The sequence below is a fragment of the Streptomyces sp. NPDC033845 genome (genome assembly GCF_055576225.1).
Map to the genome: position 1 here is coordinate 111,017 of NZ_JBVIRI010000010.1, position 113,065 is coordinate 224,081.

The window sequence follows — 113,065 nt, forward strand, 5'->3', positions numbered from 1 at the left end:
GTTGCCCACCGACTCGCCGCGGCACACGTAGCACTGCATGTCCATCTCGGCGGACGGCTCGGTGAACGGGAAGAAGTGGGGGCGCAGCCGGGTGGTGGTGCCCTCGCCGAACAGCTCGGCGACCATGTGGTCCATGGTCCCCTTGAGGTCGGCCATGGTGAGGCCCTTGTCCACGGCGAGCAGCTCGACCTGGTGGAAGACCGGGGTGTGCGTGGCGTCGAGCTCGTCGGTCCGGTACACGCGGCCGGGGCACACGATGTACACCGGCGGGGTGCGCTCCAGCAGGGAGCGGGCCTGGACCGGGGAGGTGTGGGTGCGCAGCACGACTCCGGACTCGTCGCCCTGGGTGCCCTCGGGGCCGCGGACGAAGAAGGTGTCCTGCATCTGCCGGGCCGGGTGGTCCGGGGTGAAGTTGAGGGCGTCGAAGTTGAACCACTCCGCCTCGACCTCGGGGCCCTCGGCCACCTCGTAGCCCATGGCCGTGAAGATGTCCGCGATGCGGTCCATCAGCGTGGTCAGGGGGTGGCGGGCGCCGGCCGGCACGCGGTCGTAGGGCAGGGTGACGTCCACCGCCTCCTCGACCAGCACGCGCTCGTCGCGCTCGGCCTCCAGGGCGGCGAGGCGGTCCGCGTACGCCTTGTTCACGGCCCCGCGGGCCTGGCCGACGCGCTTGCCGGCCTCGGCCTTGGCCTGCGGCGGCAGGGCGCCGATCTCGCGGTTGGCGAGCGCCAGCGGCGCGGTGGCGCCGGTGTGGGCGATCTTCGCCTGGGCGAGTTCCTCGAGGTCGCCGGCGGCGGCGAAGGCGGCGAGCGCCTCGTCCCGCATGCGCTCGATCTCTTCCGGTTTCAGTGCCTCGACCTCGACAGGGTCGTACGACTTGTTCGGTGCCGACATCTCTTCCCGTACTTCCGATGGCTGGCTGGTGGTCCGTGCGCGGCCCAGGTGCTCGGCCCAGGTGCTCGACACAAGGACACAAAGGTGCCAAGGGTCGATTCTAAGGGCCGCTGGGGGTGGAGGGGCCCGTCGGGCCGCCCGGCGGGACGCTCCGCGGTGCTACTGCGTGAGGTAGGCCGGGGCTCCGACGGGCAGGATGAACCGGAACTCGGCGCCGCCGCCGGGACCCCGGCCGACGGTGATGGTGCCGCCGTGGGCCTCGACGATGCCCTTGACGATGTAGAGGCCCAGTCCGGTGCCGCCGCGTTTGCTGCCCCGCCAGAAGCGGGTGAAGACGCGGGCCATGGACTCCTCGGGGATGCCGGGGCCTTCGTCGGTCACGGTCACGGCGGTTCCCTTCTCGTCCGGGCTCACGTCGATGGTGACGGTTCCCTCGCCGTGCCGCACCGCATTTTCCAGCAGGTTGCCGAGGACCTGGTCGACCTTGTCGGGGTCGGCCCACAGGTCGGGCAGCGGGTGGCCGACCCGGACGAGGAACCGTTCGGGGGCCTGGCCGTTCGCGGTGAGGGCCTGGACGTGCCGGCCGACGGCGGTGGCGATGTCCACCGGCTGGCGGCGGACCTCCAGCCGGCCGGAGTCGATCCGGGAGATGTCGAGGAGTTCGGCGATCAGCCGGGTGACCCGGTTGGCGTCGGCGTCCACGGTCTCCAGCATCAGCCGCTTCTGGTCGTCGGTGAACCGCTCCCATTTGGCGAGCAGGGTGGCGGTGAACCCCTTGACGGAGGTGAGCGGGGAGCGGAGTTCGTGGGCGACGGTGGCGATGAGTTCGGCGTGGCTGCGTTCGGTGCGGCGGCGGGCCTCGGTGCCGCGCAGGGTGACCACCAGCCGGCGGACGGGTCCGGTGGGGTGGCTGCGGACGTACTCGGCGGAGACCAGGACCTCCCGGCCGCCGGGCAGCAGCAGGTTCCGCTCGGGCTGGCGGCGGCGGGTGGCGAGGCCGCCGTAGGGGTCGGTCAGGGCCCACCAGCGGCGGCCGTCGAGGTCCTCCAGCGGCAGCGCCAGGTCGATCCGGGCGCCGAGGGCCTGGGCCTGCGGGGTGGCGGTGATCCGGGCGGCGGCCCGGTTGAAGCAGACGACCCGCCCGGTGTGGTCGGCGACCACCAGTCCGTCCGGCAGGTCGTCGGGGTCGATCCCGAGGCCGGCGTCCTGCCCGGCGGGGCCGTACGGCCCGTACGGCGCGGGCTGGGCGGGGACGGCCGCCAGGGCCGCCTCGGCGGCTGTCTCCGCGGTCTGCCGCGGAGAGCTGTTCGTACCGACGGTCATGTCCCCGTACCCCACATCTCGGAGGAGCGCAGTGGGCTCCCGGGGCGCCACCCTACTAGCTGGGGGTCACGGAGCGGCACCCTCCGGGCGCCCGCTGTGCCCGAGCGGAGGCGTAGAGGCAGACCGCGGCGGCGGTGGCCAGGTTGAGGCTCTCGGCCCTGCCGTGGATCGGGACCCGCACGACGGCGTCGGCGAGGGCGCGGGTCTCCTCGGGCAGGCCCCAGGCCTCGTTGCCGAAGACCCAGGCGGAGGGGCCGCCCATGGTGCCGGCGTCGAGTTCGGCGTCCAGGTCCTCGGTGCCGGCCCCGTCGGCGGCGAGGATCCGCACACCGGCGGCCCGGAGCCCCTGCACGGCCTGTTCCACGGGGACGCCGACGGCGACCGGGAGGTGGAAGAGGGAGCCCACGGAGGCGCGGACCGACTTGGGGTTGTAGAGGTCCACGGAGGCGTCGGTGAGGATCACGGCGTCGGCGCCGGCCGCGTCGGCGCAGCGCAGTACGGTGCCGGCGTTGCCGGGGTCGCGGACGTGCGCGAGCACGGCGACCAGCCGGGGGCGGGCGGCGAGGATCTCCTCGAAGGGGGAGTCCAGGAAGTGGCAGACCCCGACCAGGCCCTGCGGGGTCACGGTCTGGGAGACCTCGGCGAGCACCTCGTCGGAGGCCAGGTGGACCCGGGCCCCGGCGGAGCGGGCCGCCCCGACGATGTCGGCGTACCGTTCGGCGGCCTCGGCGGTGGCGAACAGCTCGATCAGGGTCGGGCCCTGCTCGCCGCGGTGCTCCACGGCCTCGCGGACGGCCTGCGGCCCCTCGGCGATGAACCGGCGCTCCTTGGTGCGGAAGTTGCGCCGGGCCAGGCGGCGGGCGGCTGCCACCCGCGGGGATCGGGGGGAGATCGGCTCGACGTCGGGGGTACCCATGGGTGCGCGGTTCTCTCTTCGGGCTGTCGGGGCTTCGGCTGTCGTGGCTTCGGAGTGCGTACGGAAGCACGCGGACCCGCAGGCGAGTCGCCTGCGGGTCCGGGTTCGGTCCGTGCGGACCGGAGGGGCTCTACAGCCTTACGCGGCGGCCTTGGGGGCGTTCACGTCGGCCGGCAGCGCCTTCTGGGCGACCTCGACCAGCGCGGCGAACGCGTTGGCGTCGTTGACGGCCAGCTCGGCGAGGATCTTGCGGTCCACCTCGATGTTGGCGGCCTTCAGACCCTGGATGAGGCGGTTGTAGGTCATGCCGTTCTGGCGGGCAGCGGCGTTGATGCGCTGGATCCACAGCTGACGGAAGTCGCCCTTGCGCTTCTTGCGGTCGTTGAAGTTGTAGACCAGCGAGTGGGTGACCTGCTCCTTGGCCTTGCGGTACAGGCGCGAACGCTGACCGCGGTAGCCGGAGGCGGCTTCGAGGATCGCCCGGCGCTTCTTGTGGGCGTTTACTGCCCGCTTGACGCGTGCCACTTTTAACTCCTTGTAGCGGGGCCGTGGTTGTCTTCACACGACCCGAATTCGATGGGGTCCCGGTCTTGACGTCCGCTCCCCTGGCGGGGAGCGGTGGACGTCACTTGCCGAGAAGCTTCTTGATCTTCGCGGCGTCGCCGGGGGCCATCTCCGCGGTGCCGGTGAGGCGGCGGGTCAGCTTGGACGACTTGTGCTCGAGCAGGTGGCGCTTGCCGGCGCGCTCACGGAGCACCTTGCCGGAGCCGGTGATCTTGAAGCGCTTCTTGGAACCGCTGTGGGTCTTGTTCTTCGGCATAGCGCCGTTATCTCCTCGTCGGTGCCGCTCCCCCGCCGGCCCGGTTCGGGGACCGGCGCTAGGGAGCGTCAGTTGTGTCGGTTGATCCGGGACGGGCTGTCCCGGAATCAGGCCTGGGCGTTGTCCTCGGCGGGGGCTTCCTCGGCGAGAGGAGCCGCCTCCGCGACCTCGTCCGTGGCGACCTCGGCCTCGTCGACGACCTCGTCCGTGCCGGACAGGCCCTGGCGCTCGGCCTTGCGGGCGGCCTGCGCCTCGCGGGCTTCGGCCATCGCCTCGGTCTTCTTCTTGTGCGGCCCGAGAACCATGATCATGTTGCGGCCGTCCTGCTTCGGGTTCGACTCGATGAACCCGAGCTCCTGGACGTCCTCCGCCAGGCGCTGCAGCAGTCGGTAGCCGAGCTCCGGCCGGGACTGCTCGCGACCACGGAACATGATCGTGATCTTGACCTTGTCGCCCTGCTTGAGGAACCGGACGACATGACCCTTCTTGGTGTCATAGTCGTGCGGGTCGATCTTCGGCCGGAGCTTCATTTCCTTGATGACCGTGTGCGCCTGGTTCTTGCGCGCCTCACGGGCCTTCATGGCCGACTCGTACTTGAACTTGCCGTAGTCCATGAGCTTGCAGACCGGCGGCCTCGCGGACGCCGCAACCTCGACCAGGTCGAGGTCGTACTCCTGGGCAAGCTCCAGTGCCTTGGCAAGCGGAACAATCCCGACCTGCTCGCCGCTGGGACCGACAAGTCGCACCTCGGGAACGCGAATCCGGTCGTTGATGCGGGGCTCGGTGCTGATGGATCCTCCTCGGTTGCACCTCACGGCTGTCCGGAGGACGGCCGCTTGACGTCTGTGTCGTCCGACCTGCCGCGCCGGAGACGCAAAAAAGCGCCCCTGACGGGACACAGGCAGGAGCTCCAGAACACAACCGGAGCACCGCCGCGTCGAACGCGGGGCGCAGCTCGGGCGGCTTTCCATCGTCCGTACGGAACGATGGATGCCGCCTGACCGGATGACCTGCCACCCCGGAGGGCGGTGCAGGTGGGAGTTCGGAGCCTCCACTTGTGGGCCGGGGACATGCGTCTCCGGCCGGTCGTCACACAAGGTTAGCACCAGGGCCGGGGAGAGACCAATCCCGGTGCCGTCCCGGCCACCGCTTAAGGTGAAGGACATGACTGACGCGACGCCCCCCACCCCCACCGAGGCCGGTCCGGCCCCCGACTACGACACCCTGACCCGGGACATCGCGGAGGTGCCCGCGGTCGAGGTGATCACCACGGTGGCGGTGCACCTGCTGAGCGCCGCCGCGGTCAACCTGGGCCTGGACAAGCCGGATTCCGAGCACAAGGACCTGGACGAGGCCCGCAAGCTGATCACCGCGCTGGCCGGTCTGGTGACCGCGAGCGCGACCGAGATCAGCTCCTTCCACGCCGCTCCGCTGCGTGACGGCCTGAAGTCCCTGCAGCTGGCCTTCCGCGAGGCCTCGCTGGTCCCGGACGAGCCGGGCCAGGGGCCGGGCGAGAAGTTCACCGGTCCGGTCTTCGGCTGATCCCGGCCCCTCCGGCCGAACCACGGAAGCGGGCGTCCCCCCGGGGCGCCCGCTTCGCGTTTCCCGCGGCCGTGCCGCGCGTCCCCGGGCTCAGCGGGTGAGCAGCGGTTCGCCGGGCGGGAGCGGGGCCCCGGCCGGCAGCAGGGCCAGCTCCAGCCCGCGCACCAGCCGGGCCCGCAGGGTCTCGTCGGCGGCCAGGGCCCGGGCCACCCGGCCCGCGCCGGCGGCCGGGTCGGTGCCCTCGGCGAGGACCACGGCCAGCACCCCGTCGGCGGCCGGGCCGCCGGGCAGCAGATGGGCGCGGAGCACCGCGGGCTCGGCCGCCACCGCCTCCCGTACGGCCTCCCGGACCGCCGGGTCGGCGAGCGGGTCGGCGTCGGTGCGGCCCTCGGCGAGGGCCAGCAGGGCCGGGCCGGTCAGCTGGTAGGCCACCGGGCCGGCCAGGTCCAGCACCACCGTGTCGGCCTTCTCGTGGGCGGCGGCGCGGAGCGCCTGGTGCAGCGGTACGGCCACCGGGCGGGCCGAGGGGTCCCAGCGGGCCAGGGTCTCCAGCGAGGTGAACGCGGGCAGCGCCCTGCGGTTCCCGGCCGTGAGGGTGGGCACGGCCATGTCGCTGGTCTTCTCGCGCTTGAGGCCGGTCTCCGGATCGGTCTCCACCTCGCCGAGCACGGCGACCACCGGGACCAGCAGACGGGCCTCGCGGAGGGCGGCCAGCACCTCCGGCTCCCGGGTCCGGTCGGCCTCCCAGGCGGTCAGGGCCGCGCTGAGCCGGGGGTCGGCGGAGCCGTCGTCGTCACGGAATCCGGGGTCTGGAATGTTCTTCTGGTCCACAATGACCCGACCCTATCCGGTGGCCGGGGTGCGGCGACGGCCCGCCAGGAACACGGACAGCCCGAGCAGGGCGGCCCCGGCGGCCGCGAGGGCCGGGAGGAACAGCCGGTCGCGGGGGGCGGCGGGGCGGGCCGGGGCCGGGCCGGGGCCGAAGTAGCGGTTGGCGTAGGCGACCGGGGCGGGCAGGACCGCCTCCGGGTCCATCCCGGCGGCCCGCTGGAGGGCGGCGACGGGGTCCACCAGGCCGTGGCCGAGGGAGTCGTCCCGGCCGTTGCGGGGGCCGCCGGTGGCGGTCTCCTCCAGCAGCCGTTTGATCTGGGCCGGGGAGAGTCCGGGGTGGGCGGAGCGGATCAGGGCCACCGACCCGGACACGAAGGCGCAGGCCGCGCTGGTGCCCCAGCCCTCGTAGTACTTGCGGTCGGGGTCGGGGATGACCACGTCGACGCCGGGGGCGCTGACGGTGGAGTACCAGTTGCGGGTGGAGAAGGAGGCCTTGGCTCCCTTGCGGTCCACGGCGGCGACGGCGATCACCCCGGGGTAGGCGGCCGGGTAGGAGACCGGGTTGCCCTTCTTGCCGCTGTTGCCGGCCGAGGCGATCACCACCACGCCCTTGGCCAGGGCGTACTGGACGGCCTCGTCCTCGGCGGCCTCGTGGTGGGCGGAGGAACTGTCGTCGCCCAGCGAGAGGTTGATCACATCGGCGCCGTGGTCGGCGGCCCAGCGGATGCCCTCGGCGAGGGCCCCGCCCTTGGTGTCGCGGGCCTTGGAGCGGCCCGGGTCGCCCTCTTCGAGGATCACCCGGACCGGCAGGATCTTGGCGGCGGGGGCCATGCCGAGGACGCCCTGGCGGCGGTCCGCGCCGTGGCCGCGGCCGGCGATGATCCCGGCCATGGCGGTGCCGTGCCGGGCCCAGGTGCGGTCCCCCGGTCCGGCGCCCATGCCGACCAGGTCGATGCCTTCGAGGACCTGGCCGGAGAGGTCGGGGTGGCGGGGGTCCACGCCGGTGTCCAGGACGGCGACGGTGATGCCCTCGCCCCGGGTGGTGCCCCAGGCCTCCTCGGCGCGCAGGGCGGTGAGCCCCCACTGGCGGTCCCGGATGCCGTCGGCGACGGCCGGCGGGGCCCCGGCGGACAGCAGCAGCGCGGCCCCGGCGAGGGCGGCCAGGGCCGCCCGGCGGACGGCCGTGCGCCGGCCCGCGGCCGGGGCGGTCCGGTCCCGGCGGGGGTCCGGGCCCGGGTCGGCGGGGTGCGGGGTGCGGGTGGTGCGCAGGGTGCGCGGGGTGCTCATCGGGGCGGCTCCGCGGCGGGGCGGGGGGAGGCGAGGGCGGTGAGGTTGCTCTCCACCCGGTTGGCGACGGCGTCGGCCGCGTGCCCGAACCCGGCCTGGGCCACCGCCCCCTTGGTGCCGGGGGTCATGGCCTGGGCGGCGGGCAGCGGCTTCTTGACGATCCGTCCGTCGGTGAACGCGGAGACGGTGTAGAGGACCACGGGGGCGGTCGGGACCACGGCCGCCGTCCAGGAGGCCCGCTGGTCGGGGCCGAAGCCGAAGCCGGGCGGGATCGGGAGCGAGGGTCCCAGGCCCTGGAGTCCGGCGGCGTCGGCGGGGGTGAACACCATGCCGACGGTGACCAGGGTGGTGCGGGTGTCATCGGTGTAGGTGGCCCGCAGCACCCGGGTGCAGCCGGGGGCGGTCAGGGCCTGCTGCCACTCCAGCGGGAGGGCGGTGCAGTCGGCGTCGGGGGCGACGGCCACCCGGGTCCAGGCCCGGTCGGCGCCGCCGGGGCCGCCGTCGGCGGTGTCCAGCCGGGGCGGCAGCAGGGCGTCCACCGGGGCCTCGTGCCAGAGCGAGCCCGCCTCGCGGTGGAGTTCCTCGGCGGAGGGCGCCCGGCCGGCCTCCAGGTGGTCGCGCCAGCCGGCCCAGCCGGCTCCGCCGAGCAGGGCCAGCCCGAGCAGCCCGCACAGCAGGGCGGCGGAGCCGTTGCGGCGGGGCGGGCGGGGCACGGCCGGTTCGGCCGGGTGGAGCTCGGTGAACACCGGCGGGCCGAAGTCGGCGGGCGCCCGGTCGGCGGGTGCCGTCCCGGCGGGCCCGAGCGGCCCTGGTCCCGGCGTGTGCGGGTCGGTGGTCGTCATACGGCGGCTCCGCCCCCCGTTCCGTACCGCGGCTGCCTGTCCGCAACTGTACGGCGCACGGCGGCCGGGGTCTGCGGCGGGCGCGACCCGGGGCGGCACGTTTCGGCAACCCCTACCCACCGGTATGCCGTTCTGGCAAGCTGCGGCCATGACTTCCCCCGCCGCCGACCGGGCCCGTTACGACCGGGCCACCGCCCATCTCGACGCCCCGCTGGCCATCGTGGACCTCGCGGCGTTCGACGCCAACGCGGACGACCTGGTCCGGCGGGCCGGCGGGAAACCGGTCCGGGTGGCGAGCAAGTCGGTGCGCTGCCGGGCCCTGCTGGAGCGGGTGCTGGCCCGGCCCGGGTTCGCCGGGATCATGTCGTACACGCTCGCCGAGTCGCTGTGGCTGGCCCGGTCCGGGTTCGAGGACGTGCTGCTGGCCTATCCGTCGGCCGACCGGGGCGGGTTCGCGGAGCTGGCCGCCGATCCCAAACTGGCCGCCGCGGTCACCGTGATGGTGGACGATCCGGCGCAGCTGGAGCTGATCGACCGGGCCCGGGACGGCGGCACCGAGGAGATCCGGGTCTGTCTGGAGCTGGACACGGCACTGCGGCTGCTCGGCGGCCGGGTACGGGTCGGGGCGCGCCGCTCCCCGCTGCGGGAGCCGGCCGCGCTGGCTGCGCTGGCCGACCGGGTGCAGCGCCGGGACGGGTTCCGGGTGGTCGGGCTGATGGCGTACGAGGGCCATGTGGCCGGGGTCGGGGACGATCTGGCCGGGCGGCCGGTGCGGTCGCGGGCGATCCGGCTGATGCAGCGGGCGGCCCGGCGGGAGCTGGCGGCGCGGCGGGCCGAGGTGGTCCGGGCGGTGCGGGCGGTGGTCCCGGACCTGGAGTTCGTCAACGGCGGCGGGACCGGGAGCGTCGCCGAGACGGCGGCGGAGGCGGCGGTGACGGAGATCGCCGCCGGGTCGGGGCTCTACGTGCCGCGGCTGTTCGACAACTACACCACCTTCCGGGGCCGGCCGGCGGCGCTGTTCGCGCAGCCGGTGGTGCGGCGGCCGGGGGTCGGGGTGGTGACCGTGCTGGGCGGCGGCTATCCGGCCTCGGGGGCCGCGGGGCGGGACCGGCTGCCGGTGCCGTACCTGCCGCAGGGGCTGGCGTACGACCCGCAGGAGGGTGCCGGGGAGGTGCAGACCCCGCTGCTGGGGGCGCCGGCCGACGATCTGCTGATCGGGGACCGGGTGTGGTTCCGGCACGCGAAGGCGGGTGAGCTGTGCGAGCGGTTCGCCGAGCTGCACCTGGTGGAGGGTGACCGGGTGACGGCCGTCGTCCCGACCTACCGGGGCGAGGGCCGCACCTTCCTCTAGGCGGACTAGCCGTGCACGGTGTCCGTCTGGTCGGGGATCACGCTGTGGTCGGCCCGGCGGACGGGTGCCGCGGTGCCGTCGCGTTCGGTGTATCCGGTGGTGGCGCAGGGGTAGGGGCCGTTCCTGGGCCCCTTGGGCGCGATGAACATGGGGTTCACGATCCACTTGCCGTCGGCGTCGTCGTAGGCCCGGCACATGAGCTCGTTCTTGTTGCGGTTGACGACCAGCCGGAGGGCGGTGGCGTCGCGCAGGAAGGAGATGTCGGTGTCGGAGTCCCCGGCGGCGAACACCTGGCGGCGGTCGGCGGGCCGGACCCGTTCGGCGGCCGGGCCGCGGACCCCGTAGACCTCCTGGTTGATCCAGCAGCGCTTGCCGTCGATGTAGGTGATCATCGTGTCGGCGCCGTCCGGGACGGATCCGCAGCCCTGGAGGCGGCTGGTGTAGGCGCCGTCGCGGGTGGTGGTGTTGCGGATGCCGATGACGCGGTCGGCGCCGATGCCGACGCCGCGGGCCCAGACCTCCACCACGGGCTGCGGGGAGGCGGAGCTGATCCAGACGTCGAACCCGGCCTTGCGGAGGGTGGCGATCAGGTCGCGCTGCTGGTCGTAGTAGCGGACCCAGCCGGTGGCGGTGCCGGTGCCGACCTGCTGCACGGCACCGACCGGGGCGGCCAGGTTCTCGGTGCGGGCGGCGGCGGCGAAGCCGCGGATCTCGCGGGCGGTCCAGCCCCGCATCAGCTGCGGCAGCCAGGCGTACGCCGGTTCCATGGTGCGGCGGTCCCAGCCGGCGAAGGCGGCGGCACCGGTGCGGGTGGCGCCGGTGCCGTAGACGGCGTGGATCTCGTCGGCGCAGCCGGCGCCCTCGGGGGTGCCGGTGGGCAGCGGGGTGCCGGGGCGGGCCAGCGGGCCGCAGACGGTGCCGAGGGCCCGGGCGGCGGCGGGGGTGAGGTGGCGGCTGGTGGTGGTCCAGTCGCGGGCGGCGGGCTGGCGGATCCGGCCGTTGCGCAGCAGCCAGAACATGGTGGCGTCGCCGACGTCGTTCTTGACGACGGTGTTGTCCCAGTCGAAGACGGCCACGGGCTTGGCGCGGGCGGGGCGGTGCGGGTCGCAGTGGCCGTAGCGGTCGATGAGCTGCTGGAGGCGGGCCTGGTTGTCCCCGTACCAGCCGGGGCCGACGGTGGCGGGGGCGCAGGGCCGGTGGGCGGCTCCGGCCGGCGGGGCGGTGGCGAGGCCGGATCCGGTGACGGCCAGGAGGGCGAGGGAGACCGCCCACGTTCCGTGCATCGTGCTCCTTCGGAGTGCGCGAGGGGGGATCGGGGATCGGACGGCCGGACCGTGCCGGGCCCGTCGCTGGGCCCGGCACGGTCCGGGGGGCGGCCTACAGCGGGGTGACGTAGGCGCCGGAGATGCCGCCGTCGACGAGGAAGTCGGTGGCGTTGACGAAGGAGGAGTCGTCGCTGGCGAGGAAGGCCACGGCGGCGGCGATCTCGGTGGGTTCGGCGAACCGGCCGAGCGGGATGTGCACCAGTCGGCGGGCGGCCCGCTCCGGGTCCTTGGCGAACAGCTCCTGGAGCAGGGGGGTGTTGACCGGGCCGGGGCAGAGGGCGTTGACCCGGATGCCCTCGCGGGCGAACTGGACGCCGAGTTCGCGGGTCATGGCGAGGACCCCGCCCTTGGAGGCGGTGTAGGAGATCTGGGAGGTGGCGGCGCCCATGATGGCGACGAAGGAGGCGGTGTTGATGATGGAGCCGCGGCCCTGGCGCTGCATGTAGGGGATGGCGGCCTTGCAGCAGAGGTAGACGGAGGTGAGGTTGACATCCTGGACCCGCCGCCAGGCGTCGAGTCCGGTGGTGAGGATGGAGTCGTCGTCGGGGGGCGAGATCCCGGCGTTGTTGAAGGCGATGTCGACGGATCCATAGGTGTCGAAGGCCGTCTTGAAGAGGGCGTCGACCTGTTCCTTGTCGGTGACGTCCACCTTGACGAAGGTGCCGCCGACCTCCTCCGCGGCGGCCTTCCCGGCCGTCTCGTCGATGTCGGCGCACACCACGTTGGCGCCTTCGGAGGCGAGCCGGCGGGCGGTGGCCAGGCCGATGCCGCTGCCGGCTCCGGTGATGACGGCGGTGCGGCCGACCAGTCGGCGGCAGACGGCTTCTTCGGTCACTGCGGTCACGTTGTCGGTCATGCGGTTCAGGCCTCCGTGCTGATGAAGACGTTCTTGGTCTCGGTGAACGCGGTGAGGGCGTCGGGGCCGAGCTCGCGGCCGAGCCCCGACTGCTTGTAGCCCCCGAAGGGGGTCCAGTAGCGGACGCTGCTGTGGGAGTTGACGGAGAGGTTGCCGGCGGCGACGGCCCGCGAGACCCGCAGGGCGCGGCCGAGGTCGCGGGTCCAGAGCGAGCCGGAGAGGCCGTACTCGGTGGCGTTGGCCAGCCGGACGGCGTCCTCCTCGTCCTCGAAGGGGAGGAGGACGGCGACCGGTCCGAAGACCTCCTCGGTGGCCACGGGTGCGGTGGGGTCCGCTCCGGTGACCAGGGTCGGCGGGAACCAGAAGCCGGGTCCCCCGGGGGCGGTGCCGGTGACGGTGCCGGGTGCGCCCGGGTCGGGGACGTAGGACCGGACCCGGTCGAGCTGGGCGCGGGAGATCAGCGGGCCCATCTGGGTCTTCTCGTCGGCGGGGTCGCCGACCACCACCGACTCGATGCCGGGGGCGAGGAGTTCGAGGAAGCGGTCGTAGGCGGACCGCTGGACGAGGATCCGGGTGCGGGCGCAGCAGTCCTGGCCGGAGTTGTCGAGGAAGGCCATGGGGGCGGTGGCGGCGGCCGCTTCGAGGTCGGCGTCGGCGAAGACGATGTTGGGGCTCTTGCCGCCGAGTTCGAGGGTGAGGCGCTTCACCCGGGCGGAGCACTTGGCCATGATCTGCTTGCCGACCCGGGTGGAGCCGGTGAAGACGATCTTGGCGACCCCGGGGTGTTCCACCAGGGCGTCCCCGGCGGTGTCGCCGTGGCCGGGGAGCACCTGGAAGAGGTGTTCGGGGATCCCGGCCTCGCGGGCGAGTTCGGCGAGGCGGAGGGCGGTGAGGGGGGTGGTCTCGGCGGGTTTGAGGATGACGGCGTTGCCGGCGGCCAGTGCCGGGGCCAGGCCCCAGGCGGCGATCGGCAGGGGGAAGTTCCAGGGGGCGATGACCCCGATGACGCCGAGGGGTTCGAGGAAGGTGAGGTCGATGCCGCCGGGGACGGGGATCTGCCGGCCGGAGAGCCGTTCGACTCCGCCGGCGGCGAATTCCAGGAGGTCGCGGACGTTGCCGGCCTCCCAGCGGGCGTTGCCGATGGTGTGGCCGGCTTCCCGGACCTCCAGCTGGGCGAGTTCCTCGACGTGGCCGTCGACCAGGTCGGCGAAGCGGCGCAGCAGTCGGGCCCGGTCCGCGGGGGCGGCGGCTGCCCACCCGCGCTGGGCCGCCGCCGCCCGGGTGACGGCCTCGTCGACATCCTCCCGTGTGGCGGCCGGGACGAGGGCGACGAGTTCCCCGGTGGCCGGGTTGAGGACCTCCAGGGACAGGGGGGCCGGTGCGTCGGACACTTCAGTGCCTCACAGTCGTTCGAAGGAGCGGCGCAGTTCCCAGTCGGTCACCGCGGAGTCGTAGGCGTCGAGTTCGACGCGGGCCATGTTGCGGTAGTGGGCGACCACCTCGGGGCCGAAGGCGGCCTTGGCGATCTCGCTGTTCTCCCACAGTTCGGCCGCCTCGCGGAGGGTGGTGGGGACGTGCGCGTAGTCGGCCGCGTAGGCGTTGCCGGTGCAGGCTTCGGGGAGTTCCAGGCGGTTCTCCACCCCGTACAGGCCGGCCGCGACCAGTCCGGCGACGGCGAGGTAGGGGTTGACGTCGCCGCCGGGGAGGCGGTTCTCGAAGCGGAGGGAGCGGCCGTGGCCGACCACCCGGAGGGCGCAGGTGCGGTTGTCCACGCCCCAGGCGACGGCGGTGGGTGCGAAGGATCCCGGGCGGAAACGCTTGTACGAGTTGATGTTCGGGGCGTAGAGAAGGGAGAAGTCGCGCAGGGCGGCGAGCTGTCCGGCCAGGAAGTGGCGCATCAGGTCGGACATTCCGCCCGGGCCGTCACCGGCCATGGCGTTGTGGCCGTCGGCGTCGGTGAGGGAGAGGTGGATGTGGCAGGAGTTGCCCTCGCGCTCGTCGTACTTGGCCATGAAGGTGAGCGAGACGCCCTCCTGGGAGGCGATCTCCTTGGCCCCCGTCTTGTAGACGGCGTGCTGGTCGCAGGTGGTCAGGGCCTCGTCGTAGCGGAAGACGATCTCGTGCTGGCCGAGGTTGCACTCCCCCTTGGCGGACTCGACGGTGAGTCCGGCGGCCTGCATCTCGTTGCGGATGCGGCGCAGCAGCGGTTCGATCCGGCCGGTGCCCAGCACCGAGTAGTCGATGTTGTACTGGTTGGCCGGGGTGAGTCCGCGGTAGCCGGAGTCCCAGGCCTGTTCGTAGGTGTCCTTGAAGACCATGAACTCCAGCTCGGTGCCGACCTGGGCGGTGAGGCCGAGGCCGGCCAGCCGGTCCAGCTGGCGGCGCAGGATCTGCCGGGGGGCGGCGAGGACCGGGCCGCCGTCGTTCCAGCCGAGGTCGGCCAGGACCAGGGCGGTGCCCGCGTTCCAGGGCACCCGGCGCAGGGTGGCCGGGTCGGGGTGCATGGCGAAGTCCCCGTAGCCGCGGTCCCAGGAGGACATCTCGTAGCCGTCGACGGTGTTCATGTCGGTGTCGACGGCCAGGAGGTAGTTGCAGCCCTCGGTGCCGTGGTCCATGACCTCGTCCAGGAAGAACTGGGCGGCGAACCGCTTGCCCTGGAGCCGTCCCTGCATGTCCGGGAAGGCCAGGACGACGGTGTCGATCTCGCCGTTCGCGACGAGGGCGCGGAGCTCCTCGGGCGCGAGCGGCGGCTTGCGGTCTACCACGGGATTCTCTCCTTCGGTGAGCCGAGGAGGCCTAAGGTATTGAACAGAACCATTGCTTGGGAAGAGTTTCCGTAAGCTTCTACCGAAGGGGAGGTGGCGGCATGGCCGGGAGTACGGCGGGCAGCGCGCCGGGCGGCACCACCGGGTGGCTCGCCCCGGTGCTGCGCCAGGTGCGGGCGGGCAACGGTTTCGAGGAGGCGCTGGAGCAGATCCTCCAGGTGGTGCGGCTGGGCCTGGTGCCTGCCGGGGAGCGGCTGCCGGCCGAACGGGAGCTCGCCGAGCGGCTGGGGATCAGCCGGGTGACCCTGCGCGAGGTGCTGAAGGTGCTCCAGGACCAGGGGCTGGTGGAGGCCCGGCGCGGCCGGTACGGCGGCACCTTCGTGCTGGCCCGCCCGGACACCCCGGCCGAGGGGGCCGAGGCCGAACTGCGCCGCCGGGTCGCCGGGGTGGACATCGAGGACGCGCTGCGCTTCCGCGAGGTGCTGGAGGTCGGCGCGGCCGGGCTGTGCGCCTCCCAGGGGCTGACCGGGCCCGCGGCCGGCCGGCTGCGGGCCGCGCTGGCGGCCACCCATGACGCCCCGCTCGGCGAGTACCGCCGCCAGGACACCCTGTTCCACCTCACCCTGTGCGAACTCGCCGGCTCCGCCAGCCTCACCGCCCAGTACGCGGCGGTCCGGGCCACCGTCAACGACCTGCTGGACTGCATACCGCTGCTGGTGCGCAACCTCGAACACTCCCAGCAGCAGCACACCGCCCTGGTGGCCGCGGTGCTGGACCGGGACGCCCCGGGCGCCCGCGAGGCGATGCGGGAGCACTGCTGCGGCACGGCGGCCCTGCTGCGCGGGTTCCTGGCCTGAGGCCCGCCGGAAGGAGACCGCGGGGGACCGCGGGGAGGAGTTCGTTACCGCCGTTTAACGCACGGGTCTTGCGCGGTCCACCCGACTGGCGCAAAGGTACGCCCCAAAACCTTTGCCCTGAGGCATCCGAGGCAGGAGCGCCCGCACATGGCCGACGACACCGTATCCCCGCCACCCGCATCCCCGGCACCCTCTCCCGAATCCACCTATCTGGAACGCCGCACCCTGCGGCGCGGCAGCGCCGGCTGGCTGCTGCTGACCGGCCTCGGCGTGGCGTACGTCGTCTCCGGCGACTTCTCCGGCTGGAACATCGGCCTGTCCGAGGCCGGCTTCGGCGGACTGGCGATCGCCACCCTGCTGATGGGCACCATGTACGCCTGCCTGGTGTTCTCGCTGGCCGAACTCTCCGCGATCCTGCCCACCGCGGGCGGCGGCTACGGCTTCGCCCGCCGGGCGCTGGGCCCCTGGGGCGGCTTCCTCACCGGGACCGCCATCCTGATCGAGTACATCCTGGCCCCGGCCGCCATCGTCATCTTCATCGGCGACTACGTGGAGTCCCTCGGCCTGTTCGGCCTCACCTCCGGCTGGCCGGTCTACCTCGGCTGCTTCGTCGTCTTCATCGGTGTGCACCTGTGGGGGGTCGGCGAGGCGCTGCGCTTCTCCCTGGTGGTCACCGCCATCGCGGTGGCCGCCCTGCTGATCTTCGCGGTGGGCGCCCTCACCGACTTCAGCGTGGCCCGGCTGGACGACATCCCGGCGGACCCCGCCGCCTTCGGCTCCTCCTCCTGGCTGCCCTTCGGACTGCTGGGCATCTGGGCGGCGTTCCCGTTCGCCATGTGGTTCTTCCTCGGGGTCGAGGGGGTGCCGCTGGCCGCCGAGGAGGCCAAGGACCCGGTCCGGTCGATGCCCAGGGCCCTGGCCATCTCCATGGGGGTGCTGGCCCTGCTCGCCCTGGTCACCTTCTTCGCGGCCACCGGGGCGCGCGGCGCCGACGCCATCAAGGAGGCCGGCAACCCGCTGATCGTCGCCCTGGAGGGGGACGGCGACCCGACCGCGCTGTCCCGGTTCGTCAACTACGCGGGCCTGGCCGGCCTGGTCGCCTCCTTCTTCTCGCTGATCTACGCGGGGTCCCGGCAGCTGTTCGCCCTCTCCCGGGCCGGCTACCTGCCCCGGTTCCTGTCCCTGACCTCCCGCCGCAAGGCCCCCTACCTGGGCCTGCTGATCCCCGGGGCGCTCGGTTTCGCGCTCGCCGCGGCCACCGGCGACGGCGCCCGGATGCTCAACATCGCGGTCTTCGGCGCCACCATCTCGTACGCCCTGATGGCGCTGTCCCACCTGGTGCTGCGGCGCCGGGAGCCCGGCCTGCACCGGCCGTACCGCACCCCGGGCGGCGCGGTCACCTCCGGGGTGGCCTTCGTCCTGGCCCTGTCCGCGCTGGTCGCCACCTTCCTGGTCGACAAGGACGCCGCCTTCATCGCGCTGGCCGTGTACGCGGCCGCCCTCGCCTACTTCGCGTTCTACAGTCGGCACCACCTGGTGGCCTCGGCCCCCGAGGAGGAGTTCGCGGCCCTCGCCGCCGCCGAAGCCGAACTGACCCGCGACTGACCCGTCCCGCCCCCGGAGGTAACCACCGTGCCCAGGCCGCTCATCGGCATCACCACCTACGTCGAACCCTCCACCCGCTACGGGGTGTGGGACCTGCCCGCGGTCCTCACCCCGTCCGGCTACCACCGCCTCGTCCAGGCGGCCGGCGGCGCGGCCGTGCTGCTGCCGCCGGACGACCCGGAGGCGGCGGCCGAGGTGCTGGCCCGGGTGGACGGCCTGGTGGTGGCGGGCGGCCCGGACCTGGACCCGGCCCGCTACGGCGCCGAGCCCGACCCGCGCACCCGCCCCGGCGAACCCGAGCGGGACGCCTGGGAACTCGCCCTGATCGGGGCCGCGCTGCGCTCCGGCACCCCGCTGCTCGGGGTCTGCCGGGGCATGCAGGCCCTCAACGTGGCCCTGGGCGGCACCCTGGTCCAGCACCTGGACGGGCATTCGGCGGGCGGCGGCGAGATGACCCGCCACCCGGTCCGCCCGGTGCCGGGCAGCCGGTACGCGGAGCTGGTGCCGGAGGAGGCCCAGGTGCCGACCTACCACCACCAGGCGGTGGACCGGCTCGGCGACGGCCTGGTGGTCTGCGCCCGCGCGCTGGACGGGACCGTGGAAGCGGTGGAGACACCGGACGGCGCCTGGGTGCTGGGCGTCCAGTGGCACCCGGAACGCGACACGGACACCCGGGTGATGGCCGGCCTGGTCCGGGCCGCCGCGGGAGCCCTGGTCCCGGTCGGCTGACCCGGGCCCCCGGGGGATGCCCGGTTCAGCCCCGGGCCGGGGAGAGCAGATCGCGGGCCGGGCCGGCCGCGGTCGGCTGTCCCGGCCCCCCCGGGGGCTGCCCGGGTCAGCCCCGGGTCAGGGAGAGCAGGTCGCGGGCCGGGCCGGCCGGGCGGGTGCCGGCCGGCCACACGGCCCGCAGGGCCCGGGTGAGGTCGGTGTCGGCCACCGGCACCTCCACCAGCCGGCGCGAGGCCAGCTCGTCCACCAGCGACAGCTCCGACAGCACACAGGGGCCCGCCCCGCTCAGCGCCGCCGCCTTCACCGCGGTGGTGGAGGCCAGCTCCAGCAGCGGCGCGGCCAGGCCGCCGGCCGGCGCCAGGGCCGCGTCCAGCACCTGGCGGGTGCCCGAGCCGTACTCCCGGAGGATCAGCGGGGCCGCGGCCAGCTCGGCCGCCGGCACCGGCGCGGACCGGCGGGCCCAGGGATGGGTCGGGGCCACCGCCACCACCAGCCGGTCCCGGGCGATGACGGCGGCCGTCAGCCCGTCCGGTACCGCCAGGCCCTCCACGAAGCCCAGGTCCGCCTCGTGCGCCAGCACCCGCTCGGCCACCGTCGCCGAGTTCCCCGCCTGGAGCGACACCGCCGTGTCCGGGCGCTCCGCGCGCAGCGCGATCAGCCAGCCCGGCAGCAGGTACTCGGCGATGGTCATGCTCGCGGCCACCCGCAGGAGTCGCGCCGGCCGCGCAGCGCCTGCGCGCCCGCGTCGAAGGCCTCCGCGGCGTCCACGATCCGCCGGGCCCAGTCGGTGACCAGCGCGCCCTCCGCGGTGAGGGTGGAACCGCGCGGGGACCGGTCCACCAGGGCCACGCCCAGCCGGGCCTCCATGGCCCGGATCCGGCTGCTCGCGGCGGGCTGGGTGATGCCCAGGTGGCGGGCGGCACCGCCCAGGCTGCCGACCCGGGCCACCGCCAGCAGCAGCTCCAGCGCCCCCAGATCGGGCACCCGGTGCGACAGCGGCCCCGGGGCGGCGTCCGGATTCGTATGCTCCACCCGTTCAGACATAAATCCAGCTTATGGCCTCATAGGAAGATGACCTCTGCCGCCCGGACCGGCCCGGGCGGAGGCTGGGGTCATGGCCACCCTCGCGCAACCGCAGCAGCTCCGCCCCCGGTACCTCGCCCTGCCCGCCCTGCGGCACCTGGGCCCGAACTGGTACGCCTCGGTGATGGGCACGGCGATCATCGCCAACGCGGGCGCCACCCTGCCGTACCAGCTGCCCGGCCAGCGGGTGGCCTGCCGGCTGGTGTGGGGGCTGTCCTTCCTGGTGCTGCTCCTGGTGCTGACCGCCCGCTCCGGGCACTGGCTGCGCCACCGCGACCAGGCCCGCGCCCATCTGCTGGACCCGGCCGTGGCCCCCTTCTACGGCTGTCTGTCGATGGCCCTGCTGGCCGTCGGCGCGGGCACCCTGATCGTCGGCAAGGACGTGATCGGGGAGCCCGCCGCGGTGGCCGTGGACGCGGTGCTGTTCACCGCGGGCACCGCCGTCGGCCTGCTGATGGCCGTCGTGGTGCCCTATCTGATGGTGGTCCGGCACAAGGTCGAACCCTCCCAGGCCACCCCGGTCTGGCTGCTGCCGCTGGTCGCCCCGATGGTGTCCGCCGCCGTGGGCCCGCTGCTCATACCCCACCTGCCCGCCGGGCAGGCCCGGGAGGCCCTGCTGCTCGCCTGCTACGCCATGTTCGGGCTGAGCCTGCTGGCCACCCTGCTGATGCTGCCCCTGGTGTTCGGCCGGCTGGTCGTCGGCGGCCCGCTGCCGCTGGCCCTGACCCCCACCCTGTTCCTGGTGCTCGGGCCGCTCGGCCAGTCCACCACCGCCGTGAACCAGCTGGCCGACGTGGCCCCGCAGGCCATCGGCGCCCCCTACGCGGGCGCGCTGGGCGCCTTCGCCGTGGTCTACGGGGTGCCGGTGATGGGGTTCGCGCTGCTGTGGCTGGCGCTGGCCGGGGCGATGCTGGTGCGGGCCGCCCGGAACGGCATGGGGTTCGCCATGACCTGGTGGGCGCTGACCTTCCCGGTGGGCACCTGTGTCACCGGGGCGGCCGGGCTGGCCCGGCACACCGGTCTCCAGGCCTTCGCCTGGCTGGCCGCGCTGCTGTTCGCCGCGCTGCTGGTGGCCTGGCTGGCCGCCGCCGCGCACACCCTGCGCGGACTGGCCGCCGGCCGGCTGCTGCCCCGTACCCCCTGAGCCCCCCGCACACGCACCCGCTGGACCGTAGGTACGCGCCGCCCGTACCGGCCGACCGGACACGGCGGGGGTCAGCCGGCCGCCCGCAGGGCCGCCGACAGGACGGCCGGGGCGTCGGCGAGGGAGGGGCCGTACCAGGTCAGACTGCGGCCGTCGACCAGGGCCGCGGGCAGTCCGGGAAAGGCCTCGGGGCCGTCCTCGGCGGTGAACCGGTAGGGCTCGTCGGGGAACACCACCAGATCGCACCCGGATCCGGCGAGTTCGGCCGCCGGCACCCTCGGGTAGCGCTCCGGGTGTCCGGCGTAGGCGTTCCGCACCCCCAGCCGGGCGAGCAGGTCCCCGGCGAAGGTGTCCCGGCCCAGGACCATCCAGGGCCGCCGCCAGACCGGTACGAAGGCGGTCCGCTCGGCGGCCGGCAGCACCCGGGCCCAGGCCTCCTCGGCGGCGTCCAGCCAGGCCGGGGCGGGCCAGTCCCAGGGCTCCGGTCAGCAGCCGGTCCAGTTCGACGAAGGCCTGCGGCAGGCTCCGGACCTCGGTCACCAGCACCTCCGCCCCGGCCGCCCGCAGCGCCGCGAGGTCGGGGGCCCGGTTCTCCTCCTCGTTGGCGACCACCAGATCGGGGCGCAGTGCGGTGACCGCCGCCAGGTCGGGGTTCTTGGTGCCGCCGACCCGGACCACGCCGGCCTCCGTGAGGCCCGGCGGGTGCGTGCACCAGTCGGTGGCCCCGACCAGCAGTCCGGGGGCGGACTCCGCCACCGCCTCGGTCAGCGAGGGCACCAGCGAGACCACCCGCACCGCGGTCAGTGCCCCGGGGAGGGCGGCTCGGCGGTGGCCAGGATGTGCTCGCCGACGGCCACCACCAGGATCCGGGTGTCCTCGCCGGCGGCCCGCCAGCGGTGCCGGACCCCGCCGGACAGGAACAGCGCGTCCCCGCTCTCCAGCCGGTAGGCGCGTCCTTCGGCCTCCACCTGGCAGGCGCCGGCCACCACGTACATGAGCTCGTCGTTGCGGTGCTGGTACTCGCGGCCCGCGTCCTGGTCCCCGGTGAACTCCAGCGCGTGCAGCTGGTGGTGCCCGCGGACCAGCGGGCGCACCCCGGCCACCGGTTCCAGCCCGCCGGCCTCGGCCGCCCGGACCAGGTCCACCGTGCGGGCGGTGTCGGAGGCGGCGAGGAGCTCCACGGCCGTGGTCTCCAGCGCGTCCGCGACCCGCTCCAGCGAGCGCATGCTGGGGCGCGCCCGCTCGTTCTCTATCTGACTGAGGAAGGGCACCGAGAGTCCGCTGCGACCCGCGACCGCGGCCAGCGTCAGCCCGAGCGCGCGTCGCCGCTTGCGCACGGCCACGCCCACCCGGAGCGTTTCCTTGGCGTCCTTTTCTTTTTCCCTGTCGTCCATCGCGGGGCTGCCCTCCCCTTGTCCGTCGCACATCGGTGTGCTGTAAGCACCTTACGCAGCATCCGCCCGCGGTTTCTCGCGCACCAGCGGACCTGCGGGCTCCGCGCAGCGGATCCGGCGTCTCCCGGGCGTTCCCGAGCATTCCCCGAGCGGATCCCGACCATTCCCGGACGTCGGCGCGCACAAGTGGGCCCGCGGGCGCACGGAGGGACCGGCGGGCGCACCCGGCGCACCGGGCGGGGTACGGCATCATCGGCCCCATGAACCCAGTGACCCCGCGCCGGCTGATGCTCCTCGACACCGCCTCCCTCTACTACCGCGCCTACTTCGGCGTCCCGGACTCCGTGAAGGCCCCGGACGGCACTCCGGTGAACGCCGTCCGCGGGCTGCTGGACATGATCGCCCGGCTGGTGCAGGACCACCGTCCGGACGATCTGGTGGCCTGTATGGACGCGGACTGGCGGCCGCACTGGCGGGTGGAGCTGATCCCCTCCTACAAAGCACACCGGGTGGCCGTGGAGACCGAGTCGGGTCCGGACGAGGAGGAGACCCCGGACACCCTGGCCCCGCAGGTGCCGATCATCGAGGCGGCGCTGGACGCCTTCGGGATCGCCCGGGTCGGGGTGGCCGGCTACGAGGCGGACGATGTGATCGGCACCCTGACCGCGCGGGCCACCGGGCCGGTGGACATCGTCACCGGCGACCGGGACCTCTACCAGCTGGTGGACGACGCCCGGGGGCGGCGGGTGCTTTACCCGGTCAAGGGAGTGGGCACACTCCAGGTGACGGACGAAGCCCTGCTCCGCGAGAAGTACGGGGTCGACGGCCCCGGATACGCGGACCTGGCGCTGCTGCGCGGGGACCCGAGCGACGGACTGCCCGGGGTCCCGGGGATCGGCGAGAAGACCGCGGCGAAGCTCCTGGCCGCCTATGGCGACCTGGCCGGGATCATGGCAGCGGTGGACGACCCCGCGTCCAGGCTGACCCCTTCCCAGCGCAAGCGGCTGGACGAGGCCCGGCCCTATGTCGCGGTCGCGCCCACGGTGGTCAAGGTGGCCACCGACGTCCCGCTGCCGGAGTTCGATCCGGCGCTGCCGGCCGCCCCGGCTCACCCGGAAGTGGTCGACGCGTTGGTCCACCAGTGGGGTCTTGGTGGATCAGTTTCCCGTCTGAGCACCACCTTGCGCTCATGAGGTGCTAACTTAACTTAGGCAATCCTAAGTTTTCATTGGGGAGTCAGGGGAGTCAGCCGTGGCATCAGGACCCGGCCGCACAGTCGGCACCGCAGTCGTCGTACGCACCGAGCGGCTCACCCCGCACATGGTGCGCATCGTCCTGGGCGGAGACGGACTGGCCGGGTTCGGCGCGGGCGAGTTCACCGACCACTACGTGAAGCTGCTGTTCGCCCCCGAGGGCGTCCGCTACGCGGAGCCCTGGGACCTGGAGCAGATCCGCGGCAGCCACCCGAGGACCGAGTGGCCCCGGCAGCGCGCCTACACGGTCCGCGCCTGGGACTCCACCCGCCGGGAGCTGACCATCGACTTCGTGGTCCACGGGGACGAGGGCCTGGCCGGTCCCTGGGCGGCCCGCGCGGTCCCCGGCGAGAGCGTGCACTTCCTCGGACCGGGCGGGGCCTACGCCCCGGCCCCGGCCGTCGGCTGGCACCTGCTCGCCGGTGACGAGAGCGCCCTGCCCGCCATCGCCGCCGCCCTGGAGCGGCTGCCGCGCGGCGCCCGGGTGCACGCCTTCGTCGAGGTCGACGGGCCCGCCGACGAGCAGCGGATCGCCACCCCGGACGGGGTGTCCCCGGTCTGGCTGCACCGCCGCGGCCGTCCGGTCGGCGAGGCCCTGCTGGAGGCCATCACCTCCCTGGACTTCCCCTCCACCGACGTCCAGGCCTTCGTGCACGGCGAGGCCGGAGTGGTGAAGGAGCTCCGCCGGCACCTGCGCGCCGACCGCGGCATCGCCCGCGAGCGTATGTCGATCTCCGGCTACTGGCGGCTCGGCGAGACCGACGAGAGCTGGCGCGCGATCAAGCGCGACTGGAACGCCCAGGTCGAGGCCGAGCAGGAGTCCCTCACCCACGCCTGACCTGCCGAACCGGCGGTACGGCGCGACAATGGCCAGATGAACCGGCTGCGTGCGATCGGAGCCGCCGGGGCCGTGCTGCTGGTGGCCGCGGCCACCCTCGCTGCCGCGCCGAGCCCGCCCCCGCTCCCCCAGCCCCAGCTGACCCGGGAGCAGGTGGACTCCGCCCTCGCCGGGCTCGACCCGTACGTCACCGAGGGCATGGCCGAGACCGGAGTGCCGGGCGCGGCCGTGGCCGTGGTGTACCGGGGCGAGGTCGTCTACGCCAAGGGGTTCGGGGTGCGTGCGGCGGGCCGGGAGGCCCGCGTCGACCCCGGCACGGTCTTCCAGATCGCCTCGCTGTCGAAGCCGCTCTCCTCCACCGTGGTCGCCGGGACCATCCCGGACGGCGCGGCCCCCGGCCAGGGCTGGGACCGGCCGGTCCGGCTGCCCGGATTCGCCCTCAAGGACCCCTGGGTGACCGGCCATGTCACCCTCGCCGACCTGTTCTCCCACCGCAGCGGACTCCCCGACCACGCCGGGGACCTCCTGGAGGACCTCGGCTACGACCAGAAGTACGTCCTGGACCACCTGCGGCTGGAACCCCTCGGCGGATTCCGCGACAGCTACGCCTACACCAACTTCGGGCTGACCGCCGCGGCCGAGGCCGTCGCCCGCGCCAAAGGGGTCGGCTGGCAGCAGCTCAGCGCCGACACCCTCTTCAAGCCCGCCGGCATGAAGAACACCTCCACCACCCACGCGGACTACCTGAAGGCCGCCAACCGGGCCGTCACCCATGTCCGCGGCCCGGACGGCACCTGGCGCCCCGGACCGCCCCGCGACGCCGACGCCCAGGCACCGGCCGGCGGGGCCAGTTCCAACCTCACCGACCTCACCCGCTGGATGCGCCTCCAGCTCGGCAACGGCACCCTCGACGGGCACCGGATCATCCCCGCGGAGTCCCTGGACGCCACCCGGGTCCCGGCGGTCGTCTCCCGGCAGCCCCGGCCCCCCGACGGGGACCCCGGCTTCTACGGGCTGGGCTGGAACGTCTCCTACGACCAGGCCGGCCGGCTCCGACTCTCCCACTCCGGGGCCTTCGCCCTGGGCTCCAACACCAACGTCACCCTGCTCCCGCTGGAGCAGCTCGGCATCGTGGTGCTCACCAACGGCTCCCCCGTCGGCCTCGCGGACGCGGTGGCCCTGAACTTCTTCGACACCGCCGAGCACGGCCGGGCCACCACCGACTGGCTGCCCCTGATCGCCTCCCTGTACGCCGGGGAGGAACAGGCCGCACGCTCCGCCACCGACTACGCGAAGCCCCCGGCCGAGCCCGCCCCGGCCCGCGAGGACGCCGCGTACACCGGCACGTACGACAGCCCGTACTACGGGAAGGCCACCGTCCGCGCCGCCGACGGCCGGACCGGCGGACTGGTCCTGGAACTCGGACCGGGCCCGATGCGGTTCCCGCTCGCCCACTACTCCGGGGACACCTTCAGCTTCGAGACCCGCGGGGAGAACGCGGTGGGCCCCACCGGGGCCGTCTTCGGCCGGGACGGCACCCTGCGGATCGAATACCTCGACACCACCGGCCTCGGCACCTTCCGGCGCGCCCACTGACCTCCTGCACGCACCGCCTGGGCCGGAGGAGACGGCCTAGGCTGGGGCCCGAGATGAGACGCCGCACCCCGCCCCCGCCCTCCCCGCTGCCCCAGCGCTCCGGGATCGACCCGGTCCGGCTGCGGATGCCCGCCGAGGCCGGGCATCCCACCGTCGGGGCCTTCCTGACCGCGCACTACGCGGGCGGCCCCGGGGCGGCGGCCGTGGCCGGACTGCTGGCCCGCGGCGGGGTGCTCGGGGCGGACGGCCGCAGCCTGTCGGCCGGGGACCCCTACCGGCCCGGCGGATACCTGTGGTTCCACCGGGAGCTGCCGCCGGAGGCCCCGGTACCGTTCCCGCTGCGGGTGGTCCACCGGGACCCGCACCTGCTGGTGGTCGACAAACCGCACTTCCTGGCGACCACCCCGCGCGGCAGCCACATCACCCAGACCGCGCTGGCCCGCCTCCGGGACGAGCTCGGCCTGCCCGGCCTCTCCCCCGCCCACCGGCTGGACCGGCTCACCGCCGGACTGGTCATGTTCAGCGTCCGTCCCGAGGACCGGGGCGCCTACCAGCTGCTGTTCCAGCGGCGGGCGGTGCTCAAGGAGTACGAGGCGCTGGCCGCGCACGATCCGGCCCTGGCCCTGCCCCGCACCCTGCGCAGCCGGATCGAGAAGACCCGCGGGATCATCGCGGCCGTGGAGGTCCCGGGCGAGCCGAACGCCGAGACCACGGTGGAGCTCCTGGAGCACCGGGCGGGTCTGGGCCGCTACCGGCTGACCCCGCACACCGGCCGCACCCACCAGCTGCGGGTGCACATGAACTCCCTGGGGCTGCCGATCCTGGGGGACCCGGTCTATCCGGAGGTCACCGATCCGGCACCGGAGGACTACCGGCGGCCGCTCCAGCTGCTGGCCCGCCGACTGGAGTTCACCGACCCCGTCACCGGGACCGCGCACCGCTTCCGGAGCGGGCGGTCCCTGCGGGCCTGGACCGACTACGAGGGCTGGGCGGACGGCCCCTCGGAAGGACCGGCGGCGGGGGCGGCGGACGGTCCGGCACCGGACGGCGGCTGAGGGACCCTCACCCCGGCCACCCGCAGGGCCGCGTCGGCCGTGGCCCCGGCGAACTCGGCCACCGGCCGGTCCGGGTCCGACCGGTGCACCAGGACGACCCCCTCGATCAGGCCGAACACCAGGTCGTTGCGGAGGTCCAGCCCGGCCCGGTCCCACCGGAGCCCTTCGGCGGCGGCCGCCTCGGCGAGCAACAGCCGGTACACCGACTTCAGTTCGCCCCGCATCCGGCGGAAGGGGGCGCAGCGGTCACCGCTGACCTCGGGCAGCAGGTAGAGCGCGCCCGGATTGCGGCTCCCGCCGCACAGCACCAGCACATCGGCCCGGCACAGTTCCCAGAGGCGCAGCGCGGCCGGCCGTCCGGTGTCCCCGGCCAGCCGGCCCGCCAGCCGGAGCGAGGGGGCGACCGTGGACTCCAGCAGTTCGGCGAGGAGGTCCTCCTTGCCGCCGAAGTAGTGGTACATCGTGGCCTGCCGCATCCCGGCCTGCCGGGCAACCTCACGGGTGGTGGTGGCCCCGTACCCGGCGCGGGTGAACAGCTCGGCCGCCGCGTCGAGGAGTTCCTCGCGCGGCGGCCGGCCGGTCACCCGTCTTCGCCCGTCGGCGCGCGGCCGCCCCACCCGTCGTTCCACGTCCGTCATGGCCAGATCGTCCCACAGCACACAGGAAAACGATCATGGCAAGAGATCAGACCGCACCAACCTGGACTTCGGAGGAAGATCCGAAGAGGGTCAGCCGACGGAGCTGTAGGCCACCACACCCCTCAACAGGGAGTCCACGGCCTTGCGGGCGTTCCGCGCCACCGTGCTGCCGCCGTCCGCCGACCCGGGAGCGGCCGCGGCCACCTGTCCCAGCACGTCGATGACCTGCTTGCACCAGCGGACGAAGTCCCCGGCGGGCATCTCCGCCTCGCGCAGCACCTCGTCCAGGCTCTTGTCCGAGGCCCACTGGTAGGCCGCCCACGCGAAACCGAGGTCCGGCTCCCGCTGGCCCACCCCCTCGGCCGCCTTGATCCCGTGCTCCTCCTCCAGGGCGTCCAGCCGGCCCCAGATCCGCACCATCTCGCCGAGCGCCTCCTTGGCCGCGCCGGCCGGCACCTTCGGCGCCACCGCGTCGTCGGACTGCCGCGCCTCGAACACCAACGCGGAGACACAGGCGGCCAGTTCGGCCGGGCTCAGGCCCTCCCACACCCCGGCCCGCAGGCACTCCGAGGCCAGCAGGTCCAGCTCGCCGTAGAGCCGGGCCAGCCGGCGGCCGTGCTCGGTGACCTCGTTCTCCCGGAGGTAGTCCAGCTCCGTCAGCAGGGCGTGGATCCGGTCGAAGGTCCGGGCGATGGTGTTGGTCCGCCCCTCGATCCGGCTCTCCAGCTGCCGGGTGTCCCGCTTCAGCCGGTGGTACCGCTCCGCCCAGCGGGCGTGGTCCTCCCGCTCGTCGCAGCCGTGGCAGGGGTGCGCCCGCAGCGCGGCCCGCAGCCGGGCGATCTCCCGGTCGTCCGCCGCCTCGGCCCGGCCCCGCCGGTTCCGGGCCGGCACCAGGTGCCCCGCCTTGGTCCGCAGCGCCGAGGCCAGGTCCCGACGGGACTGCGGGGAGCGGGGATTGAAGGACTTGGGGATCCGCAGCCGCTCGATCGGCTCCACCGGCACCGGGAAGTCGATCCCGGCCAGCCGCTTGACCTGCCGCTCGGCGGTCAGCACCAGCGGGCGCGGGCCCTCCTGGTACTCGTACCCCCGGTGCCCGTTGGACCGGCCGGCCGGCACTCCCGGGTCCAGCACCAGCGCCAGCCCGGCGAACTTGCCGGTGGGCACGTGGATGACGTCGCCCGGCTTGAGCCGCTCCAGCGCGGCCGCCGCCTGCACCCGGCGCTGGGAGGCGCCGTGCTTGGCCAGCTCGGTCTCGCGGTCCTTGAGGTCGCGGCGCAGCTGCGCGTACTCGGCGAAGTCCCCGAGATGGCAGGTCATGCCCTCCCGGTAGCCCTCCAGGCCCTCCTCGTTGCGCTGCACCTGCCGGGAGATCCCGACCACCGAGCGGTCCGCCTGGAACTGCGCGAACGAGGTCTCCAGCAGCTCCCGCGACCGGTGCCGCCCGAACTGCTGCACCAGGTTGACGGCCATGTTGTACGAGGGGCGGAAGCTGGACCGCAGCGGATAGGTGCGGGTGCCGGCCAGTCCGGCCAGCCCCACCGGGTCCATTCCGCGCTGCCACAGCACCACCGCGTGGCCTTCGACGTCGATGCCCCGGCGGCCGGCCCGGCCGGTCAGCTGCGTGTACTCGCCGGGGGTGATGTCGGCGTGCTGCTCGCCGTTCCACTTGACCAGCTTCTCCAGGATCACCGTCCGCGCGGGCATGTTGATGCCCAGCGCCAGGGTCTCCGTGGCGAACACGGCCTTGACCAGCCCGCGGACGAACAGCTCCTCGACGACCTCCTTGAAGGTCGGCAGCATGCCCGCGTGGTGCGCGGCGATGCCCCGCTCCAGGCCCTCCAGCCATTCGTAGTAGCCCAGGACGTGCAGGTCCTCGGCGGGGATGGAGGCGGTCCGCTGCTCCACCAGTTCACGGACCCGCAGCCGCGCCGACTCGTCGTTCAGCCGCAGCCCGGCGAACAGGCACTGCTGCACGGCCGCCTCGCAGCCGGCCCGGCTGAAGATGAAGTTGATGGCGGGCAGCAGCCCGTCGCTGTCCAGGCGGGCGATGACCTCGGGGCGGCCCGGGGTCCAGATCCGGTTGCGGGAACGGCGCTCCCGCTCGCGGTCGGCCTCCCGGACCATCTTCCCCCGGCGCCGCTCGCGCGGGTTGTACGTACGGGTGTTCTCCTCCCGCGCCATGCGCAGCAGGTCGGGGTTGACCTCGCGGCGGGCGGAGCCGCGGCCGCCGTGGTCGGACTCCTCCTCGAAGAGGTCGTAGACCCGCCGGCCGGCCATCACGTGCTGCCAGAGCGGGACGGGCCGCTCCTCGGAGACGATCACCTCGGTGTCCCCGCGGACGGTGTCCAGCCAGTCGCCGAACTCCTCGGCGTTGGAGACCGTCGCGGAGAGGGACACCAGGGTCACCGACTCGGGCAGGTGGATGATCACCTCTTCCCAGACGGCCCCGCGGAACCGGTCGGAGAGGTAGTGCACCTCGTCCATCACCACGTATCCGAGGCCGATGAGCGCCCGGGAGCCCGCGTACAGCATGTTGCGGAGCACCTCGGTGGTCATCACCACCACGGGGGCGTCGGAGTTGACGCTGTTGTCACCCGTCAGCAATCCGACCTTGTCGGCGCCGTAACGCTTGACCAGGTCGGCGTACTTCTGGTTCGACAGGGCCTTGATGGGCGTGGTGTAGAAGCACTTGCGGCCCTGGGTCAGGGCGAGGTGGACGGCGAACTCGCCGACGATGGTCTTGCCCGAACCGGTGGGGGCCGCGACGAGCACGCCCTTCCCGGACTCCAGGGCCTTGCAGGCGTCGATCTGGAAGGGGTCCAGGCCGAACTCGTACATCTCGCGGAAGGGGGCCAGCGCGGTGGCCTCCTCTGCGGCGCGGATCCGGGCAGCGGCGTACCGCTCGGCGGGAGAGAGGTCCTCGGTCATCTTGCTTCGAGCCTACCCGCCCCCTCCGACAACAGTCGCGATCATTTAGCTGATCAGCTACCCGATCAGCTGGACCGCCCCCGGGACGCATTCCGCGGTCACCGGCAGCGGGCCCATCGGCTCCCCGTCGGCGTAGGCGGTGAACCCGGCCGACTCCAGCCGGATCCTGGCCGCCCGGTGCACGGTGACCTTGGGATGGTCCAGATGCGTCCCCTTGTAGACCTGCGGGAACACCTTGAGCAGGGTGGCCCGGGAACAGTCCCCGACGACCGTGACGTCGAAGAGCCCGTCGTCGGGGACGGCGTCCGCGCAGATCCGCATGCCGCCGCCGTAGGAGGATCCGTTGCCGACCGCGACCAGGGTGGCCTCGGTCTCGACGGCGGGTCCGTCGTCCAGGGTGATCCGGTAGCGGAAGGGCCGGAAGGCGGCCAGCTCGGCGAGCATCGCCAGGTCGTACTTGAAGCGGCCCGAGGGCCAGCGCATCCGGTTGCCCCGGTCGTTGACCCGGGAGTCGAATCCGGAGCACAGGACGGTGCCGAACCAGCGTCCGCCGTCCACCCGGCCCAGGTCCACGGGCCGGATCCGGCCCTCCTTGAGGGCTTCCGCGGCCAGCCGCCCGGCCCCCGCCGGATCCCGTACGGGCAGGCCCAGCGAGCGGGCGAAGTCGTTGCCGGTGCCCACCGCGACCACCCCGAGCGGGGTCCGGGTCCCGGCCAGGGCCTGGAGCGCGAGGTGCACCATGCCGTCCCCGCCGACGGCGAGCACCGCCCCGGTGCCCTCCCGGGCGGCGGCCCGCAGCCGGGCCAGCGCGTCCTCGGCGTCGGTGCCGACCACCGTGCGGACGGAGAACCCGGCGGCCCGGAGCGCGGAAGCGGCCGGCTGCGCGGCCCGCGCGCCCCGGCCGCGTCCGGCGGTGGGATTGACGAAGAGGGTGATCTCGGCGCTCACCAGCGCAATGTACCTGTCAGGTGGCGTCGTCGAAACCGTTGATCCGGTGGCGTGCGCCGTCGGCCTGCTCGGGCAGCGCGGCCGGTGCCGCGACCGGCTCGATCCCGCCCACCGGGGCGGGGGTCAGGTCCAGCTCGGAGGCCTCGTCGTCGTCCAGCCCGGCATCGGGGTCGTTGCGGGCGCGCCGCTTGTCGTTGAGCAGGCAGACGCCCAGGGCGAGGAAGTAGAGGGCCACGATCGGGCCGGCCAGCGACAGCATGGTGAGCGGGTCGCCGGTGGGCGTCGCGAAGGCGGCGAAGACCGTGATGCCGAGGATGAAGGCGCGCCACCAGCTGCCCAGCCGCTTGCCGGACAGTACCCCGGTGAAGTTCAGCAGCACCAGCAGCAGCGGCAGCTCGAAGGCCAGACCGAAGACGATCACCATTCTGGTGACCAGGTCGAGGTAGTCGTCGACCGGCAGCAGGTTCCGCGCGTGCTCGGGGGTGAAGTCGAGCAGGATGGTGGCGGTCTGCGGCAGGATCACGTACGCCAGCACCGCACCGGCCGCGAACAGCGGGGCACCGATCGCGACGAAGCTCATCGCGTACTTCTTCTCGTGGCTGTGCAGTCCGGGGGCGGCGAAGGCCCACAGCTGGTAGAGCCACACCGGCGCGGACAGCACCACACCGGCCATCAAGGAGACCTTGAGGGCGATCGAGAACGGCGCGATCAGACCGTTCACGGTCATGTCGGCACAGGGCCGTCCGTTGCGCTGCGACACGACGCCGTCGGTGCAGCCCACGGAGTCCAGCATCGGCTTCAGCAGGAAGTCGATGAGGTCCTTGTAGAAGAACGCCGCCACAATGGTGATCACGAGGATCGCCAGGACCGACTTCAGCAGCCGGTTTCGCAGCTCACGCAGGTGCTCGACAAGCGGCATGCGCCCTTCGGCGTCCTTGTCCTGCTTGCCTGGTTTCCCCTGCTTGCGGGCAGACTTGAGCAACCCACGTCCCTTGTCTCGTTACAGCTGGCTGACGGTACGACCGGTGGATCCGGAGGTGCCCGGTGGATCCGGAAGTGCCCGGATCAGCCCTGCGTGGTGCGGTTGGTCTCGTTGACCGGACGGGAGCTGGTGACGTCCCCGGGAGCGGCCTGGATGGTGCGCGGAGCGGCCTGCGGGGCGTCGGCCGGCGCGGTGGCCTGCGGGGCGGCGTCGGCCTGCGGGTCCTCGCCGTCCTTCTTCATCGCCTTCGCCTCGCTCTTGAGGATGCGGGCGGACTTGCCGAGGGAGCGGGCCATCTCGGGGAGCTTCTTGGCACCGAACAGCAGCAGGATGACAGCGATGATCAGAATGATCTCGAGAGGCTTCAGATTGCCGATCATGTTGACTTCCTTCTCACCGGGAGCGGCTGGAGGTGGTGACTGCGACAGGTCCGAACGGAAGTCCGTTGACCTGCTGCCAAGGATCGTAACCCCCAGGGGTAAACGCCCGGCAATCCCCCGGGGTACCCCGGCTTGCGCCGGACGTGCGGTGTGAACGGGCCGCGACGGGTGTGTGAACCCGCGGCCGACCGGCCGGACTCGCGCTAGCGGCGTACCGCGTGCCCGGTGCGGGCCAGGTCCTCGGCGGCGCGTTCGAGGTCGGCGGAGACCTCGGTCAGCCGCCGGCTGGACTCGGCGACCTGCCGGGCCAGCCGTCTGGCCTCGGCCCCGACCCTCAGGGCCGGTACGGCGAGGACGGCGAGCCCGAGGAATCCCAGGGCGACGGCGAGCATGGGCCACAGCATGCACCGAGCATAGTCCGTGCCCGCCGCGGGCCGGGCGGGCCCTCAGACGCTGCGCAGGGTGCTGACACCGCCGCCGGTGAGGAGTTCCACGATCCGCTCCCCGGCGGGTTTGCGGACGGCGGCCCCGCACTCGGGGCAGGTGAAGGAGTAGAAGGTGGTCCGGCGGCTGCCGCCGACCACCAGCCGGAGCGCGCCCGCGGCGAGCTCGAACCGGGCCCGGCAGTCCGGGCAGCCGGCCTTGAAGCTGACGCCGCCGGCCGTGCCGCCCGCCGTACCGCCCGAAGCGGCACCGTGCGCGCCACCGGTCCGACCCTTTCCGGAGCCGTCCCCCGGACCGTCCGGCCCGCCGGAGTTCCCTGCCCTCACCGTCGCCCCCTCGCCCCGTACGATCCCTGTCCTCCGCAGCCGCCCGCCCGGCGGAATCCGGCCCGGCCCCGGCGGTGCCGGGCTACTCGCCGTAGTGGGCGAGGGCCTCGGCGGCCGCCCGGCGGGCGCTGTCGGCCAGACCGGCCGGCTCGGCGATCCGGCCGTCCCGGCCCAGCCGCAGCGCCAGCCGGCGCAGGCTGGCCGGGTCCGGGGTCCGCAGGGTGATCCGCAGGCCCCCGTCCGGCAGCTCGGCCGCGCTGTCGTGCGGGTAGTACTCGGCGACCCAGCGTCCGCCCGGGCCGACCTCGACCACCACTTCGGGGTCCTCGGCGGCCGGCTGGACCAGCCCCTCGGACAGGTCCCGGGGCTCGATCGCCGGGGGCTCGGCCCGCTCGTCCAGCAGCCGGATCTCCGCGACCCGGTCCAGCCGGAAGGTGCGCCGGGCCTCCGACAGGTGGCACCAGCCCTCCAGATAGGTGTGGCCCACCGCGAACAGCCGGATCGGGTCCACGGTCCGCTCGGTGAGCTCGTCGCGGGCCGGCGAGTAGTAGCGCAGCCACAGCCGCCGCCCCTCGGTGATCGCCCGGTCCACGTCCGCGAAGACCCCGCCCTCGGACTCGAAGGTCACCGACAGCCGGGCGCTGGCCCCGGCCGCCTCCCCGGCGGCCGCCTCCAGCTTGGCGGTGGCGCGCAGCAGCGCGTCCCGGTCGCTCTCCCGCAGCCCGGGCAGGGTGGCCACCGCGCGGGCGGCCACCAGCAGGGCGGTCGCCTCGTCGGCGGCCAGCCGCAGCGGCTCGGCGGTGGACTCCCCGGAGGCGTCCGGGTTCCGCCACCAGATCCGCTCGCCGTCGGTGTCGATGTCGAGGAGGTCCCCGCCCCGGAAACTGGTGCCGCACATGGGCAGCACGTCCAGGTCGGAGATCAGCTCGTCCTCGCTGATCCCGAAGGCCCTCGCCACGTCGGCGACGTGCGCCCCCGGGCGTTCCCGCAGGTACGTCACCAGGGACAGCATCCGCCGGGTCTGGTCAATCGCGTTCGCAGCCATCGCTGGTACGAGTCCCCTCAGCCCTGGGCCACGGCGCGCAGCCGGTCCACCACATCGGCCCGCAGGTCCGCGGGCTCCATCACCACCACGTCCGGCCCGAACTCCACGAGCCAGGCGTCCAGCCCGTGCCCGTAGGGGATCTCCAGCTCGTCCCAGCCCTCCGCGACGCCCTCGCGCAGCACGGCCGCCTTGGCGCGCAGCGGGTATCCCGCGCCGGCCCGCAGCCGGATCAGTGCCGTCCGGTCGGTGATGTCACCGGCCCATTCGGCCACGGTCTCCCGGACGGTGACCACGTCGGGCACCTCGGCCGTGTACTTCCCGGCCCGCGAGCGCACCTTGCCGGTGATCCGGGACAGCCGGAACACCCGCTCCGCGCCGCGGTCCCGGTCGAAGCCGGCCAGGTACCAGTGGCCCCGCCAGCACTCCAGGGCCCAGGGCTCCACCTGCCGGGGCTCCGGCCGGGCCGCGTTGGACTTCCGGTAGTCGAAGACCACCGGGCGGCGGTCCCGGCAGGCCAGCATCAGCGGTTCGAAGGCCGCCTCGTGGACCGGGATCCGCGGCTCGATGGCGCTGTGCCGGCCCTCGTACGGGTCCTCGGCCTCCGGCATCCCGCCGGCCCGCAGCTTCTGGAGGGCCCCGCTGGCCGCGCCGGCCAGCCGTGCCTGCTGCCACACCTTGGCGGCGAGCCCGAGCGCGGCGGCCTCCTCGGCGTCCAGCGAGACCGGCGGCAGCGTGTTGCTGTCCCGCCGGGCCAGATAGCCGATGTCCCCGTCCAGGTTCTCCACGGTCTCGATCACCAGACCGAGCTCCCGCAGATCGTCCTTGTCCCGCTCGAACATGCGGTTGAAGGATTCGTCGTTGCCGGCTTCCATGTACGCCTCGATGGAACCCCGCAGCTCGCGCTTGCTGAGCGGCCGGCGGGTCCCCAGCAGACACAGCGCCAGGTTCATCAACCGCTCGGCCTTGGCAATCGCCATCGACGCCCGCCCCCACCTTCTCCACACCCGACCGGACCTACCAGCCGTGACCGTACCGCCCCGGCGCGCCCCGGCAAAAGCGAGGGCCCCCGCCGTCCGGCGGGGGCCCTGCCCAGATCAGCCTGTGCCGATCAGCCTGCGCCGATCAGACGGCCATCAGGTCGCACACGAAGATCAGCGTCTCGCCCGGGGCGATCGCGCCGCCGGCGCCGCGGTCCCCGTACGCCAGGTGCGCCGGGATGACCAGCTTGCGGCGGCCGCCGACCTTCATGCCCTGGACGCCCTGGTCCCAGCCCGCGATGACCTGGCCGACACCGAGCTGGAACTGCAGCGGGGCGCCGCGGTTCCAGGAGGCGTCGAACTCCTCGCCGGTGGAGAAGGCCACGCCCACGTAGTGGACGGAGACCCGGGAACCGGCCTTGGCCTCGGCGCCGTCGCCCTCCCAGATGTCCTCGATGACGAGGTCCTTCGGGGCCTCGCCGCCGGGGAAGTCGATCTCGGGCTTCTCGAGCTGCTTGCTCACTGCACTGCTCCTCAGTTCAAACCGGTCAATCGGGAACAGTCTTACATTGCTCCGACGATGTCGACGACGAACACCAGAGTCGAGTTGGCCGGGAGGTCCGCGCCCTTGTCCTGGTCCTTGTAGGCCTGCTCCGGCGGGATCACCAGCAGCACCCGGTCACCGACCTTCTTGCCGACCAGGCCCTTGTCCCAGCCCTCGATGACCTGGCCCGTGCCGATCGCGGTGACGAACGGCGAACCGGTCTTCCAGGAGGTGTCGAACAGGGTGGCCTTGTCCTTGCCGGCGTTCGGCTTCCAGGCGGCACCGCTGTACTGCATGTAGACCATCTGCCCGTTCTTGACGACCGGGCCCTTGCCCTCGATCAGGACCTTGCTGACCAGGCCCTTGGGCGGGTCGTTCTTGGGAATCTTGATCTCCGCGGCGGCTTCCTTGTCCGCCGAGACCTGCGGCAGGTCCGCGGCGATCGGCGCCTGGGTGCCCTCCGCCTTCTTCGGCAGCGGCTGCACCAGGTCCACCACGAACACCAGGTTGTCGGTCGGGCCGACCCCCACCTGCTCGTTGCCCTGCGCGCCGAAGGCGGCGGCCGGCGGGGCCACCACCAGCACCCGGCTGCCGACCTTCTTGCCGGTGACGGCCTCCGAGAACATCGGCAGCATCGTCGGCGAACCCGCCGTGATCACCAGCGGGGAGCCGCCCTCGTCATAGGAACCGGGCGCCAGCTCCTTGCCGCTCTTCCAGACCTTGCCGGTGTACTTGACGACCACCGAGTCGTTCTTGTTCACCACCGGGCCGGTGCCCTCGGTGACGGTCTTCACCACGAACTTCCCGCTGGGCTCGCCCTTGGGCACGGTGATCGCCGGCTTCTTGCCGGTGTCCCCCGCCACGGTGGGCATCGGGTCCGCGGCGTCCACCGGCTTGGGCGCACCCGACGCGGGCGACTGCGAGGACTCGGCCTCCGCCTTCCCGGAATCGTCGCTGTCGCCGCAGGCCGCGGTGAGCATCAGGGCCGGCACGATGAGGGCGGCTGCAAGTCGGCGTCGCACAGAGGTCCTCTGGTAACTGGTAGGGGCCACGGGTCCCCGCCACTCTACGCACAAGTAGCCGCCCACCGGGCCCCACCCGGCACACGCGCGCGCGAAGGCCCCGTACGCCGTCCTTCGGCGTACGGGGCCCCGGCCCGCCGGCACCGGCTACATGCCGGCGATCAGCTTCTCCACCCGGTCGTCCACCGACCGGAACGGGTCCTTGCACAGCACCGTGCGCTGCGCCTGGTCGTTCAGCTTCAGGTGCACCCAGTCCACCGTGAAGTCCCGGCGCTGCTCCTGCGCCCGCCGGATGAAGTCCCCGCGCAGCCTCGCCCTGGTGGTCTGCGGGGGCACCGACTTGCCCTCGAAGATCTTCAGGTCGTTGCAGATCCGCGCCGTCTGACCCTTCCGTTCCAGCAGGTAGTACAGCCCCCGCCGGCGGTGGATGTCGTGGTAGGCGAGGTCTATCTGGGCCACTCGCGGGTTCGACATGGTCATGCTGTGCTTTTCCCGGTACCGCTCGATCAGCTTGTACTTGATGACCCAGTCGATCTCGGTGCCGATCCGGTCCAGGTCCTCCGCGTCGATCGCGTCCAGGGTCCGGCCCCACAGCTCCAGCACCTGCTCCACCGTGCCGGTGCGGATGCCCCGGCGCTCGGCGAAGTCCACGGCCTTCTCGTAGTACTCCCGCTGGATCTCCAGCGCGGAGGCCTCCCGGCCGCTGGCCAGGCGCACCTTGCGCTGACCGGTCAGGTCGTGGCTGACCTCGCGGATCGCCCGGATCGGGTTCTCCAGGGTCAGGTCCCGCATCACCGTGCCCGCCTCGATCATGCGCAGCACCAGGTCGGTCGCCCCGACCTTGAGCAGCATGGTCGTCTCGGACATGTTCGAGTCCCCGACGATCACGTGGAGGCGCCGGTAGCGCTCCGCGTCCGCGTGCGGCTCGTCCCGGGTGTTGATGATCGGCCGGGACCGGGTGGTCGCCGAGCTGACGCCCTCCCAGATGTGCTCGGCGCGCTGGCTCACGCAGTACACCGCGCCCCGGGGGGTCTGGAGCACCTTGCCGGCCCCGCAGATCAGCTGCCTTGTCACCAGGAACGGAATCAGGATGTCCGCGAGGCGGGAGAATTCCCCGTGCCGGGCCACCAGATAGTTCTCGTGGCATCCGTAGGAGTTGCCCGCCGAGTCGGTGTTGTTCTTGAAGAGATAGACGTCGCCCGCGATTCCCTCCTCGTGCAGGCGGCGTTCGGCGTCGACCAGCAGACCTTCGAGAATGCGCTCGCCGGCCTTGTCGTGGGTGACCAGTTCGGTCACGTTGTCGCATTCGGGAGTTGCATATTCCGGATGCGACCCCACGTCGAGGTACAGGCGGGCGCCGTTCCGCAGGAAGACATTGCTGCTGCGGCCCCATGACACAACACGGCGGAAGAGGTAGCGCGCCACTTCGTCAGGAGACAGTCGGCGCTGTCCCCTGAACGTGCACGTGACGCCGTACTCGTTCTCCAGCCCGAAAATGCGGCGGTCCATGACTGAACATTACGCCGTCAGCTGTGTTCTGAAACCGAGTTCGAGACCGGGGTTCCGATCAGTTTTCGACGAGCACCCCGGAGGACCCCGCCGCAACCCGGTCCCGCGGCCGCGAGGCGAGCACCCGCTGAGTGCTCATCAGCACCAGCAGGGCCAGCGCCCCGCCCACCGTGGCGACCCCGAATCCGGCCGCCGTACCGGCCTGTTCCAGCGCCGGACCGGCCACCGCCGTGCCGATCGCCGCACCCACCCCGAAGAAGGTCACCAGCCAGGAGAAGGCCTCCGTCACCGTGCCCACCGGGGCGTGCCGGTCCACCACGAGGAAGGCGCAGGCGATCGCCGGGGCCAGGAACACCCCGGCCAGCGCCGCCAGCAGGCACATCGCCACCGGGCCCGGCACCAGCATCAGCGGGACGTAGCAGACAGCCAGCAGCGCCACCAGCACCCGCAGCCGCCGCTCGGGGGCCCCGGCCCACTCGCGGGCGCCGTAGGTGACCCCGCCGAACAGCGCGCCCAGTCCGAGCGCCGCCATCAGCCAGCCGTAGACCGCGTCGCCGCCGTGGTCGTCGGCGTACGCCAGCCCGGCCACCGTGATCGAACCGAGGGCGGTGCCCACGAAGAAGAACGCCCCGAGCAGGGCCAGCAGCCCGCCCGAGCGCAGCGCCCCCAGCCAGTGCGCCTCCCGCGGCTCCGACTTCCAGGCCCGCGAGGGCTCCGAGAGCACCACCGACAGGGCCCCGAGCACGCCCACCGCGTTGAGCACCAGCAGGGCCACGCCCGGGTCCCAGACCGCCACGCACAGGGTCACCAGCAGCGGCCCCACCGTGAACATGACCTCCTGGGCCACCGCGTCCATCGCGTACGCCTTGTGCACCTGCTCCTCGCGGCCGCCCAGCACGCTCGGCCACAGGGCCCGCAGACCCCCCTCCAGCGGCGGTGTGGCGAGTCCGGCGAGCACCACGGCCGCGTAGGCCCAGAGCGGCTCCCCGATGCCCGTCAGGACCAGCCAGACCATGCCCAGGGCCGACACCACGGCGGCCGGGAGCTGGATCCGGGGCTGGCCGAAGAGGTCCACGGCCCGGCCGAGCAGCGGCTGGCCCACCGCGTTGGCGACCCCGTACGCGGCGGCCAGGGCGCCCGCCAGGCTGTAGCTGCCGCCCTCCGCACGGGTGAACAGCACGATGGCGATGGCGGCCGTGCCGTTGGGCAGCCGGCCCACCAGCGTGCCTACGAGCAGCCTCGCGGCATGCCTCGTTCGCAGCAGCTCCGCATATCCGGCGGCCATGGACGCCCCTTTCCGCCCCGGAGCCCACGACCGAGGTAATACGTATAACGTGACGGGTAATACGTACCATGGCCACAATCCCGCGGTCCACCCCGCCCACCCGACCTGTCGGCCGAGCACCCCGCCGACCTCGCGCTCCAGGAGCCACCTGTGACGAGACCCACCAGCCGGGACGTCGCCCGGGCCGCCGGCGTCTCCCAGGCCACCGTCTCCCTGGTGCTCGGCGGCAAATGGGCCGGCCGCGTCTCCGAACGCACCGCCGCACAGGTCCGCAGCACCGCCGCCGGCCTCGGCTACCGTCCCAACCTGGCCGCCCGCAGCCTCCGCCTCGGCACCACCCGCACCGCCCTGCTGGTGGTCCCCGCCCTCACCAACGAGTTCTTCGCCCGCGTCTACACCGGCGCCGCCCAGGTCGCCGCCGAACACGGCTTCGCCGTGGTCCTCTACCTCTCCCCCGACGGCACCGGCCCGGCCCGGGACCCCTTCGCCTCCGCCAGCGCCGCCCTGGACGGGGTCATCGCCTCCTCCATGTCCGCCGGCGCCCTCGAAGCCATCGGCGGGGCCGAGCTCCCCCTGGTCATGCTCGACAGCGACCCGCAGGCCGGCGGGGCCGCCGCCGTCGTCAACCTCGCCCTGGCCGACGGCATGCGCCAGGCCGCCGAACACCTCCTCGGCCTCGGCCACCGCCGCTTCCTCCACCTGGCCTCCGCCGTGGACTCCTGGACCTTCCACGTCCGGGCGAAGGCCGTCGCCGAAGCCCTCGCCGGCGAGGGCACCACCCTGCGGACCGTCCGCTCGGCCCTCGACGTGCCCGCCGCCACCGCCGCCATGGAGGCCGCGCTGACCGGCCCCGGACCCCACCCGACCGCCGTCCTCTGCGACGACGACATCCTCGCCGTGGGCGCCTGCAAGGCCGCCCGGCGGCTCGGCCTCCGGGTCCCCGAGGACCTCTCCGTCACCGGGTTCGACGATCTGGCGCTGGCCACCGCCGTGGAACCCGAGCTCACCACCATCGCGCTGCCCGCCGAGCAGGTCGGCGAGCACGGCATGAACGCCCTCCTCGCCGTCCTCGACGGCCGCACCTGGACCGCCCCCGACCTCCCGGTCCACCTCGTCGCCCGGGGCACCACCGCCCCGCCCCGCTGACCCGGCCCACCGCACGACGACGCCCCGGCCCCCGCCGCGAGGCGGGAACCGGGGCGGGGAAGCCGACCGGACCGAGGGCTACTCGGTGTCCTCCGGCGCCTCGTCGTTGGACACCGCGTCCGCCTGCGCGGCCGGGGTCACCTCCGGCTCCAGCAGCCGGGACAGCTGCCGGCCGCGGATCCGCTTGAACTTCCGCTGCTGGTTGCGCGTACGGTCCAGCACCGCCACCTCCAGACGGTCCGCCGGAATCTCCCGGTCGGCCCCGTTCGCCTGGCTGGACAGCGCCTGCACCGCCAGCTTCAGCGCCTCCGGGAGCGACATCCCGTCCTGGTGCCGCTGGTCCAGGTAGGTGCTGATCTGCTCGGCGTTACCGCCGACCGCCACCGAACCGTGCTCGTCCACGATGGAGCCGTCGTGCGGCAGCCGGTAGATCTGGTCCCCGGCCGCCGTGGCACCCACCTCGGCCACCACCAGCTCCACCTCGTACGGCTTCTCCCCGGCCGAGGAGAAGATCGTGCCGAGGGTCTGGGCGTAGACGTTGGCCAGCCCACGGGCCGTCACGTCGTCCCGGTCGTAGGTGTAGCCGCGCAGGTCCGCGTACCGCACACCGCCGATCCGCAGGTTCTCGTACTCGTTGTACTTGCCGGCGGCCGCGAAGCCGATCCGGTCGTAGATCTCGCTGAACTTGTGCAGCGCCCGGGACGGGTTCTCGCCGACGAACACGATGCCGTCGGCGTACTGGAGCACGACCAGGCTGCGACCACGGGCGATGCCCTTGCGGGCGTACTCGGCCCGGTCGGCCATGGCCTGCTGGGGTGACACGTAGAACGGAGTCGACACCGGCTATCCGCCCCTTCCTTCTTCTGGGCTGACGAGTGGTTAGAGGAGGGCGGCGCGGGGGCCGTCGGGCTGCTCCAGCCGCCGGTCGGTGACCGCGCGGGCCAGCGCCGAGGACTCCTCATCGGAGAGCCTGCGGAAGCCCTCGTCGGTGATCACGGTGACGATGGGGTAGATGTGCCGGTACAGGTCCGGACCGCCGGTCGCGGAGTCGTCGTCGGCCGCGTCGTAGAGCGCCTGGACGACCAGCGTGGTCGCCTGCTCCTCCGTCAGGTCGGGGCGGTACAGCTTCTTCATGGAACCGCGGGCGAAGATCGAGCCGGACCCGGTGGCCGCGTACCCGTGCTCCTCGGACCGCCCGCCGGTGACGTCGTAGGAGAAGATGCGGCCCTTCTCCTTGCCCTCGTCCCAGCCGGCGAACAGCGGGACCACGGCCAGGCCCTGCATCGCCATCCCGAGGTTGCCGCGGATCATGGTGGAGAGCCGGTTCGCCTTGCCCTCCAGGGAGAGGGTCGCGCCCTCCACCTTCTCGAAGTGCTCCAGCTCCAGCTGGAACAGCTTGACCATCTCGACGGCGAGTCCGGCGGTGCCGGCGATCCCGACGGCCGAGTACTCGTCGGCCGGGAACACCTTCTCGATGTCCCGCTGCGCGATCATGTTGCCCATGGTCGCCCGCCGGTCACCGGCGAGCACCACACCGCCCTCGAAGGTGGCGGCGACGATGGTCGTCCCGTGCGGGGCCTCGACGACGCCCTCCGGCAGCCTGCGGTTGCCCGGGAGCATCTCGGGCGAGTGCGCCCCGAGGAAATCCATGAACGAGGACGACCCCGGCGTCAGGAAGGCAGCAGGTAGACGCCCGGTGCTACGAGGATTGGCTTCCACGCGTTTCCCTCCAGATATGAGATGGCCCGCCGCAATGTGTCGGGATCGTCTCCCAACTTGCCGATGGCCGAGTTGCAGTTGAAGCGAAGTACGCCTCGGACCCTACCCGTCCGGTGGCGATGATCCACATGTACGGGCGGAGCTTTCGAGCAGAGCGACGGAACCTGCGCCCCTCCGCGGCGACGGGCCGCACCCGACGGCCCGTCGCTTCGTGCGCTACCGGCGGAGCTCCGCACCGCCGCCTTGGATCCGAAGGCAGATCGCCTTTACTGGCCACCCTTTTGCACGAAGGAACGCACGAAGTCCTCTGCGTTCTCCTCAAGCACGTCGTCGATCTCGTCCAGCACCGAGTCGACGTCGTCGGAGAGCTTCTCCTGCCGTTCCGCGAGGTCGGAGCTCGCCTCGGCGGTCGTCTCCTCGACCTCCTCGGTCGAGCGCGTCGCCTTCTGCTGTCCGCCGCCGGTGTCCTTGGTCGCCATGTCTACCTCACCCCGCTCGGTTCGCACGCTCATGTCGAGAGATCCCGGGATCGGGATCTCTCAAGATCAGACCTTATGCCGGACCCTACAAGGAGGGTCCGACTTTCGTCCCCGCACTTCCACAACATCCGGGTGACTTCATGATTCCCGGCATCGGGGCCTTTCAGCCGCGATCAGCCGCCCGAAAGGACCCGGACCAGATCCTCCGCCGTGCGGCAGCGGTCCAGGAGTTCCTTCACGTGGTTCCGGGTGCCCCGCAGGGGTTCCAGGGTCGGGACCCGCTGGAGGGAGTCGCGGCCCGGCAGGTCGAAGATCACCGAGTCCCAGGAGGCCGCGGCCACGTCGTCCGCGTACTGCTCCAGACAGCGGCCCCGGAAATAGGCCCTGGTGTCCTCCGGCGGCTTGCTCTCGGCCCGCTCCACGGCCGGCTCGTCCAGCAGCCGCTTCATCTTGCCGCGGGCCACCAGACGGTTGTAGAGGCCCTTGTCCGGCCGCACGTCGGAGTACTGGAGGTCGACCAGGTGCAGCCGGGCCGCGTCCCAGTCCAGGCCGTCCCGGCGCCGGTAGCCCTCCAGCAGTTCCCGTTTGGCGATCCAGTCGAGCTCCCCCGCCAGGCTCATCGGGTCGCTCTCCAGCCGGCCCAGGACGTCCTCCCAGCGCGCGAGGACGTCCTTGGTCTGCTCGTCGGCGTCGTTCCCGAAGCGCTCGTCCACGTACTTCCGGGCCAGCTCGAAGTACTCCATCTGGAGCTGTACGGCGGTCAGGGTGCGGCCGCTGCGCAGGGTGACCAGCTGGTTCAGGTCCGGGTCGTGGGAGACCTGGTGCAGGGTGCGCACCGGCTGGTCCACGGCCAGGTCCACCGTGATGAACCCGTCCTCGATCATGGACAGCACCAGGGCGGTGGTGCCCAGCTTGAGGTAGGTGGAGATCTCGGAGAGGTTGGCGTCCCCGATGATCACGTGCAGCCGGCGGTACTTCTCGGCGTCCGAGTGGGGTTCGTCCCGGGTATTGATGATGGGCCGCTTGAGGGTGGTCTCCAGACCCACCTCGACCTCGAAGTAGTCCGCGCGCTGGCTGATCTGGAAGCCGTCCTTGCGGCCGTCCTGGCCGATGCCGACCCGGCCGGCGCCGGTGACCACCTGACGGCTGACGAAGAACGGGGTGAGGTGCCGCACGATGTCCGAGAACGGGGTCTCGCGGCGCATCAGGTAGTTCTCGTGGGTGCCGTAGGAGGCGCCCTTGTTGTCGGTGTTGTTCTTGTACAGGAGGATCGGCTGGGCGCCGGGCAGCTGGGCTGCCCGTTCGGCGGCCTCGGCCATGATCCGCTCGCCGGCCTTGTCCCAGAGCACCGCGTCCCGCGGGTTGGTGATCTCCGGGGAGCTGTACTCGGGGTGGGCGTGGTCCACGTAGAGCCGGGCGCCGTTGGTGAGGATGACATTGGCCAGGCCGATGTCCTCGTCGGTGAGCTGGCTGCTGTCGGCGGCCTCGCGGGCGAGGTCGAAGCCGCGGGCGTCCCGCAGCGGGTTCTCCTCCTCGAAGTCCCAGCGGGCGCGGCGCGCCCGGTGCATCGCCGCCGCGTAGGCGTTGACGATCTGGGACGAGGTGAGCATGGCATTGGCGTTCGGGTGACCGGGGACGGAGATCCCGTACTCCGTCTCGATCCCCATAACGCGCCGTACGGTCATGCGGCCCTCCTTGCCCGGCGGCGCTCCCGACCGGGAGCGGTACGGAAGAGCCTAGAGCGGCTCCGCGCTGGTGGGGAGATCATTTCAGTCATTGAATCCGGGGATTCGACGGCTTCGGGCGGCTGAAAAGCAGGCGGCTGCGGTTGCCCTTTTCAGGGCCTCCGCAGCCGCCCCGCTCCGGTTGGGTCAGAGGTACTGACCGGTGTTGGCCACCGTGTCGATGGAGCGTCCGGTGTCCGCGCCCTGCTTTCCGGTGACGAGGGTGCGGATGAACACGATCCGCTCGCCCTTCTTTCCGGAGATCCGGGCCCAGTCGTCCGGGTTGGTGGTGTTCGGAAGGTCCTCGTTCTCCTTGAACTCGTCCACGCATGCCTGGAGCAGGTGGGCGACGCGGAGGCCCTTCTGGTTGTGTTCGAGGAAGGCCTTGATGGCCATCTTCTTCGCACGGTCGACGATGTTCTGGATCATGGCGCCGGAGTTGAAGTCCTTGAAGTACAGGACTTCCTTGTCGCCGTTGGCGTACGTGACTTCGAGGAAGCGGTTCTCCTCGGTTTCCGCGTACATCTGTTCCACGACGGTCTGGATCATGCTGTGGACCGCGACCTCGGGGGATCCCTGGTGCTCGGAGAGGTCCTCCGTGTGCAGGGGCAGCGAGGCCTTGAGGTACTTGGCGAAGATGTCCTTCGCCGCCTCGGCGTCCGGGCGCTCGATCTTGATCTTCACGTCGAGCCGGCCGGGGCGCAGGATGGCCGGGTCGATCATGTCCTCGCGGTTGGAGGCGCCGATGACGATGACGTTCTCCAGGCCTTCCACGCCGTCGATCTCGGCGAGCAGCTGGGGGACGATGGTGTTCTCCACGTCCGAGCTGACTCCGGATCCGCGGGTGCGGAAGAGGGATTCCATCTCGTCGAAGAAGACGATGACGGGGGTGCCCTCGCTCGCCTTCTCCCGGGCACGCTGGAAGACGAGGCGGATGTGCCGCTCGGTCTCGCCGACGTACTTGTTGAGGAGCTCGGGGCCCTTGATGTTGAGGAAGTAGGACTTCCCCGCGGGCTGTCCGGTGACCTCGGCGACCTTCTTGGCAAGGGAGTTGGCGACCGCCTTGGCGATGAGGGTCTTGCCGCATCCGGGCGGCCCGTAGAGCAGGATGCCCTTGGGCGGCCGGAGTTCGTGCTCCTTGAAGAGGTCGGGGTGGAGGTAGGGGAGCTCGACCGCGTCGCGGATCAGCTCGATCTGGTCGCCCAGGCCGCCGATCTTCTCGTAGTCGATGTCCGGGACCTCTTCGAGGACGAGTTCCTCGACCTCGCTCTTGGGGACCACTTCGTAGACGTAGCCGGAGCGGGGTTCGAGCAGCAGGGCGTCGCCGGGGCGGATGGTGATGTCCAGGAGCGGCTCGGCGAGCCTCACCACCCTTTCCTCGTCGGTGTGCCCGACCACCAGGGCGCGCTCGCCGTCCTCAAGGATTTCCTTGAGGGTGACGATGTCCCCGGCCCGCTCGAATTCCATGGCCTCGACCACGTTGAGCGCTTCGTTGAGCATGACCTCCTGGCCGCGCCGGAGGTCTTCCGGTTCGACGCTGGGGCTGACGTTCACACGGAGCTTTCGCCCTCCGGTGAAGATGTCGACGGTGCCGTCCTCGTTCGACTGGAGGAAGACTCCGAAGCCGGCCGGCGGCTGCGCGAGCCGGTCGACTTCCTCCTTGAGGGCCACGATCTGGTCGCGGGCCTCGCGGAGGGTATTGGCCAGTCGCTCGTTTTGTGCGGAGACGCCGGCCAGGTTTGTCTGGAGCTCGACGATCCGCTCTTCGAGAATCCTCGTGTGTCGCGGAGAGTCGGCGAGCTTGCGGCGCAGGACGGCGATTTCCTGCTCTAGATAGGCAACCTGGCCGGCGGGGTCATCGGACCCCCGTCCGGGCCGGATGCCGCGGTTGATGTCGTCGTCGTGGGCTGCCACGGTCCTCACCTCCTCCAAGGGGAGCTGGACGCTTCCTGACCCTACCTGGGCTGGTGGTGATTGAAACCCCTAGATCACAAACACGGTAGGGGCGTGTCCGATCTTCACCCTTGCGTATCCCCTCACGCCAGGTGAATACCCACCCATCAACATCGGAAAGCCGCCAGTTGTAAGGTCGAAGTGTTCAACACCCGCGCACAGCACAAGGGGACGGCAGAGGATATGACCGTGCAGCAGGAGGTTCCGGTCGGCGGAACGGTGGAATCCGGTGATGCCGGGGAGCCGCTGGAGGTCTGGATCGACCAGGACCTGTGCACCGGTGACGGGATCTGCGTCCAGTACGCGCCGGAGGTCTTCGAGCTGGACATCGACGGCCTGGCGTACGTGAAGAGCCAGGCCGACGAGCTGTTGCAGGAGCCGGGGGCGACGGCTCCGGTGCCGTTGGTGCTGCTCCGGGACGTGGTGGATTCGGCCAAGGAGTGCCCGGGCGACTGCATCCACGTGCGGCGGGTGTCGGACCGGGTGGAGGTGTACGGGCCGGACGCCGAGTAGGCGTCTCAGGCCCGTGAGGCGGCGATGCCTGTCAGCTCCTGGCTGAATTTTCCGGCGGTCCAGGTCCACTTGGCGAGCTGGTGGACGTCGGGGCAGCAGCTGGGGACCTCGTCGCCGGAGTAGCCGAGGAGGGTGGCGGTGACGGATCCGTCACCTACGGCGAGCTCGGTGACGTTCTTGCGGTCCGCGGCGGGCAGCAGGGTGGCCACCACCCGGGGCGGGGTGCTCCCGCCGGGGTCCTGGACCAGGACGTAGAGGGCGTTGGGCGGGGTGCCGAGCCCGGCGTCGCAGCGGACCGCGGCCACCGTGTCGGGGCGGCCGTCGCCGTCGAGGTCGCCCCGGGCGGAGGCGGTGACCCGGTGCGGCTGCCCGGCGCAGTCGAGCGGATAGTCGGCGGCGGCCGGGTCGGGGGCGGTGGCGGAGGGTTTCCCGGGTGCCGTGGTGGTTCCGTTTCCGTTTCCGGATACGGGGCCGGTCCCGTATCCGGGGCCCGGGGCGGCCGTGGGGCGGGCCGCGGTGGCGCTGGGGGCGAGCAGGCCGGCGGCGGCGATCACGGCGGCCATCGCGGTGGCGGTGGCGAGCCAGTGCAGGGGCCGGGCGGTGGTGTGCGCGAGGGCGGGCTCTGCGGGGTTGTGCACGGGGGCGTCTCCTGCGCGGGGGATGACGGGGAGCCAGCATCGTGCCATACCGGTGCCCCGGGCGGAACGCGGGGGCCCGGCCCCGCGGCCGCGGCCCCCGGCCCGGCACCGTGCCGGGTCGGTCCCCGGCGCCCTCCGGCCGCGTACGAGCGGTTCTCCGGGCGCGCACGGCCCGTTCCCGGGGCCTGCGGGAGCAGCCCTCCAGGGCGGGTCCGGGGCCGGTAACGCGGAGGCGCCGTGGCGCGGTTCCCGGTGGGGCTCGGGAACTGCGGCACGGCGCCGGGGGGTTGGGGCGGTCGCTCCGGGTGGGTCAGCCGCGGCCGGAGCCGCCGGACTGGCTGCCGGGGCCCTCGTAGTCCTCGCCGTAGGCGCCCTTGGCGGGGCGGCGGCGGCGCAGCGGGGCCTCGACCCCGTCGGCGAGCCGGCGGGCGGTGACCAGGAAGCCGGTGTGGCCGATCATCCGGTGGTCGGGGCGGACGGCGAGGCCCTCCACGTGCCAGTTGCGGATCATCGACTCCCAGGGCTGCGGTTCGGCGAAGCAGCCGATCTCGCGGATGGACTCGACGGTCTTGGACAGCTGGGTGGTGGTGGCCACGTAGCAGCAGAGGATGCCGCCGGGGACCAGGGCCTTGGAGACGGCGTCCAGGCACTCCCAGGGGGCCAGCATGTCGAGGATCACGCGGTCGACGTCCGTGTCGGACAGGTTGTCCTGGAGGTCGCCGACGGTGAGCTGCCACGCGGGGTGCGGGCCGCCGAAGTAGCGCTCCACGTTCTGGGTGGCGATCTCCGCGAAGTCCGCGCGTCGCTCGTAGCTGTGGAGCATGCCCTGGTCGCCGATGGCGCGCAGCAGGAAGCTGCTGAGCGAGCCGGAGCCCACGCCCGCCTCGACGACGCGGGCGCCGGGGAAGATGTCGGCGAAGGCCAGGATCTGGCCCGCGTCCTTGGGGTAGACCACGGCGGCGCCGCGGGGCATGGACAGGACGTAGTCGGGGAGCAGGGGGCGCAGCGCGAGGTACGCGACGTTCCCCGTGGTACGGACAACACTGCCCTCGGGAGCGCCGATCAGCTCGTCGTGGGGGAAGGAACCCTTGTGGGTGTGGAAGTTCTTCCCGGCTTCGAGCGTGAACGTGTAGTGGCGGCCCTTGGGGTCGGTGAGCTGGACCTGGTCCCCGACCTTGAAGGGCCCGCGTCGGCGGGCGGCACCGGTCGGTTCGTCGGACATGTGACCAGTGTATTGGCTTCAGGAGTGGGGCCGTGCCATGGCCTTGAAGAAGGCTTTCTCCACGTCGAGGGTGGAGAGCACCCCGTAGATGCCGCCGTCGGGGGCGAGGACGAGGTATTCGGAGGCGGGGGTGGCGCGGAGGTGGTCGAGGAGTTCCTCGCCGGTGAGGTCCGCGGAAACCTTCATGCCGTCGGTGAGGTCCTGGGCGAGGGCGCCGGCGGCGACCCAGGGGCGGCGGTGTTCGGGGACGGAGGCGATGGAGGACTCGCGGACGATGGCGGTGGGGTCGCCGTGGCCGTCGGTGATGACGAGGGCGCGGGCCCCGGCCTCGTTGGCGCGGCGGAGGGCCTCGGAGAGGGGGGTGGTGGATTCGACGGGGATGGCGCGCCGGGTGAGGGTGCGGGCGCGGAGGTCGGGGAGGTGTTCGCGCAGCCGGGCCATCCGGAGGCTGTTGCCGGCACCGGTCCACATGATGGCGGCGAGGATGGCGGCCAGCAGGGCGTTCATGACGGTGTCCATGCCGCCGGTCTCCTCGGCGCCGGCTCCGATGACCCCGGTCTCGGTGAGGAGGGGGAGGCCGAGGAGGACGGCCACGGCGATGGCGCGGCCGACCCAGGCGGCGGCGACGGTGCCGGCCATGGCGCGTCCGGTGATGCCCCAGATGAGGGCGCGGAGCATGCGTCCGCCGTCGAGCGGGAGGCCGGGGAGCAGGTTGAAGGCGGCCACGATCAGGTTGGCGATCATGAGTCCGGCGAGCAGGACCCCGGGGACGGTGCCGGGTTCGACGGCGGTCATGCCGAGGTAGAAGACGCCGGCGAGCAGCAGGGAGAGCAGCGGGCCGACGCCGGCCAGGACGAACTCGCGGCCGGGGGTGCCGGCCTCGTCCACGTGGGTGGCGCCGCCGACGAACTGGAGCTGGATGCGGCGGACGGTGAGTTTGAAGCGGAGTCCGGCGACGGCGTGGGCGAGCTCGTGGACGAGGACGGAGGCGTAGAAGGCGAGGGCGAAGAAGAGGGCGACGAGGTAGCGGGCGGCGCCGAGGCCGGGGAGGACTTCGTCGAGGCGGTCGCCGAAGATCCAGGTGATGAGGGCGGCGACGACGAACCAGCTGGGCGAGACGTAGACGGGTACGCCGAAGGGGCGGCCCATGAGGAGTCCGCCGCCCGGTTCGGAGCGACGGTCCGTGCGCTCGCCGGTTTCGTCGGTGTCTGCCACGGCTGTCCTTCGGTCGGTGTGCGTCGGCCTGTGGTTCGGCCGCTGTGTCCGGTGTGCCCGCGGTTGCGCGGGGTGATGCCTCGATCATGCAGTGCGAGGGGCGCCGGCGTCGATGGTATGCGGGCGCTGTCGACGGCGGGTCGGCGGCCGGGGGGTGTCCGGTGGGTAGGGTCTTGGTATGACGACGAGTCCCGAGGCCGGTGCGGTGACCGGTGGTGCCGGTGGTGATGCCGGTGCTGGTGCCGGTGGTGACGCGGGGGCCGACGCCCTGCGGCCGCGTTCGCTTTCCCCGTCGCGGGCGAGTGACTTCATGCGGTGTCCGCTGCTGTACCGGTTCCGGGTGATCGACCGGTTGCCGGAGAAGCCGAGTGCGGCGGCGACCCGGGGGACCCTGGTGCACGCGGTGCTCGAACGCCTGTTCGATCACCCGGCGGAGGAGCGGACGGCGCCGCGGGCCAAGGCGCTGATCCCGGGGCAGTGGGACCGGCTGCTGGAGTCCAAGCCGGAGCTGTCGGAACTGTTCCCCGCCGACGACGGGGGCGCCGGGCTGGCGGGCTGGCTGACCGAGGCCGAGGCGCTGGTGGAGCGCTGGTTCACGCTGGAGGACCCGACCCGGCTGGAGCCGGTGGAGCGGGAGTTCTTCGTGGAGACCGAGCTGGACTCCGGGCTCCGGCTGCGCGGGATCATCGACCGGGTGGACGTGGCCGCCTCCGGCGAGGTCCGGATCGTCGACTACAAGACGGGGAAGGCGCCGCGGCCGGAGTACGCGGAGGGCGCCCTGTTCCAGATGAAGTTCTACGCCCTGGTGGTGTGGCGGCTGAAGGGCGTGGTGCCGCGGCGGCTCCAGCTGGTCTACCTGGGCAGCGGGGACGTGCTCACCTACGACCCGGTGGTGGCGGACCTGGAGCGGGTGGAGCGGAAGCTGCACGCGCTGTGGGAGGCGATCGTGGCGGCGACCGAGTCGGGCGACTGGCGGCCGCGGCCGACGAAGCTCTGCGGTTGGTGCGACCACCAGGCGGTCTGCCCGGAATTCGGTGGCACTCCCCCGGCCTATCCTCTGATGATCACCCCGAGGACGGGTGCCGGGGAGTCCTGATCATCGGGTCGGGGCAGAATGGGCGGCGTCCGTCGATGCCGTCGTACGAACTCCGAGGAGCAACCCCGTGGCGATCCGCGTCCTTCTGGTCGACGACCAGCCGCTGCTGCGCACCGGTTTCCGGATGATCCTGGAGGCCGAGGGGGACCTGGCGGTGGTCGGCGAGGCCGGGGACGGCCTGCAGGCGCTGGACCAGGTGCGGGCGCTGCAGCCGGACGTGGTGCTGATGGACATCCGGATGCCGCGGATGGACGGGGTGGAGGCCACCCGGCAGATCACCGGCCCGGGCCGGGACGGTCCGGCGAAGGTGCTGGTGCTGACCACCTTCGACCTGGACGAGTACGTGGTGGAGGCGCTGCGCGCGGGGGCCAGCGGGTTCCTGCTGAAGGACGCCCCGGCCAACGAGCTGGTGCAGGCGATCCGGGTGGTGGCGGCCGGCGAGGCGATGCTGGCCCCGTCGATCACCCGGCGGCTGCTGGACAAGTACGCGGGGCACCTGCCCTCGGGCGACGAGTCGGTGCCGGACACCCTGGGCACGCTGACCGAGCGGGAGGTCGAGGTGCTGCGGCTGGTGGCGCGCGGCCTGTCGAACGCGGAGATCGCGGCGGACCTCTTCGTCAGCGAGACCACGGTGAAGACGCACGTGGGCCATGTGCTGACGAAGCTGGGGCTGCGGGACCGGGTGCAGGCGGCGGTGTACGCGTACGAGAGCGGCCTGGTGCGGCCGGGCGGGCACTGAGGGGCCCGCCCGGCCGCACCGGCGCGCGGCTGCGGGCCGGTCAGCCCTTGCTGATCTCCCAGAAGCGGAAGACGGTGGAGGCGTCGAGGGACCACTGGAGTCCGGTGACGTTCGGGCGGACCGCCGCGTACTGCTTGCCCTGCCAGAGCGGGATCATCGGGACGTCCTCGGCGACGATCTCCTGGAGGCGGGCGAACTCGCCGGAGACGGTGGAGCGGTCGGAGACGGCGGCGGTGGCCGGGATGATCCGCTCGATCTCCTTGTTCTCGTAGTTGTTGCGGAGCACGTTGCCCTTGCCGAAGAACGGCTGGGTGAAGTTGTCGGCGTCCGGGTAGTCGGGGACCCAGCCCTTGGCGTAGACGCCGTACTCGCCGGCCGCCAGGCCCTTCTCGTAGGCGTCGGCCTCGACGGTCCGGACCTTGGCGTCGAAGAGTCCGCTGTCGTTGAGCTGCTTGGCGATGAGCTGGAACTGCTCCTCGGTGACCGCTCCGCGGGTGGCCGTGGACCACAGGGTCAGCTTGACCTTGCCGCGGATCCCCGCCTTCTGGAGGACCTCCCTGGCCTTCGCGGGCTGGGAGGTGGAGCCGTACCGGTCGAAGAAGGCGGTGGTGTGGCCGCCGATGCCGGCCGGCACGATGGAGTACAGCGGGGTGGCGGTGCCGCGGTAGACGGCCTTCACCAGCTCCTCGCGGTCGATGAGGTAGGCGATCGCCTGGCGGACCGGGAGCTTGCCGACGACCGGGTCCTTGACGTTGAAGACCAGGTGCTCGACCTCGGCGCCGGTGCCCTGGACCGCGGTGACGGCGTCGGCGGCGGAGCCGGCCGAGCCGAGGGCGGCTATGTCCTGGGGGGCGAGGCCGCGGAAGGCGAAGTCCACGTCGCCGTCGTCCAGGGCCTTCTTCAGGGCGGCCTGGTCCTTGTGGAAGAACTTCATGGTGACGCCCTTGTTCTTCGTCTCGGCGTGCCCCTTGTAGGACTCGTTGACGGAGAACTCGGCGGAATCCTCACCGAAGGAGTCCAGCTTGTAGACCCCGGAGCCGACGGCCTTGCCGTCGGTGCGGAGCTTGTCGGCGGGGTACTCGGTGTGGTCGACGATGGAGCCGGCACCGGCGGCGATCTTGCTGGGGAAGGTCGCGTCGGGGGTCTTGAGCTTGAAGACCACGGTCCTGTCGTCGGGGGTGTCGATCGCGCCGATGGACGCGAGCATCACGGCGGGGCCGTTCTCGTCGTCGATCTTGAGGGTGCGCTCGAAGGAGTACTTGACGTCCTTCGCGGTCAGGCTGTTGCCGTTGCTGAACTTCAGGCCCTCGCGCAGGGTGCAGGAGAACACCCGGCTGTCGCTGCCCTGGAACCCGCAGGACTCGGCGGCGTCCGGAGCGGGGGTGGTGGCGCCCTTGGGGAAGTGCAGCAGGGACTGGAAGACGTTGTTGAACAGCAGCCAGGAGCCGGAGTCGTAGCCGGACGCCGGGTCGGTGGACTTCACCTGGTCGGACATTCCCATGACGACCGCGTTGCCGCTGCCGCCCGCGGTGCTTTCCTGCGCCCCGCAACCGGTGAGCAGCGCTGTCGCGGTGGCCGCGCCGAGCGGGGCCGCCAACCACTGGTGACGAATCTTCACGAGAATGCCCTTCACAGTCTTGTACGTCGTGATCCCCGGCCGCGACTCCCGCCGCCGGCTACCGGTCTTCCGGGGTTCAGCCGCTGACGCCCCGGCCGAGTTCCCACAGCTGGAGGTCGGAGATGGAGTTCACCGACCACTCCACTCCGGTGATTCCGTCGCGCGCGGCGACGTACTGCTTGCCCTGCCAGAGCGGCAGGACGGGTACGTCCTCGGCGACGATGTCCTGGATCTCCTCGACGGGACCGGCGGCCAGGTTGCGGTCGGCGGCCCGGCGGGACTCCGGGATCAGCTTGGTGCGCACCGTGCTGTTGGCGTACGGCGTGCCCAGGAAGTTGTCCTGCTCCAGGAACGGGGCGAGGAAGTTGTCGGCGTCGGCGAAGTCGGGGAACCAGCCGAGGCCGTAGGCCGCGTAGTCGCCCTTCTTCTGGGCGGGCCGGTAGTCGGCCCAGTCGGTGCCCTTGACGGTGATGTCGAACAGCTTGGTGGCGTTGAGCTGGGCCTTGAGGGCCGCGAACTCGGCGGCGGTGCCGTCGCCGTAGTGGTCGTTGGTGTAGTGCAGGGTCAGCTTGACGGGGGTCTTCACCCCGGCCTGGCGGAGCAGGTTCGCGGCGGCCTGGGTGTTGGCGTCGCCGTACCGGTTGAAGAAGGAGTTCACATGGCCGGGGACGCTGCTGGGCACCAGGGAGTAGAGCGGCTGGGCGCTCTTGCCGTAGACCTCGGTGATCAGCTTGTGGCGGTCGACGGAGGCGGCGAGGGCCTGGCGCACGGCCTTCTCCCTGACCACGGGGGCCTCGGTGTTGAAGCCGATGTAGCGGATCTCCAGGCCGGACAGCGGGACCAGCTTGACGCCCTTGGGCGGGGTGTCGGCGAAGGTCTTGACCTGGGCGGGCGACAGGGTGCGGGAGACCATGTGGATGTCGCCGTCGGTGAGGGCCCGGCCCATGGACTCGGAGTCGTCGAACATGCGCAGTTCGACCTTGTCGCTCTGCGGCTTGAGCTCGCCCTGGTAGTTCTCGTTGCGGGTGAAGACGGCGCGGACCAGCCGGTTGTCCTTGACCTCGGCCTTCATCGTGTACGGGCCGGAGCCGTCCACGGCGAAGCCCTCGCGGAGCTTGCGGGCGTCGTAGGTCTTGCGGCTGACGATGCCGGTGGCGGGGGTGGCGAGCTTGTGGGGGAAGGTCGCGTCGGCGGTCCGGAGGTGGAAGACCACCGTGTCCGTGCCCTTGGTCTCGGTCTTGTCGAGGGTGGAGAGCAGGGTGGCGGGCCCGTTCTCGTCCTTGATGGCCAGGACCCGGTCGATGGAGAACTTGACGTCCTCGGCGGTGAGCGGGTCGCCGTCGGCGAACTTCAGGCCGGGCCGCAGGGTGCAGCGGTAGGTCTGGTTGCCGGTGTCGGTGAACCCGCACTCGGAGGCGGCCTCGGGGACGGGCTGGCCGCCGCCCCGGGGGGTCCGCATCAGGGTCTGGACGGTCTGGCGGAGCACGTTCCAGGCGCCGGCGTCGTAGGCGTGGGCCGGGTCGAACGGGGCGGGGGCGAACTCGGCCGCCTCGAACCGGTCGGTGGTCCCGACGATGATGGCTCCGGAGCCGGCTCCTCCGCCGCTCGCGCTGCCGCAGGCGGTCAGCGCGGGGGCGAGCAGGCCGGCCGCGGCCGTCAGCACCATGGTCTTGCGGTTCATCCTGGAAAATCTCCCTCGACCGGCACTTTTCACAGCGGTACAGAGGGCAGTTCGCGGAGGTCGCCCGTTCGGGGCGGAACGATCGGGCCGGTGGTGACGATCGGTCCACGCACGTCCCGGCACGTGGGTGTGTGACCGGGGCGGCTGAGGTGCGGCGAAGTGCCCGCGATGACACTAGTGGCCTGGGACGGGATGGCTGGAACTGGCCGGACTTGGGGCGTAATCGCACCGTGATGGGAGCGAACTGCCTGCTGATCGAGGGGGCTCGGCAGATCCGGTCAGGAGCTGATCAATCCGGACACAAGGGAAGGGGTCCGGACGGCTGGGGGTGTTCCGGGGCGCTTCGACGGGTGACCAAGGTCACCCTGCGCAACCGCCCCGGCGGGGATGGAATTTCAGCCTCCGGTGGCTCGGGCAGGAGATCCTTCGGCCGCCGGGCCGGTTCGTCCGGGCGGTGCCGGTCAGTTCATCCGGGTGATGAGGGAGCGCAGGAAGGGCAGGTCCACGTCTTGCAGGGAGCCGACCACGGTCCGGCCGGGGGCCGGCGGGATCAGGCCGATGGAGGGGACCGCGACGACCGGGCAGCCGGCCGCCTCGGCGGCGGCGACCCCGGTGGCGGTGTCCTCGACCACGGCGCAGCGGGAGGGGTGGGCGCCGAGCGCCCGGGCCGCGTAGAGGTACGGGTCGGGGTGCGGCTTGGTGCGCGGGACCTCGTCCCCGGCCACGGTGAGGGCGAAGCGCTCGGGTCCCAGGGAGTGCAGGATGCGGTCGATGACCCGGCGGTGGGAGGCGGACACCAGGGCGGTGGGGACGTTGTTGCGGGCCAGCTCGGCCAGCAGGCGCTCGGCTCCGGGCATCAGCGGGACGCGGTCGGCGATCCGGGCCTCGAAGCGCTCGTTGAGGAGCACGCTCAGTTCACCGACGGTGATCTCGGCGCCGGTGGAGTCGATGAGGAAGCGGGCGCTGCGGGTCATCGGGCCGCCGACGACCACGGTCCGCCAGGACTCGTCGAGCCGGTGGCCGAGCTCGGCGAAGACGTCGACCTCGGCGTCCCACCAGAAGTCCTCGGTGTCGACGAGGGTGCCGTCCATGTCCAGCAGCACCGCCTGGAGGGCCGACCCGTCGGCGGTGCGGGCGACGGGAGCGGGAACGGTGCTGGTCAATGCGCACGACCTCTCGGAGGGGACGAGAAGGCCGGTCGCCTCTCCGCCCCGGGCGTGACCGGGTGGGACAGGCGACCGGCCTGTAATGGGACCGACAAGTGTACGTCGGCGAGGGTCAGCGTGCGTTGAAATACTTCGCTTCGGGGTGGTGGATCACGATCGCGTCGGTGGACTGCTCGGGGTGGAGCTGGAACTCCTCGGAGAGGTGGACCCCGATCCGCTCGGGCCGGAGCAGTTCGGCGATCTTGGCGCGGTCCTCCAGGTCGGGGCAGGCGCCGTAGCCGAGGGAGAAGCGGGCGCCCCGGTACTTGAGGTCGAACATGTCCTCGACCTTGGAGGGGTCCTCGCCGCCGAAGCCGAGCTCGGCGCGGACCCGGGCGTGCCAGTACTCGGCCATGGCCTCGGCGAGCTGGACGGACAGTCCGTGCAGTTCCAGGTACTCGCGGTAGGAGTCGGACTCGAACAGCTTGGCGGTGGCCTCGCCGATCTTCGAGCCGACGGTGACCACCTGGAGGCCGACCACGTCGGTCTCGCCGGACTCCTCGGGGCGGAAGAAGTCGGCGAGGCAGAGGCGGCGGCCGCGGCGCTGACGGGGGAAGCTGAACCGGGTCCGCTCGTTGCCGCGCTCGTCGAGGATGATCAGGTCCTCACCCTTGGAGACGCAGGGGAAGTAGCCGTAGACCACGGCCGCCTCCAGCAGGTTCTCGGTGTGCAGCTTGTCCAGGAGGCCGCGGAGCCGGGGGCGGCCCTCGGTCTCCACCAGTTCCTCGTAGCTGGCGCCGCCGGCGCGGGCCTGCTTGAGGCCCCACTGCCCCTTGAAGAGGGCGCCCTCGTCGAGCCAGGAGGCGTAGTCCTTGAGCGGGATCCCCTTGACCACGCGGGTGCCCCAGAACGGCGGGGTGGGGACCGGGTTGTCCACCGAGACGTCGGAGCGGCCGCCGGGCTCCTCGGGCTCCTCCACGTTCAGGACGGGCGTGTCGCGCTTGGCCACGCGGCGCTGCTTGAGCTCGGGCAGGCTGGCGCCGGGGACCCCGCGCTTGACGGCGATCAGGGCGTCCATCAGGCGCAGGCCCTCGAAGGCGTCGCGGGCGTAGCGGACCTCGCCCTCGTAGATCTCGTGGAGGTCCTGTTCCACGTAGGCGCGGGTGAGGGCGGCTCCGCCGAGGATCACCGGGTAGTCGGCGGCCAGCTTGCGCTGGTTGAGCTCCTCCAGGTTCTCCTTCATGATCACCGTGGACTTGACCAGGAGGCCGGACATGCCGATGACGTCGGCCTTGTGCTCCTGGGCGGCTTCGAGGATCGCGGAGACCGGCTGCTTGATGCCGATGTTGACCACGTTGTAGCCGTTGTTGGTGAGGATGATGTCGACGAGGTTCTTGCCGATGTCGTGGACGTCCCCGCGGACGGTGGCCAGCACGATGGTGCCCTTGCCCTCGTCGTCGGTCTTCTCCATGTGGGGCTCCAGGTGCGCCACGGCGGTCTTCATGACCTCGGCGGACTGGAGCACGAAGGGCAGCTGCATCTGGCCGGAGCCGAAGAGCTCGCCGACCACCTTCATGCCTTCGAGGAGGGTGTCGTTGACGATGTCCAGGGCGGGGCGGGTCAGGAGGGCCTCGTCGAGGTCGGCCTCCAGGCCGTTCTTCTCCCCGTCGATGATCCGGCGCCGCAACCGCTCCTCCAGCGGGAGGGCGAGGAGCTCCTCGGCGCGGCCGGCCTTGAGGGACTTGGTGTTGACCCCCTCGAACAGGGCCATCAGCTTCTGCAGCGGGTCGTAGTCGCCCTCGCGGCGGTCGTAGATCAGGTCGAGCGCGGTGGTGACCTGCTCCTCGTCGAACCGGGCGATGGGGAGGATCTTGGAGGCGTGCACGATCGCCGAGTCCAGGCCGGCCTTGACGCACTCGTCGAGGAAGACCGAGTTCAGCAGCACCCGGGCGGCCGGGTTGAGGCCGAAGGAGATGTTGGACAGGCCCAGGGTGGTCTGGACGTCCGGGTGGCGGCGCTTGAGCTCGCGGATCGACTCGATCGTCGCGATGCCGTCCTTGCGGGACTCCTCCTGGCCGGTGCAGATGGTGAAGGTCAGGGTGTCGATGAGGATGTCCGACTCGCGGATCCCCCAGTTCCCGGTGAGGTCCGCGATCAGGCGTTCGGCGATGGCGACCTTGTGCTCGACGGTCCGGGCCTGGCCCTCCTCGTCGATGGTCAGCGCGATCAGCGCGGCGCCGTGCTCCCGGGCCAGGGCGGTGACCTTGGCGAAGCGGGAGTCGGGGCCGTCGCCGTCCTCGAAGTTCACCGAGTTGATGACCGCGCGGCCGCCGAGCTTCTCCAGGCCCGCCTGGATCACCGGGACCTCGGTGGAGTCCAGCACGATCGGGAGGGTGGAGGCGGTGGCGAAGCGGCCGGCCAGCTCCTTCATGTCGGCGACCCCGTCCCGGCCGACGTAGTCCACGCACAGGTCGAGCATGTGCGCGCCCTCGCGGATCTGGTCCCGGGCCATCTCCACGCAGTCGTCCCAGCGGGCCTCCAGCATGGCCTCGCGGAACTTCTTGGAGCCGTTGGCGTTGGTGCGCTCGCCGATCGCCATGTACGAGGTGTCCTGGCGGAACGGGACGGTCTGGTAGAGGGAGGCGGCGCCGGCCTCCGGGCGGGGGTGACGCTCGGTGACCGCGGTGCCGCGGACCCGCTCCACCACCTGGCGCAGGTGCTCGGGGGTGGTGCCGCAGCAGCCGCCGACCAGGGAGAGGCCGTAGTCCCGGACGAAGGTCTCCTGGGCGTCGGCCAGCTCGGCGGCGCTCAGCGGGTAGTGCGCGCCCTGCTTGGTGAGGACGGGCAGGCCGGCGTTGGGCATGCAGGAGAGCGGGACGCGGGCGTTGCGGGCGAGGTAGCGCAGGTGCTCGCTCATCTCGGCCGGGCCGGTGGCGCAGTTCAGGCCGATCATGTCGATGCCGAGGGGTTCCAGGGCGGTCAGGGCCGCGCCGATCTCGGAACCGAGCAGCATGGTGCCGGTGGTCTCCACGGTCACCGAGCAGATCAGCGGGACGCTGAGGCCCAGGGCCTTCATGGCGCGGTGGGCGCCGATGATGGAGGACTTGGTCTGGAGGAGGTCCTGGGTGGTCTCGACGAGCAGCGCGTCGGCGCCGCCGGAGATCAGGCCCTCGGCGTTGATCTGGTAGGCGTCCCGGATCTGGGCGTAGCCGATGTGGCCCAGGGTGGGGAGCTTGGTGCCGGGGCCCATGGAGCCCAGGACCCAGCGCTGCTGCCCGGTGGCGGCGGTGAACTCGTCGGCGACCTCGCGGGCGATCCGGGCGCCGGCCTCGGACAGCTCGAAGTTCCGTTCGACGATCTCGTACTCGGCGAGGGCCGCGTAGTTGGTGCCGAAGGTGTTGGTCTCCACGCAGTCCACGCCGACCGAGAAGTAGGCCTCGTGGACGGAGCGGACGATGTCGGGGCGGGTGACGTTGAGGATCTCGTTGCAGCCCTCCAGCTGCTCGAAGTCCTCCATCGTCGGATCCTGCGCCTGGAGCATGGTTCCCATGGCCCCGTCGGCCACGACCACTCGGGTGGCGAGTGCCTCTCGGAGGGCATCGGCCCGGGTCTGGGTGTCGGCGGCTGGGTTCGGCTGCGCGGCCATGGTGCTGCTCCCTGGGATGCGACGGCTGTCGGCTTTGCACCTGCCTAATCGAAGGTGCACGCGGTCAGGGTAACCGCGCCGGGCACGGCCCGGTTAGGGCGTCCCACGGGCCGGACTGCATTCTGTGCGCGGGGGTGGTGCTCTTCGGCGCGACCCGGCCAGACTTTGTCAACAGTGCGCGAGGTCGGCATCGACCGATAGAGTTCGGCATTGTCGAACAACGTGTGAGCAGGAGGAGGCTGCGCGATGGCACGGAACATCCAGTCGCTCGAACGAGCCGCTGCGATGCTGCGGCTGCTGGCCGGCGGGGAGCGCCGGCTGGGGCTGTCGGACGTGGCGTCCTCGCTCGGCCTGGCCAAGGGGACGGCGCACGGGATCCTGCGGACCCTCCAGGCCGAGGGCTTCGTCGAGCAGGACGCGGCCTCCGGCCGGTACCAGCTGGGCGCCGAGCTGCTACGCCTGGGCAACAGCTATCTGGACGTGCACGAGCTGCGCGCCCGCGCCCTGGTGTGGACGGACGACCTGGCCCGGGCGAGCGGCGAGAGCGTCTACGTGGGGGTGCTGCACCAGAGCGGGGTGCTGATCATGCACCACGTGTTCCGGCCGGACGACAGCCGCCAGGTGCTGGAGGTGGGGGCCATGCAGCCGCTGCACTCCACGGCCCTGGGCAAGGTGCTGTCGGCCTACGACCCGGTGGCGCACAGCCAGGCCGCCGAGGTGGAGCGGGAGGCCTTCACCCCGCGCACGGTGACCGCCCTGGACGGCTTCGAGACGGTGCTCGCGCTGACCCGGGCCCGGGGCTGGGCCTCGGACGTGGAGGAGACCTGGGAGGGCATCGCCTCGGTGGCGGCGCCGATCCACGACCGGCGCCGGATGCCGGTGGGCGCGGTGGCCCTGGCGGGCGCCGTGGAGCGGGTCTGCGGGGAGAACGGAGAGCCCCGGGCGAGCCTGGTCGCCTCCGTCCGCGACTGCGCACGGGCGGTTTCCCGCGATCTCGGAGCGGGCCGGTTCTGACCTTCCCCTTAGCGGGTTCCACCCCACCTGGAGGCCACCATGTGGCCTCTTTTGGTGTTTTCTGACCTTGTTTCGACTGGATCCGGATGCAAGATGGCCTGATTTGGTCGATCGTACCGAGTGGTAACGATCCGGCAATCTGGCCTGGCCAACCCTTGACGCATTCCTTAGATGGCCGGAAAACTGCCGTTCATCGGTCGGCATTGTCGAACAGCTACCGGCAATACGCGCTAGGATGCGACAAGGCCAGGACCGGTGAAGCACTCACCGAGTGCGCGCGGAGACCGGACGGGACCCGGTTTCCACCCACCCTCTGGACGTAGGACAAAGGAGTCGCGGGTGTCCAGCTCCGACATCTTCATCGGCGAGACCATCGGTACCGCCCTGCTCACACTGCTCGGCGGTGGCGTCTGCGCCGCAGTGACCCTCAAGAGCTCCAAGGCCCGCAACGCGGGCTGGCTCGCGATCACCTTCGGCTGGGGATTCGCCGTCCTGATCGCCGCCTACGTGTCCGCGCCGCTCTCCGGCGCGCACCTGAACCCGGCCGTCACCGTCGGCATCGCCGTCAAGGACGGGGCCTGGGGCGACGTGCCGGTCTACCTGGCCGGCCAGCTGCTCGGCGCCATGCTCGGCGCGGTGCTGATGTGGGTCACGTACTACGGCCAGTTCCGGGTGCACCTCGCCGACCCGGACAACATCAAGGACGCCACGCTCGGCCCCGAGGACCCGCACCCGCACGACCAGGCCGGCCCGGTGCTCGGCATCTTCTCCACCGGCCCCGAGATCCGGAACGTGGTGCAGAACCTCGCCACCGAGATCATCGGCACCGCCGTCCTGGTCCTGGCGATCCTCACCCAGGGCCTCCAGGCGGACGGCAAGGGCCTCGGCGTGATCGGCGTCCTGATCACCTCCTTCGTGGTCGTCGGCATCGGCCTCTCGCTCGGCGGCCCGACCGGCTACGCCATCAACCCGGTCCGCGACCTCGGTCCGCGCATCGTGCACGCCCTGCTTCCGCTGCCCAACAAGGGCGGATCGGACTGGGGATACTCCTGGATCCCGGTGGCCGGCCCGCTCGTCGGTGCCCTGCTCGCCGGCGGTCTGTACAACATCGCGTTCGCCTGATAGCCCCGCGACAGCATCCGCAACCGCTACAGCCACTCACGAGACTTGCCAGGAGCAGCCACCATGACCAGCAGCACCGGCCCCTTCATCGCCGCGATCGACCAGGGCACCACCTCCTCCCGCTGCATCGTCTTCGACCGTGACGGCCGGATCGTCGCCGTCGACCAGAAGGAGCACGAGCAGATCTTCCCGAAGCCGGGCTGGGTCGAGCACGACGCCGACGAGATCTGGGCGAACGTCCAGGAGGTGGTGGCCGGGGCCATCGCCAAGGCGGCCCGCGACATTCCCGGCTTCACCGCGGCGGACGTCAAGGCCGTCGGCATCACCAACCAGCGCGAGACCACCCTGCTCTGGGACCGCCACACCGGCCGCCCGGTGCACAACGCGCTGGTCTGGCAGGACACCCGCACCGACGGCCTCTGCAAGGAGCTCGGCCGCAACGTCGGCCAGGACCGCTTCCGCCGCGAGACCGGCCTGCCGCTGGCCTCCTACTTCGCCGGCCCCAAGGTCCGCTGGCTGCTCGACAACGTCGAGGGCCTGCGCGAGCGCGCCGAGGCCGGGGACATCCTCTTCGGCACCATGGACTCCTGGGTCATCTGGAACCTGACCGGCGGCACCGACGGCGGTGTGCACGTCACCGACGTCACCAACGCCTCCCGCACCATGCTGATGAACCTGCACACCCTGGAGTGGGACGAGCGGATCGCCGAGTCCATGGGTGTCCCCGTCAACGTCCTGCCCGAGATCCGGTCCTCCGCCGAGGTCTACGGCGAGGTCAAGGAGGGCGCCCTGGCGGGCGTGCCGGTCGCCTCCGCACTGGGCGACCAGCAGGCCGCGCTGTTCGGCCAGACCTGTTTCGCCGAGGGCGAGGCCAAGTCCACGTACGGCACCGGCACGTTCATGCTGATGAACACCGGCGACAAGATCATCAACTCCTACAGCGGCCTGCTGACCACGGTCGGCTACCAGATCGGCGACCAGAAGCCGGTCTACGCGCTGGAGGGCTCCATCGCCGTCACCGGCTCGCTCGTCCAGTGGATGCGCGACCAGATGGGCCTGATCAAGTCCGCGGCCGAGATCGAGACCCTGGCCTCCTCGGTGGAGGACAACGGCGGCGCCTACTTCGTGCCCGCCTTCTCCGGCCTGTTCGCCCCGTACTGGCGCTCCGACGCCCGCGGTGTGATCGCCGGCCTCACCCGCTACGTCACCAAGGCGCACATCGCCCGTGCCGTGCTGGAGGCCACCGCCTGGCAGACCCGCGAGATCACCGACGCCATGACCAAGGACTCGGGCGTCGAGCTCGCCGCCCTCAAGGTCGACGGCGGCATGACCTCCAACAACCTGCTGATGCAGACCCTCTCGGACTTCCTGGACGCCCCCGTGGTCCGTCCCATGGTCGCCGAGACCACCTGCCTCGGTGCCGCCTACGCCGCCGGCCTGGCCGTCGGCTTCTGGCCCGACACCGACGCCCTGCGCGCCAACTGGCGGCGGGCCGCGGAGTGGACCCCGCGGATGCCCGCCGAGCAGCGGGACCGCGAGTACAAGAGCTGGCTCAAGGCCGTTGAGCGGACCATGGGCTGGGTCGACGACGAAGACGCCAGCTGATCCCTCCCCCGGATCGACCGGCGCAAGCGACGACGAAGGAGCCAAGACAATGAGCAGCCTGCAGAGCGAGCCCGTCACGGGCACGCACCCGACCACCGGTTCGCTGGGCTCGTCCCGGACGGCGAGCCGCGCCGAGACCCGCGAGCAGCTGGCGAAGGCCACGTACGACCTGCTGGTCATCGGCGGCGGAATCCTGGGCACCTCGGTGGCCTGGCACGCCGCGCAGTCGGGTCTGCGGGTCGCCATGGTGGACGCCGGCGACTTCGCCGGCGCCACCTCCTCGGCCTCCTCCAAGCTGGTCCACGGCGGTCTGCGCTACCTGCAGACCGGCGCGGTCAAGCTGGTCGCGGAGAACCACCACGAGCGCCGGGTGCTGGCCAAGGACGTGGCCCCGCACCTGGTCAACCCGCTCACCTTCTACCTGCCCGTCTACAAGGGCGGGCCGGTCGGAGCGGCCAAGCTGGGCGCGGGCGTCTTCGCCTACTCCGCCCTCTCGGCCTTCGGCGACGGCATGGGCAAGGTCATATCCCCGGCCCGTGCCGCCGCCGACAACCCCGGTCTGCGGACCGAGGACCTCAAGGCCGTCGCGGTCTACTACGACCACCAGATGAACGACTCCCGGGTCGCCGTGATGACGGTCCGCGCGGCCGTGGAGTCGGGCGCCGTGGTCCTCAACCACGCCGAGGTCACCGGTCTGCGCAAGACCCGCGGCCGGGTCTCCGGGGCCGAGCTGCGGGACCGCCTGGACGGCACCGAGTTCGGTGTGGACGCCCGGGTGGTGCTCAACGCCACCGGCCCGTGGGTGGACCACCTGCGGCGCATGGAGGACAAGCACTGCCTGCCCTCCATCCGGCTGTCCAAGGGCGCGCACATCGTGATGAAGCGCAAGTCGCCCTGGAAGGCCGCGATGGCCACCCCGATCGACAAGTACCGCATCACCTTCGCCCTCCCCTGGGAGGACCAGCTGCTGCTCGGCACCACCGACGAGGTCTACGAGGGCGACCCGGGCGATGTCCGCGCCACCGAGTCCGACATCCAGCAGATCCTGGACGAGGCGGCGTTCTCGGTGAAGGACGCCGACCTCGACCGCTCCCTGATGACCTACGCCTTCGCCGGCCTGCGGGTGCTGCCCGGCGGCCCCGGAGGGGTGGAGAAGGCCAAGCGGGAGACCGTGGTCTCGGAGGGCGCCGGCGGCATGCTGTCGGTGGCCGGCGGCAAGTGGACCACCTACCGGCACATCGGCCGGGTGGTCATGGACAAGCTGGCCAAGCTCCCCGGCAGCCCGCTGACCGAGGACATGGAACCGGTGAAGTCGCTGGTCCGCCGGGTGCCGCTGCCCGGTGTCGCCAACCCCAACGCGGTGGCCCACCGGCTGCTGGTGGACCGTGAGCCGGGCATGCGGATGGACCCGCTGACCGCCCGTCACCTGGCCTCCCACTACGGCTCGCTGGCCTTCGACATCGCCCGTCTGGTCAACGAGAAGCCGGAGCTCGGCGAGCGGATCCACGAGGACGGGCCGGAGATCTGGGCGCAGGTGGCCTACGCCCGCGACCACGAGTGGGCGGAGACCGCCGACGACGTGCTGCGCCGGCGCACCACGGTGACGGTCCGCGGCCTGGACGACGCGTCCGTACGGGCCCGGGTCGAGGAGATGCTGGCCGAGAAGGCATAGCCGGCACCCGGGTTGGGCAGGGGCGGTTCCGGGCGGAACCGCCCCTTTGCCGTGGGCTGTAACAGGTGTCCTCCCAAGGCATAGGCTGGCCCCCGTACACGAGGGAACTTCGGAAGGAGACCTGGGTGATCGAGCTGGAGGGCGTGCCCGAGCTGATCGACCCGGTCATGGTGGCCGCGTTCGAGGGTTGGAACGACGCGGGCGACGCGGCCTCCGGTGCGGTGGCGCACCTGGACCGGGAGTGGAAGGGCGAGGTCTTCGCGGCACTGGACGCCGAGGACTACTACGACTTCCAGGTGAACCGGCCGACGGTGTGGCTGGACAACGGAGTACGGAAGATCACCTGGCCGACGACCCGGCTCTCGGTGGTCCGGATCGGCGGCGCCAAACCCCGCGACCTGGTGCTCGTCCGCGGCATCGAACCGTCCATGCGGTGGCGGTCGTTCTGCAACGAGATCCTCGGGTTCGCCCACGAGCTGGGCGTGGAGATGGTCGTCATCCTGGGGGCCCTGCTGGGCGACACCCCGCACACCCGTCCGGTGCCGGTCTCCGGGGTCACCTCGGATCCGGACCTGGCGCGGACCATGGACCTGGAGGAGACCCGCTACGAGGGCCCCACCGGGATCGTGGGGATCCTCCAGGAGGCCTGTACGCACGCGGGGGTGCCCGCGGTGTCGCTGTGGGCGGCGGTGCCGCACTACGTGTCGCAGCCGCCGAACCCGAAGGCCACGCTGGCGCTGCTGAACCGGCTGGAGGACCTGATCGACCTGCGGATCCCGCTGGGCGAGCTGCCGGAGGACGCGCGGGCCTGGCAGCTGGGCGTGGACCAGCTGGCCGCCGAGGACAGCGAGGTGGCGGAGTACGTCCAGACGCTGGAGGAGGCCCGGGACACCGCGGACCTGCCGGAGGCCTCCGGGGACGCGATCGCCCGCGAGTTCGAGCGGTACCTGCGGCGGCGGGACCCCGCGGCCGGTCCCGGGCCCGGTGCGGACGGCGGCGACGCCTCGTACTTCCGCGACCCGAACAGCGGCCGGACCTCGGACCGGCCACCGCCGCGCCGCGCCGAGGAACCCCCGGCGGCGGGACCGGAGCCGGAGCCCGGGACCGGCGGGCCCGGCGGAGCCTCCGAGGCGTCCGGGACGCCCGAGGCGCCGGAGGCACCGGACGGTCCGGGCACCCCGGAGGCCTGAGCCTCCGGGAGGCGGGAACACGACGGCGGGCCGGCACCCTGTGGGTGCCGGCCCGCCGTGTCGTGCGGGGCCCGTCGGGGGGCCGGGCTACAGCGCGACGCCCAGCAGGGCGTCCACCGTGCGGGAGACCAGGCCCGGGGCCGATTCGTCCTCGCCGCCCGAGGCCAGCTGCCGCTCGGCCCAGCGGTCCACGGCGGCCAGGGCCGCCGGGGCGTCCAGATCGTCCGCCAGGGCCTCCCGGACCTCCTCGACCAGGGCGTCCGCGGACAGTCCGTCAGGCCGGGAGACGGCGGCCCGCCAGCGGTCCAGCCGGGCCACGGCCTCGGCGAGGACCTGGTCGGTCCACTCCCAGTCGGACCGGTAGTGGCGGGAGAGCAGGGCCAGCCGGATCGCGGCCGGGTCCACCCCGGAGCGGCGCAGCGCGGAGACGAAGACCAGGTTGCCCCGGGACTTCGACATCTTCTCGCCGTCCAGGCCCACCATGCCGGCGTGCACGTACGCCTTGGCCATCGGGAACTCGCCGGTCAGCACCTGGGCGTGCGAGGCGCCCATCTCGTGGTGCGGGAAGGCCAGGTCGGATCCGCCGCCCTGGATGTCGAAGCCCATGCCCAGGTGGTCCAGGGCGATGGCCACGCACTCGATGTGCCAGCCGGGCCGGCCGCGGCCCAGCGAGGCCCCGTCCCAGCTCGGCTCGCCCTCGCGGGCGGCCATCCACAGCATCGGGTCGAGCGGGTTCTTCTTGCCGGGTCGGTCCGGGTCCCCGCCGCGCTCGGCGGACAGCAGCCGCATCGCGGCGGCATCGAGTCCGGAGACCCCGCCGAAGTGCGGGTCGGACTCGACCGAGAAGTAGACGTCGCCCTCCAGCTCGTAGGCGGCGCCCGCGTCCCGGAGCCGCTCGACCAGCGGGACGATCCCCGGTATGGCCTCGACGGCGCCGATGTAGTGCCGCGGGGGCAGCATCCGCAGGGCGGTCATGTCCTCGCGGAAGAGCGCGGTCTCGCGTTCGGCGAGCTCGGTCCAGTCGTGGCCGTCGCGCAGCGCCCGCTCCAGGAGCGGGTCGTCCACGTCCGTGACGTTCTGGACGTAGTGGACCTGCCGCTTGGTGTCGAGCCACACGCGCTGTACGAGGTCGAACGCGTTGTAGGTCGCCGCGTGACCCATGTGGGTCGCGTCGTACGGGGTGATGCCGCAGACGTAGATACGGGCGACGGGACCGGGGGAAAGGGTGACCTTCCCGCCGGTCGCGGTGTCGTGGATCCGGAGGTCGCGGCCCTTGCCGGGAAGGGCGGGAACCTCAGAAGCGGGCCAGGCATGCATGCCATGAGCCTAACCGGACGGATGTTCCGGAAACGAACCGGATCCGTACTGTTGGCCGGATCGGCGCTCTTGCGCTCCGCGGACCGGTGTGCGGGTCCCCCTGCGCAGGTCAGACGGGGGGCCAGGGAATCGAGGGCCAGTCCCCGGACGGGGCGGGGTGGATCCGTGTACGCAGCAGACCGGCCACCCGGTCCCGTACGGCGGCCAGCTCGGCGGGGGTGATCAGTTCGGCCAGACGGGTGGCGAGCGGGGCCCCTTCGGCCAGCCGGTCGGCCAGCGTCCCGAGGACCTCGACGGCCTCCCCGGTGAGCGGCTCCCCAGCCCACCCCCACAGCAGGGTGCGCAGCTTGTCCTCGGTGTGGAAGGTCACTCCGTGGTCGATGCCGTAGAGCCGCCCGTCCGGGGCGGGCAGCAGGTGGCCGCCCTTGCGGTCACCGTTGTTGATCACCGCGTCGAGCACGGCGAGCCGCCGCAGCCGGGGGTCGTCGGCGTGCACCAGGAGGGCCGTGCGCCCCTCGCCGACCTCGGCGAAGGCCACCGCCTTCCAGCCCTCCCCCGGCTCCTCGGCGTCCACCAGGGCCAGCAGGGCGCCCTCCGGGTCCTGCTCGCCCGCGCCCTCGATCCAGTACTGGACCATGCCCTCGCCGTACGGGCCGGCCCGGAGCACGGTCGGCGGCACCAGGCCCCAGCCGGTGGCCTCGGAGACCAGGTAGGCGGCCACCTCCCGCTGGGCGAGGGTGCCGTCCGGGAAGTCCCAGAGCGGGCGCTCCCCGCGGACCGGCTTGTAGACGCAGTCGGCGGTCAGGCCGTCGAGTTCGGCGGTGCACAGCAGGACCGCGTTGGAGGCCTCGGCGATCCGGCCGCGGACGGTGAGCTCACCCCGGGCGAGCAGTTCCTCGGTGGCGGTCGCGGCGGTCATGCCTGCCGCCGGTATCCGTTCTGGCGCGGGCACACATGGCCTTCCGGATCGAGCGGGAGGCTGCACAGCGGGCACGGCGGCCGGCCCGCGTTGACCACGTCCAGGGCCCGCTTGGCGAAGGCCCGGGCCTGTGCGCCGGTGAGCCGGACCCGGAGCATCGGGGGGCCGTTCTCCTCGTCCTGGAGCAGCCGCTCCTCGGCCTCGGCCAGGTCCTCCTCGGTGTCCGCGTCGAGCTCCACCAGGGCCTGCGCCTCGACGATCATCCGCTGCTCCTCGCCGTCCCAGGCCAGGGCCATGGTGCCGACGCGGAACTCCTCGTCCACCGGGACGTCGAGCGGGGCGGTGTCGGTGACCTCGGCCGGGGCGACGGCCGGGACCGGGGCGTTGCCCCCGGTGCGCCGCACGACCTCGTCCAGCAGTTCGTCCATCCGCTCGGCCAGCGCGGCGACCTGGGTCTTCTCCAGCGAGACGCTGGTGACCCGGGGTCCGGCGGAGGCCTGGAGGAAGAACGTCCGGCGGCCAGGCAGTCCGACCGTACCGGCTACGAAGCGGTCCGGCGGGTCGTAGAGGAACACCTGACGGGGCACGTCCAGTCTCCAAGTCTCGGCATCAAGTGCGTAGGCGGGCGGTCGGTCCACCCTACTGTGCGTTCGATCACCCGGCGCCCGCACCACCGCCGACCACGGCGTCCCCGGCGGGCTTGTCGGCCGGGCCGGCCCCTTCGGGGCGCGGGGCCAGTCCGGCGAAGTCCCCGGTGTCCCCGAGCCGGAGCAGGAAGGGGCGGTTGGCGGTGTAACGGATCGCGGTGACCGAGCACGGGTCGGCGTGGATCCGCTGGAACAGGTCGAGGTGCATGCCCAGCGCGTCCGCGACCACGGATTTGATGATGTCGCCGTGCGAACACATCAGGTAGACGGCGTCCTCGCCGTGCTCGGCGGCGATCCGCCCGTTCCAGTCGCGGACCGCGTCCACCGCGCGGGCCTGCATGGCGCGCATCGACTCGCCGCCCGGGAACGCGGCCGCGGACGGGTGCTGCTGCACGGTCCGCATCAGCGGTTCGTCGGCGAGCTCGGCCAGCTTGCGGCCCGACCAGTCCCCGTAGTGGCACTCGCCGATCCGCTCGTCGGTGTGCAGGACCAGCTCGGGGCGGGCGGCGAGCAGCGGCTCCAGGGTCTGCCGGCACCGCTCCAGCGGGCTGCTGACGGCGGCGGCCAGCGGCAGCCCGGCGAGCCGGCCGGGCAGGGCGGCGGCCTGGGCCGCGCCGTGCTCGTCGAGGACCACTCCGGGGGTCCATCCGGCGAGCAGTCCGGCGGTGTTGGCGGTGGACCGCCCGTGACGTACGAGGATCAGCGTGGCCATGGTGGCAAGGGTAGGCGGTGGGCCGTGTGTGCGGGGGCGGCCCGGGCAGGGAAGAATGCGCCGCGTGATGGTGGACTGCGCGATTTACCGGGACGGCCGGCGGACCGACGGCCCGGAGGACTTCTCCGAGGCCCTGGCCGAGGCCCGGTCCACCGGCGACGCGTTCCTGTGGGTGGGCCTGCACGAGCCCACCGAGAAGGAGTTCGAGCACATCAGCCGGGAGTTCGGTCTGCACCCGCTGGCGGTGGAGGACGCGCTGACCGCGCACCAGCGTCCGAAGCTGGAGGTCTACGACGACTCGATGTTCGCGGTCCTCAAGCCGGTGGCCTACGACGACACCACCGACCAGGTCTCCACCGGCGAGCTGATGGTCTTCATCGGCGACTCCTTCGTGGTCACCGTCCGGCACGGGGACTTCGGCGCCCTGACCGATGTCCGGCACCGGCTGGAGCAGGAGCCGGACGTGCTGCGGCACGGCCCGACGGCCGTGCTGTACGCGGTGAGCGACGCGGTGGTCGACCACTACATCGAGGTGGCGGCCGAGCTCCAGGCCGATCTGGAGGAGCTGGAGGCCGACGTGTTCGCCCCGACCGCCCCGGCCACCCGGGACGCCAAGGGGGTCGCGGCCCGGATCTACGGTTTCAAACGGCAGGTGCTGGAGTTCCGCCGGGCCACCAGTCCGCTGCTGCAGCCCATGAACCGGCTGGCGTTCGGCACCCTGCCGTTCGTGGACGAGCACTCCCGCCCCTTCTTCCGCGATGTCGCCGACCACCTCACCAAGGCCAACGAGTACATCGAGGGCCTGGACCGGCTGCTGTCGGACGCCCTGGCCGCGCACCTGGCGCAGATGGGGGTCCGGCAGAACGACGACATGCGGAAGATCTCGGCCTGGGCGGCCATGGCGGCGGTGCCCACCATGATCGCCGGGATCTACGGGATGAACTTCGAGCACATGCCGGAGCTCGGCCGCTGGTGGGGCTATCCGGCGGTGCTGGTGCTGATGGCGCTGACCTGCTTCGCCCTGCACCGCCTGTTCAAACGCCGCGGCTGGCTGTAGCCGAACCGGCCGGTCCCGGACGCCCCCGGAGGCACCCGCCGGGACGCACCCGCCGGGGCGGGCGCGCGGGGCTCAGGCGAACTCGGGCGAGGTGACCGGCCGGCCGCCCAGGGCGTCGCGCCGCTCCGGCATCCGCAGGGCCACCATCCGGTGCCAGCCGCTGAACCGCTCGTACGCGTACATCCCGCGGATCCCGGCCGCCAGCGCCGCCGCCTTGGGCTTCGGCCAGCCCAGCAGCCGGCCCATGTGGTCCATCACGGCCAGGCTGACGTCCCGGTAGACGGCGATCTCGTTCAGCGCGCTCTCGCGCAGCACCCGCTGGATGGTCCGGCCGTGGCCGAGGGCGGCCAGCCGCAGCAGCTCCTCGTGGCAGTAGGCCAGGTGGTTGTCATCGTCGCCGCTGATCATCCGGATGGCCTTGCCGAGTTCCGGGTGGTCGCCGAAGTGGCCGACCAGCATCTCCATCTGGTCGGCGGCGCGCTGCTCGGTGACCCGGCTGTGCGCGAGGTAGACGACGACGTCCTCCTCGGTGAGCGGCCGGTCGGCGCGCAGCCTGCTGTGCGCCAGCCCGATGCCGCGCCGCTCCAGCAGCATGGTGTAGTCGGTCTCCGGCGGCACCGGGACCGGGTCCAGCCCGCGTTTGCGCAGCAGCGCGCGGAAGATCCGGCCGTGCTTGTCCTCGTCGGCCCCGTGCCGGGTGATCTTGGGGGCCAGCTCGCGCATGCCCTCCGGCACCAGGGCCGCGATCCGGGCGTTCTCCCAGCCGCCCTGGGCCTCGCCGCTGGCCGCGATGGAGCAGAACAGCTGGAAGGAGCCGTCGTCGTCGACGATCTCCTGGAACAGGCTGCGGGCTGAGAGCACGGTCCACCTCCGGGCGTGAAGGACACCCCCCGGCCACCCACTCAAGTCCCGATCGGGCGACCGGGCAACCGCATCCCCGAACCGCTCGGCCGAAGGAAGGACTCGAAGGGGTGCGCCCGGGGGCGTAACCCCGCGGGCGGGCCGCGCGTTGATGGGGGTGACGGCCGTGGCGGGGAAGACCCCCCGAGCCCCCACCACGGCCGCGGTGCTTCCCAGCGAGGAGCGGGTCAGGCGAGTCCGGCCCGCTCCATCGCCTCGGTTCCGGCCCGCAGCGCGGCCAGCCGCTCGTCCAGGGTGAACCCGGCCGGAGCCAGCGTCAGCGTGGTGACCCCCGCCTCCGCGTAGGCCCGCATCCCGTCGGCGATCCGCTCCACCGGGCCGAGCAGGCTGGTGGAGTCGATCAGGGACTGCGGAACGGCCGCGGCGGCCCCCTGCTTGTCGCCCGCCAGGTACTTGTCCTGGATCTCGGCGGCCTCCTTCTCGTATCCCATCCGCTGGGCGAGCTGGTTGTAGAAGTTCTGCTTCCGGCTGCCCATCCCGCCCACGTACAGCGCGGTGTACGGCCGGAACATGTCCGCCAGGGCGGTCACGTCCGCACCGACGGCCAGCGGCACGGTCGGACACACGTCGAAGCCGTCCAGGGTCAGCCCGGCCTTCTCCCGGCCCGCCCGGATGTGCCGGAGCGCGGTCTCCTCCAGATGCGCGGCCGAGGGGAAGATCAGCAGCGCGCCGTCGGCGATCTCACCGGTCTGCTCCAGGTTCTTCGGACCGATCGCCGCGATGTACAGCGGGATGTGCTCGCGCTCCGGGTGCACCGTCAGCTTGATCGCCTTGCCCGGGCCGCCGGGCAGCGGCAGGGTCCAGTGCTCGCCCTCGTGGGTGAGGCGCTCCCGGCTCATCGCCTTGCGGACGATCTCCACGTACTCGCGGGTGCGGGCCAGCGGCTTGTCGAACTTCACCCCGTACCAGCCCTCGGAGACCTGCGGGCCGGACACCCCGAGGCCGAGCCGGAAGCGGCCGCCGGACAGCGAGTCCAGGGTGGCCGCGGTCATCGCGGTCATCGCCGGCTGACGGGCCGGGATCTGCAGGATCGCCGAGCCGACGTCGATCCGCTCGGTCTGCGCCGCGACCCAGGCCAGCACGGTCGGGGCGTCCGAACCGTAGGCCTCCGCCGCCCAGCAGACGTCGTAGCCGAGGCGGTCCGCCTCCTGGGCGACGGCGAGGTTGTCGGCGTCCATGCCCGCACCCCAGTACCCGAGATTGATGCCGAGCCGCATAGGTCGTCCCCTCACAGATTTACCGATCAGTAACGTAGGTCTGCGGGGACTGTAGCGCGCCGGGGCGCCGTCCGTCAGCGCCCCGTCCGCGCCCCAGTACGCTCCCCCTCATGGAGCAGAGGCATCTCGGCCGCACCGGCCTGCGCGTGTCCCGGATCGGCCTCGGCACCCTCACCTGGGGCCGGGACACGGACGACCGGGCGGCGGCCGACCAGCTGAAGACCTACTGGGAGGCCGGCGGCAACCTGGTCGACACCGCCGACGTCTACGGCGGCGGCGAGGCCGAGTACCTCCTCGGCCAGCTGGTCGGCGGGCTGGTGCCGCGCCAGGACCTGGTGATCGCCACCAAGTCCGGCTCGGTACGCGCCCCCGACCGCCGGACCGACGCCTCGCGCGGCCATCTGCTCGCCGCCCTCGACGAGTCACTGGCCCGCCTCGGCACCGACTGGGTGGACCTCTGGCAGGTTCACGCCTTCGACCCGGCCACCCCGCTGGAGGAGACCCTCCAGGCGCTCGACCTGGCGGTGAGCAGCGGCCGGGCCCGGTACGCCGGGGTCGCCGGGTTCTCCGGCTGGCAGCTGGCCAAGGCCGCGACCTGGCAACTGGCCGCCACCGGCGGCACCCGGACCCGGCTGGCCTCCACCCAGATGGAGTACTCCCTCCTCCAGCGCGGGGTGGAACGCGAGGTGCTGCCCGCCGCGCTCGACCTGGGCGTCGGCCTGCTCCCCTCCTCCCCGCTCGGCCGGGGCGTCCTCACCGGCAAGTACCGCACCGGGATCCCGGCGGACTCCCGGGGCGCCTCGGAGACCATGTCCGCCTTCGTCGACCCCTACCTCGACGAACCGGCCGCCCGCATCGTCGACGCGGTCGCCACCGCGGCGCACGGCCTGGCCGTCACCCCCCTCCAAGTCGCCCTCGCCTGGGTCCGCGACCGCCCCGGCGTCAGCGCGCCGATCGTCGGCGCCCGGACATCCGCGCAGCTCGGCGAGGCCATGTCGGCGGAGGCCCTTAACCTTCCCGAGGAGATCCGCCAAGCACTGGACGACGTATCGGCCCCGGTGCACCGCTACCCCGACCAGGACTGGAGCACCCTGTGACCACCCCCACCCCGGACCCCTCCCCCACCCCGGACCCGACCCCGCCCGAGGACCTCGCACCCGGCGAACCCGCCGGGGACCCGGGCCTGGCGGATGCGGCCGAGGCCGGGGCGGACGCGGGCCTGGCGCCCGGCGGAGCCGGGGCGGGCGGGGACGGCGGAGCCGTCGAGGGCGGCGTCCCGGCCGATACGGCCGAGGCCGGGGCGGACGCGGGCCTCGCCACCGGCGAAGCCGGGGCGGACGGGGCCACGGGCCCGGCGGGTACCGCCGAGGCCGGCGCCGACGGGGGCTTGGCGCCCGGCGGAGCCGTCGTGGACAGGGGGCCGGGGGCGGAGCCCCCGGTTTCGGGAAGGGGCGGGGTGGGAGAAGGCGCCGCAGGCGGCGAAGCCCCCGCCGCACCGCACGACGCCGAGCCCGAGCCGGAGACCCCCGAGCCCGCGCAGGAGTCGGGCGGGGCCGGGCAGGCCGGTGCCGAGGCCCAGTCGGCCGGCGACGGGGCCGCGGCGGGTGGGGAGGCGCAGGCGGGGGTCAGTGAGGCGGCGGCGGAGTTGGCGGCGCAGAAGGTGGAGCGGGAGCGCATCGCGCGCCGCAAGGCGGAGCGGACCGCTCCGATCGAGGCCGGCGCCGCCCTCAGCGGCAAGGCCGCCGATCTGCTCGCCGCGGTCCGTGCCGTGGAGAGCGGGGACAAGCCCCCGGCCCCGGTCTCGGGTTCGGCCTCGGGTTCGGCCTATTTCGATGGTGCCCCGGACATCCCGCCCCGCCGCCCGGCCACCCCCGCCCCCCGCACCCCCCAGGGCCAGTCCCCCGAGCCCCCGCGCGACGTACAGGGCCGCCGCCCCGAACCCGGCCACGGCGGCCACGGCAGCCCGGTGGCGGCTCCCGACGCGGCGGCCGTCGAGGCCGTGCGGGCCCTGCTCGGCGGGGCCGGGGCGCCGGAGGCGCTGGCCGGCCCGGCCGCCGGGGTCCTCGGCCCGGCGGCCGCGGAACGGCTGGCCGCCGACCCCTGGCAGTTGCTGGCGGTCCCTTCCGTCCGCCCCTCCCAGGCCGACGGTTTCGCCCGCGCCCTGCTCGGCGCGGACTGCGGTCCCGGCGACGAGCGCCGTACCACCGCCCTGGTCGGCTGGCTGCTGGCGCAGGCAGCCCTCAAGGGCCACACCGTGCTGGACACCACCGTGCTGGGTTCCGCGCTCGCGCAGTACACCGTTCCGGATCCGGAGGAGGCCTTGGAGCGGGCGATCGCCGACGGTGCCGTCCTGGTCTTCCAGGAGGCGGTCGGCGACCCGGTCCCGGAGGGCGAGGAGCAGCCGTTCCGGCTGCTGGTCGGCCTGGAGGGGGCCGCGCTGGCCGAGGAGAGCCTCGCGGACGGTCTGGCCCGCCTGGCCGGCACCTTCGTGCCGGAGGACGGCTCGGGCCCGGCCCCGGAGGCCTGGCGGGCCGCCGCCGAGGCCGCGCCCTCGCCGTCCGCCGTGGACCTGCTGCGGGCCGTCTCCGGCCACGGTCTGGTCGCCCACACCGGCGGGGAGGCGGCCCGCGCCGAGCCGCTGGCCCTGCTGGCCGCCGCCCACCGGCTCGGGCTGCGCGCCTGCGCGGCCGCCCACAACCCGCCGCCGGGTTCGGGCGTGGTCACGGTGGCCGGGCTGCTGGCCGGCACCGAGGGTCCGGCGCGTGACGCCGACGGGCAGTGGGAGCTGGACCTGCTGATCGTGCTGGACGCCCCCCAGCTGGATGTGGAGAGCGGGGCGGCGCTGGTGGAGTCGGTGCCGGACGGGGCCCGGCTGGTGCTGTCCGGGGATCCGGCGGTGCTCGGTTCGGCGGGTCCCGGCCGGGTGTTCGCGGATCTGCTGGCCGCCCGGAACTGCCCGCAGGTGGTGTCCCGGACCCCGGATCCGGGTCCGATCGGCGAGCTGGTGTCGGGCATCGGCATCGGTGAGCTGAACCAGGTCGACGCTCCGGGCAAGGAGGTCGTGATCGTCCCGGTGCGGGACCCCGGCGAGGCGGTGCACCGGACGGTGCAGCTGGTGGCCGAGTCGGTGCCGCGGGCCTTCGGGGTGCGGCCGGACGGGGTCCAGGTCATCACCCCGGGGCACGGCGGTCCGGCCGGCACCCGGGCGCTGAACGCGGCGCTGAAGGAGCGGCTGAACCCGGGTCCGGGCCGGTTCGGCGGTTTCGACCCGGCGGACCGGGTGGTGTACGTGCCGGCCCCGGGGCGGGCCGTGGCGGGTCGGGTGCTGTCGGCCGACGCGGAGGGCCTGCATCTGGAGACGGGCCGCGGCCCGGTCCTCGTCCCGAGGGACCGGGTGGCGGTGGAGGTGCGGCACGGCTGGGCGGTGACCGGGCACCAGGCGGTGGGCGGGCGGTGGCCGGCCGTGGTGGTGGTGCTGCCCGGTGACGCGGCGCAGGGCCTGTCCCGGGACTGGGTGTACACGGCCTTCGGCCGGGCGGAGCGGCACCTTTCGGTGGTGCACGGGGTGGACCAGGCGCTGCCGAAGGCGGTGGCCGGGGTGCTGCCGAAGCCGCGTACCACCCGGCTGACCGGGCTGCTGCGGGCCCTGGCCGCGGACGCGGCGGCGGTTCCGGCGGGGCAGGCCGGCCCGGCCGAGTGACGGGTGCCGGGGGCCCGAACAGGGCCCCCGGCGGCGGGTGTTGCTAGCGGCGGCGGCCGAGGGCCGCGCCGTCGTCCTCGTCCGCTTCCTCGGTGTCGTCGTATTCCTCGTCGAAGACGGAGCTCACGTCGAAGCGGTGCAGCACATGTTCCGGATCGGCGTGGTCGAAGGGGGCGTTGAGCCATTCCCCGGGTTCGGGGGCCTGTCCGCCGGCGGCGGTGACCCAGAGGGTGGAGTCGCCTTCCTCCAGGCCGAACTCCTTGTACCGGGAGGCGATTTCGTCGGGTTCGTACTCGCCGAAGAGCACTCCGAGGGCACCGGCCGTGCCGGCGCCGTCGCCGAGGTCGGCGTCCCGGTCGTGGGCGGCGACGCGTTCGGCCTGGGCGACCAGCCGCTGCGGTTCGACCACGGCGTAGTCACGGCGGATCAGGACGCTGAAGGAAGTGGGTTCGGCGGGGCCGGTGTAGGGGACCCCGTCCTCGGTGGCCGGGATCTCGAAGGGGGTGACCTCGTCGTACCTCTCGTAGAGGAGTTCGTCGTATTCCTCGGCCGCGGCGGCCAGTTCGTTGAACGCCACGTAGACGTCCGGGTCCTCGTCTCCGGACCGGCGTTCGACCGCCGCGAGGTGACGGTCCAGTGCGGCTTTGACCGCCTCGGCGGCGGCGCGTACCTCGGCAACGGTGGGCAGAGCGGCATCAGACATAGTGCAGACGCTATCCGTAGCGGGGCGCTGCCCGCACAATAGATGCGATGCCGGAATACGAATTTGTCGACGTGTACGTGCCGCGAGGGGTCTCCCGGAAGGAGGCGACACGGCTGCTGACCGACCATGCCGAGTACGGCCACTGGGAACTGGACCGGCTGACACTGCTCAGAGACGGCAGCAGGCGGGTGCGGTTGCGCCGGCGGATCATCCGTCAGGTCCGCGCCACCTGGTGAGAAACGGGGCGGCCCCGGAACGCTGGAGTGCGCTCCGGGGCCAGGTACTGCCGGCGTCAGATTCAGGCGTTGACGCAGGTGTTGCCGAAGGCCGGGTTCAGCAGGCCGATCACGTTGATCGTGTTGCCGCAGACGTTCACGGGCACGTGGACCGGGACCTGGACGACGTTGCCGGACAGGACGCCGGGGGAACCGACGGCCGCACCCTGGGCACCGGCGTCGGCGATGGCCATGCCCGCACCGGCGAGAACGAGGCCACCGGTGGCAGCCGCAGCGGCGACAACCTTCTTGATCATGATTCCTCCTAGTAGGCAATGCGGTCCCAGCCGCGGACCGCACCACCTGTAACGAGGAGTTCCCACCGGGGCTACGAGCGTATGAGTGCATTCACTCTTCCCAGTGAGATGCGCACACCTTCCCGATTCCCCGGCGTTAACCGGGGCCCGATCGCCCTCCGGCGGTCAGCAGTTGTCGATGAACCGGTCCAGGACCCGGACGCCGAACTTCAGGCCGTCGACCGGAACCCGCTCGTCCACTCCGTGGAACATGCCGGCGAAGTCCAGCTCCGGGGGCAGCTGGAGCGGCGCGAAGCCGAAGCAGCGGATCCCGAGGTCGTCGAAGGACTTGGCGTCGGTCCCGCCGGACAGCATGTACGGGACCGCCCGCGCGATCGGGTCCTCGGCCTTGAGGGCGCCCTGCATGGCGTCCACCAGCCGGCCGTCGAAGTCGGTCTCCAGCGCCCGGTCCCCGTGCACGTCCTCCCGCTTGACCCGGGGGCCGAGGATCCGGTCCAGGTCGGCCAGGAACTCGTCCTCGTAACCGGGCAGGAACCGGCCGTCCACGTGCGCCACGGCCTGGCCGGGGATCACGTTGACCTTGTAGCCGGCCCCCAGCATGGTCGGCTGGGCGGTGTTCCGCAGGGTGGCCCCGATGATCTTGGCGATACCGCCGAGCTTGGCCAGCGTGGCGTCCATGTCCTCGGGGTCCAGCGGGGTGCCGAGCGCGTCGGAGAGCTCGTCGAGGAAGGACCGGACGGTCTTGGTGACGCGCACCGGGAACTGGTGCCGCCCCAGCCGGCCCACCGCCTCGCACAGCTCGGTGATCGCGTTGTCGTTGTTGGTCATGGAGCCGTGGCCGGCTGTGCCGTCCACGGTGAGCCGCATCCAGTGCATGCCCTTCTGGGCGGTCTCGATCAGGTACAGCCGCAGGTTCTCGTTGACCGTGAAGGAGAAGCCGCCGACCTCGCCGATGGCCTCGGTGACGCCCTCGAAGAGGCCCGGGTGCTTGTCGACCAGATGCCGGGCCCCGTAGATGCCGCCGGCCTCCTCGTCCGCCAGGAAGGCCAGCACGATGTCACGGGGAGGCTTGCGGCCGCTGCGGAGCCGGTCGCGGACCACCGCGAGGGTCATCGCGTCCATGTCCTTCATGTCGACGGCGCCGCGGCCCCACACGCAGCCGTCGGCGATCTCGCCCGCGAAGGGGTCGTACGTCCAGTCGGCCGCGTTGGCCGGGACCACGTCGGTGTGCCCGTGGATCAGCAGGGCCGGCCGCGAGGGGTCCTCCCCCTCGATCCGGGCCACCGTCGAGGCCCGCCCCTTGTGGGACTCGAAGATCTGCGGCTCCAGGCCCACCTCGGCGAGCTTCTCGGCCACCCACTCGGCGGCCTTGCGCTCACCCGGGCCGGAGTGGTCCCCGTAGTTGCTGGTGTCGATCCGGATGAGGTCCCGGCAGAGGTCGACGACCTCGTCCTCGCCGGAGACGGTCCTGCCCGCGCTCGACTCGCTCACGCTGCTTCCTCCCACTGGCCACTGATCGGATGTACCGCCCCCATCCTCCCGCTCCGGCTTCCGGACCCCAAGGCGGTTCCCCGCCGAGCGGACGGCGGGGAGACGCTGATCGGGATGGGATCGGGCGGCGATCGGGGCACTCCGAATCCCTGGTAATGTTCTCTTCGTCGGAGCGGCCCGCCAGGGACGCGAGACAGACACCTTGTCCGGGTGGCGGAATGGCAGACGCGCTAGCTTGAGGTGCTAGTGCCCTTTATCGGGCGTGGGGGTTCAAGTCCCCCCTCGGACACCAACACAGAAGGACCCCGCTCCGGCGGGGTCCTTCTTGTCGTGCCCGTACGCGGCCTGCCCCGGCCCCGGCCGCCCGGAAGGGCGCGGCGGGGCGGGGGCGGGGGTCAGTCGGTGGTCCCGGCCTCGGCGGCCTGGTCGAGGCGGAAGGCCTCGTTGCCCAGCCCGATCCGGGCGTGCACCTCCGGGCGGCGGCTGCGCAGCACCAGGCCGTACCCCAGGCCCGCCAGCAGAGCGGCGCCGATGATGCCCGGGAGCAGCCAGCTGAGCGCGGAGCCGTCGGCGGCCCCGACCAGCACCCCGAAGTCCTTGACCGTGTACACGGCGATGGCCAGCAGGGCCAGACCGGCCAGGGCGGCGGCCGTCAGCCGCCACACCTGGGCCCCGGCGGTGCCCCGGCGGACGAAGAAGGCGATCACCGCGAAGGAGGCGGCGGCCATCAGGAGGGTCACTCCCAGGGCGCCGACGCTGCCCATCCAGGTGAAGAGGTGCAGGACCGGGGCGGTGGGGTCGCCGACCGGCTTGTCGTCGGTGACCGCGAAGGCGATCACGACGGCAGCGGCCACACCGGTCTGCAGCAGGGAGCCGGTGGCCGGGGCGCCGGTGCCCGCGTTGGTGCGGCCGAAGACGGCGGGCAGCAGGCCCTCGCGGCCCATCGCGAAGGCGTAGCGGGCGACCACGTTGTGGAAGCTGAGCATGGCCGCGAACATGCCGGTCACGAAGAGGACGTGCAGTACGTCGGTGAAGGTCTCGCCGAGACGGGCCTCGGTGAGGAAGAACAGCAGGCCGGGGCCGTTCTCGGCGGAGGTCTTCACGACCTCGGAGGGGCCGGTGGCGACGGTGAGGGCCCAGGCGCTGAAGGCGAAGAAGGCCGCGACGAAGCCGATGGCGAGGAACATCACCCGGGAGACCACGATGTGCGGCTTGCTGGTCTCCTCGGCGTAGACCGGGGACTGCTCGAAGCCGACGAAGGCGGCTATGCAGAAGCAGAGGGCGGTGCCCAGGCCGGCGCCGGAGAGGGTCTCGGGGTTGAAGGCGTGCAGCGAGAGGCCTTCCTTGGCCGGCTCGGCGATCGCGGCGATGTCGAAGATCACCACGAGGACGCACTCGATGAGCAGCAGGACGCCGAGGACCCGGGCGTTCAGGTCGATCTTGAGCCAGCCGAGGGCGCCGGTCGCGGCGACCGCGAGGAGGGCCGGGATCCACCAGGCGACCTCGGTGTCCAGATAGGTCGCGAAGAGTCCGGAGATCTCGAAGCCGAGGATGCCGAAGACACCGACCTGCATGGCGCTGTAGGCGACCAGGGCGACCAGGGAGGCGCCGACTCCGGCGGTGGGCCCCAGACCCCGCGCGATGTACGCGTACAGGGCGCCGGCGTTGTGGACGTGCCGGCTCATCTCGGCGTAGCCGACGGCGAACAGGCCCAGGACGATGCCGAGGATCACGAACAGCAGGGGCTGTCCGACGACGCCCATCACCCCGAAGGTGGTGGGCATCACCCCGGCGACCACCATCAGGGGGGCGCTGGCGGCGAGCACCGAGAGGAGCAGGCCCGCGGTGCCGAGGCGGTCGGCGCGCAGGGCCCGGTCCTGGCCCTTGTAGGTGCGGATCTCGGCCGCGGGAGTGAGCGTGTTGGATCTGCCCGTCGCCATGCGGGTGGTCCTTTCGGGGTCTGCGCGTTCAGGCGGAGCCGAGCGCGGCACTGCGCGCGGCGAGGAAGGCCTTGTGGGGGTCGAGGTCGGGATAGGACCAGGGGGCGTGGGTGGCGTGCCGCCCGATCCGGTGGAAGAGGGCGGCGGCCTCGGCGGGGCGGCCCTCGCAGAGTTTGGCGTGGGCCAGGAAGTTGAGGTCGACCCGGTTGCGGGGGTGGTCCTCGCGTTCCCACTCCAGCCACCAGTCGAAGGCGGAGCGCAGCACCTGGCGGGCGCGGCGGCCGGCCCAGTGCTGGGCGGCGCTCTCGAAGGTGTGGCCGTGCAGGCCGGCCAGGACGCGGTAGCGCTCGGCGTGGGCGACCACCGGGAGGACGGCGAGCGGGGAGTCCGCCGGGGACTCCTCGGCGGCCCAGTTGGCGAAGTCGTAGACCTCGTGGAGCGGGTCGTGGCCGGCGCCGGGGGCGCGCTCGGCGAGTTTGGCGACCATCAGGTGGTGGGCGTGGTGGTGTTCCCGGTGGCGGGCCCGGACCTGGTCGAAGTGCCGGGTGAACTCCTCCTCGCTGCCGTACGCCCGGCTGAGCATCAGCAGGCCCAGCCAGGGGGTGGGGTCGGCGGGGTGGAGGGCGGCGGCCCGGCGGCAGGCCTCCTCGGCGTCCTGGGCGGAGGCCTTGCCGCGCAGCGCGGCGAAGACTCCGGCGCAGGCGTGCAGGGTGGCCGCGTCGGCGCTCTCCGGTTCGGCCAGCAGCCATTCGCCGGCCCAGGCCGTGGCGGCCGGGGTCTGGGCGAGGACGACGAGCCGGTGGCCCCGGCGGTCCCAGTCGTCGCCGGTGTCGGCGAGCAGGGTGCGGGCGCTGGACCAGCGGCCCTGGGTGAACCGGGTGCGGACCTCGACCAGTTCGGCGTCGCAGAGGGCCGGGTCGAAGAGCTGGGTGTCCCGCTTCCGGGAGCGGCCGAGAGGCGGCGGAGGGGGGGACATCCGCGGAATTCCCTCCAGGACGCGAGCTACGGTCGGGATGATCACGCACAGCAAAGCGGTACGCACAGCTCCGAGTCAAGGTCCAGTCCACTGCGTGGCGCGTTTCAACTGCTCGTCCTCACGGGTAAGTTGAGTTGGTTGTAGAGGTTCGTGCGCGGGTGGGCGGCAGGTCTAGGCTGACCCGATGACCATGGACGAAGCCCTTCCCCCCTTCCTGCTCGCCTTCCCCGGACCGCTGCGCGACCGGCTGGTCGGCGCGGTGCTGGCGGGTGCCAAGACCTCCACCACGGGCCTGCTCGCCGAGTACGAGGCGGAGCGCGAGCCGCTGCCTTCGGTGGGTGACCGGAGCCTGCTGCTGGACTCTGCGGGGCAGGGCGTTGCTGTGCTGGAAATCACTGCGGTCCGCACGGTGCGGCTGGCCGAAGTGGACCTGCCGCATGTGCTCGACGAGGGCGAGGGCCACACCTCGGTGGCCGAATGGCGGCTGGCGCACGAGGAGTTCTGGCATTCGCCGGAACTTCGGGAGGTGCTGGGAGATCCGGGGTTCACCGTGGACGAGGACACGGTGGTGGTGCTGGAGCGCTTCCGGGTGGTGGGCCGACCCGGGGACGCCGGGCCGGCCGGAAACCAGGCCGGGGACGCCGGGCCGGCCCGCTGACCCGGCGGGTCGGTGAGCCGGCCGGGCCGGTGCGGGGACGGTCAGGAGACCGCCGCCGCGGCCGCGCGGCCGGCCGCCCGGCCGGAGAAGATGCAGCCGCCGAGGAAGGTGCCCTCCAGGGCGCGGTAGCCGTGCACCCCTCCGCCGCCGAAGCCGGCGGCCTCGCCGGCCGCGTAGACCCCGGGCAGCGGGTCGCCCTCGGGGGTGAGCACCCGGGAGTGCAGGTCGGTCTCCAGGCCGCCGAGGGACTTGCGGGTCAGGATGGAGAGGCGGACCGCGATCAGCGGGCCGGCCTTGGGGTCGAGGATCCGGTGCGGGGCGGCGGTCCGGATCAGTTTGTCGCCGAGGTACTTGCGGGCCGCGTGCACGGCGGTGACCTGGAGGTCCTTGCCGAAGGGGTTGGCGATCTCCCGGTCGCGGGCGGTGATCTCGCGCCGCAGGGCGTCCTCGTCGATCAGGTCTTCCTTGGTGAGTCCGTTCATCCGGCGCACCAGGTCGGAGAGTTCGCGTTCCACGATGAAGTCGTTCCCGTGGTCCATGAAGGCCTTGACCGGTCCGGGGACGGCCTGCCGGGCCCGGTCGATGACCTGCCGCACGGACCGGCCCGTCAGGTCGGGGTTCTGCTCGGATCCGGAGAGTCCGAACTCCTTGCCGATGATGCGCTGGTTGAGGACGAACCAGGTGTGGTCGTGGCCGGTCTTCATGATGTGGTCGAGGGTGCCCAGGGTGTCGAAGCCGGGGAAGAGCGGTACGGGCAGCCGGCGGCCGGTGGCGTCCAGCCAGAGGGAGGAGGGGCCGGGCAGGATCCGGATCCCGTGCCGGTCCCAGATCGGGCTCCAGTTCTCGATGCCCTCGGTGTAGTGCCACATCCGGTCCCGGTTGATGTGGCTGGCGCCCGCCGCCTCGGTGATGCCGAGCATCAGTCCGTCCACATGGGCGGGGACGCCCGAGAGCATCCGGGCGGGCGGGGTGCCGAGCCGGTCCGGCCACTGGGCGCGGACCAGGTCGTGGTTGCCGCCGATGCCGCCGGAGGTGACGATCACCGCCTGGGCGCGCAGGGAGAACTCCCCGGCGGTCTCGCGGCTGCTGGCGGTGCCGCGTACGGCCTCGGAGGGGACCAGGACCTCGCCGGTGACGGTGTCCACGGTGCCGGCGGTGCGGGACAGCCCGGTGACCCGGTGCCGGAAGCGCAGCTGGACCAGGCCGCGGGCCACTCCGGCCCGGACCCGGCGCTCGAAGGGTTCCAGCAGGCCGGGGCCGGTGCCCCAGGTGATGTGGAAGCGGGGGACCGAGTTGCCGTGCCCGGTGGCGTCGTAGCCGCCGCGTTCGGCCCAGCCCACCACGGGGAAGAAGCGGACGCCCTGGGAGTGCAGCCAGGGGCGCTTCTCGCCGGCCGCGAAGTCGACGTACGCCTCCGCCCAGCGGCGGGGCCAGGCGTCCTCGGGGCGGTCGAAGCCGGCGGTGCCCAGCCAGTCCTGGAGGGCGAGCTCCCGGCTGTCCCGGACCCGCAGCCGGCGCTGCTCGGGGGAGTCCACGAAGAACAGGCCGCCGAAGGACCAGTGGGCCTGGCCGCCGAGGGACTGCTCGGGCTCCTGGTCGAGCAGGATGACCTTGCGGCCCGCGTCGGCCAGCTCCGCGGTGGCCGCGAGGCCCGCCAGCCCGGCCCCGATCACGATCACGTCTGCGTCGTACGTCATGCGGAGATCCTGGCTACGCGGCGGTAACCCGTCAACCGTGGTGCTTGGATGAGTTCCGTGAGTGCTGCGGAAGAGATCCTGGACGTGGTGGACCGCGAGGACCGGGTCCTCGGGCAGGCGCCGCGCGGCGAGGTGTACGCGCGGGGCCTGATCCACCGGTGCGTGTTCGTGCTGGCCCGGGACGCCGGCGGGCGGGTGTTCGTGCACCGGCGGACCGCGTCGAAGCTGGTGTTCCCCTCCCACTGGGACATGTTCGTGGGCGGGGTGGTGGGCGCCGGGGAGTCCTACGCGCAGGCGGCGCTGCGGGAGGCGGGCGAGGAGCTCGGGGTGAGCGGGCTGCCGCAGCCCGAGTTCCTGTTCTCGTTCCTCTACGAGGGGCCCGGCGGGTCGTGGTGGTCGGCGGTGCACCAGGTGCGGTGCGAGGCGGAGGCGGTCCGGCCGCAGGAGTCCGAGGTGGCCTGGCACACCTTCCTGCCGGAGGCGGAGCTGGCCCGGCGGGTGGAGCGGGGCGACCGGCCGTGGGTGCCGGACGGGCTGGCGGCCTACCGGCGGCTGGTGGAGTTCCGCGGCGGCGGCCGGCCGGGGTGAGCGGGCGCGGCCGGACGGCGGGGCGGCCGGGTGGGGGGCTCCCCGAGTGGCGGGCCGGGCGGGGCCGCGTAGATTGCCCCTGTGATCGACTTCGTCAAGGACGTGCGGCTCTGGTTCGCGCCGCAGCGGATGCGGGACGAGGGCGAGACCCCCGACTACCGGTTCTCGCTCGCCAACGAGCGGACCTTCCTGGCCTGGATCCGGACCGCGCTGGCCCTGGTGGGCGGCGGGTTCGCGGTGGACCAGTTCCTGCCCGACCTGCGGTGGGCGGTCCGGGTCGGGATGGCGGTGGCCCTGCTGGTGGTGGGCGCGGCCTGCGCGCTGCGCGCGGTGAACCACTGGGTGCGGTGCGAGCGGGCCATGCGGCGCGGCGAGGACCTGCCGGTGTCCCGGTTCCCGGTGGTGCTGAGCCTGGGCGTGGGGCTGGTGGCGGTGGCGATGATCGTGGTGGTGCTGATGGGCTGGACGACCGGCCGGTGAGCGCGCCCGGCGGGACGGCGGGCGGGGTCCGGGACCCGGGGCTGCAACCGGAGCGGACCCGGCTGGCCTGGCGGCGCACGACGCTGAGCTGCACGGTCACCGCGGTGCTGGCGGTCCGGCAGGCGCTGCACGGTTCGGGCTCGCCGGTGGAGCTCGGCGGGACCGCCTTCATCGTGCTGGTGTGGCTGGGGTTCATGGGGGTGGCGCACCGGCGGATCCGGGAGCTGGCCGCGGTCCGGCCGGCCGATCTGGCCCCGCGGGCGGCGCTGGGGGCGGCGGTGTGCACCGTGGCGCTGGCGGTGTTCGCGCTCGCGCTGATCCGCTGATCCGCTGATCCCGGTCGCCGGTCAGCTGATCCCAGTTATCGGCGGGTCCTGGCGCCGCGCCCGCCGAACCGGGCGATAGCGGGCGCGTCTCACTAGCCTCGGTGCCATGACCACCATGCACCAGGAACACTCCACCCACGCACACGCGCACGGCCCCGGCTGCGGGCACACCGAGGTCAGCCACGGCGACCACGTGGACTACGCGCACGACGGGCACCTGCACCGGCGGCACGACGGGCACTGGGACGAGTGCGAGCCGGACGGCCACCGGACGCACACCGGTCACGAGCACCGGCACGGCGCGGACTGCGGACACGCGTCCGTCCCGCACGGGGACCACCTGGACTACCTGCACGACGGACACCGGCACGCCGAGCACCAGGGCCACTACGACGACCACTGAGCCGTCCCGGCCGACGGCCTTCCGCCTCCCCGGGGCCGCGCGGCGGCTGGCAGGATGCGTCACGTCCGTCAACGTGACCCGGGGAGAGCGCAGATGACCGTCGACAAGCCCTATCTGGTGCGGACCGCACCGGGGGTCCACGCCTATGTGCAGCCGGACGGCGGCTGGTGTCTGAACAACGCGGGGTTCGTCTCGGACGGCGGCCGCACGCTGCTCGTCGACACGGCCGCCACCCGGCGCCGGGCCGAGGCCCTGCGGGAGGCCGTGCTGGCGTCCGGGGTGCCGCTCCCCCGGCTGCTGGTCAACACCCACCACCACGGCGACCACACCTACGGCAACGAGCTGTTCACGCCCGAGGCGGTGGTGATCGGCCACGAGCGGGCCCGGGCCGAGCAGTTGGCCGCCGGGCACCAGCTGGAGCTGATCTGGCCGGAGAACGACTTCGGGTCGGTGGACATCGTCGCGCCCGACCTCACCTACACCGACCGGCTGACCCTGCACCTGGGCGACACCGAGGTCGAGGTGATCCATCCGGGCGTGGCGCACACCACCGGGGACTCGGTGGTGTGGCTGCCGGACCGGCGGACCGTGTTCACCGGGGACCTGGTCTTCGCCGGGGGCACCCCGTTCCTGATGATGGGCTCGCTGGCCGGTTCGCTGCGGGCCCTGGAACTGCTGCGCGGACTGGACACCGAGACGGTGGTGCCGGGGCACGGCCCGCTGACCGACCCGTCCGCGTACGAGGCCACCGAGCGGTACCTGCGGTACGTGGCGGAACTCGCCCGGGACGCCCGGGCGAAGGGGCAGGAGCCGCTGGAGGCGGCGCGGCGGGCCGAGCTGCCCGGCGAGTTCGCGGCCTGGCGGGAGGGCGAGCGGCTGGTGGCCAACCTGCACCGGGCGTACGCGGAGCTGGACGGGCTGCCGGAGGGGTCCCCGCTGGACCTGGTGGGGGTCATCCGGGACATGACGGTGATGAACGGCGGCGTGCCGGTGGCCTGCCACGCCTGAACCGGGCCGGCCGGTCACGGCCGAGGCGGCCGGGCCCCGGCGCCGCTCGCTCGCGAGCGCCGGGCCGGGCCGGGCCGCCGGCAGGCCAGGCGGGTCCGGCAGGCCCGGCGGGCACGCCCCCTGGACGGCATACCGACTGGTCGGCATGATGGGCGCCAACAGCATCGACTCCGTACGGAGGTGCGCACATGACCTCAGCCGATCCCGCCGGTCCCGGGCCCCGGGGCCTCGACCTGGAGCGGCTGCGCGGCCGTCTCGACCGCGATCTGCCCGGCCTGGTGGACGGGCCGCTGACCGGCCGGCTCATCGAGGGCGGCCGCTCGAACCTCACCTACGCGGTGACCGACGGCACCGGCCGCTGGGTGGTGCGCCGGCCCCCGCTCGGCCATGTCCTGGCCACCGCGCACGACATGCGGCGCGAGCACCGGGTGATCGCCGCCCTGCACGGGACGGCCGTCCCGGTGCCGGAGCCGCTGCTGCTGTGCGAGGACGAGGAGGTGCTCGGGGCGCCGTTCTATCTGATGGAGTACGTGGAAGGGGTCCCCTACCGGACCGCCGGCCAGCTCGCCGCGCTGGGACCGGAACGCACCCGGCGGGCGGTGCTCGGGCTGGTCGACACCCTGGTCGACCTGCACGCGGTGGACCCGGCGGAGGTGGGCCTCGCCGACTTCGGCCGCCCCGAGGGCTTCCTGGACCGGCAGCTGCGCCGCTGGGGCAAGCAGCTGGACGCCTCCCGGGAGCGCGAACTGCCCGGGATCGACGAACTGCACGCGGCCCTGGGCCGGGCCCTGCCGCGCTCCCCCGCCCCCACCGTGGTGCACGGGGACTTCCGGCTGGACAACGTGCTGATCGGCGGCCCGGACGACACCCTGCGGGCCGTACTGGACTGGGAGATGTCCACCCTCGGCGATCCGCTGACCGACCTCGGGCTGCTGGTGATGTACAGCTCGGACCTGGGGCTCGCGGATTCCGCGGTCAGCACGACCAGCGGGGCGCCCGGCCATCCGGCGCCGGCCGAGCTGGTCGAGCGGTACGCGGCCCGGTCGGGCCGGGACACCGGGGCGGTCGCCTGGTACACGGCCTTCGCCTGGTTCAAGCTCGCGGTGATCCTCGAAGGCATCCACTACCGCTGGACCCTCGGGCAGACCGTCGGCGCGGGCTTCGACCGGATCGGCGAGCTGGTCCCGGTCTTCATCGAACACGGTCTGACCACCCTCCAGGAAGGCTGAGGAGCCGACAGCATGGACTTCGCGTACGACGCCCGGACCGAGGAACTCCGCGAGCGGCTGCTCGCGTTCATGGACGAGCGGGTGTATCCGGCGGAGCCGGTCGCCGCCGCCCAGCGGGCCGCCCTCGACTCCCCCTGGGACACCCCGGAGGTGTTCGGGGAACTGCGGGCCGAGGCCCGCCGCAGGGGCCTGTGGAACCTCTTCCTCCCGGACCCGGAGTACGGGGCGGGGCTGACGAACCTCCAGTACGCCCCGCTGGCGGAGATCACCGGCCGCAGCCCGCACCTGGCGCCGATGGCCGTGAACTGCGCGGCCCCGGACACCGGGAACATGGAACTGCTGGCCCAGTTCGGCTCCGAGGAGCAGAAGAAGCGGTGGCTGGAGCCGCTGCTGACGGCCGAGATCCGGTCGGCGTTCGCGATGACCGAGCCCGAGGTGGCCTCCTCGGACGCGGGCAACATCGAGACCCGGATCGAGCGGTCGGCGGACCGCTCGGAGTACGTGCTGACCGGGCGGAAGTGGTTCATCTCCGGGGCGATGAACCCGGACTGCGCGGTCTTCATCGTGATGGGCAAGACCGATCCGGAGGGCGCGGACCCGCGCCGCCGGCAGTCGATGGTGCTGGTCCCGCGCGACACCCCGGGGGTGGAGGTGCGCCGGGCGATGACCGTGTACGGGTACGAGGACCACGACCACGGCGGGCACGCCGAGGTGGTCTTCGACGGGGCCCGGGTGCCGGCCTCCCATCTCATCGGCGAGGAGGGCTCCGGATTCGCGATCGCCCAGGCGCGGCTCGGCCCCGGCCGGATCCACCACTGCATGCGGCTGATCGGGATGGCGGAGCGGGCGATCGAGCTGATGTGCCGGCGGGCCCTGGACCGTACGGCCTTCGGAAGGCCACTGGCCGACCAGGGGGTGGTGCGGAACTGGATCGCGGACGCCCGGGTCACCGTGGAGCAGCTGCGGCTGCTGGTGCTGAAGACGGCCTGGCTGATGGACACCGCGGGCAACCGGGGGGCGCACACCGAGATCCAGGCCATCAAGATCGCGACCCCGCGCGCGGTGGTGCGGATCCTGGACGACGCGGTGCAGCTGCACGGGGCGGGCGGGGTCAGCCAGGACTTCCCGCTCGCCGAGCTGTGGGCCGCTGCCCGCACCCTGCGGCTGGCCGACGGGCCGGACGAGGTGCACCAGCGGTCGCTGGCGCGGCGCGAGTTGGGGCGTTACACCCGAACGTGATGGATTGGTGCAGGAGTTCGCAAGAACGGGTGTGCGACATGGAGGCGATGCGGGGACGGTTTTAAGAAACCTTGTTGAATATCCCCTGAGGGCCGCAAGATCTTGATTTGCGCCTGTCAATCGGAACAGGGTTTTCCAGAAGGTTTGACGCCCCACACGTCAACACGAGGAGAACCCTCTTCATGGCAACTCACAAGCGTTCGCGCGGACTTCGCTACGCGGCGGTCCTCACCGGGGCCGCGACCGCGGTCACCGCGACCCTGCTCACGACCCCCTTCGCCGGTGCGTCCACACCGGCCGAGGGCACGGTCTACGGGCTGGGCGCACCCGGCGCGGTCAGCGGCAGCTACGTGGTCATCCTCGACGGATCCGCGGACAAGGAAGCACTTGCCCAGAAGTACGGTGGCGAACTGCAACGCAGCTACGGCTCCGGGGTCAACGGCTTCTCGGCCTCGGGCATGACCGAGAAGGAGGCCAAGCGGCTGGCCGCGGACCCGGCCGTCGGCAAGGTCGTCCAGAACAAGAAGTTCTCCATCAACGCCACCCAGGAGGACCCGCCCTCCTGGGGCCTGGACCGCATCGACCAGGCCGGGACCGCGGGCGACAAGAAGTACAACTACCCGGACACCGGCGGCGAGGGGGTGACCGCGTACGTCATCGACACCGGCATACGGATCACGCACCAGGACTTCGGCGGCCGGGCCGTGCACGGCTTCGACGCGGTGGACAACGACGAGAGCGCCGACGACGGCAACGGCCACGGCACACACGTGGCCGGCACCATCGGCGGCACCGAGCACGGGGTCGCCAAGAAGGCCAAGCTGGTCGCCGTCCGGGTGCTGGACGACAACGGCTCGGGAACCACCGAGCAGGTGGTCGCCGGCATCGACTGGGTGACCCAGAACCACCAGGGCCCCTCGGTGGCCAACATGAGTCTGGGCGGCGGCGCGGACGAGGCCCTGGACGAGGCCGTGCGGCGGTCCATCGCCTCGGGCGTCACCTTCGCCGTCGCGGCGGGCAACGAGTCCTCCGACGCCGGCCAGGGCTCTCCCGCCCGGGTGACCGAGGCGATCACGGTGGCGTCGAGCACCAAGGACGACGCGCAGTCGGAGTTCTCCAACTTCGGCTCCGTGGTGGACCTGTACGCGCCGGGCTCGGACATCACCTCGGCCTGGAACGACAGTGACACCGGCACCAAGACCATCTCCGGCACCTCCATGGCCACCCCGCACGTGGTGGGGGCGCTGGCCCTCTACCTGGCCGGACAGCCCGGGGCGACCCCGGAGCAGGCCGCGTCCGCGATCACCGGGGCGGCGACCCCGGACGCGGTGACCAACCCGTCGGCGGGCACCGCGAACAAGCTGCTGAAGGTCGCCCCGTAGCGGGACGGCCACCGACAGAACGGACGGACGGAGGGACCGCCACCCCCGGTCCCCGGGCCCTTGGGCCCGGGGACCGGGGGTCCTTCGTGGTCTGGACCAATGAGCGAGGTCCGATATATTCGGGATGTCCCCCCACCGAAAGTGTCTTCGCCATGCCCAGCCCCACCCTGGCCCCTGCCCCGGCCCGCCCGCAGCCGGAGACCGCCCCGACGGCCGCTCCCGTCCCGGCCGCCGCTCCCGCCCCGGCCGCCGCGGCCCCGTCGCTCGCCAACCCCGGCCCGCTCGGCCTGGCCGCCTTCGCGCTGACCACCTTCACGCTCAGCCTGTTCAACTCCGGACTGATCGCGAACGCCGCGCTCAGCGCCGTGGTGCTGCCGCTGGCCCTGTTCTACGGCGGGCTGGCCCAGTTCGCGGCCGGCCTGATGGAGTTCCGCCGCGGCAACACCTTCGCCACCACCGCCTTCGTCTCCTACGGCGCCTTCTGGATGTCCTTCGCCGGATACGTGAAGTTCGTCGTGCCGGGTCTGCCCGCCGACCAGGCGCACATCGCGACCGGCTGGTTCCTGGTGGGCTGGTTCGTGTTCACCGCCTACATGTCGCTGGCCGCGATGAAGCTGGACCTGGCCCACCGGCTGCTGTTCGGCGTGCTCGCGCTGACCTTCCTGTTCCTGGCCCTGGGCGACCTCTCGCAGATCACCGCACTGGGCCGGACCGGCGGCTTCCTCGGCCTGGCCTGCGCCGGAATCGCCTGGTACATCTCCTTCGCGGTCGTCGCCGAGACGACCTGGGGCCGCCGGGTGCTCCCGCTCGGCTGACCCTCGGCGGGCCCGGCACCGGCCGGCCGGAAGGGTTACGGGCGCAGCGCCCGCAGCAGCAGGTCGGCGAGGTGGTCGGCGACCTGCTGCGGGGTGAGCGGGCCGTCCGCCCGGTACCAGGTGGACAGGTGGTGCACCGAGCCGAAGTGGTAGTCCACCACCAGGTCGGCGGGGGTGGCGGTGGAGAACACCCCGGCCCGCTGGCCCTCCTCGATCAGCGCCCGGAACCGCTCGTGGTAGCGCCGCCGCTCGGCCCGGACCTGCTTGAACTTCTCCGGGCTGAGCTGGTGCATCGACCGGAAGAAGATCATCGCGTCGTCGAGGTTCTCGATGGTGGTCACCACCACGTCCGCGGCCGCCGTCCGCAGCCGCTCCTCGACCGGGGCGCCGGATCCGGCCACCGCGTCCAGCCGCTGCTGCTGGAGCCGGAGCATCCGCGCGTACACCTCGTGCAGCAGATCGTCCTTGGACCCGAAGTAGTGGTAGAGCGCGCCCTTGGTGACCCCGGCCGCCTCCACGATCTCCTGGACCGAGGTGCGGTCGTAGCCGCGTTCCGCGAACAGCCGGGTGGCCACCGCGAGCAGTCGCTGCGGCACCGGGGCGTCCTCGCCGGCTCTCACCGGCGAGGCGGTCGCCGTGGTCGGCGTGGTCGGCGTGGTCCTCGCGGCCATGGCCAGTCCCTTCCCTTCGTCCTTCGTCGTACGTGTCGCGTGCTGCGTGGTGCGTCCTGCGCGCTTCGTAGGGATCTCCGGCGGTTTTCAGCCGCGCTCGCGCAGTTTTCCACGCAGGATCTTGCCACTGGTGGTCTTGGGAAGGACAGCCAGGATCTCCACCTGCCGCGGGTACTTGTACGCGGCGAGGCGTTCGGCGCAGTACGCGGACAGCTCGTCCGGCCCTGCGGCGGCCCCGGGGCGCAGGCTGACGTACGCCTTCACGGTCTCCCCGCGGTAGGGGTCCGGGACGCCGACCACGGCGGCCTCGTGGACCGCGGGATGGGTGTAGAGGACGTCCTCGACCTCCCTGGGCCAGACCTTGAATCCGGCCGCGCTGATCATGTCCTTCTTGCGGTCCACCACGTAGAGCCAGCCGTCCGGATCCATGAACCCGACGTCCCCGGTGCGCAGTTCGCCGTCCGGGAAGGCGGTCCGGGTCTCCTCGGGCCGCCGCCAGTAGCCCGGCACCACCTGCGGGCCGCGGACCGCGATCTCCCCGGTCTCGCCGAACGGCAGTTCGCGGCCGCGCTCGTCGAGGATGCGCACCACGGTGTCGGCGCCCGGGACGCCGACCGAGAGGGTGCCGGAGACGGGGTCCACCGGGGCTTCGAGATGGGCGGGCACCGAGGCCACGGCGCCGCTGGACTCGGTCAGGCCGTAGCCGTTGCGCAGCGGGCAGCCGAAGCCGCGGCGGAGCCGTTCGACCAGGGCGGGCGGGAGCGGGGCGCCGCCGGAGGAGACGATCCGGAAGGAGGCGAAGTGGTCCCGGGTGGCGTCCGGATGGGCGGTGAGGGCGAGGAAGGCGGTGGCCGGGCCGATGGTGTAGGCGGGCCGGTGTTCGAGGAAGGCGTCCAGGACCACGCCGGGGTGGAAGCGGTGGGCGAGGAGGAGGGTGCCGGCGTTGGTGAAGCAGGCGGCGAGCTCGCAGACCATGCCGGTGATGTGGAAGAGCGGGGCCAGGGCGAAGTAGCCGGAGCCCTCGGGTATCGGATGGCCGGCGACCTGGCGGGCGGCGTTGTGGATGAGCGCGCCGTGCGGGTTGAGGGCGCCCTTCGGGGTGCCGGTGGTGCCGGAGGTGTAGCTGATCAGGGCGGTGTCGGCGGGACCGGGGGCGGGCACGCCGGCGGGCGCCGGGCGGCCCGAGCGCGCGGCGGCGAGGAGGTCGGCGGCGGGGAGGTCGGCGGCCGGAAGGTCGGCGGCGGGGAGGTCCCCCGTGGGCAGGTCGGTGGGGGCGGACGCGGACCGTGCGGGCTGCGGGCCCGCCGGCGGGAAGACCCGGGGGTCGTCGCGGGTCTGGAGGTCTCGGGCGTCGGCGGTCAGCACGGACCGTACGTCCGTGCCCGCCGCGGCCCCGCGCAGGAACCCGGCCCAGTCCTGGGGCCCGCAGACCAGGGCGACGGCCCCGGAGTCGGTCAGGACGTGCCGGACCTCGCCCGTCTTGTACATCGGGTTGAGCGGGACCACGACCGCCCCGGCCTTCCAGGCGGCCAGGACGGCCAGCACCAGGTGCGGGGTGTTCTGGAGCATCACCGCGACCCGGTCTCCGGGCCGTACGCCCCCGGCGGCCAGACAACCGGCGAGGGAGTCGGAGAGGGCGTCGGTCTCGGCATAGCTCAGCCGGGCGTCGAAGTAGCCGAGCGCGGTGCGGTCGGGGGCCCGGGCGACGGCCGCCCGGAAGGCGTGCAGCACGCTGGGCGGCGGGTCGAGCGGGGCCCGCTGGGCGGCGCTGAGCCGGGCCAGCCAGGGCCGGCCGGCCGGTCCGGCGGACCGGGGGCCCGGCACGGCACGGTGCCCCGGGCGGGCCGTCATCCGGTCTCCCAGGCGCGCTGGAGGCGGTTCATGCCGTTCAGCCAGCGGTCCGGGTCCGTGGCACGGGCCGTGGCGTACCCGGCGACCTCGGGGTGCGGGAGGATCAAGAAGGTGCCCTTCGCCATACCGTCGAACAGGGCCTCGGCGACCGCTTCCGGTTCGATCGCGCCCGGCGCCAGGACCAGCTCGCCGGCCGAGCCGGCGGCGGTCAGCATGTCGGTGCGCACCCCTTGCGGGCAGATGGCGTGGACCCGGACGCCGCGGTGGCGGTAGGTCAGCGAGAGCCACTCCGCGAAGGCGAGCGCACCGTGCTTGGTGACACTGTACGGGGCCGCTCCGATCATGGTCAGGAGCCCTGCGGCGGAGACCGTGGACACGAACCGGCCGCTCCCCCGGTCGAGCCAGTCCGGCAGCAGCAGGCGGGCGGCACGGACGTGCGCCATCACATTGGTCTGCCAGGCGGCCTCCCAGACCGCCTCCTCGGCGAACGCGTCGCCGCCGGAGGCCAGTCCGGCGTTGGCGCAGTAGACGTCCACGGTGCCGCCGAGCGCCTCGCGGGCCCGGTCCACGGTCTCCGCGGCGTCCCCGGGCACCGCGACGGCACGCTCCCCGACGGACCGGGCCACGGCGGCGGCCCGGTCCGGGTCCAGGTCGTTGACCACCACCCGGGCGCCCTCGGCGGCGAACCGGTGGGCGAGGGCGGCGCCGATCCCGCCGCCCGCGCCGGTGACGACGACTCCCTGGTCCTGGTACGCGCCCACGGCATCCACCTCTCGTCTTCCGCTTCCGTCCTGCGCCTTCGTCTCCGCCGTCCCGCGGTCGAAGGGGAACGGCGGCAGACTAACCAGTCGGTATGTCCTGGGGGAAGGGTGCGGCGGCCTAGCGTGGCCGGATGAACCTGTCGCGTCGGGGCTTGCTGGGACTGGTGGGGGCGGCGGGGGCCGCCGGAACGCTCGGGACGGCGGCGGCCGGGACCGCCGCCGGAGCGGAGCGGGTGCGGACCGGCTTCGAACGGCTGGCCGCCGGGGGGTACGCGCAGTTGGCCGGGCGGCGGATCGGGGTGGTCACCAACCCGACCGGGATCACGGCGGACGCCCGCCATCTGGTCGACGTCCTGCACGCGGACCCCCGGGTGGACCTGACCGCCGTGTTCGGGCCGGAGCACGGATTCCGGGGCACCGCCCAGGCGGGCGGCTCCGAGGGACGGAGCACGGACCCGGCGACCGGGCTGCCGGTCCACGACACGTACGGCAAGAGCGGTCAGGAGCTCGCCGAGGTGTTCACCGCCGCCGGGGTGGACACCGTGGTCTTCGACATCCAGGACGTCGGCGCCCGCTTCTACACCTACATCTGGACCCTCTACGACTGCATGCGCGCGGCCGCGCTCGCCGGGAAGCCGGTGGTGGTGCTGGACCGGCCCAATCCGGTGGGCGGACTGCGGGCGGCCGGCCCGGTGCTGGAGCGCCCGTACGCGAGCTTCGTCGGCCGGGAGCCGATCGCGCTGGCGCACGGGATGACGGCCGCCGAGCTGGCGCTGCTGTTCAACGCGGAGTTCCTGGGCGGCCGGGTCCGGCTGGAGACCGTACGGATGTCGGGGTGGCGGCGGGACATGCACTTCGGGGCCACCGGGCTGCCCTGGGTGCCGCCCAGCCCCAACGTGCCGACCCCGGACACCGCCCTGGCCTATGCCGGGACCTGCCTGTTCGAGGGCACCAACCTGTCGGAGGGGCGGGGCACGACCACACCGTTCGAACTGCTCGGGGCCGAGGGGGTGGACCGCCGGTGGGCCGAGGCCGCCGACGCGCTGGGGCTGCCGGGGGTGTGGTTCCGGGAGGCCTGGTTCACCCCGACCTTCTCGAAGTTCGCCGGGAGGACCTGCGGCGGGGTGCGGGTCCTGGTGCACGACCGGACGGCCTTCGACCCGGTGCGGACCGGCATCGGGCTGCTGGTGACCGCGCGCCGGTCCTGGAGCGGGTTCGCCTGGCGCTCCGACCGGTGGATCGACAAGCTGACCGGCTCGGACCGGGTCCGCAGGCTGGTGGACGCGGGCGCCGGGGTGGACGAGATCGCGGCGGACTGGGCGGCCGGGCTGGCCCGGTTCGCCGCCGTGCGGGAGGAGCACCTGCTGTATCCGTGAGCGGCCGCCGCCGGGTCTGCCGCGACTCTGGCCGGACCGGCCCCGCGGCGGGATGCTGGGTGGCGGAGCGGGTGCGGGTGGCGGGAGCGCGGCGGAGGGGGACCTCATGTCGGATGCGGGACTGGGCGCGGGCGCGGAGCCGGGCGCTGTAGCGGATACGGGTGCGGGTGCGGGTCCGAGTGCCTTGGCGGATGTGGGCGGGGGGCCGGGGATCGGGGTCGGGCCCTACGCGGAGCTGGTCTTCGACGCCGAGGGGGACGCGGATCCGGCGGACCGGGCGGCGGTGGCCGGACTGGACGCCACCGATCTGCTGGTGTTCTCGCACGGCTGGAACAGTGAGCGTTCCACCGCCACCCGGCTCTACGGACGGTTCTTCGCCCCCTTCCCCGGGCTGGTCCGGCCCGGGGTGCGGCTCGGGTACGCCGGGGTGCTGTGGCCCTCGATCCGGTTCGCGGACGAGCCGATACCCGACTTCGACCCGCCGGGGCTGGTGCCCGCCGGCTCCCCCGGGCTGGACCCGGCCACCCGGCGGGCGCTGTCCGGGTTCTGGCCCGCCCGCCCGGCCGAACTGAACCGGATCGCCGAACTCCTCGACGCACGGCCGGAGTCGGAGGAGGCGCTCGTCGAACTGGTCTCACTGGTAAGGGCGCTGGTGGCCGACGGTGAGGAGGACCGGCCGCTGCCCGCCCTGTTCGCGGAGCCGGACGGCACCGGGCACCGGGACGGCCCCGGGCCCGGCGACCCCTGCCGGCTGCTGGGCGACGGGCTGGCGGAGGCCGGGCTGGACGGGCCGCCGAGCCTGTGGGGCGGCGCCAGGGAACTGCTGCGGCAGGCCACGTACCACCGGATGAAGAAGCGGGCCGGGGTGGTGGGCGAGCGCGGACTGGGACCGCTGCTCAGGGGGCTCGCCGCGGACCGTCCCGAGCTCCGGATCCATCTGATCGGGCACAGCTTCGGCGCCCGGGTCGTGTCGTTCGCGCTGCGCGCGCTCCCGGCCGACCGGAGCACCGTACGGTCCCTGACGCTGCTCCAAGGGGCCTTCTCCCACTACGCGTTCGCGGACCGACTGCCGCACGACGACGGCCGGGGCGGAGCCCTGGCCGGGCTCCAGCGGCGGGTGGCCGGGCCGGTGGTGTCCTGCTACTCGCGACATGACGCGGCCCTGCGGGTGTTCTATCCGCTGGCCTCCCGGATGGCGGGTGATTCGGCCGGATTCGCGGGGTTCGACGCCCGGTGGGGCGCGATGGGCCACGATGGGGTCCAGGCCGTCCCCGGCAGCATGCGCCTCACCCTCGACGAGGCGCTGCGCGGCGGGCTGCCGGGTACCGGTTGCGCCAGTGTGGACGCGGCGGCGGTGGTCCGGCGGGGCGGCCCTCCGTCGGGGGCGCACAGCGACATCTGCCATCCGGAACTGGCCCGACTGGTGGTGGCGGCGGGGCGGCTGGGGCGCTGACTTCCGGCCAAACACCACCCTCGCGCCCCGTCCGCCCCCGCATGCGCCCACGTCCGGCCGGGCATGTTGGCCCCATGACGGACACGCGAGGAACGAGAGCGGACGTGGTGGGGGTGAGATGTGATGGCGGGTTTCCGGAGTCTGGCGGTGCAGGTGCGTGACGCGCGGAACGACCGGGCGCTGCGGCGGCATTCGCTGCGTCGTTGCCTGGAGAGATTCGCGCCGTACGGACACCGGGCGACCTGGTGGCACTTGTGCGACCGGCACGGCATCGCCCCGGAGGACCGTGCGGCCGACCCACAGCGGCTGGTGGCGGCATTGGAGGAACTGGAGGAGGCCAGGGCGGTCTGGCTGGAGTACGAACGGCACTTCGCGGAACGGCGGCGCCGGGAGAAGCACCACGGGGTGCGCCGGCCGGACCGGGCCTGGGGCGGGGAGGCCGTGGTGCGCTGCGCCGACCCGGGGGTGCGGCCGGACGGCCCGCTCGGCGAGGTGCTGCGCCGGCTGGTGCGGGCACTGGAGTCGGAGCCGGGCACGGGCTGCCCGGTCTGCGGGGAGCGGGAGTTGCGCTGGGGGGCGTGGGCCGGGCCGGTGTGCGCCGGCTGCGGGATCGTCGTGCCGCGGGCGGCGCTGGCGGACTCGGCGTGATGATCCAGGCCTCGCTGAACGGGGTACGGACGGCGGCGGACGGTGCGGCGGTGCCGATGTCCCCGGCGGCGCTGGTGGAGGCCGCGGTGGCGGCGGTGGCGGCCGGGGCCGACGAGCTGCTGGTGCACCCCCGGACCCCGTGCGGACGGGAGAGCCTCTCCCCGCGGGTGGTCGGGCCGCTGCTCGGGGAGCTCCGGGCGGCCCTGGCGCCGACCCCGGTGCCGGTGGTGGTGGCCGTCTGCGCGGCGGCACCCGGGGGGAAGGAACCGGCGTCCCGGATCCGGGCCTGGGAGGCCCTGCCGGACCGGGCCCTGCTGGACCCGGCGCTGCCCGGCGCCGCCGCGGCGGCGGCCGCGCTCGCGGCGCGGGGGGTGGCGGTGGACATGGTCCTGCGTCCGGGCGGTGACACCGCCGGGGCCGGGCTGGAGCGGGCCTGGGCCGCGCCGGCCGGGGTGGACCGGTGGTGCGTGGAACTGGCCGCCGCCGACCCGGAGGTGCTGGACGGCCTGCGGCTGCCGGCCGGCACCGACCGGCTGCTGTACGGGCGGGAGTCCGCCGCCTGGCCGGTGCTCCGACTGGCGGCGGCCCGCCGCTGGGGCATCCGGATCGGCATCGGCGACGTACTCCACCTGCCGGACGGCAGCCCGGCCCCGTCCAGCGCTCAACTGATCCGGGGGGCGCGGGCGGTACGGGCGGCGGCCGCGGTCACAGACGGGAGCCGGTGAGGCGCTCGCCGAAGGCGTCGTCCGGGTTGGAGAGCACACAGCTCTCCAGCGAGAGACAGCCGCAGCCGATGCAGTCGGTGAGATGGTCGCGGAGCCGGCTCAGCCGCTTGATCCGCTCGTCGAGCTCCGAGCGCCAGGTCGCGGAGAGCCTGGCCCAGTCCTCGCGGTTCGGGGTGCGCTCCTCGGGGAGCTGGGCGAGTGCCTCGCGGATGGTGACGAGCGGGATTCCGACCCGCTGGGCGGCCCGGACGAACGCCACCCGGCGGAGCGCGTCACGCGTGTAGCGGCGCTGGTTGCCCGAGGTGCGCCGGCTGCTGATCAGCCCCTTGGCCTCGTAGAAGTGGAGCGCCGACACGGCCGCTCCGCTGCGCGCGGACAGCTGTCCGACGGTGAGTTCATGGACGTTCTCGGGAATCTGCGGCACTCGGCCGAGCCTAGTCGGCGGCGGGCGGGGTCGGCGGGTCGGGAGTCCGTTGATCCCTTGCTCCGTTGCTCCGTTGCTCCGTTGACATAGCCATGGTGCGCAACCATGCTGACCGTGCCGGGCGCGAGCTGAGCAAGCGCTTGTTCTGATCTGCCGATGGAGAGTTGGAGAGGAAGACGCATGGCCGAGCCGAGGATCTTCACGTCCGCCGAGGAACTGCGCGCCGGGACGGGCGAGCCGCTCGGTCCCAGTGACTGGCTGGAGGTCGACCAGAAGCGCATCGACCTGTTCGCCGACGCCACCGGGGACCACCAGTGGATCCACGTGGACCCCGAGCGCGCCGCCGCCGGCCCCTTCGGCACGACCATCGCCCACGGCTACCTCACGCTCGCGCTCCTGCCCAGCCTGGTACCGCGGATCATGCGGGTGGAGGGCATGCGGATGGGCATCAACTACGGCGTGAACAAGGTCCGTTTCCCGGCACCGGTGCCGGTGGGCTCACGGCTCCGGGCGACCGCGGTGATCACGGAGGTCACGGCGGCGGGCGACGGGGTGCAGGTCGCGGCGACGGTCACGGTGGAGCGGGAGGGCTCCCCCAAGCCGGTCTGCGTGGCCGAGACGGTGTCCCGCTACTACTTCTGAGGCGCGGACGGCCGGGCGGAGGGCCCGGCCCCGGGGCGGGCCGCGCCCACCATCCGCAGGACCAGGTCGGCGTAGAGCGCGCCGACCTCCTCGGGGGTGCGGTTGCCCGTGGCACTGAACCAGCGGGCCACGTCGATGCAGAGCGAGAGCACGGCCAGGGTGGTGCCGGGCAGGTCGGGGACGTCGAACTCGCCCGCCGCCACGCCGTCGGCGAGGATCCGGCGGACCGCGGCATCGCTCCGGCGGCGCAGCGCCACGATCTCGGCGCGGTGCTCCGGCCCGAGGGCGTCGAGCTCGTACTGGACCACCCGCGCGGTGGTGTGGTGCGCGGCGTGCCAGCCGACGAAGGACCGGACCGCGGCATCGAGCCGCTCGGCGGCGCTCCCGGGGCCCTCGGCCGCGACCCGGAGGATCTCCAGGGCCTTGTCGTGACCGATCCGGCTGATCCGGTGGAGCAGCTCTTCCTTGGTCTTGTAGTGGATGTAGAGGGCGGCCGGACTCATCCCGGCCCGCTGCGCGATGTCCCGGGTGGTGGTGGCGTGGTAACCGCGCTCCGCGAAGGCTTCCACGGCCGCGATCAGCAGCCGCCGGGCCGCGTCGGGAGCGACCTCCGACCACGGCACGTACCCGGCACTCCCGCCACCGGCCTCCGCCACGCTGTCCATCCCTGCTCTCACCCCTCCGCCACCTGTCGAAGCCCCCACATTACCGGAGAATGAGCAAGCGCTTAGTCCCGCAGGCGCGGGCCGGCGGGCGCGGGCCGACGGGCGCGGGCGCCGCGGGCCGAGTGGGCGGGCGGCCCGCTCAGCTATGACTTCGGGGGCTTCGGGTGGTACGGGTCGTAGTCCGTCATGATCTTCTCCATCCGGGCCTGGTCCACCCGGCTGACGATCTGCGAGGCCTCCTGCCGGTCCCGGATCACCTTGGCCAGGGTGAAGGCCGAGGTGGTCAGGTAGAGGACGGCGATGCCGAGGAAGGCGCGCACCCAGGCGTCCGCCTCCAGGTTGTAGATCCCCAGGGTCACCGCGCCCAGCGCGATGCCGAAGGAGGCGACGGCCTGGCCGTAGTACGCCCCCGTGTTCTGCTGCTTGACCGGTGTCTCGTTCATGGGTCCAGCATCGGCCCGACCCCGGCCGGGCCCCATCCGTACTCCTACTCAATTCCACGCCCCGCCCGTACTCAGCACCTCCGCCCCACACCCGGGACGCCGACGCTCAGAACGCCGAAACCCCGGTGAGGGAGCGGCCGATGAGCAGCTTCTGGATCTGGCTGGTGCCCTCGTACAGGGTCATCACCCGGGCGTCGCGGAGCAGTTTGCCGACCGGGTACTCGTCGATGTAGCCGTAACCCCCGTGCACCTGGAGGGCGTTGGAGGCGGCCCGGACGGCGGCCTCGGAGGCGAAGAGTTTGGCGGTGGCCGACTCGGTGGCGAAGGGCCGGCCGCGGTCGATCAGGTCGGCGACCCGCCAGGTCAGCATCCGGGCGGCGTCCACGTCGACGGAGATGTCGGCGATCAGCTCCTGCACCAGCTGGTGGTGGGCGATGGGCCTGCCGAACTGTTCGCGCTCGGCGGCGTATCCGACGGCCGCCTCCAGGGCCGCCCGGGCGATGCCCACACAGCCGGCGGCCACCGACATCCGCCCCTTGGCGAGGGCGGACATGGCCACCGAGAACCCCTTTCCCTCGGGGCCGAGCAGGGCACCGTCGGGCACCCGCACCCCCTCCAGGACCAGTTCGGCGGTGGCCTGCCCGCGCAGCCCCAGCTTGCCGCGGATCTCGCGCCGGGTCAGGCCGGGCGCGTCGGCGGGGACCAGGAAGGCGGAGATCCCGCGGTGCGGGGGCTCCCCCGGGAGGGCGGGCGCGGTGCGGGCGAACAGCAGCACCACATCGGCCCAGGTGCCGTTGGTGATGAACATCTTGGTGCCGTCGATGGCCCATCCGTCCCCGGTGCGGACGGCGCGGGTGGTCAGGCTGCCGGCGTCGGAGCCGGTGCCGGGCTCGGTCAGCCCGAAGCAGCCGAGGGCCTCGCCGGAGCAGAGCCGGGGCAGCCAGGCGCGCTTCTGCGCCTCGCTCCCCCAGCCGGCGATGGTCTTGGCGACCAGGCCGAGGGAGACGGAGACGATGCCGCGCACCGAGGAGTCCCCGCGGCCGAGCTCCTCGGTGACCAGCACGTAGGAGAGGTGGTCGCCGCCGGAGCCGCCGTACTCCTCGGGGACGGTGAGCCCGAGGAACCCGAGGCCGCCGAGCTTCTTCACGATGGCCCGGTCGACGGCCTCGGCCCGGTCCCAGTCGGCGGCGTACGGGGTGACCTCGCGGTCGGTGAACGCCCGGGCGAGGTCCCGTACGGCCTCCTGCTCCTCGCTCAGCTCCAGGTTCACGGCCACCCCTCGCCCTCGCACAGCGCATTAATTAGCAGCGGTAGTTTATTGCGGCACGGCCTACTATGAGCCGCATGGCCAGACCGCGCAAGCCCCTCCTCAGCCGGGACCGCATCGTGTCGACGGCGGGCGCCCTGGTGGACTCGGAGGGGCTCGAAGCGGTCTCGACCCGCCGACTGGCCGCCGCCCTCGGGGTCAGCGGCCCCTCCCTCTACAACCACTTCCGCACCAAGGACGAGATCCTGGACGCGGTGGCGGACGCCGTGAGCGCGCGGGTCGACCTGTCGATGTTCGACCCGGCCGATCCCCGCGACTGGCGCACCGCGCTGGAGGACTGGGCCCTCTCCTACCGGGCGGCCCTGTCCGACCATCCGAACATCGTGCCGGTACTGGCCCGCGGTCCGGGCCGCCGCCCGGCCGGACTGCGGGTGGCCGACGCGGTGTTCGGCGGCATGACGGCGGCCGGCTGGCCGCCCGCCCACGCGACCCGGATCGGCGCCCTGATGCGCTACTTCGTCCTCGGCTCGGCCATGGCCTCGTTCGCCCGCGGCTTCGTGGACGACGAGGCCGCCTACGACCCGTCCGACTACCCCCACCTCGGCCAGGCCCACCTCCTGGCCGACCGCCAACGCGAAGTGGACGAGGGCGCCTTCACCACGGGCCTGACCGCCCTACTGGACGGCCTCACCCTCCAGTACGCCACCCTCCCCACCCCGCCCTAGCCCCCCGGCCGGGCAGCCGAAACCGGGCAGGGGCGCAGGGGCGGGCACGGGCCCGGACCCGGGCACGGAGTTCCGGCGGGTTAGAAGACGACCAGGGAGCGGCCGCCCTTGCCGGCGAGCATCGTGTCGAAGGCGGCGGGGATGCCGTCCAGGGCGATGCGGTCGGTGACCAGGGAGCCGAGGTCCAGGCGGCCGGCCAGCGCGTGTTCGGCGATCACCGGCAGGTCCCGGGCGGGGTCGCTGTTGCCGTACACGCAGCCGGTGAGGGTGCGGGCGTAGTGGAAGATCTCCAGGGCGTGGAAGGTGACCTGCTGGTCCTTGCCCCCGATGCCGACCACGGTGGTGCGGCCGCCGCGCCGGGTGGAGTCCCAGGCGGTACGGATGGATTCGGCCCGGCCCGCGCATTCGATGGCCACGTCCGCCCCGTGACCGGCGGTCAGTGCACGGATCTCCTTGGCGGTGGTGGCGGAGGCCAGGACGAAGTGGGTGGCGCCGGCGGCCAGGGCCAGTTCCTCCTTGGCCGGGGAGACGTCCACCGCGATCACCGGTCCGGCCTCGGCGATCCGGGCGGCCTGGAGGGTGGCCAGGCCCACCCCGCCGACCCCGAACACCGCCACCGACTCCCCCGCCCGGACCCGGGCGCTGTGGTGCACGGCGCCCCAGCCGGTGAGGACGGCGCAGCCGAGCAGGGCGGCCTCGGTGAGCGGGATGCCGGCCGGGGCGGGCAGCACGCAGTTCGCCGCGACGACCGTCTCCTCGGCGAAGGCGGCCACGTTGAGGCCGGGGTGCAGTTCGGTGCCCCGGGCGTCGTGGGCGTGGACCCGGCCGACCCCGGCCAGGGCCTGGGCGCAGAGCCACACCTCGCCGATGGCGCAGTGGTGGCAGGCTCCGCAGGAGGGGGCCCAGTTGAGGACCACTCCGTCGCCGGGGGCGACATGGGTGACTCCCTCGCCGACGGCGAGGACGGTGCCGGCGCCCTCATGGCCGAGGACGGCAGGCACCGGCACCCTCATGGTGCCGTTGGCGAGGGAGAGGTCGGAGTGGCATACCCCGGCGGCGGCGAGCTTGACCCGGACCTGCCCGGGACCGGGTTCGGGAAGCAGGATCTCCCGGATGTCCAGGGGGGCTCCGACGGCGGGCAGGATGGCGGCGCGGACCATGGTGGTGTTCTCTCCGTGGGCGGGGCGGTCGTCGGAACTTCGGATCGGACCCACGGATCGGGACTGCGGGTCCGCACCGCGGGTCAGAACTGCAGGGACTTGGTCTGGAGGTACTCGGTGAGGCCGTGCGGGCCGAGTTCGCGGCCGACCCCGGACTGCTTGAAGCCGCCGAACGGGGCGATCGGGTTGAACCGGCCGCCGTTGATGTCCACCTGGCCGGTGTCCATGCGCCGGGCGAAGGCGACCGCGGTCTCGTCGTCGGCCGCCCAGACCGCGCCGCCGAGGCCGTAGACGGTGCCGTTGGCGATGCGGAGGGCGTCCTCCTCGTCCTCGTACGGGAGGATCGACAGCACGGGGCCGAAGATCTCCTCCTGGGCGATGGTCATCTCGGGGGTGACATCGGCGAAGACGGTGGGCGCGACGAAGTAGCCCAGCTCGTGCGGCGCCTCGGGGCCGCCGGCGACCAGGCGGGCGCCTTCCTCGACGCCCTTCTCGATGTAGCCGCGAACCCGGTCCCGCTGCTTGGCGTTGACCACCGGGCCGATCCGGGTGCCGGAGTCGGCCGGATCGCCGACGGGGTAGTGGGCGACGGCCCCGGCGGCGAGCGCGACGGCTTCCTCGTACTGGTCGCGGTGGACCAGCATTCGGGTGAGCGCGTTGCAGCTCTGGCCGGAGTTGTTCATGACATGGCCGACACCGGTGGCAACGGCCTTGGCCAGGTCCGCCCCGGGCAGGATGACATTGGCCGATTTCCCACCCAGTTCGAGGGCCACCCGCTTGATGGCGGCCCCGGCCGCGGCACCGACCAGCCGGCCCACGGCGGTGGAGCCGGTGAAGGAGACGAGGTCCACCTCGGGGTGGGCGGCCAGCGCCTGACCGGCGACCGGCCCGGTGCCGGTCACCAGGTTGAAGACACCGGCCGGCAGGCCGGCCTCGTCCACGGCCTCGGCGAAGAGCTGCGCGGTCAGCGGGGTGTCCTCGGCGGGCTTGAGGACGACCGTGCAGCCCGCCGCGAGAGCGGGTGCCACCTTGGCAACGATCTGGTGCAGCGGGTAGTTCCAGGGGGTGATGGCCCCCACCACGCCGACGGGTTCCAGCAGCACGGTGGAGCTGCCGATCCGCTCCTCGAAGGAGTGCCCGGCGGCCAGTTCGGCGTACGAGGAGGACACCGCGATCGGCGCCCCGACGTGCACCATCTCGGAGAAACCGCGCGGGGAGCCGAGTTCGGCGGTGATGATCTCGGCGAACTCCCCCTTGCGGGCGATCAGTACGTCCCGGAGGGCGGCGATCCGGGCCGCCCGCTCGGCGGGCGGGGTGGCAGCCCAGCCGGGGAAGGCCGTACGGGCCGCCCGTACGGCGGTGTCCACGTCCTCGGCGGTGCCGGCCGGGACCGAGCCGAGCACCTGTTCGTCGGCCGGGTTGAGGACCTCGATCCGGTCCGTGCCGGACGCGGGCCGCCATTCCCCGCCGATGTACATGCCGTCGTGGGCCTTCATCGCATTTCCTCCCGAGCGCCAGCGCCGTGAACCTCCTGACACCCTACAAACTAGCGCCGGTAGTTTTCGGTCCGCCAGGGTCAGATGATGCCGAAAAGCATCCCTGCCGCCAGGACCACGAGGGAGGTGAGGGCCGCCCACTTGACGGTGAAGCGGGTGTGGTCGCCGAACTCCACCTTGGCCATGCCGACGAGCACGTACACGGCGGGCACCAGCGGGCTGGACATGTGCAGGGCCTGGCCGACCAGGGAGGCCCGGGCGATCTCCAGCGGGGAGACCCCGTGCGCGGCTCCGGCCTCGGCCAGGACGGGGAGGACACCGAAGTAGAAGCCGTCGTTGGACATGAAGTAGGTGAGCGGCAGGCTGAGCAGACCGGTGACCAGGGCCATGTGCGGGCCCATGCCCTCCGGGACGGCGCCGACCAGCCAGTCGGCCATGTCCTTGACCATGCCGGTGCCGGTGAGGACCCCGGTGAAGACGGCGGCCGCGAAGACCATCCCGGCCACGTTGAGGACGTTCTCGGCGTGGGCCGCGATCCGGGCCTTCTGGTCGGCCATGTCGGGGAAGTTGACGGTGAGGGCCAGGGCGGCGCCGAGCAGGAACAGCACCGGGATCGGCAGCAGCTCCATGATCATGGCGGTGAGCAGGGCGATGGTGAGGCCGGCGTTGAACCAGTACAGCCGGGGGCGCAGGGTCGCCCGGTGCGGGTCCAGGCCCTGGAACCCGTCGTCCGCGGTCCCGTCGTCCGCGGTCCCGTCGTCCGCGGTCCCGTCGTCCGCGGTCCCGTCGTCCGCGGCGCCGTCCGCTGCGGCCTTGTCCTCCTCGGCTCCGCCGTCCGTGCCGCCCCCGGTGGGCGCGGTGCCCGGGCGGCCGGCGGGGGTGGTGGGGCGAGTGGCGGTGGTGGTACCGGGCTCGGCGGGGCCGCCGACGGCGGCCATCGACTCCGCCTCCTGCCGGACCCGCTCCTCCACGGGCAGCGCCAGCAGCCCGACCCGGCGGCGTTCGCGCACGCCCAGTACGTAGGCGAGGAGGAAGACGAAGAGCAGACCGGCGGCCAGGGCCGGGATCATCGGGACGAAGATGTCGGCGGCGTCCAGTTTGAGCGCGGTGGCGGCGCGGGCCGTGGGCCCGCCCCAGGGCAGGGTGTTCATCACGCCGTTGGCGGTGGCCGCCACACCGGTCATCACCACCAGGCTCAGCCCGAGCCGCTTGTACAGCGGGTACATCGCCGAGACGGTGATCATGAAGGTGGTGGAGCCGTCGCCGTCGAGCGAGACGATCGCGGCCAGCACGGCGGTGCCCACCACGACCCGCATCGGGTCCGCCTTGCAGAACCGGAGGATGCCCCGGACGATCGGATCGAACAGCCCGACGTCGATCATGACGCCGAAGTAGACGATGGCGAACATCAGCATGGCGGCGGTCGGCGCGAGTTTGCCGACCCCCTCGATGACGTAGTCACCGAGCTGCGCGCCCTGCCCGGCGAAGACGCAGAACAGAGCCGGCACGATGACGAGTGCCGCGATGGGCGACAGTTTTTTCATCATGATCAGGACGAGGAACGTCGCGATCATCGCGAATCCGAGGATGGTCAGCATGGAGGGAACGTAGGTGTCCCGCGCAGCCGCCAACAAGGGGTGCGACCGTGAGCAATACGAGCAAAACCCCAGGTCAGGGCAGGGGCGTCAGCTGCACGGGGAAGCCGTTGAGCACGGCGGTCCCGGACAGCGGATCCAGTCGGCTGCCGTCGAGCAGCTGGTTCACGTTCACCCCCGGGTCGGTGGACGCCGCGGACATGCGGGTGCCGGGCCGGTCGTGGCCCCAGCCGTGCGGAAGGCTGACCACGCCGGTGCGCACGCTGTCGGTGACCTCCACCGGGACGTCGAGCGAGCCGCCCTCGGCGGTGATCCTGGCCGGCTTCCCGTCGGTCAGGCCCAGCCGGGCGGCGTCCTGCGGATGCACCTGGAGGGTGCAGCGGTTGGAACCTCCGGTGAGGGCCGGGACGTTGTGCATCCAGCTGTTGTTCGACCGCAGGTGCCGGCGGCCGACCAGCACCAGGGACTCGGGGCGTACCGTCAGCGCCTCGTGCAGCCTGGGGAGTTCGGCCGCGATCGGCTCCGGCAGCAGCTCGACCCGGCCGCTGCGGGTCCGGAGCACGCCCGGGAGCCGCGGCTGCAGCGGCCCCAGATCGACGCCGTGCGGCCGGTCGAGCAGCCGCCGCAGGGAGAGCCCGCCCCCTGCGGCGGCACTCGACGCCGCGCCGTCCCCGGGCGGGCTCGGGGCCGTACCGGCGCTGTCCCCCGGTTGGGTCGGGGCGGTGCCGAACCTGTCTCCGTAGGGGCCGAGTCGGAGCATCAGGTCCAGTCGGCGCTCCGGTCCAGTGTCGCCCGTGAGGCGGGCGGCGAGCCGGGCCGGGTCGGCCCCGTGCAGCGGGGAGCCCGGGTCCGCCACGGCCCGGGCCAGGCCGTCGCCGATCACCGCCTCGTCGACGGCCTCCGGGCCGGCGGTGCCGTGCAGGCCGGAGACGGCGAGGATCAGGCGCGCCTGGATCTCGCACTCGTCCATCAGTCCGGCTTCCAGGGGCACGGCGGCCGGGCTGTACCGCGCCTGGTTGCGTACGGCGAGCGCGTTGAAGGCGAAGTCGAAGTGCGGGCTCTGGGCGGGCGGGGGCGGCGGCAGCACCACATGGGCGTGCCGGGAGGTCTCGTTGAGATACGGGTCCACCGAGACCATGAACTCCAGCCCGGCCAGCGCCGCGTCGAGGCGCCGGCCGTCGGGTGCGGACAGGACCGGGTTGGCGGCGATCGCGATGAGCGCCCGGATGCGGCCGGGCCCCGGGGTCTCGATCTCCTCGGCGAGCGCGGCGGTGGGGAGCTCGCCCTTGGCCTCGGGGTGACCGGACACCCGGCTGGACCAGCGGCCGAGCGTGAACCCCTTCCCCGGCCCGGCCGCCCGGGGCACGGCGGTGGCGGAGAGCGGGAACAGGGCTCCGCCGGGCCGGTCGAGGTTGCCGGTGAGGATGTTGAGCACGTCGACCAGCCAGCTGGCGAGGGTGCCGTGCTCGACCGTGCAGCTGCCGATCCGGCCGTAGACGGCGGCCGAGCGGGCGGCGGCCAGGTCGCGGGCCAGCCGGCGGATCTCCGGGGCGGGCAGATCGCAGGCGGGTGCGACCTCCTCGGGGGTGAAACGGGCCAGGGCGTCGGCGAGTTCCCCGAGGTTCCCCTCGATGTGATCGGCCGCCGGGCCGGGGTCGGCGAGCTTCTCCTCCAACAGGGTGTGCGCGAGCGCGGCCAGCAGCAGGGCGTCGCTGCCGGGCCGCGGCGCGAGGTGGCGGTCGGCCAGCCGGGCGGTGCGGGTGCGCCTCGGGTCGACGACCACCAGGGTGCCGCCCCGGGCCCGTAGCGCCTTGAGGCGGCCCGGGAAGTCGGGGGCGGTGCACAGGCTGCCGTTGGACTCCACCGGGTTGGCGCCGAGCAGCAGCAGGAACTCGGTGCGGTCGAGGTCCGGCACCGGGATGGCCAGGGGGTCGCCGAAGAGGAGTCCGCTGGAGACGTGCTTGGGCATCTGGTCGAGGGTGCTGGCGGTGAACAGGTTTCGCGTGCCCAGGGCCTTGAGCAGCAGGGGCGGATAGAGGGCGCCGGCGACGGTGTGGACGTTGGGGTTGCCGAGGACCAGGCCGACGGACCCGGCGCCGTGTTCGGCGATCAGGGCGGGTACGGCCGCGGCGATGGCCTCGTACGCCTCTTCCCAGGAGGCCGCGCGCAGCCGTCCGTCACGCCGTACCAGGGGGGTCCGCAGCCGGTCGGGGTCCTGGTCGAGCGCGCCGAAGGCCGCGCCCTTGGGGCAGATGAAACCTCGGCTGAACACGTCTTCGCGGTCGCCACGGGCACCGGTGACCCTGGCGCCCTCGATGGTGAGGGTGAGTCCGCAGGTGGCCTCGCAGAACGGGCATACGCGGAGGGCGGTGCGGGAGGTGCTGGGCATGGGCGGGCCCTCCTGGACGGCAGGCGGCGGCACACGGCACGGACGCGCCGAGCATACCGACCGGTAGGCACGGCGGGGAGGGGTGTGCGGGCACGGGGTTCGCGGCAGGTCCGAGGCGTGGCCGGGATGCGTCCGGGACGCGGGCGATCCCGTCCGGGGCACGCCCGAGCCCGTCCGACCGGGGCACGCCCGAAGGTGGTGAGGGCGGGGGCCGTCAGTCCAGGACGCGGGCGAGATAGGCGTGCATCATCGCGCGGGTCTCGTCGATGATGTCCGCGTCACCGGCCGGGTCGGACCGGAAGGCGAGCCGGATCAACGCGTCGGTGGCCTCGACGGCGATCAGTACGGCACGCCGCAGGGGCACGTCCGGGGTGCGGCCGAGGTGCCCGCAGAGGAGTTCGGTGAGCCGTGCCGCCACCAGGTGGTTGGGATCGCCGGCCGAATCCCCGGTCGGCGGCGCGGGCACCCCGAAGTCGACCAGGACGAAACCGGGGACGCTCCGCTTCATCGCCAGGTACTCGTCGAGCACCGCGTCCACCACGGGCCGCCAGTGGGTGGCCGGGAGATCGGCGAGCCGGTCGGCGATGCCCTGGGCGTAGCGGTCGAGATTGCGGTGCGCGAGCGCGTCGGCCATGGCCCGCTTGTTGCCGAAGAACCGGTACACCGAGCCGATCGGGACACCGGCGCGTACGGCCACGGCACGGGTGCTGAGGTTCTCGTAGCCCGTCTCGTCGAGCATTTCGGCGCAGGCGTCGAGGATCCGGGCGAGCCGGTCGGCGCTGCGCTGCTGGATCGGGGCACGGCGGAGGGCGGGCGCGGGGTGGGGAGCCGGCGCGGGACCCGGGGTGGGATCGGCGGCGGGGGTGGGATCGGGGGTGGAGGTGGGAGAGGGGGCTGGGGCGGGGTGGGCTGAGGGCACGGGATCCATCATGCCGCCCCTCCGGTTCGATCAGTTCAGCAGGAGACCTATTCCACCGACGGTGTAGACGATCATCAGCCCGAGCAGGGGAAGTTGTCCGGCCACGGCCCGGGCCGGCGGGAAGAGCCGCACCGAGCGGTCGTGGGCGGCGATGACACCGAGGACGTGGCCGGTGACCACGGCGGTGACCTGGAGGGCCGCCAGAGCCCCGGGGCCCAGTGGTGGAGCGGGTTCGGGGGCGTTGTCAGTGCCGAGTGCGATGCTCACTGTGCGTGACCCTTCGGTCACCAGGAGGGAGAAGTAATGGGCGACGAGATAGCCGAGGGCGATCGGCAGCAGTGAGTGCGCGAAGGCGGTCAGCGGTCCCGGGAGCGGGCCGGAGACCAGGCGGGTGGCCGCCGCGCAGAGGCAGTAGAGGGCGCCGACGAGGGCGATGGCGCCGAGGAGTCCGAGCGTGGCCGTGGGGGTGCGGCCGAGGGGGGAGGTCTGGACGGTATCGATCCAGGCGGGGCTGTCGGAGAAGCCGTCATAGGCGGTGGAGCCGAGCAGGACACAGACGGTGGCGACGAGTCCGGGCTGCTCGGGCGTCGCGTCGAGTCCGTTGAAGGGGTTGCGGAGGACGAGACGGCCGTCGTTGCGGCGGCCGAGGGGGGAGAGCCGGGAAAGGAGCGTGGAGTACACCTCGAAGGCGTCCGCGTGGGCGAACCAGCGCTCGCCGTAGCGGGCGGCGAGCAGCAGCTGGACGGTGGCGTAACAGAGCAGGGCGATGAGGAGGGTGGTGGTCGATGCGGGGTCCGGCGAGACGAGTTCGAGCCAGGTGAAGCCGAAGAGTGCGAGCGCGGCGGGGCGGATGCCGAGGGCGGCGGGCAGCGGGCGGGCGGCGGCGCCTGGGGCGCGGCACTCGGGGTTCGGGACGGGGCGCTCGGGGCCCGCTGGTCGGGCCGGGGCGGCGACCTGGGCCGGGCCTGGGGTGGCGGGGTCCAGGGCCGGGTCGGCGTTGGTGGCGGATTGGTGGTGGCGCCCTTGGCGGAGGGCTCGATGGAGGTGGGTGATCAGCCTGTGGAGGGCGCGCAACGGGTTCAGGAGGCGCCAGACGGGGCCCAGGAGGAGGGAGGCGGGGACCAGCCCGACCCAGAGGAGGACGTAGACGGCACCGGGCGCCGGGTTCCGCTCCGGGTCGTTCGGACCGAGAAGGAGGTGCAGCAGGACGAAGAGTGCGGCGGCCAGCCCCAGCGCCCGGAATGCGGTCCGGGTGGCGGGGGCGTCGGCGAACGCCTGCAGGGAAGCGGGCAGCGGACGGCCCGAAAGGTCGCCGCGGAAACGGGAGGTGGACCAGAGCAGGCCCAGGGCGAGGAAGGAGACGAAGAGCGCGGTGAAGGCTCCGGCGAACGCGTAGTAGGGAGAGATGGGCAGGTCGTGGGTGGAGC

The 113,065-nt window shown here is 72.9% G+C and carries 103 protein-coding genes, 1 tRNA gene and 3 pseudogenes (2 of these 107 cut by a window edge); 40 read left to right on the forward strand and 67 right to left on the reverse strand.

The window, feature by feature from the left end; genetic code table 11:
* From pheS to infC, 6 genes are all read right to left on the reverse strand, one after another.
* Positions 1–894: the 5' portion of a phenylalanine--tRNA ligase subunit alpha gene (gene pheS / locus ACZ50K_RS22160; RefSeq protein ID WP_468905629.1), read on the reverse strand. The gene continues 234 nt to the left of window position 1, outside the view; the window shows 894 of its 1,128 coding nt (coding positions 1–894); its start codon is at positions 892–894; its stop codon lies off the left edge, out of view.
* A 159-nt stretch (positions 895–1,053) separates the two neighbouring features.
* Positions 1,054–2,217, reverse strand: a complete 1,164-nt coding sequence (locus ACZ50K_RS22165; protein WP_468905632.1) for a sensor histidine kinase — start codon at positions 2,215–2,217, stop codon at positions 1,054–1,056.
* Between the two features lie 55 nt (positions 2,218–2,272).
* On the reverse strand, positions 2,273–3,133 hold the full coding sequence (locus ACZ50K_RS22170; protein ID WP_468905635.1) for a TrmH family RNA methyltransferase: 861 nt from the start codon (positions 3,131–3,133) through the stop codon (positions 2,273–2,275).
* A 138-nt stretch (positions 3,134–3,271) separates the two neighbouring features.
* A complete protein-coding gene (rplT, locus tag ACZ50K_RS22175; protein ID WP_007263143.1) occupies positions 3,272–3,658 on the reverse strand; it encodes a 50S ribosomal protein L20 in 387 nt (128 codons plus the stop codon).
* A gap of 100 nt (positions 3,659–3,758) precedes the next feature.
* On the reverse strand, positions 3,759–3,953 hold the full coding sequence (rpmI, locus tag ACZ50K_RS22180) for a 50S ribosomal protein L35 (protein ID WP_328971220.1): 195 nt from the start codon (positions 3,951–3,953) through the stop codon (positions 3,759–3,761).
* A 107-nt stretch (positions 3,954–4,060) separates the two neighbouring features.
* Positions 4,061–4,768, reverse strand: coding sequence for a translation initiation factor IF-3 (gene infC / locus ACZ50K_RS22185; RefSeq protein ID WP_468905638.1), 708 nt, complete (start codon positions 4,766–4,768; stop codon positions 4,061–4,063).
* A 349-nt stretch (positions 4,769–5,117) separates the two neighbouring features.
* Between infC and ACZ50K_RS22190 the strand changes: the two genes are divergently transcribed.
* Entirely contained in the window at positions 5,118–5,495 is a 378-nt protein-coding gene (locus tag ACZ50K_RS22190) for a DUF1844 domain-containing protein (RefSeq protein WP_468905641.1), read from the forward strand.
* 90 nt (positions 5,496–5,585) lie between these two features.
* On the opposite strand, the gene ACZ50K_RS22195 is transcribed toward ACZ50K_RS22190, so the two are convergent.
* Genes ACZ50K_RS22195 through ACZ50K_RS22205 form a run of 3 tightly spaced genes read right to left on the reverse strand, consistent with a single transcriptional unit; the run spans position 5,586 to position 8,455 of the window.
* A complete protein-coding gene (locus tag ACZ50K_RS22195) occupies positions 5,586–6,326 on the reverse strand; it encodes an SseB family protein (RefSeq protein WP_468905643.1) in 741 nt (246 codons plus the stop codon).
* A gap of 12 nt (positions 6,327–6,338) precedes the next feature.
* The gene (gene mycP, locus ACZ50K_RS22200; RefSeq protein WP_468905646.1) at positions 6,339–7,613 is read right to left on the reverse strand and encodes a type VII secretion-associated serine protease mycosin; all 1,275 of its coding nucleotides are present in this window, start codon (positions 7,611–7,613) and stop codon (positions 6,339–6,341) included.
* Complete coding sequence (locus ACZ50K_RS22205) at positions 7,610–8,455, reverse strand: hypothetical protein (protein WP_468905649.1); 846 nt, start codon at positions 8,453–8,455, stop codon at positions 7,610–7,612. The genes mycP and ACZ50K_RS22205 overlap by 4 nt, the downstream gene beginning before the upstream one ends.
* A gap of 148 nt (positions 8,456–8,603) precedes the next feature.
* On the opposite strand from ACZ50K_RS22205, the gene ACZ50K_RS22210 reads away from it, so the two are divergent.
* Positions 8,604–9,806 (forward strand): alanine racemase, encoded by a 1,203-nt coding sequence (locus tag ACZ50K_RS22210; RefSeq protein ID WP_468905652.1) that lies wholly within the window; start codon positions 8,604–8,606, stop codon positions 9,804–9,806.
* Between the two features lie 5 nt (positions 9,807–9,811).
* On the opposite strand, the gene ACZ50K_RS22215 is transcribed toward ACZ50K_RS22210, so the two are convergent.
* The 4 genes from ACZ50K_RS22215 to ACZ50K_RS22230 all read right to left on the reverse strand — a co-directional run bounded on the left by ACZ50K_RS22215 (position 9,812) and on the right by ACZ50K_RS22230 (position 14,752).
* A complete protein-coding gene (locus ACZ50K_RS22215; protein WP_468905655.1) occupies positions 9,812–11,089 on the reverse strand; it encodes an HAD family hydrolase in 1,278 nt (425 codons plus the stop codon).
* Positions 11,090–11,183: 94 nt separating this feature from the next.
* Positions 11,184–11,966, reverse strand: coding sequence for a 3-oxoacyl-ACP reductase (locus ACZ50K_RS22220; protein WP_468906010.1), 783 nt, complete (start codon positions 11,964–11,966; stop codon positions 11,184–11,186).
* Between the two features lie 26 nt (positions 11,967–11,992).
* Positions 11,993–13,378 carry an aldehyde dehydrogenase family protein gene (locus ACZ50K_RS22225; RefSeq protein ID WP_468905658.1) on the reverse strand — a complete coding sequence of 462 codons (1,386 nt, stop codon included), beginning with the start codon at positions 13,376–13,378 and terminating at the stop codon, positions 11,993–11,995.
* Positions 13,379–13,387: 9 nt separating this feature from the next.
* A complete protein-coding gene (locus tag ACZ50K_RS22230) occupies positions 13,388–14,752 on the reverse strand; it encodes a glutamine synthetase family protein (protein ID WP_468905661.1) in 1,365 nt (454 codons plus the stop codon).
* Positions 14,753–14,853: 101 nt separating this feature from the next.
* Between ACZ50K_RS22230 and ACZ50K_RS22235 the strand changes: the two genes are divergently transcribed.
* From ACZ50K_RS22235 to ACZ50K_RS22245, 3 genes are all read left to right on the forward strand, one after another.
* Positions 14,854–15,609 carry a FadR/GntR family transcriptional regulator gene (locus ACZ50K_RS22235; protein ID WP_468905664.1) on the forward strand — a complete coding sequence of 252 codons (756 nt, stop codon included), beginning with the start codon at positions 14,854–14,856 and terminating at the stop codon, positions 15,607–15,609.
* 147 nt (positions 15,610–15,756) lie between these two features.
* Positions 15,757–17,214 (forward strand): ethanolamine permease, encoded by a 1,458-nt coding sequence (gene eat, locus ACZ50K_RS22240; protein WP_468905667.1) that lies wholly within the window; start codon positions 15,757–15,759, stop codon positions 17,212–17,214.
* A 27-nt stretch (positions 17,215–17,241) separates the two neighbouring features.
* Positions 17,242–17,943, forward strand: a complete 702-nt coding sequence (locus ACZ50K_RS22245) for a gamma-glutamyl-gamma-aminobutyrate hydrolase family protein (protein WP_468905669.1) — start codon at positions 17,242–17,244, stop codon at positions 17,941–17,943.
* Between the two features lie 106 nt (positions 17,944–18,049).
* Here the strand turns inward: ACZ50K_RS22245 and ACZ50K_RS22250 are convergent.
* Positions 18,050–18,987, reverse strand: a pseudogene (locus tag ACZ50K_RS22250) (LysR substrate-binding domain-containing protein).
* A 70-nt stretch (positions 18,988–19,057) separates the two neighbouring features.
* Between ACZ50K_RS22250 and ACZ50K_RS22255 the strand changes: the two are divergent.
* Positions 19,058–20,170: a TDT family transporter gene (locus tag ACZ50K_RS22255; RefSeq protein WP_468905671.1), complete on the forward strand. Its 1,113-nt coding sequence runs from the start codon at positions 19,058–19,060 to the stop codon at positions 20,168–20,170.
* Between the two features lie 71 nt (positions 20,171–20,241).
* On the opposite strand, the pseudogene ACZ50K_RS22260 reads toward ACZ50K_RS22255, so the two are convergent.
* Together ACZ50K_RS22260 and ACZ50K_RS22265 are read right to left on the reverse strand one after the other, a co-directional pair.
* Positions 20,242–20,965, reverse strand: a pseudogene (locus ACZ50K_RS22260) (helical backbone metal receptor).
* A 5-nt stretch (positions 20,966–20,970) separates the two neighbouring features.
* Entirely contained in the window at positions 20,971–21,564 is a 594-nt protein-coding gene (locus tag ACZ50K_RS22265) for a helix-turn-helix domain-containing protein (protein ID WP_468905674.1), read from the reverse strand.
* Between the two features lie 287 nt (positions 21,565–21,851).
* Between ACZ50K_RS22265 and ACZ50K_RS22270 the strand changes: the two genes are divergently transcribed.
* The 4 genes from ACZ50K_RS22270 to ACZ50K_RS22285 are packed head-to-tail and all read left to right on the forward strand — an operon-like array spanning position 21,852 to position 26,306.
* Positions 21,852–22,757 (forward strand): 5'-3' exonuclease, encoded by a 906-nt coding sequence (locus tag ACZ50K_RS22270; RefSeq protein ID WP_468906012.1) that lies wholly within the window; start codon positions 21,852–21,854, stop codon positions 22,755–22,757.
* Between the two features lie 58 nt (positions 22,758–22,815).
* On the forward strand, positions 22,816–23,655 hold the full coding sequence (locus tag ACZ50K_RS22275; RefSeq protein ID WP_468905677.1) for a siderophore-interacting protein: 840 nt from the start codon (positions 22,816–22,818) through the stop codon (positions 23,653–23,655).
* A 36-nt stretch (positions 23,656–23,691) separates the two neighbouring features.
* The gene (locus ACZ50K_RS22280; protein ID WP_468905679.1) at positions 23,692–25,251 is read left to right on the forward strand and encodes a serine hydrolase; all 1,560 of its coding nucleotides are present in this window, start codon (positions 23,692–23,694) and stop codon (positions 25,249–25,251) included.
* A gap of 53 nt (positions 25,252–25,304) precedes the next feature.
* Positions 25,305–26,306, forward strand: a complete 1,002-nt coding sequence (locus ACZ50K_RS22285) for an RluA family pseudouridine synthase (RefSeq protein WP_468905682.1) — start codon at positions 25,305–25,307, stop codon at positions 26,304–26,306.
* Here the strand turns inward: ACZ50K_RS22285 and ACZ50K_RS22290 are convergent.
* From ACZ50K_RS22290 to ACZ50K_RS22350, 13 genes are all read right to left on the reverse strand, one after another.
* Entirely contained in the window at positions 26,228–26,944 is a 717-nt protein-coding gene (locus ACZ50K_RS22290) for a helix-turn-helix domain-containing protein (protein WP_468905685.1), read from the reverse strand. The two genes, ACZ50K_RS22285 and ACZ50K_RS22290, sit on opposite strands and share 79 nt — an antisense overlap.
* Before the next feature lie 90 nt (positions 26,945–27,034).
* On the reverse strand, positions 27,035–29,872 hold the full coding sequence (locus tag ACZ50K_RS22295; protein WP_468905688.1) for a DEAD/DEAH box helicase: 2,838 nt from the start codon (positions 29,870–29,872) through the stop codon (positions 27,035–27,037).
* 57 nt (positions 29,873–29,929) lie between these two features.
* Positions 29,930–30,820, reverse strand: a complete 891-nt coding sequence (locus ACZ50K_RS22300) for a diacylglycerol kinase (protein ID WP_468905691.1) — start codon at positions 30,818–30,820, stop codon at positions 29,930–29,932.
* Between the two features lie 16 nt (positions 30,821–30,836).
* Entirely contained in the window at positions 30,837–31,802 is a 966-nt protein-coding gene (gene tatC / locus ACZ50K_RS22305) for a twin-arginine translocase subunit TatC (protein WP_468905693.1), read from the reverse strand.
* Between the two features lie 83 nt (positions 31,803–31,885).
* Complete coding sequence (gene tatA / locus ACZ50K_RS22310) at positions 31,886–32,182, reverse strand: Sec-independent protein translocase subunit TatA (protein ID WP_468905696.1); 297 nt, start codon at positions 32,180–32,182, stop codon at positions 31,886–31,888.
* A 203-nt stretch (positions 32,183–32,385) separates the two neighbouring features.
* Complete coding sequence (locus tag ACZ50K_RS22315) at positions 32,386–32,586, reverse strand: hypothetical protein (RefSeq protein ID WP_468905699.1); 201 nt, start codon at positions 32,584–32,586, stop codon at positions 32,386–32,388.
* A 42-nt stretch (positions 32,587–32,628) separates the two neighbouring features.
* Positions 32,629–32,952 (reverse strand): hypothetical protein, encoded by a 324-nt coding sequence (locus tag ACZ50K_RS22320; protein WP_468905701.1) that lies wholly within the window; start codon positions 32,950–32,952, stop codon positions 32,629–32,631.
* A gap of 82 nt (positions 32,953–33,034) precedes the next feature.
* The gene (locus tag ACZ50K_RS22325) at positions 33,035–33,997 is read right to left on the reverse strand and encodes a helix-turn-helix transcriptional regulator (protein WP_468905704.1); all 963 of its coding nucleotides are present in this window, start codon (positions 33,995–33,997) and stop codon (positions 33,035–33,037) included.
* A gap of 17 nt (positions 33,998–34,014) precedes the next feature.
* The gene (locus tag ACZ50K_RS22330; protein WP_468905707.1) at positions 34,015–34,974 is read right to left on the reverse strand and encodes a helix-turn-helix transcriptional regulator; all 960 of its coding nucleotides are present in this window, start codon (positions 34,972–34,974) and stop codon (positions 34,015–34,017) included.
* 145 nt (positions 34,975–35,119) lie between these two features.
* The gene (locus ACZ50K_RS22335) at positions 35,120–35,497 is read right to left on the reverse strand and encodes an FKBP-type peptidyl-prolyl cis-trans isomerase (protein WP_468905709.1); all 378 of its coding nucleotides are present in this window, start codon (positions 35,495–35,497) and stop codon (positions 35,120–35,122) included.
* A 41-nt stretch (positions 35,498–35,538) separates the two neighbouring features.
* Positions 35,539–36,540 (reverse strand): FKBP-type peptidyl-prolyl cis-trans isomerase, encoded by a 1,002-nt coding sequence (locus ACZ50K_RS22340; protein WP_468905711.1) that lies wholly within the window; start codon positions 36,538–36,540, stop codon positions 35,539–35,541.
* 147 nt (positions 36,541–36,687) lie between these two features.
* Positions 36,688–38,049, reverse strand: a complete 1,362-nt coding sequence (pafA, locus tag ACZ50K_RS22345; protein ID WP_468905714.1) for a Pup--protein ligase — start codon at positions 38,047–38,049, stop codon at positions 36,688–36,690.
* Positions 38,050–38,107: 58 nt separating this feature from the next.
* Positions 38,108–39,334 (reverse strand): MFS transporter, encoded by a 1,227-nt coding sequence (locus ACZ50K_RS22350; RefSeq protein ID WP_468905716.1) that lies wholly within the window; start codon positions 39,332–39,334, stop codon positions 38,108–38,110.
* Positions 39,335–39,484: 150 nt separating this feature from the next.
* On the opposite strand from ACZ50K_RS22350, the gene ACZ50K_RS22355 reads away from it, so the two are divergent.
* Positions 39,485–40,480, forward strand: a complete 996-nt coding sequence (locus ACZ50K_RS22355; RefSeq protein WP_468905718.1) for a LacI family DNA-binding transcriptional regulator — start codon at positions 39,485–39,487, stop codon at positions 40,478–40,480.
* Positions 40,481–40,558: 78 nt separating this feature from the next.
* Here the strand turns inward: ACZ50K_RS22355 and prcA are convergent, their stop codons facing one another.
* The 6 genes and pseudogenes from prcA to arc form a co-directional block, all read right to left on the reverse strand.
* A complete protein-coding gene (prcA, locus tag ACZ50K_RS22360; RefSeq protein WP_468905720.1) occupies positions 40,559–41,320 on the reverse strand; it encodes a proteasome subunit alpha in 762 nt (253 codons plus the stop codon).
* Between the two features lie 39 nt (positions 41,321–41,359).
* Entirely contained in the window at positions 41,360–42,199 is an 840-nt protein-coding gene (gene prcB, locus ACZ50K_RS22365; protein WP_468905723.1) for a proteasome subunit beta, read from the reverse strand.
* Positions 42,151–42,354, reverse strand: a pseudogene (locus tag ACZ50K_RS22370) (endonuclease domain-containing protein); the annotation flags it as partial. The pseudogene ACZ50K_RS22370 and the gene prcB, both read right to left, overlap by 49 nt.
* Before the next feature lie 111 nt (positions 42,355–42,465).
* A complete protein-coding gene (locus ACZ50K_RS22375; protein WP_468905725.1) occupies positions 42,466–42,678 on the reverse strand; it encodes a ubiquitin-like protein Pup in 213 nt (70 codons plus the stop codon).
* Positions 42,679–42,851: 173 nt separating this feature from the next.
* Positions 42,852–44,363, reverse strand: a complete 1,512-nt coding sequence (dop, locus tag ACZ50K_RS22380) for a depupylase/deamidase Dop (RefSeq protein ID WP_468905727.1) — start codon at positions 44,361–44,363, stop codon at positions 42,852–42,854.
* A gap of 186 nt (positions 44,364–44,549) precedes the next feature.
* Positions 44,550–46,316 (reverse strand): proteasome ATPase, encoded by a 1,767-nt coding sequence (gene arc, locus ACZ50K_RS22385; RefSeq protein ID WP_468905729.1) that lies wholly within the window; start codon positions 46,314–46,316, stop codon positions 44,550–44,552.
* A gap of 222 nt (positions 46,317–46,538) precedes the next feature.
* On the opposite strand from arc, the gene ACZ50K_RS22390 reads away from it, so the two are divergent.
* Positions 46,539–46,868: a ferredoxin gene (locus ACZ50K_RS22390; RefSeq protein WP_468905731.1), complete on the forward strand. Its 330-nt coding sequence runs from the start codon at positions 46,539–46,541 to the stop codon at positions 46,866–46,868.
* A gap of 5 nt (positions 46,869–46,873) precedes the next feature.
* On the opposite strand, the gene ACZ50K_RS22395 is transcribed toward ACZ50K_RS22390, so the two are convergent.
* The 3 genes from ACZ50K_RS22395 to ACZ50K_RS22405 all read right to left on the reverse strand — a co-directional run bounded on the left by ACZ50K_RS22395 (position 46,874) and on the right by ACZ50K_RS22405 (position 49,943).
* Positions 46,874–47,506, reverse strand: a complete 633-nt coding sequence (locus ACZ50K_RS22395) for a hypothetical protein (RefSeq protein ID WP_468905733.1) — start codon at positions 47,504–47,506, stop codon at positions 46,874–46,876.
* Between the two features lie 310 nt (positions 47,507–47,816).
* The gene (locus tag ACZ50K_RS22400) at positions 47,817–48,728 is read right to left on the reverse strand and encodes a tRNA (adenine-N1)-methyltransferase (RefSeq protein ID WP_468905736.1); all 912 of its coding nucleotides are present in this window, start codon (positions 48,726–48,728) and stop codon (positions 47,817–47,819) included.
* Positions 48,729–48,746: 18 nt separating this feature from the next.
* Positions 48,747–49,943 (reverse strand): site-2 protease family protein, encoded by a 1,197-nt coding sequence (locus ACZ50K_RS22405; RefSeq protein WP_468905738.1) that lies wholly within the window; start codon positions 49,941–49,943, stop codon positions 48,747–48,749.
* Positions 49,944–50,121: 178 nt separating this feature from the next.
* Here ACZ50K_RS22405 and ACZ50K_RS22410 point away from each other — a divergent pair, with 178 nt between their 5' ends.
* A complete protein-coding gene (locus tag ACZ50K_RS22410) occupies positions 50,122–51,039 on the forward strand; it encodes a RecB family exonuclease (protein ID WP_468905739.1) in 918 nt (305 codons plus the stop codon).
* 67 nt (positions 51,040–51,106) lie between these two features.
* Positions 51,107–51,778, forward strand: coding sequence for a response regulator (locus tag ACZ50K_RS22415; RefSeq protein WP_468905742.1), 672 nt, complete (start codon positions 51,107–51,109; stop codon positions 51,776–51,778).
* Between the two features lie 40 nt (positions 51,779–51,818).
* Here the strand turns inward: ACZ50K_RS22415 and ACZ50K_RS22420 are convergent, their stop codons facing one another.
* The 4 genes from ACZ50K_RS22420 to metH form a co-directional block, all read right to left on the reverse strand.
* Entirely contained in the window at positions 51,819–53,396 is a 1,578-nt protein-coding gene (locus ACZ50K_RS22420; protein ID WP_468905744.1) for an ABC transporter substrate-binding protein, read from the reverse strand.
* A gap of 76 nt (positions 53,397–53,472) precedes the next feature.
* Positions 53,473–55,077, reverse strand: a complete 1,605-nt coding sequence (locus ACZ50K_RS22425) for an ABC transporter substrate-binding protein (RefSeq protein ID WP_468905745.1) — start codon at positions 55,075–55,077, stop codon at positions 53,473–53,475.
* 461 nt (positions 55,078–55,538) lie between these two features.
* The gene (locus tag ACZ50K_RS22430) at positions 55,539–56,240 is read right to left on the reverse strand and encodes an HAD family hydrolase (RefSeq protein ID WP_468905747.1); all 702 of its coding nucleotides are present in this window, start codon (positions 56,238–56,240) and stop codon (positions 55,539–55,541) included.
* A 115-nt stretch (positions 56,241–56,355) separates the two neighbouring features.
* On the reverse strand, positions 56,356–59,868 hold the full coding sequence (gene metH, locus ACZ50K_RS22435) for a methionine synthase (RefSeq protein ID WP_468905750.1): 3,513 nt from the start codon (positions 59,866–59,868) through the stop codon (positions 56,356–56,358).
* 246 nt (positions 59,869–60,114) lie between these two features.
* Here metH and ACZ50K_RS22440 point away from each other — a divergent pair, with 246 nt between their 5' ends.
* From ACZ50K_RS22440 to ACZ50K_RS22460, 5 genes are all read left to right on the forward strand, one after another.
* Positions 60,115–60,882: an IclR family transcriptional regulator gene (locus ACZ50K_RS22440; protein ID WP_468905752.1), complete on the forward strand. Its 768-nt coding sequence runs from the start codon at positions 60,115–60,117 to the stop codon at positions 60,880–60,882.
* A gap of 339 nt (positions 60,883–61,221) precedes the next feature.
* Complete coding sequence (locus ACZ50K_RS22445) at positions 61,222–62,004, forward strand: MIP/aquaporin family protein (RefSeq protein WP_468905754.1); 783 nt, start codon at positions 61,222–61,224, stop codon at positions 62,002–62,004.
* A 63-nt stretch (positions 62,005–62,067) separates the two neighbouring features.
* Positions 62,068–63,609 carry a glycerol kinase GlpK gene (glpK, locus tag ACZ50K_RS22450; protein ID WP_468905756.1) on the forward strand — a complete coding sequence of 514 codons (1,542 nt, stop codon included), beginning with the start codon at positions 62,068–62,070 and terminating at the stop codon, positions 63,607–63,609.
* A 49-nt stretch (positions 63,610–63,658) separates the two neighbouring features.
* A complete protein-coding gene (locus tag ACZ50K_RS22455; protein ID WP_468905758.1) occupies positions 63,659–65,281 on the forward strand; it encodes a glycerol-3-phosphate dehydrogenase/oxidase in 1,623 nt (540 codons plus the stop codon).
* Positions 65,282–65,406: 125 nt separating this feature from the next.
* Complete coding sequence (locus tag ACZ50K_RS22460; protein ID WP_468905761.1) at positions 65,407–66,471, forward strand: PAC2 family protein; 1,065 nt, start codon at positions 65,407–65,409, stop codon at positions 66,469–66,471.
* Positions 66,472–66,558: 87 nt separating this feature from the next.
* Here ACZ50K_RS22460 and mshC read toward each other — a convergent pair whose 3' ends face one another.
* The 4 genes from mshC to ACZ50K_RS22480 all read right to left on the reverse strand — a co-directional run bounded on the left by mshC (position 66,559) and on the right by ACZ50K_RS22480 (position 70,066).
* Positions 66,559–67,788 (reverse strand): cysteine--1-D-myo-inosityl 2-amino-2-deoxy-alpha-D-glucopyranoside ligase, encoded by a 1,230-nt coding sequence (mshC, locus tag ACZ50K_RS22465; protein WP_468905762.1) that lies wholly within the window; start codon positions 67,786–67,788, stop codon positions 66,559–66,561.
* Between the two features lie 109 nt (positions 67,789–67,897).
* Positions 67,898–68,740: an SCO1664 family protein gene (locus tag ACZ50K_RS22470; protein ID WP_468905764.1), complete on the reverse strand. Its 843-nt coding sequence runs from the start codon at positions 68,738–68,740 to the stop codon at positions 67,898–67,900.
* A complete protein-coding gene (locus ACZ50K_RS22475) occupies positions 68,704–69,294 on the reverse strand; it encodes a DUF3090 domain-containing protein (RefSeq protein ID WP_468905765.1) in 591 nt (196 codons plus the stop codon). The genes ACZ50K_RS22470 and ACZ50K_RS22475 overlap by 37 nt, the downstream gene beginning before the upstream one ends.
* Positions 69,295–69,361: 67 nt before the next feature.
* Complete coding sequence (locus tag ACZ50K_RS22480; RefSeq protein ID WP_468905767.1) at positions 69,362–70,066, reverse strand: histidine phosphatase family protein; 705 nt, start codon at positions 70,064–70,066, stop codon at positions 69,362–69,364.
* A gap of 55 nt (positions 70,067–70,121) precedes the next feature.
* On the opposite strand from ACZ50K_RS22480, the gene ACZ50K_RS22485 reads away from it, so the two are divergent.
* Positions 70,122–71,123 (forward strand): magnesium and cobalt transport protein CorA, encoded by a 1,002-nt coding sequence (locus ACZ50K_RS22485; RefSeq protein WP_468905769.1) that lies wholly within the window; start codon positions 70,122–70,124, stop codon positions 71,121–71,123.
* Between the two features lie 72 nt (positions 71,124–71,195).
* On the opposite strand, the gene ACZ50K_RS22490 is transcribed toward ACZ50K_RS22485, so the two are convergent.
* Entirely contained in the window at positions 71,196–71,984 is a 789-nt protein-coding gene (locus ACZ50K_RS22490) for a ferritin-like domain-containing protein (protein WP_468905771.1), read from the reverse strand.
* Positions 71,985–72,211: 227 nt separating this feature from the next.
* Complete coding sequence (locus ACZ50K_RS22495; RefSeq protein WP_468905774.1) at positions 72,212–73,261, reverse strand: LLM class F420-dependent oxidoreductase; 1,050 nt, start codon at positions 73,259–73,261, stop codon at positions 72,212–72,214.
* 110 nt (positions 73,262–73,371) lie between these two features.
* Here ACZ50K_RS22495 and ACZ50K_RS22500 point away from each other — a divergent pair, with 110 nt between their 5' ends.
* Positions 73,372–74,358, forward strand: a complete 987-nt coding sequence (locus ACZ50K_RS22500) for an aldo/keto reductase (RefSeq protein ID WP_468905775.1) — start codon at positions 73,372–73,374, stop codon at positions 74,356–74,358.
* On the forward strand, positions 74,355–76,961 hold the full coding sequence (locus ACZ50K_RS22505; protein WP_468905777.1) for an ATP-binding domain-containing protein: 2,607 nt from the start codon (positions 74,355–74,357) through the stop codon (positions 76,959–76,961). Before ACZ50K_RS22500 ends, ACZ50K_RS22505 begins: the two co-directional genes overlap by 4 nt.
* Positions 76,962–77,004: 43 nt before the next feature.
* Here ACZ50K_RS22505 and ACZ50K_RS22510 read toward each other — a convergent pair whose 3' ends face one another.
* Positions 77,005–77,664: a hypothetical protein gene (locus ACZ50K_RS22510; RefSeq protein WP_468905779.1), complete on the reverse strand. Its 660-nt coding sequence runs from the start codon at positions 77,662–77,664 to the stop codon at positions 77,005–77,007.
* Positions 77,665–77,711: 47 nt separating this feature from the next.
* On the opposite strand from ACZ50K_RS22510, the gene ACZ50K_RS22515 reads away from it, so the two are divergent.
* Positions 77,712–77,900, forward strand: a complete 189-nt coding sequence (locus ACZ50K_RS22515) for a DUF5703 family protein (RefSeq protein ID WP_093657245.1) — start codon at positions 77,712–77,714, stop codon at positions 77,898–77,900.
* 62 nt (positions 77,901–77,962) lie between these two features.
* Here the strand turns inward: ACZ50K_RS22515 and chpH are convergent, their stop codons facing one another.
* Both chpH and ACZ50K_RS22525 read right to left on the reverse strand, forming a co-directional pair.
* Entirely contained in the window at positions 77,963–78,196 is a 234-nt protein-coding gene (gene chpH / locus ACZ50K_RS22520; protein ID WP_468905781.1) for a chaplin ChpH, read from the reverse strand.
* Between the two features lie 165 nt (positions 78,197–78,361).
* Positions 78,362–79,687, reverse strand: coding sequence for a M20/M25/M40 family metallo-hydrolase (locus tag ACZ50K_RS22525; protein WP_150210646.1), 1,326 nt, complete (start codon positions 79,685–79,687; stop codon positions 78,362–78,364).
* Positions 79,688–79,891: 204 nt separating this feature from the next.
* On the opposite strand from ACZ50K_RS22525, the gene ACZ50K_RS22530 reads away from it, so the two are divergent.
* A tRNA-Leu gene (locus ACZ50K_RS22530) sits at positions 79,892–79,979 on the forward strand.
* 103 nt (positions 79,980–80,082) lie between these two features.
* Here ACZ50K_RS22530 and ACZ50K_RS22535 read toward each other — a convergent pair.
* Both ACZ50K_RS22535 and ACZ50K_RS22540 read right to left on the reverse strand, forming a co-directional pair.
* The gene (locus ACZ50K_RS22535) at positions 80,083–81,627 is read right to left on the reverse strand and encodes an APC family permease (RefSeq protein ID WP_468905784.1); all 1,545 of its coding nucleotides are present in this window, start codon (positions 81,625–81,627) and stop codon (positions 80,083–80,085) included.
* Positions 81,628–81,655: 28 nt separating this feature from the next.
* The gene (locus tag ACZ50K_RS22540; protein ID WP_468905786.1) at positions 81,656–82,603 is read right to left on the reverse strand and encodes a hypothetical protein; all 948 of its coding nucleotides are present in this window, start codon (positions 82,601–82,603) and stop codon (positions 81,656–81,658) included.
* 184 nt (positions 82,604–82,787) lie between these two features.
* Between ACZ50K_RS22540 and ACZ50K_RS22545 the strand changes: the two genes are divergently transcribed.
* A complete protein-coding gene (locus ACZ50K_RS22545; protein WP_468905788.1) occupies positions 82,788–83,261 on the forward strand; it encodes an ASCH domain-containing protein in 474 nt (157 codons plus the stop codon).
* A gap of 41 nt (positions 83,262–83,302) precedes the next feature.
* Here the strand turns inward: ACZ50K_RS22545 and ACZ50K_RS22550 are convergent, their stop codons facing one another.
* Positions 83,303–84,958 (reverse strand): FAD-binding dehydrogenase, encoded by a 1,656-nt coding sequence (locus ACZ50K_RS22550; protein ID WP_468905790.1) that lies wholly within the window; start codon positions 84,956–84,958, stop codon positions 83,303–83,305.
* A gap of 57 nt (positions 84,959–85,015) precedes the next feature.
* On the opposite strand from ACZ50K_RS22550, the gene ACZ50K_RS22555 reads away from it, so the two are divergent.
* The 9 genes from ACZ50K_RS22555 to ACZ50K_RS22595 all read left to right on the forward strand — a co-directional run bounded on the left by ACZ50K_RS22555 (position 85,016) and on the right by ACZ50K_RS22595 (position 92,428).
* The gene (locus ACZ50K_RS22555) at positions 85,016–85,546 is read left to right on the forward strand and encodes an NUDIX hydrolase (protein WP_468905793.1); all 531 of its coding nucleotides are present in this window, start codon (positions 85,016–85,018) and stop codon (positions 85,544–85,546) included.
* 81 nt (positions 85,547–85,627) lie between these two features.
* Entirely contained in the window at positions 85,628–86,026 is a 399-nt protein-coding gene (locus ACZ50K_RS22560; protein WP_468905795.1) for a YidH family protein, read from the forward strand.
* Positions 86,023–86,352 (forward strand): DUF202 domain-containing protein, encoded by a 330-nt coding sequence (locus ACZ50K_RS22565; protein ID WP_468905797.1) that lies wholly within the window; start codon positions 86,023–86,025, stop codon positions 86,350–86,352. Before ACZ50K_RS22560 ends, ACZ50K_RS22565 begins: the two co-directional genes overlap by 4 nt.
* Positions 86,353–86,458: 106 nt before the next feature.
* Positions 86,459–86,755: a hypothetical protein gene (locus ACZ50K_RS22570; protein WP_468905800.1), complete on the forward strand. Its 297-nt coding sequence runs from the start codon at positions 86,459–86,461 to the stop codon at positions 86,753–86,755.
* 93 nt (positions 86,756–86,848) lie between these two features.
* Positions 86,849–87,763, forward strand: a complete 915-nt coding sequence (locus ACZ50K_RS22575; protein WP_468905803.1) for an MBL fold metallo-hydrolase — start codon at positions 86,849–86,851, stop codon at positions 87,761–87,763.
* Positions 87,764–87,951: 188 nt separating this feature from the next.
* Positions 87,952–88,992, forward strand: coding sequence for a phosphotransferase family protein (locus ACZ50K_RS22580; protein ID WP_468905805.1), 1,041 nt, complete (start codon positions 87,952–87,954; stop codon positions 88,990–88,992).
* Between the two features lie 12 nt (positions 88,993–89,004).
* Entirely contained in the window at positions 89,005–90,231 is a 1,227-nt protein-coding gene (locus ACZ50K_RS22585) for an acyl-CoA dehydrogenase family protein (RefSeq protein ID WP_468905807.1), read from the forward strand.
* A 182-nt stretch (positions 90,232–90,413) separates the two neighbouring features.
* Positions 90,414–91,613 (forward strand): S8 family peptidase, encoded by a 1,200-nt coding sequence (locus ACZ50K_RS22590; RefSeq protein WP_468905809.1) that lies wholly within the window; start codon positions 90,414–90,416, stop codon positions 91,611–91,613.
* A gap of 152 nt (positions 91,614–91,765) precedes the next feature.
* Positions 91,766–92,428, forward strand: a complete 663-nt coding sequence (locus ACZ50K_RS22595; RefSeq protein WP_468905811.1) for an acetate uptake transporter — start codon at positions 91,766–91,768, stop codon at positions 92,426–92,428.
* A gap of 35 nt (positions 92,429–92,463) precedes the next feature.
* On the opposite strand, the gene ACZ50K_RS22600 is transcribed toward ACZ50K_RS22595, so the two are convergent.
* The 3 genes from ACZ50K_RS22600 to ACZ50K_RS22610 form a co-directional block, all read right to left on the reverse strand.
* Complete coding sequence (locus tag ACZ50K_RS22600; RefSeq protein ID WP_468905813.1) at positions 92,464–93,099, reverse strand: TetR/AcrR family transcriptional regulator; 636 nt, start codon at positions 93,097–93,099, stop codon at positions 92,464–92,466.
* Between the two features lie 87 nt (positions 93,100–93,186).
* Entirely contained in the window at positions 93,187–94,950 is a 1,764-nt protein-coding gene (locus ACZ50K_RS22605) for a class I adenylate-forming enzyme family protein (RefSeq protein WP_468905815.1), read from the reverse strand.
* Positions 94,947–95,711 (reverse strand): SDR family oxidoreductase, encoded by a 765-nt coding sequence (locus ACZ50K_RS22610; RefSeq protein WP_468905817.1) that lies wholly within the window; start codon positions 95,709–95,711, stop codon positions 94,947–94,949. Before ACZ50K_RS22610 ends, ACZ50K_RS22605 begins: the two co-directional genes overlap by 4 nt.
* A gap of 131 nt (positions 95,712–95,842) precedes the next feature.
* Between ACZ50K_RS22610 and ACZ50K_RS22615 the strand changes: the two genes are divergently transcribed.
* The 4 genes from ACZ50K_RS22615 (at position 95,843) to ACZ50K_RS22630 (ending at position 99,913) form a co-directional block, all read left to right on the forward strand.
* Positions 95,843–97,087 carry an exo-beta-N-acetylmuramidase NamZ family protein gene (locus ACZ50K_RS22615; protein WP_468905819.1) on the forward strand — a complete coding sequence of 415 codons (1,245 nt, stop codon included), beginning with the start codon at positions 95,843–95,845 and terminating at the stop codon, positions 97,085–97,087.
* Positions 97,088–97,271: 184 nt separating this feature from the next.
* Positions 97,272–98,540, forward strand: coding sequence for a serine-threonine protein kinase (locus tag ACZ50K_RS22620; protein WP_468906014.1), 1,269 nt, complete (start codon positions 97,272–97,274; stop codon positions 98,538–98,540).
* A gap of 123 nt (positions 98,541–98,663) precedes the next feature.
* Positions 98,664–99,188 (forward strand): hypothetical protein, encoded by a 525-nt coding sequence (locus tag ACZ50K_RS22625; RefSeq protein WP_468905821.1) that lies wholly within the window; start codon positions 98,664–98,666, stop codon positions 99,186–99,188.
* Positions 99,188–99,913, forward strand: coding sequence for a 3-keto-5-aminohexanoate cleavage protein (locus ACZ50K_RS22630; protein WP_468906017.1), 726 nt, complete (start codon positions 99,188–99,190; stop codon positions 99,911–99,913). The genes ACZ50K_RS22625 and ACZ50K_RS22630 overlap by 1 nt, the downstream gene beginning before the upstream one ends.
* Here ACZ50K_RS22630 and soxR read toward each other — a convergent pair.
* On the reverse strand, positions 99,894–100,337 hold the full coding sequence (gene soxR / locus ACZ50K_RS22635) for a redox-sensitive transcriptional activator SoxR (protein WP_468905823.1): 444 nt from the start codon (positions 100,335–100,337) through the stop codon (positions 99,894–99,896). The genes ACZ50K_RS22630 and soxR overlap by 20 nt on opposite strands.
* A 180-nt stretch (positions 100,338–100,517) precedes the next feature.
* On the opposite strand from soxR, the gene ACZ50K_RS22640 reads away from it, so the two are divergent.
* On the forward strand, positions 100,518–100,979 hold the full coding sequence (locus ACZ50K_RS22640) for a MaoC family dehydratase (protein ID WP_468905825.1): 462 nt from the start codon (positions 100,518–100,520) through the stop codon (positions 100,977–100,979).
* Here the strand turns inward: ACZ50K_RS22640 and ACZ50K_RS22645 are convergent.
* The 3 genes from ACZ50K_RS22645 to ACZ50K_RS22655 form a co-directional block, all read right to left on the reverse strand.
* Positions 100,970–101,644 carry a TetR/AcrR family transcriptional regulator gene (locus ACZ50K_RS22645; protein WP_468906020.1) on the reverse strand — a complete coding sequence of 225 codons (675 nt, stop codon included), beginning with the start codon at positions 101,642–101,644 and terminating at the stop codon, positions 100,970–100,972. The two genes, ACZ50K_RS22640 and ACZ50K_RS22645, sit on opposite strands and share 10 nt — an antisense overlap.
* A 143-nt stretch (positions 101,645–101,787) precedes the next feature.
* Positions 101,788–102,087 carry a YiaA/YiaB family inner membrane protein gene (locus ACZ50K_RS22650; RefSeq protein WP_468905828.1) on the reverse strand — a complete coding sequence of 100 codons (300 nt, stop codon included), beginning with the start codon at positions 102,085–102,087 and terminating at the stop codon, positions 101,788–101,790.
* Between the two features lie 106 nt (positions 102,088–102,193).
* Complete coding sequence (locus tag ACZ50K_RS22655) at positions 102,194–103,357, reverse strand: acyl-CoA dehydrogenase family protein (RefSeq protein WP_468905830.1); 1,164 nt, start codon at positions 103,355–103,357, stop codon at positions 102,194–102,196.
* Positions 103,358–103,431: 74 nt separating this feature from the next.
* On the opposite strand from ACZ50K_RS22655, the gene ACZ50K_RS22660 reads away from it, so the two are divergent.
* Complete coding sequence (locus tag ACZ50K_RS22660) at positions 103,432–104,079, forward strand: TetR/AcrR family transcriptional regulator (RefSeq protein ID WP_468905833.1); 648 nt, start codon at positions 103,432–103,434, stop codon at positions 104,077–104,079.
* A gap of 80 nt (positions 104,080–104,159) precedes the next feature.
* Here the strand turns inward: ACZ50K_RS22660 and ACZ50K_RS22665 are convergent, their stop codons facing one another.
* From ACZ50K_RS22665 to ACZ50K_RS22690, 6 genes are all read right to left on the reverse strand, one after another.
* Positions 104,160–105,239, reverse strand: coding sequence for a zinc-binding dehydrogenase (locus ACZ50K_RS22665; RefSeq protein WP_468906022.1), 1,080 nt, complete (start codon positions 105,237–105,239; stop codon positions 104,160–104,162).
* Between the two features lie 83 nt (positions 105,240–105,322).
* A complete protein-coding gene (locus tag ACZ50K_RS22670; RefSeq protein WP_468905835.1) occupies positions 105,323–106,735 on the reverse strand; it encodes an aldehyde dehydrogenase family protein in 1,413 nt (470 codons plus the stop codon).
* An 80-nt stretch (positions 106,736–106,815) separates the two neighbouring features.
* Positions 106,816–108,333 (reverse strand): CitMHS family transporter, encoded by a 1,518-nt coding sequence (locus ACZ50K_RS22675; protein ID WP_468905838.1) that lies wholly within the window; start codon positions 108,331–108,333, stop codon positions 106,816–106,818.
* Between the two features lie 73 nt (positions 108,334–108,406).
* Positions 108,407–110,719: a molybdopterin oxidoreductase family protein gene (locus tag ACZ50K_RS22680; RefSeq protein ID WP_468905840.1), complete on the reverse strand. Its 2,313-nt coding sequence runs from the start codon at positions 110,717–110,719 to the stop codon at positions 108,407–108,409.
* 214 nt (positions 110,720–110,933) lie between these two features.
* Positions 110,934–111,512 carry a TetR/AcrR family transcriptional regulator gene (locus ACZ50K_RS22685; RefSeq protein ID WP_468906025.1) on the reverse strand — a complete coding sequence of 193 codons (579 nt, stop codon included), beginning with the start codon at positions 111,510–111,512 and terminating at the stop codon, positions 110,934–110,936.
* 156 nt (positions 111,513–111,668) lie between these two features.
* Positions 111,669–113,065 carry the 3' portion of a hypothetical protein gene (locus tag ACZ50K_RS22690; RefSeq protein ID WP_468905842.1) on the reverse strand. 43 nt of this gene lie beyond the right edge of the window, so only the last 1,397 of its 1,440 coding nucleotides appear in the window; its start codon lies beyond the right edge, outside the window — the gene reads right to left on this strand; the stop codon is at positions 111,669–111,671.

Bases quoted from the DNA above. Each gene is read 5' to 3' on its own strand.
- ACZ50K_RS22515 (WP_093657245.1), top strand. From the start codon at position 77,712: ATGCCGGAATACGAATTTGTCGACGTGTACGTGCCGCGAGGGGTCTCC.
- ACZ50K_RS22235 (WP_468905664.1), top strand. From the start codon at position 14,854: ATGGCCGGGAGTACGGCGGGCAGCGCGCCGGGCGGCACCACCGGGTGG.
- glpK (WP_468905756.1), top strand. From the start codon at position 62,068: ATGACCAGCAGCACCGGCCCCTTCATCGCCGCGATCGACCAGGGCACC.
- ACZ50K_RS22350 (WP_468905716.1), bottom strand. From the start codon at position 39,334: ATGGCCGCCGGATATGCGGAGCTGCTGCGAACGAGGCATGCCGCGAGG.
- ACZ50K_RS22680 (WP_468905840.1), bottom strand. From the start codon at position 110,719: ATGCCCAGCACCTCCCGCACCGCCCTCCGCGTATGCCCGTTCTGCGAG.
- pafA (WP_468905714.1), bottom strand. From the start codon at position 38,049: ATGGACCGCCGCATTTTCGGGCTGGAGAACGAGTACGGCGTCACGTGC.
- ACZ50K_RS22510 (WP_468905779.1), bottom strand. From the start codon at position 77,664: ATGTCTGATGCCGCTCTGCCCACCGTTGCCGAGGTACGCGCCGCCGCC.
- ACZ50K_RS22170 (WP_468905635.1), bottom strand. From the start codon at position 3,133: ATGGGTACCCCCGACGTCGAGCCGATCTCCCCCCGATCCCCGCGGGTG.
- tatA (WP_468905696.1), bottom strand. From the start codon at position 32,182: ATGATCGGCAATCTGAAGCCTCTCGAGATCATTCTGATCATCGCTGTC.
- ACZ50K_RS22215 (WP_468905655.1), bottom strand. From the start codon at position 11,089: ATGCACGGAACGTGGGCGGTCTCCCTCGCCCTCCTGGCCGTCACCGGA.
- ACZ50K_RS22210 (WP_468905652.1), top strand. From the start codon at position 8,604: ATGACTTCCCCCGCCGCCGACCGGGCCCGTTACGACCGGGCCACCGCC.
- ACZ50K_RS22625 (WP_468905821.1), top strand. From the start codon at position 98,664: ATGGCGGGTTTCCGGAGTCTGGCGGTGCAGGTGCGTGACGCGCGGAAC.
- ACZ50K_RS22590 (WP_468905809.1), top strand. From the start codon at position 90,414: ATGGCAACTCACAAGCGTTCGCGCGGACTTCGCTACGCGGCGGTCCTC.
- ACZ50K_RS22500 (WP_468905775.1), top strand. From the start codon at position 73,372: ATGGAGCAGAGGCATCTCGGCCGCACCGGCCTGCGCGTGTCCCGGATC.
- ACZ50K_RS22425 (WP_468905745.1), bottom strand. From the start codon at position 55,077: ATGAACCGCAAGACCATGGTGCTGACGGCCGCGGCCGGCCTGCTCGCC.
- dop (WP_468905727.1), bottom strand. From the start codon at position 44,363: ATGACCGTACGGCGCGTTATGGGGATCGAGACGGAGTACGGGATCTCC.
- ACZ50K_RS22375 (WP_468905725.1), bottom strand. From the start codon at position 42,678: ATGGCGACCAAGGACACCGGCGGCGGACAGCAGAAGGCGACGCGCTCG.
- ACZ50K_RS22600 (WP_468905813.1), bottom strand. From the start codon at position 93,099: ATGGCCGCGAGGACCACGCCGACCACGCCGACCACGGCGACCGCCTCG.
- ACZ50K_RS22190 (WP_468905641.1), top strand. From the start codon at position 5,118: ATGACTGACGCGACGCCCCCCACCCCCACCGAGGCCGGTCCGGCCCCC.
- ACZ50K_RS22205 (WP_468905649.1), bottom strand. From the start codon at position 8,455: ATGACGACCACCGACCCGCACACGCCGGGACCAGGGCCGCTCGGGCCC.
- ACZ50K_RS22535 (WP_468905784.1), bottom strand. From the start codon at position 81,627: ATGGCGACGGGCAGATCCAACACGCTCACTCCCGCGGCCGAGATCCGC.
- rpmI (WP_328971220.1), bottom strand. From the start codon at position 3,953: ATGCCGAAGAACAAGACCCACAGCGGTTCCAAGAAGCGCTTCAAGATC.
- ACZ50K_RS22265 (WP_468905674.1), bottom strand. From the start codon at position 21,564: ATGGACGACAGGGAAAAAGAAAAGGACGCCAAGGAAACGCTCCGGGTG.
- ACZ50K_RS22545 (WP_468905788.1), top strand. From the start codon at position 82,788: ATGACCATGGACGAAGCCCTTCCCCCCTTCCTGCTCGCCTTCCCCGGA.
- ACZ50K_RS22280 (WP_468905679.1), top strand. From the start codon at position 23,692: ATGAACCGGCTGCGTGCGATCGGAGCCGCCGGGGCCGTGCTGCTGGTG.
- ACZ50K_RS22595 (WP_468905811.1), top strand. From the start codon at position 91,766: ATGCCCAGCCCCACCCTGGCCCCTGCCCCGGCCCGCCCGCAGCCGGAG.
- ACZ50K_RS22440 (WP_468905752.1), top strand. From the start codon at position 60,115: ATGGCACGGAACATCCAGTCGCTCGAACGAGCCGCTGCGATGCTGCGG.
- ACZ50K_RS22650 (WP_468905828.1), bottom strand. From the start codon at position 102,087: ATGAACGAGACACCGGTCAAGCAGCAGAACACGGGGGCGTACTACGGC.
- ACZ50K_RS22670 (WP_468905835.1), bottom strand. From the start codon at position 106,735: ATGAAGGCCCACGACGGCATGTACATCGGCGGGGAATGGCGGCCCGCG.
- ACZ50K_RS22640 (WP_468905825.1), top strand. From the start codon at position 100,518: ATGGCCGAGCCGAGGATCTTCACGTCCGCCGAGGAACTGCGCGCCGGG.
- ACZ50K_RS22630 (WP_468906017.1), top strand. From the start codon at position 99,188: ATGATCCAGGCCTCGCTGAACGGGGTACGGACGGCGGCGGACGGTGCG.
- ACZ50K_RS22605 (WP_468905815.1), bottom strand. From the start codon at position 94,950: ATGACGGCCCGCCCGGGGCACCGTGCCGTGCCGGGCCCCCGGTCCGCC.
- ACZ50K_RS22410 (WP_468905739.1), top strand. From the start codon at position 50,122: ATGACGACGAGTCCCGAGGCCGGTGCGGTGACCGGTGGTGCCGGTGGT.
- ACZ50K_RS22585 (WP_468905807.1), top strand. From the start codon at position 89,005: ATGGACTTCGCGTACGACGCCCGGACCGAGGAACTCCGCGAGCGGCTG.
- mshC (WP_468905762.1), bottom strand. From the start codon at position 67,788: ATGCATGCCTGGCCCGCTTCTGAGGTTCCCGCCCTTCCCGGCAAGGGC.
- ACZ50K_RS22330 (WP_468905707.1), bottom strand. From the start codon at position 34,974: ATGGCGATTGCCAAGGCCGAGCGGTTGATGAACCTGGCGCTGTGTCTG.
- ACZ50K_RS22495 (WP_468905774.1), bottom strand. From the start codon at position 73,261: ATGCGGCTCGGCATCAATCTCGGGTACTGGGGTGCGGGCATGGACGCC.
- ACZ50K_RS22645 (WP_468906020.1), bottom strand. From the start codon at position 101,644: ATGGACAGCGTGGCGGAGGCCGGTGGCGGGAGTGCCGGGTACGTGCCG.
- eat (WP_468905667.1), top strand. From the start codon at position 15,757: ATGGCCGACGACACCGTATCCCCGCCACCCGCATCCCCGGCACCCTCT.
- ACZ50K_RS22550 (WP_468905790.1), bottom strand. From the start codon at position 84,958: ATGACGTACGACGCAGACGTGATCGTGATCGGGGCCGGGCTGGCGGGC.
- ACZ50K_RS22325 (WP_468905704.1), bottom strand. From the start codon at position 33,997: ATGGCTGCGAACGCGATTGACCAGACCCGGCGGATGCTGTCCCTGGTG.
- ACZ50K_RS22270 (WP_468906012.1), top strand. From the start codon at position 21,852: ATGCTCCTCGACACCGCCTCCCTCTACTACCGCGCCTACTTCGGCGTC.
- ACZ50K_RS22570 (WP_468905800.1), top strand. From the start codon at position 86,459: ATGACCACCATGCACCAGGAACACTCCACCCACGCACACGCGCACGGC.
- ACZ50K_RS22540 (WP_468905786.1), bottom strand. From the start codon at position 82,603: ATGTCCCCCCCTCCGCCGCCTCTCGGCCGCTCCCGGAAGCGGGACACC.
- ACZ50K_RS22580 (WP_468905805.1), top strand. From the start codon at position 87,952: ATGACCTCAGCCGATCCCGCCGGTCCCGGGCCCCGGGGCCTCGACCTG.
- ACZ50K_RS22295 (WP_468905688.1), bottom strand. From the start codon at position 29,872: ATGACCGAGGACCTCTCTCCCGCCGAGCGGTACGCCGCTGCCCGGATC.
- ACZ50K_RS22255 (WP_468905671.1), top strand. From the start codon at position 19,058: ATGGCCACCCTCGCGCAACCGCAGCAGCTCCGCCCCCGGTACCTCGCC.
- ACZ50K_RS22660 (WP_468905833.1), top strand. From the start codon at position 103,432: ATGGCCAGACCGCGCAAGCCCCTCCTCAGCCGGGACCGCATCGTGTCG.
- ACZ50K_RS22575 (WP_468905803.1), top strand. From the start codon at position 86,849: ATGACCGTCGACAAGCCCTATCTGGTGCGGACCGCACCGGGGGTCCAC.
- ACZ50K_RS22675 (WP_468905838.1), bottom strand. From the start codon at position 108,333: ATGCTGACCATCCTCGGATTCGCGATGATCGCGACGTTCCTCGTCCTG.
- mycP (WP_468905646.1), bottom strand. From the start codon at position 7,613: ATGAGCACCCCGCGCACCCTGCGCACCACCCGCACCCCGCACCCCGCC.
- ACZ50K_RS22455 (WP_468905758.1), top strand. From the start codon at position 63,659: ATGAGCAGCCTGCAGAGCGAGCCCGTCACGGGCACGCACCCGACCACC.
- ACZ50K_RS22165 (WP_468905632.1), bottom strand. From the start codon at position 2,217: ATGACCGTCGGTACGAACAGCTCTCCGCGGCAGACCGCGGAGACAGCC.
- ACZ50K_RS22285 (WP_468905682.1), top strand. From the start codon at position 25,305: ATGAGACGCCGCACCCCGCCCCCGCCCTCCCCGCTGCCCCAGCGCTCC.
- ACZ50K_RS22665 (WP_468906022.1), bottom strand. From the start codon at position 105,239: ATGGTCCGCGCCGCCATCCTGCCCGCCGTCGGAGCCCCCCTGGACATC.
- ACZ50K_RS22390 (WP_468905731.1), top strand. From the start codon at position 46,539: ATGACCGTGCAGCAGGAGGTTCCGGTCGGCGGAACGGTGGAATCCGGT.
- chpH (WP_468905781.1), bottom strand. From the start codon at position 78,196: ATGATCAAGAAGGTTGTCGCCGCTGCGGCTGCCACCGGTGGCCTCGTT.
- ACZ50K_RS22615 (WP_468905819.1), top strand. From the start codon at position 95,843: ATGAACCTGTCGCGTCGGGGCTTGCTGGGACTGGTGGGGGCGGCGGGG.
- ACZ50K_RS22480 (WP_468905767.1), bottom strand. From the start codon at position 70,066: ATGGCCACGCTGATCCTCGTACGTCACGGGCGGTCCACCGCCAACACC.
- ACZ50K_RS22400 (WP_468905736.1), bottom strand. From the start codon at position 48,728: ATGTCCGACGAACCGACCGGTGCCGCCCGCCGACGCGGGCCCTTCAAG.
- ACZ50K_RS22315 (WP_468905699.1), bottom strand. From the start codon at position 32,586: ATGCTGTGGCCCATGCTCGCCGTCGCCCTGGGATTCCTCGGGCTCGCC.
- ACZ50K_RS22485 (WP_468905769.1), top strand. From the start codon at position 70,122: ATGCGCCGCGTGATGGTGGACTGCGCGATTTACCGGGACGGCCGGCGG.
- ACZ50K_RS22290 (WP_468905685.1), bottom strand. From the start codon at position 26,944: ATGACGGACGTGGAACGACGGGTGGGGCGGCCGCGCGCCGACGGGCGA.
- metH (WP_468905750.1), bottom strand. From the start codon at position 59,868: ATGGCCGCGCAGCCGAACCCAGCCGCCGACACCCAGACCCGGGCCGAT.